This is a genomic window from Acinetobacter sp. NIPH 2699, from assembly GCF_022549355.1.
Taxonomy (GTDB): domain Bacteria; phylum Pseudomonadota; class Gammaproteobacteria; order Pseudomonadales; family Moraxellaceae; genus Acinetobacter.
This window is the reverse complement of record NZ_JAKZGL010000001.1, coordinates 288,358-403,700: the sequence shown is the minus strand read 5'-3', so window position 1 is coordinate 403,700 and position 115,343 is coordinate 288,358. Positions and strand designations below refer to the sequence as shown.

Below are 115,343 nucleotides of genomic sequence, written 5' to 3'. Positions count from 1 at the left end.
AGCTGTGGCATCTTTAATCGCTAGTTCAAAGCTTGGCGGCACATCATACTGGATTGGATTTAAAGCATAAAAAGCTGGCGTAGGATCAGGTTCTTTAAATACAAAAGGTTCAGCAACATTTGCTTTTTTTGTTGGAGCAATACCGCATGCGGTTAGAACTGAGGTTGAAAGTACGAGTAATGCCAAAGGCTTAAAATTCATGATCTACGTCCATTAATTTTAGTAAGGTGATAAAAGTGGTTGATTTCGCTAGTCTAGGAAAAGCGAAACCAACTTGCAATGGATGACATGTTGTATTTTTATAATTTACTCCGTTTTTGATGGGATACTTTGTGCATCACATTCACGTCGGACTTCTTCAATAATTTTTAACTCTTCTTTACTAAAAGGTTGAGTTTTAGAATTTTGACCTTTAAACGTTGGATCAAGTAGAGACAGTCTTTGGTAAAGTGTATTCATCCGTTTTTCATTTTTTTGCATACGATCCAGTAACACACGAATACCTTCTAAAATAGGATCAGCTTGTTCTTCAGTTGTTGCATAAGGTTCAAAACCAATACTTTCTGCATAATCTCGACGTAGTGCCTCTTGTTCTGTTTGCTCTATCGTCACGGACTCTTTAAAAATATAACGGGCTGGACTCCCCACGGCTGTCACACCAGCAGGTACCTCTTTCGTCACCACCGCATTGGAACCTATTTTGGCACCTTTGTGTACAGTAAAAGGCCCTAAAATTTTTGCACCTGCGCCAACCACGACCCCATCTTCTAAAGTTGGATGGCGTTTACCTTTATTCCATGTCGTTCCCCCTAAGGTGACGCCATGATATAGGGTGACATCATCGCCTATCTCAGCGGTTTCGCCAATCACAACGCCCATACCATGATCGATAAAGAAACGTTTACCTATTTTTGCGCCCGGATGGATTTCGATGCCTGTGGCAAAGCGACTAAAAGAAGAGAGCAGTCGAGCAGAGCCTTTATATTCTTTTTTCCATAACTCATGGGCCATGCGATGCATAATCAGCGCATGAATACCTGGGTAGGTCGTCAGGACTTCGAGTGTATTGCGAGCAGCAGGATCACGTGCAAATACAGCTTCGATATCTTCTTTGAGCTGTTTAATCATTGGACTGATCCTCCTTACTGTTTTGTTTCCATGAACCATTTGCGAGTGCTTGTACACGGCTAAATATCCCGCGTAATAAATGGTACTCCATACGATCTAATTGTATCCTTCCAAACAAACGACGCAAGCGTAATGGAAGTAACCGGGGATTATTCGGGTCTAAAAACTCAATTTCTGTCAGCATTTTTTCTAAATGAGGATAAAACTCCTCCATTTGCTGTTGGTTTACGAGTGGTTCGTCCCATTGCATACTTTGTTGTTGTTTTAGCTGCATGTGATCATCAGGCAGGGCGAGCGCTTGAGTATTTTGTTCAAGTGCAGCCATACGTAACTCATAACAAACAACCTGAATGGCTTGAGCAACGTTGAGCACGCCATATTCAGGATCAACTGGAATGGTTAAATGATAGTTTGCTAAAGCTAATTCTTCATTGGTGAGACCACGATCTTCACGGCCAAACACAATCGCAATATTCTGTTGCTGGTTTGCTGCTTGTAAAGCTTCTTTTGCAGCAGGGCGAACATCGAGTAATGGCCAAGGAATGGTACGACTACGTGCACTGGTGCCAAAAACCAAATGACAGTCTTGAATCGCTTGTTCTAAGGTATCAACAATCTCGATCTGTTCGATTAAATCTTGTGCGCCTGCGGCCAATGCATCAATATCTGGATGCGGATAAGTTTTGGGTGCAACGAGTACAAGTTTAGATAAACCCATCGTTTTCATGGCACGTAACGCACTACCAATATTTGCAGGTAAAGTCGTATTGACCATGACAATACGCACATGATCCAAATGTTTGGACACGTTGTTTGAGTCAAACAGGTTCATATATCATCCAAATTTAAGAATATTGAGAGATTTCAGACTGGTAAAGATCTAAGGCTTCATCCATTGACATATTTTCAGGTGGCGGGGCAACCACACTGACTTTCGGCGCTTCAGCTACTTTTGCTGCTTTGGATTTCACTTGATATTCAATGAAAATTGCCTCTTTACCAAAATAATCACGCAACTTTGCTAGCAGTTCATCTAAAGGTACAACTTTCCATTGAGCGCCTAAGTGTAATTCTGCTGTTGCAAAGCTTTGTTCAATTTGCAGGTGTAGACCAATATGTTGGCACATATCAATATTACAATAGGGTAAAAGCAATGTTTGCAGATCTTTTGCCAATGATTTCGTCATTAGATCGTTGCTTAAACGAACTTGGATACTTTGGGCGCGTTTTTGGCGAATCTCATTTAAACTAAATGCCTTGCTTAACCGAGCCATCGGGCGGTCGAAACCTTCACGTTCGTAAATTTCACCCTCAATCACCACGACTTGTTCTAAACGGACGACCTCTTTATAGCGTTGGAAACGTTCATGATTGCAACTGATTTCAACACGCGCAGTACCATCATCTAAAGTGATCATGATACGGTTTGGGAAGTTTGCAATATCGACAACCAATCCAGCAAAGACAGTGGTAACGCCACGACGTGTTGGTGTGAGTTCATTGAGTTTAGCAGAGACAAATGATTTTAATTCAGGGCGGTAGACATCGATAGGATGACCCGTTAAGTACAAACCAAGCGTATCTTTTTCACCTTTTAAGCGAACTTCATCAGCCCATGGTTTAACAGGTTTAGATGGCTTGCGTTGAACTTCCTCAACTTCACCAAATAAATCCATGATACCTGTTTCACGATTACTTCGGGCTTGCTCCGCAGCCTGTACCGCTTCTGGTAATTGTGCCATGAGGCTCGAACGTTCAATACCTAAACAATCCAGTGCACCTGCACGGATCAACGCTTCTAAGGTACGTTTGTTGATTTTTTTCAGATCGATACGATGACAGAAATCAAATAAATCTTTATAAGGACCTTCTTTGGTACGAGAGTCGATCACAGACTGCATTGCCTGTTCGCCAACACCTTTAATCGCACCTAGACCATATACAATGGTTTGTTCATCACTGGCATGGAAATGATACAGCGACATATTTACGGAAGGTGGAAGTACTTCTAGCTTATTATTACGACAGTCATCAATCAGAAACACGATACTGTCGGTATTTTGCATTTCCGATGACAGTACCGCTGCCATAAACTCGGCAGGGTAATGTGCTTTTAACCAAGCGGTATGGTAGGCAACTAAAGCATAGGCTGCGGCATGGGATTTGTTAAAACCATAACCCGCAAATTTTTCCATATAGTCGAAGATATGGTTGGCCGTTGCGACATCGATCCCTTTTTGTCCAGCGCCTTCCGTAAAGATCTGGCGTTGTTTCACCATTTCTTCAGGTTTCTTTTTACCCATCGCACGGCGAAGTAAATCTGCACCACCAAGCGTATAGCCTGCACAGATCTGAGCTGCCTGCATCACCTGTTCTTGATAAACCATAATACCGTAGGTTGGCTCTAACACACCTTCAAGTAATGGATGCAGATATTCAAACTCACCGCCATGCATACGATGGATAAAGTCTGGAATAAGATCCATTGGACCGGGACGATACAAGGAAACGAAGGCAATAATTTCTTCGAATTTACTTGGTCGAGCTTCCTTGAGCATTTTTTTCATGCCGACGGATTCAAACTGGAACACCGCAGTTGTATTTGCATTGGCAAACACAAGATAGGCATCTTTATCATCCAATGGCACATCAACAATATTTAAAGGCACTGCTGACTTGATGCGTTTATTAATATTCTGAACGGCATCTTCGATTACGGTTAGGTTACGCAAACCCAAGAAGTCAAACTTGACGAGACCCGCGGCTTCAACATCATCTTTGTCATATTGTGCAACACGACCTGTACCATCAGCTTCACAAAGCACTGCGGAATAGTCGGTAATTTTCCCTGGTGCAATTACAACACCACCCGCGTGTTTACCTGTGTTCCGCGTGATACCTTCTAGCTTGAGTGCCATTTCCCAGATCTCAGCGGCGTCGTCATGATCTGGATTGGATGGATTAGTAACGATATCCTTAAGTTGAGGTTCCATGTCAATGGCTGTCACCAAATCAACACCAAGCGGTTTGGTTGGCACCATTTTTGAAATACGATCTGCAAGACCGTATGATTTACTCAATACACGCGCGACATCTCGAATAGCGCCTTTTGCAGCCATCGTACCGAAAGTGGCAATCTGTGAAACGGCTTCACGACCATAGTTTTGAGCCACATATTCAATGACACGGTCACGGCCTGCAATACAGAAATCGACGTCGAAGTCGGGCATTGAGACACGTTCAGGGTTTAAGAAACGTTCAAAGAGGAGATCATAACGTAGCGGGTCAAGATCGGTAATTTTTAAACTATAAGCGACCAAAGAACCTGCACCTGAACCACGACCAGGACCGACAGGCACGCCATTATTTTTGGCCCATTGAATAAAGTCCATGACGATCAGAAAGTATCCTGGGAAGCCCATTTTCAGGATAATATCAACTTCATATTTAATTCGTTCATCATAGGGTTGACGAATTTCTGCCCAGTCTTCATCGCGCTTGTCAATTGGATAAAGGTGATTGAGGCGTTCTTCTAAACCTTCACGAGATAAATGTTCGAAGTAGCTATCAATGGTATAGCCATCTGGAATAGGGAAGTCGGGTAAGAAATAAGTACCCAATTGCAACGCGACATTACAACGTTGCGCAATGTAGTAGCTATTAGCGATAGCACTTGGAATATCTGAAAATAGTTCAGACATTTGCTCGCCAGTTTTAAAGTATTGTTCAGTACTATAATTTTTCGGGCGTTTATTATCACCCAATACATAACCATCGGCGATACAGACGCGTGCTTCGTGAGCATCATAATCATGTTGTTCGATGAAGTGCACATCATTGTGTGCAACCACACCAATCTGATACTTTTCTGCAAGTTTTAGGGCCTGCTGAATAAAATCTTCTTCACCAGCACGTTCCGTCCGAGTGAGTGCTAAATAGACGCGGTTTCCAAACTTTTCGATCCACGCTTCTAATAATGGCTCAGCTTTTTGCGGGTTAGACGAACTCAGCATTTTACCCACATCACTATGTTGACCAAGTAAGATGATGAGATCTTCTGCTTGCTCAAGCACCCAGTCTTTCTGTACACAAGGGATGCTGAGTTGTTGTCCTTCAATAAAACCGCGAGAAACGATTTCGGTTAGACTACGCCAACCAATATTACTCATTGCTAACAATGTGGCTCTATGTTCAGCATCATTTAAACGTATAACGCTGCCAAGAATAGGTTTAATGCCTTTTTTTAGACAAGCCTCATAAAATTTTACCGCAGCATGCAAATTGGATAAGTCTGTAAGTGCCAGCGCAGGCATTTCATCTTTTACTGCAACTTTGACCAAATCAGGTATGCGCACAATCGATTCTGTAATCGAAAATTCTGTATGAATACCAAGATGAACAAAATGCATGAATCTATCCTTAACGCGATCAATGATTATTCTAACATGCTCTGTCTTTGTCAGTTGTCTAATATTTTTGCAACTAAGACGAGATTCCGTTGACGAACGGTAAGTATAAAAAGAAAAACCGATGCAGATACATCGGTTTGGAAAATCATGAGCTAAAATTAATATTGCCAGAACATGCGCTGAATTTCTTTTGCATCATTGGTTTTGGTTAGAGCGAGAGCCGCTAAAATACGTGCTTTTTGTGGATTAAGATCATGTGCTGCAACCCAGCCATATTTATCATCAGGTTGTTCTGCGTTACGTAAAACAAAGCCTTGAGGTACGCGAGAAGAGCGAATGATCTGTATGCCTTGTGCATCATGCAGTTGCTTTAATGTTGGAACAATATAGTTTGCCACAGAACCATTCCCTGTACCGGCATGAATAATTGCTTTTACCCCAGCTTTTGCATAAGCAAGATATGGATCAGGCATCATTGAGTCAGAACCATAGACGATTTGAACGAGTGGAAGTTGCTCACCTTTAATATTCTCAATATTAAATTCAGATGCTTGGGTATGGGTTTTTATACTACTTCTAAACCAATATGGTTTTCCTTCAACGACCGTACCTAATGCGCCCCATTGGCTGCCAAAGGCATTGGTATGAATATTGATTCCTTTGGTCACATCACGTGCCGCAAAAATGGAATCATTCATCAGCGCAAGCACCCCTTTGTTTTTCGCTTCATTTGAAGACGCAAGGGCAACCGCACTATATAAATTAAGCGGACCATCAGCAGAAAGTGCTGTAGATGGGCGCATTGAGCCAACTAAAACGATTGGCTTGTCAGTATGAATAACAAGGTTGAGAAAAAACGCAGTCTCTTCAAGCGTATCAGTGCCATGTGTAATGACGACGCCATTCACCGATGGTTTTTTGACCAAATCATTCACTTGACGTGCGAGAGATAAAAGCTCTTTGTCGGTAATACTCTCTGAAGCAATTTGTAAGGCTTGTATGCCGCTAACATTTGCTAATTCTTTGATTTGAGGTACAGCATTGATTAATGCATCTACAGGAACTTTTGCTGCTGTGTAGGTTGCACTATTGGTCGAGCTTGCACCTGCACCAGCAATCGTACCGCCTGTTGCCATAATGACGACATTATTTTTTGCATACAACGAAACCGAAGCAGCAAGTAGTGTGCATGCGAATCCAAATGATTTAACCGTTTTATTCATCATCAATTACAATCCTGTATTTTTAGTTTTCCATTGAAGGGTTATGTCTTTATATCCTATACGACATCAAAGATTATTATTTGAACTTTTAATATATAAATCATTGGCAATTTATTCTTTATTAGAATCTATTTAGATGGACTAAACTAAGTTTGATTGATCACCTAAGTCATGTGTATGTATGGCGGGTGAGGAGTTAAAGGTGAATGATTTCAGTTGTTTGATGTTTTTAGCAGGGTCTGAATAAAACTATATTATACTGTTGAAATTTCATGTAATTTTGGATGATTTAGGCTAAAAATAAAAAAGCAATGTCTAGTAAAGACATTGCTTTAATTTTTTAATTAACGGCGAGTGGCTAAGAAACGGCCTAAACGATTAATCGCTTCTCGCAGTTCATTCTCCGCAGGTAAAAACACCACACGGAAATGGTCTGGCGTAGGCCAATTAAAGCCCGTACCTTGTACCAATAACACTTTTTCTGCTTTCAATAAATCCAACATCAATTGTTCATCATCTTCAACTGGATAAACTTCAGGATCGAGTCGTGGGAAGCAATACATGGCACCGTCAGGTTTCACACAACTGACACCGGGGATTTCATTGAGCATTTCCCAAGCAATATTACGTTGTTCGTATAAACGACCGCCGGGACGAATCAAATCATTAATTGACTGATAGCCACCCAGAGCAGTTTGTATTGCATATTGAGCTTGATGGTTGGCACACAAACGCATTGATGCCAACATATCTAAACCTTCGATATAATCAGCTGCACGATTTTTATTGCCTGTAATTGCCATCCAACCTGCACGATAACCCGCGATACGATAGGCTTTTGATAAACCATTGAAGGAGATACAAAGTTGATCACCAGCCAAAGCGGCAACAGCAACATGCTCAATACCGTCATAAATAATCTTGTCGTAAATTTCGTCAGCAAATAAAATTAAATCATGCTTCTTCGCTAAAGCGACGATTTGTTCTAACACGTGTCGTGGATAAACTGAACCTGTTGGATTATTTGGGTTGATGATGACAATACCACGCGTGTTTGGCGTGATTTTGCTTTCCATATCTGCAATATCTGGGTACCAATAATTTTCTTCATCACATTTATAGTGAATGGCTGTACCGCCTGACAGATTGACTGCTGCTGTCCATAAAGGATAGTCAGGCATTGGCACCAACATCTCATCACCATCATTGAGCAAGCCTTGCATGGCCATCACAATAAGTTCAGAGACACCATTTCCGACATACACATCATTGACATGCATATCAAAAATGCCTTTTTGCTGGTAATACTGGCAAATGGCTTTACGTGCAGGAAAAATACCTTTTGAATCGGTATAGCCAATTGCATTGGGGAGGTTTAAAGCCACATCATTAATGATTTCTTGTGGTGCTTCAAAACCAAAAGGCGCAGGGTTGCCGATATTGAGCTTAATGATCTTGTGGCCTTGCTCCTCCATTTCATTGGCGGCTCGCAATACTGGCCCACGAATGTCGTAACAAACATGCTCAAGCTTAGATGATTTTTTAATTTCTCGGTTTGCTTGAGTAGACTGGGGCGTAGCAGTATTTTTAGGCATAGCTGGATTCACTTTTGCATATCGGTATAAATAACTTTTAAAGGTTTCGACTGTAACCAAATTTAGATCGTGTTGATCTCTCAGTAATTCAACAATTTTTTCATGGGTAAAACCTGATTGTTGATATTGTCTGATGGTTGGTAATAGATTTTTAAAAACCACACTTTTTTTCTGTGACATTTTTTGTCCTAGACAACCGCGCACACTAAGAATAACACTATGTTTGCTTACGTCAAATAGAGATGCCTTGAAAATTGCTTACTTTTGTTAAAATAATTTGCTAGCTTTTTGCTATTTTGTTTTTTAATGCTGAAAATTCATTAAATTGTACGAACTGAGACTAGAGTTTTTGTTGTGAATGGCGTAAATATAAAACTTGATCATCAAGATATTTTTAACAACAGAATATAAAGGTGCAGGTCATGGGAAAAGTGAATAAAACTGACAGAGAATGGCAAAGAGAGCTATCACCAGAAGAATATCGCATTACTCGTCAAAAAGGCACAGAACCGGCATTTACGGGGCAATATTGGAATAATAAACAGCACGGAGTTTATGTGTGTCGATGCTGCGGTGCAGAATTATTCTCTTCGGAAACGAAATACGATAGTGGCTGTGGTTGGCCAAGTTTTTTTAAGCCAATCGACAATGTATCTATAGAAGAACATGAAGATTTATCGCACGGTATGGTCAGAACGGAAATAGTCTGCCATGATTGCGATGCACATTTGGGTCATGTGTTTGAGGATGGCCCACAGCCGACTGGGTTACGTTATTGCGTAAATTCGGCATCATTACAACTTAAAACACAAGAAAAGAATGACGAGGAAACTTATCCATGAGTAATATTTATCAGTTTGAAGCTGAATTGTTAGAGGGTGATATAAAAGCGCTCGCTGATTATAAAGGCAAGGTCATGCTGATTGTAAATACAGCGAGTAAGTGTGGTTTTACACCTCAATTTGCAGGGCTTGAGAAACTTTATGAAAAATATAAATCTCAAGGTTTAGAAGTTCTAGGTTTTCCATGCAATCAGTTTGGGGGGCAGGACCCAGGCACGAATAAGGAAATCGGGACATTTTGCCAACGTAATTATGGTGTGGATTTTCCGATGTTCGCTAAGGTTGATGTAAAAGGGCCAGAGGCGCATGTAATTTTTCGTTTTTTAACACGAGAGGCCAAAGGTATTTTGGGGAGCCGTAATATTAAATGGAATTTTACCAAGTTCTTGGTTGGACGTAATGGTGAAGTTCTAGGACGTTATGCACCGACGACAAAACCAGAAGCTTTAGAAGCGGATATTGAAAAAGCTTTGGCGAAGAAATAGTGGGTACAATACCGTTATTTAAGGCTTTAATTATTGAATAATAAAATAGGTGTGGTAAAAACACCTATTTTATTTTAGTTTAAAATTAATTGTTAAATTAGATTAAAAATGAAAAAACAAGTATCAAATTTATTTATTAAAGGGGTTTGTTCTGGAGTTGTAGGAACATTATCAGTTTTAGGATTAGGATATGGTGGGGGATATATTTATCAACAACAGCAAGCTAAAAGCTATTTGACTGCAATTGAGCAATATAAAACTAACTTTGTGAGTCAATTGAATCAACAATATTTTAATAATGAAACAAAATCAGCACAGAAAATTCTAATTTTGAATAGAAATATTTCACAAATTCAAAAAGATATTGTAGATAATCTACAAGTTAAAGCAGGTATCACACTGAAGTTTGAGCATCTACAATTCGTTGCAAGTTTGGATGGAAAACAAGCGCCTAAATCACTAACTCATTATCAACTTTTTTACCAACCGCAATACCAAACAGATAATCAAGAATTAGCTTGGCAATGTTTCTCTAATTTACCAGATCATCTACGACCTAAAGATTGTCTTTATAGAAAAGAAGCGCCAAGCAATACTGAATTATTAAGAGAGGCATTCAGTGCCTCCTTTTCAGAGCGCCGTAATAGTCATAATAATTTAGGTGATTATCCTGCAAGTATGCAGCGACAGCATACTCAAATTCCAATTGAAACTGAGTGTACTAAGTTCAAAGCGAGACTTCCTCAAGACTTTGATGTTTATGCAACAGGAGCTTATTCTGGACGCAAATCAAATTATCAGATTGATGATAGTGGACATCAAGCTACAGAAATGGATATTCAAGTACAACATGACCGTCCTATTGTACTGATCTTGGGAGCTTATGAGCCTACGATTTGGAAACTCAAATGGGAGGATCAGACTAAAATTGTTGGTGTGATTGCAACTGGGTATTATAAACAGCAAGTTTTAGGGCTACCTAGATCAATTCCAATTCTTGAGACAACGAGCCAGAATTCACAATGTGGTTATGCTTATGTTTCAGATCGCAATGCGACACAGGTCAACCAATTGGCACAGAAAGTCGTGCAGAAGGATATAAAGGCTATTGTACTAGCACAAAATGGGCAGGCAAATATTGGTAATATTCGTTCGATTAGTGCTTTGCGGTCATCTAATGATCGAACTTTAGATGATGTTATTGATAAAAATGCGCCCTTAGCTGGTGAAGCGGGAATTCGTGATGCAGTTGCTAAAGGCTTATTGCGCCCTGCCAATAAAGCAGATATTAATGGGTGGAAAGCAGCGTATAATAAGGCAAATAATATTCACACTCCGCCTGTGATTGGTGCAACTGAATCTAGTTCAGATACTGGTATGGAATATGTACATTTTCATAATGCTTATGTGGTATTAAAAGAAATGACTATTCCAGCCGGTTTGTATGGTGCTCATTCGGTCACATTTTTCGTACCCAAAGGTGTACCAACACCTAAGGGAGAGAGAGGCCATTCGACCATTTATGATATGAATGTGGGTAACTGTATAGGTTCATCACCTAATTGCCAACATCGTTGACTATATTAAGATAAAAAATAGGCATCAATGCGATGCCTATTTTTTTTGCCATTATTTATGTATATGTTGATTCAACTGATTTACCTTTACTAAAACTATGCAGTTTGCGGTTGATATCATCAATAAAGGTATACACCACGGGGATAACAAGTAATGACAAGAAGGTACTGGTAATCAAACCACCAATCACCGAAATTGCCATTGGAGAGCGGAAACTCGGGTCTGTCCCGATGCCCAATGCGATTGGCAACATACCAGCCCCCATTGCCAATGTGGTCATAATAATCGGACGGGCACGTTTATGGCAGGCATCCAACAGGGCATTGAATCGCGAATAATGCTTCTCGTTCCTTGCAATGATGGCGTAATCGACCAATAGAATCGAGTTCTTACTTGCAATCCCCATCAGCATAATTAAGCCAATCAAACTTGGCATAGAGAAACTACTTTTTGCTAAAAGAAGTAAAACGAATGCGCCGCCAAGTGATAAAGGTAATGCGACTAAGATGGTAATCGGTTGTAAAAAGTCTTTGAATAAAAGCACCAGTACCACATAAATACACAGCACACCTGTGAGCATTGCTAAACCAAAACTTGAAAATAACTCCTGCATGACCTCAGCATCACCAATATTAGTACGTGTCACACTTGGTGGTAAATTTTTCATGGTCGGTAGTTGATCAACTTGTGCGGTTACATCGCCTAAAGGTTGATTATTGAGTTCAATATTCAGGTTGATATTTCGCATACGATTGAATCGGTCAATCTGCGAAGGACCACTTTCAATATTGACATCTGCAATGCTGCCCAACATCACAGGGCCTTGATTCCCTTTGATGATCAGGCGTTTGATTAACGCTTCATCTTGACGGGCGGATAGAGGAAGCTTGATCACGATTGGTATTTGGCGTTGCGATAAATTCAATTTAGACAAGTTCTGGTCAAAGTCACCAGCGGTTGCGATTCTTAACGTTTCAGCAATATCATAGCTTGTGATACCAAGATCTGCTGCTCTGGCAAAGTCAGGACGAACAACCAATTCAGGGCGAATCAGTGCAGCACTTGAGCTGACACTACCAATATTCGGAATCGTCCGTAATTCACGTTCAAGTTTACGTGCAGTCTCCATCAATGCTTCAGGATCATCACCAGACAGTGCCAGTTGATATTGGCTGTTATTTCCTGCGATGCCCACTTGAATCCTTGCACCTGGGAGTGGGGCGAGACGTTGTCTGATCTCATCTTCAATTTGTTGCAGACTGGCAGATCGATCCGAGCGTTCAGTGGTTTGAATGGTGAGTGTGGCTTTGCGAGGTTCGCTAGATGCTCCACCTGCAAATGGGTCTGTACCTGCTGCACCGCCCCCAATGGTGGTGTAGACACTTTTAACCTCAGGATGGTCTTTAATCAGATTACGTGCGTACTCTGCTGTTTTTAAAGTTTCTGAAAATTGTGAACCTGGTGTTAATTCTACGCGAACTTGTGTCTGTCCTGTATCTGGGGGAGGAACGAAACCTGTTGGCAGCAGTGGAATGAGCATGAGCGAGCCAATAAAAAAAGCAATCGCGCCAAATAGTGTGAGCCAACGATGGTTTAAACACCACGTGACTAAACGCATATACACGCGCATGACACGACTATCATTTTCACGGTCTTTTGCAAGTCCTCTTTGACCCTGATCTTCTATCGAAGAGGCTGGCAATGGATGGTCTATTTTCCCAACCCATGGCTTAAGAATATAAGCAGCCATCATTGGGGTAAGTAAACGCGCAACCAATAGTGAGGCAAAAATCGCAAGTGATGCTGTCCAGCCAAACTGAACGAAGAATTTACCTGCGATACCACTCATAAATGCGGTAGGTAAGAACACCGCTATTAAGGTAAAGGTTGTGGCTATGACCGCGAGACCAATCTCATCCGCAGCTTCCATCGCGGCTTCATACGGGGATTTCCCCATTCGTAAATGCCGAATAATATTTTCAATTTCAACAATTGCATCATCCACTAAAATACCGACCACCAAAGACATGGCGAGTAGCGTGACGATATTGAGGGTGAAGCCGAGGTAATACATGCCGATGATGGCAGGTAAAATTGAGAGTGGCAGAGCAGTAGCCGCAATGATGGTTGCACGCCAATCGCGTAGAAATAACCAAACCACAAGTACCGCTAAAATTGCGCCTTCATATAACAGCGACATTGAGCCTTTATAATTATCTTCAACAGGCTTAACAAAGTTAAATGCCTCAGTAATTTTAATGTCAGGATGGGCGGCTTTGAGTTTATCCAAAGCGATAATGACACCTTTTTCAACATCAACTTCACTTGCACCTTTACTGCGGGTGATTTCAAATCCAATAACAGGTTGACCATTTAAAAGTGCAGCAGAACGTCGCTCAGCTATTCCATCATGTATGGTTGCAACTTGATCAAGGCGGATATGCCGACCATCACTTAAGGCAATGTTCATCGCACCAATTTCAGCCGCTGTTTTGACGGTGGCAATGGTACGAATAGATTGTTCACTACCGCCAATTTTAGTTTCGCCGCCTGAAGCGTCTTGTTGGATTAAGCGAAGCTGTCGGGTAATTTCTGTCGCAGTTGCATTGAGTGCCAATAGTTTTTCAGGATCGAGTTCAACATCAATTTGACGTGTGACACCACCAACACGCGATACAGCACCGACACCTTTGACTTGAAGCATGGCGCGCGCAATATCATAATCAACAAACCATGACAGTGCTTCTTCATCCATTTTGGGCGATTGAATGGCATAGGTTAATATTGGCGAACCCGATAGATTGATTTTACTGACAATCGGATCTCTTAAATCAGCAGGTAAGTCTGAGCGAACCTGTGATACCGCATTACGAACATCGTCAACGGCCTCTTGAAGCGGCTTCTCCAATTGGAACTCTGCGGTAACACTCACCACACCATCTTGAATATTGGTATATTGATTTTTTAGACCTTGTAAGGTTGCAATCGAGTTTTCTATTTTACGGGCTACTTCAGTTTCAAGTTGTGGTGGTGCTGCGCCGGGTAAGGCGGCTGTCACCGTGACCATTGGCAATTCAATATCTGGAAATTGCTGTATTTTCATCCAGTGAAAACAGAGCAAACCCGCCAAGCCAAGCATAATGAATAATAGAATACTGGGAATAGGATTACGGATCGACCAAGAAGAAACATTCATCTTAATGCTCCTGTGTAGTCACAAGTTGTTTGCTCAGGGGAGTATCAGGAATTTCCTTGGCAATATGCACTAAATCCCCGTCAGTTAAGAAACCAGTACCAGAAGAAACGACTTTTAGGTTGGCTGCTAAACCTAAGATTTCTACACGATTATCTAAACGGCGTCCGATGGTCACTTTTTGTTGTGTCACACGGTTGTTATTATCAACGATAAAAACATAAGCAAAGCCATCACGTAATAACAATGCTGTTTGTGGAATGGTGAGTGCGGATTTTTCACCCAAATCAAATTCACCTTTGACAAACATCCCCATACGAACGGCTTGGGTTGTTGGTAAATCAACATAGACCAAACCATAACGTGTTTGTGGGTCAATCACAGGCGCAATCATTCTGATTTTGCCCAATATTGCAGGTTGAGTTGGGTCGGGTGAAAAGATACGAGCAGTCATCCCTTGCTTTAATTTATATAGATCAGTCATGGTCACTTCTGCACGCCATTCTAGGCGGTGATCACGAATGAGACGAAATAACTCTTGTCCTGTTTGTGCTAAGGAGCCGACTGTGGCACTTCGTGTAGAAATAACACCATTGTCAGGTGCAATGACTTGGGTCTGCGCTAAACGCAATTGATGCGTTTGAATTTGTGCTTTAGCGGCATCCAGTCGAGCTTGTGCAGTGGCTTGAGAGGTTTGATATTGGGTGGATTCCTGAGCAGAAATTGCCCCAGTATTTTTGAGTTGTTGAATACGTTTATGATTGGTCGTGGCATCGCTAAGTACGGCCTGGGCTTCAGCATAACTGGCTTTTGCAGCAGCTAAATCAGCCCGAATGGTATCGCTATTAATTTCTGCTAAAACCTGACCACGTCTAACCTCATCGCCGACATTAACATTTACTCGAGTGAGACGTTGACCTGACAATTCACTGCCAATCACGACTTCTTGCCAAGCAGCAACGTTACCATTTGCAGTAAAGGTTTGTTTCCAGTTTTGCTGTAAAGGTTGAACCACGGTAACGGTAAGGGCGGCTTTTTGCTCAATTGTCTCTGCTTTGTTTTGGTCTGTATCCGTTGACTTTTTAGCCGCTCCAATTTGTCGTATGGCGATTAAAATAATCACAAGTACGATAATAATTGCTAAAAGGAGCCAAACTTTTTTATTTATTTTCTGGGGAGTTTGCGAAGCCATCTTTCCATCGTTCACCAAATATTGATGGCTAAGTATAGACCAAGATTTCAACAGATGGTCAATAGTAAATTGACGGATGAAAAAATGAATAAATAGCGATATCTCTATAGCTTTTAAATCGATTTAGACGGATGTATTTCATTCGGTCTATAGATTATTAATTCAAGTAAAATATTTTCAACCGCGACTTCTATAGCGGAAATAATCGATTAGAAACAACGTTTTTCATGACAATCGTTGAGGTGAGACGTTGCACATTTGGCAATGCTGAAAGGCCATCATCATAAAGTTTTTGGAAGCTCGCTAGATCTTTAGTGACAACATGTAATAAATAATCAGGATTACCAAACAAGCGTTGGGCTTGAATGACGTTGGCAATCTCACTGACTTTTTCTTCAAAACTTGATAAAGCGCGTTTATCTCCATCTTTTAAAGTCACAAAAATAATGGCGGAGAAATTAAATCCAATTTGTGAAGCTTCAAGATCCGCATGGTAGCCTTTAATCACGCCAGTTTCTTCTAAGGCTTTTACTCGACGATGACAAGGAGATAAGCTCAAGCCGACTCTTTCAGCTAATTCTGTGATGGATAATCGCCCATTTACTTGTAGTTCAGCAATAATTTTCTTATCAATACGATCCATTTGGAAGAATCTACCTTTAAATTTTGAATTTGTAGAAGTATTTAGAATAACATTTTAACCATTAAAGCATATTCTCTCAAACCTATCTTCACCAAATGGTGAAAAACAGAAAGTGCTTGAAAATTGTTGGGCGGCTGTGAATTAGGTGTTGAATATGGAAATGAATATTATTTTTGCCTTCTGGTGTGTTTCGATCTTATTTGTGTTAACGCCTGGCGCAGATTGGGCTTATGCCATTCTTGCAGGGATAAAAGGTGAGTTTTTAATCACTGCTGTTACAGGTCTCATACTGGGCCACCTTCTTGCTATTTTATGCGTTGCCGCTGGTGTGGGGACATTAGTCCATCATTATCCAATTTTGCTAAGCACTATGACGATAGTAGGGGCTTGTTATTTATTATGGATGGGAGCAAATCTGTTCATGCACCCAGCCACAATCTCAAATGACAGTAACCAGACTTTATCTCTTGACTCGGCAAGATCATGGTTGATTAAAGGAGTGGGAATTAGTGGATTAAACCCTAAAGTTCTACTGCTATTTTTTGCTTTATTGCCTCCATTTATCCATCCGAAAATGGCGTTTTCACCAACAACACAAATTATTTTACTGGGTATGATTCATTTACTCAGTTGTGCTGTGGTCTATGTCTTGGTCGGGATGGCTGCAAAAAAACTGTTAAGAACACGTCCTGTTGCTGTACGCGTTGTTAGTCGTGTTTCGGGTGGACTGATGGTGCTGATCGCGTTAATGCTGGTTGTTGGGCAGATTTGATTCAAATTAAATATTTTGGCTATGTTTTATTGTTTAATATTTATGTTGATTGAATTCATAATGTTAATTTTAATTAAACTTACTTCATCAAGTTTTTGAATGAATTGATATGGAATAGCTTGATAAAAAGTAGTGCAAAACGTATTAATTCTCATTTATTATTCGGTTTTTAAAAGTTGGCTGATAGAGATCATGGCTAGAAAACTTAAACCATTAGTATTGATGATGGCATGTGCTTCACTGAACGTGACGACTGTTTTTGCAAATGAAACAGGGGAGAGTCAGCAAGCAAATGCGGTAGTGAAATTGGGTACGATCAGTATTACTGCGAGTGCTGATGCTTCAGCAGATGGTTTAATGGAGTCTTTCGCTGGTGGTCAAGTGGCCAGTGGCGGACGGGTGGGGATATTTGGCAATCAAAAAAACTTAGATACGCCGTTTAATCTTACTAGCTATACCAATGAATATATTCAGTCCAAGCAAGCCAAAAGTGTGGGGGATGTACTAAAGGCTGATCCAAGTGTTCGTGTTGGGCGAGGTTTTGGAAATTTTCAGGAATCTTATTATATCCGAGGTTTTAATTTAGGTTCGGATGATACGGCTTATAATGGTTTGTATTCAATTTTACCGCGTCAATATATTCCAACAGAGTTATTTGAGCGGATAGAAGTGCTCAAAGGCGCTTCATCTTTTTTAAATGGTGCGATGCCTGGAAATGGCGGGATCGGTGGAGCAATTAATCTGTTACCAAAACGTGCAGGCAATGAACCATTAAATCGTGTGACGGTAGGTACTGATTTTAATGGTGGTCAGATTGCGAGTGATGTATCTCGTCGTTTTGGTGAAGACCAAGAGTTTGGTGTGCGTTTAAACACAGCCTATCATGGTGGCAATACCAGTGTTAATGATGAGAAGAACTCATTGGGCTTAGCTTCTATTGGGTTAGATTATCGTGGTGATCGTTTACGTTTATCGGGGGATATGGGTTATAGCAATAATCGTTTAACTGCAACACGTGCCAATATTTCTCTTGCAGGTTTAACAGAAGTGCCTGCTGCGATTAAGGCAAGCAAGAATTACGTACAAAAATGGACCTATTCCAATGAAGAAGATGTGTTTGGTAGCTATCGTGCAGAATATGATTTAAATGATGCGATCACCGCTTATGCAGCTTACGGCTTTCGTCATGGAAAAGAACAAAACAGCCTTGCAAATCCAACTTTAACCAATATCACCAATGGAGAAGCGAAGTATTCCCGCTTCGATAATGGTCGAGTAGATATGGTAAATACGGGAGAAATTGGCGTTCGTGGTAAATTAGAGACAGGCTCTATACAACATAATCTTGTGCTTTCAGGTTCTGCATTCCAGCAAAATACTCGTAATGGTTGGGCGATGAGTGACAGCAACTTAACCAATATCTTTGATCCGAATTATACGGATGCACCTGAATTAACGATTGGTAATCCAGAGCGCGTAAATGATCCTAAGCTAGGGACACGTACTCGTTTAAGAAGTATTGCAATTGGAGATAATATTTCTGCACTTGATGATAAGTTGATTGTAATGCTCGGTGCGCGTTATCAAAAGATCATGCAGGAAACGTATAACTATCAGACTGATGGAAGCAAAATCAATCCAACTTATAGTGAAGCTAAATGGACACCTGCTTTAGGTGTAACTTATAAACTTTCACCAGAGTTTTCGATTTATGCAAACTATATCGAATCATTGGCGAAAGGTTTGAGTAATACCACGGTAGATGTGACAACCACACTGAAACCTTTTGTTGCGAAGCAAAAAGAAATTGGCGCTAAATATGAAAATGATCTTTTAGGTGCAAGCGTAAGTTTATTTGATATCAATAAACAACGTGGCATTTTACAAGATGGCGTATTTAGCGATGCTGGTGAATATGTACACCGTGGGGTCGAACTTAACACCTATGGAAAGCTAACTGATTCGATTACCGTATTGGGTGGTGCATCGTGGTTACATGCAAAGCAAAAAAATACAGGTTCTACATTATATGATGGCAATAATGTAGTTGGTGTACCGAAGTTTCAAGCAAATTTGGGTGCTGAATGGGCATTGCCAATTCCTCAAGATGTATCATTAAATGCGCAATTGACCTATACAGGTTCGACTTATGCAAGTTTGGATAACAAGCTAGAAGTAAATGATTGGACTACTTTAGATATTGGTGCAAACTATAAAACTCAGCTTGGACAAACACCAACGACTTTCAACTTAAAGGTCAATAATGTGTTCAATAAAGATTATTGGTCTTCTGTTGGTTTATCTGACAATATCAATAGTACAGCAAATACCAATAATGGTTATGTCGTTGCAGGTCTGCCACGTACATTTATGTTGAGTGCCAGTTTTGATTTCTAATCGAGTTACCTAGAAAAAGTCCCCGAATATTCGGGGACTTTTTATTTATAAAATTGCTTTGAGTCGTTTAACCACTTCTTCACACTGTGCTAAATCAGCAACCAGTGCCATTCGGACATGACCTTCACCCGGATTACCTTGTTCGGTGTCACGAGATAAGTAACGACCCGGTAAAACTTTGATATGTGCTTTTTCCATAAGTATTTTGGCAAAAGTTTCATCGTTATCCACTTTTAACCAGTAATAGAAACCTGCATCTGGTTTTTTTAATGGCAATAAATGACCCAATTCAGATTGGAATAAATCAAACTTAGCACGGTATTGTTGACGATTTTCTTCAACATGTGCTTCATCATTCCATGCTGCAATTGAAGCCAATTGATTCTGTACTGGCATCGCAGCACCATGATAGGTGCGGTATTGCAAATACGGTTTTAATAATGCTGCATCACCTGCAACAAATCCAGAGCGCATACCGGGTAAGTTGGAACGTTTCGAGAGTGAGTGGAACACGATACAGTTCTTATAGTCATCACGTCCCATTTCAGCACAAACTTCTAACAGACCAATTGGTGCTTGATCAAACCAAAGTTCTGAATAACATTCATCAGATGCAATTACAAAATCGTATTGATCTGAAAGAGCAATCAACTTTTTAAACTGTTCTTTAGAGAGTACTGCACCTGTGGGATTGCCTGGTGTGCAGACAAATAACAGGGCCGTTTTTTCCCACACTTCAGCGGGTACAGCGTCAAAATCGCCTAAATAGCCATTTTCTTCGGTGCAATTGATAAAATAAGGTTGAGCACCAGAGAGTAACGCTGCACCTTCATAAATTTGATAAAACGGATTTGGCATCACGATATAAGGTGCTTCTTCGCGTTTAATCAACGCTTGAACAAAAGAGAAGATCCCTTCACGTGTGCCTGAAACTGGCAAGATATGATCTTCTGCACTGATTTGATTCAATTTAAAACGACGAGTTAGCCATTGTGCAATACTTTGGCGCAGTTCAGGTAAGCCCTTACTGTTTGGATAAGTCGATAAATGGGCAAAATTATCAATAATAGCTTGTTTAACAAACTCAGGAGCAGGGTGTTTAGGTTCACCAATTGAAAGAGGAATCAAAGGTAAATTGGCAGGTTGCACATCTTTAAAAAGTTGCGTTAACTTTTCAAAAGGATAGGGATGCAATAATGACAAGCTTGAGTTCATTTAAACAGTTACCAAATGTAGGGGCGTATTGTATACGCCCAATTATTGATTGAAATTAAAATTAAGATGGATTACAAATTTGATTTGATGCTTCATCCAAAGCTGCTTTGAGCATTTCTGAAAAAGCGGTAACCTCTTCATCCGTTAGTAATACACCATTTTTCTTGGTGACAAAGAAAATATCTTCGGCACGTTCGCCCAATGTTGCGATTTTAGCAGAATGGATGTCTAAACCTTGCAGCATGAACAATCCACCAATACGCGCCAGTAAACCCGGCTGGTCAAGCGTCGATATTTCTACCATATGCTGTTGTAAGGTGGGGTTAAGCACAATATCAACGGTATTCTGTATATCGAAATGACGTAAATGACGCGGAATACGGCGTTGCATGATGCCAGGATATTGATCTGAATGATTCAATGCTTCAACCAAAGCGGTTTTCACTTTGTGTTCACGTTCAGGATCTGTAAGTAAAGTACCAAAGCGATCCAAAACTAAATAAGTATCTAAACTAAATGCGGTACTCGCGGTGATAATTTTAGCATCTTGAACGTCAAGATTCATTCGGTCTAATACCGCAACCGTGGTTGCAAACAGGTTGGGCTGATCTCGTGTATAAATAAAGAGTTGAACCGCATCTTCAGCCGCATTACGATGCGCACGTAAAAGAACTAGAGGCTCAGGATTATCGCCATGTTGTAGAATTGCTTGCGTATGCCATGCAATTTCGTTTGCTGATTCTTTAACAAAATAGTCATCGCCAAGTTCTTGCCAGACCTTCTCAACTTGAGCCAAAGAAAAGTCATTGACCAGCAGTTCACTGGCAGCGAACTTCGTGTCTTCAATGAGCATTTGATAATCAACTGGACGCCCTAAACCAGAACGAACCACATCACGTGAGTAGGTATACAGTTGACGCATCAGTGAGGCCCGCCAAGTGTTCCATAAGTTTGGATTGGTGGCATTGATATCTGCAACAGTCAGAGTATAGAGATAATCTAAATGTTCCATATCACCGACTTTTTCAGCAAATTCTTTTACTTCGTCAGGATCGGAAATATCTTTTTTCTGTGCGGTGAGGGACATGAGGAGATGGTTGTTAATCAACCATGCAACCAGTTTGCATTCACGTTCGGTAAAGCCATGTGTACGGCAGAACTTAATTGCATCAATTGCACCGAGTTCACTATGATCACCACCACGGCCTTTGGCAATATCATGGAAAATTGCAGCTAAGTAGACAATATCATGTCTAGAAATCCGTTGGAAAACTGAACTCACCACAGGGAAGTCTTTGGCGAATTCAGGTTCTTTAAAACGGCTCAAATTGCGAAGGAGCAATAACGTATGTGCATCAACCGTATAAATGTGGAATAGGTCGTATTGCATCAATCCCGTAATTTGTCCAAAGGCAGGAATGTAATTGCCTAAAACACCATAACGTTTCATTGCAACCATCGTTTCGTATAAACGATAGGGCGAACGAATAATTGACATAAATAGCGCTTGATGTTCTGGATCATCTCGGAAGCGTTGATCAATTCGTTTTGCTGCAAGAACAAGTAGGCGTAAGGTGCGAGCACGAATGCCTGTAATTTCTGGGCGATTTGCCAGTAAATAGAACAATTCTAAAATTGCACTTGGTGTTTCGGAAAAAACTTTATGATGTTGTACCGCGAGTTTGCCATCAACGATTTTAAAGCGCTCATTGATTTCGATAATTTGACGTTCATATTCAGCGAGGCGTGGGGTAATGACAGACTCATTGAAATATGCCAATAACATTTCATTTAGCGTAGAAACTTGCTGGGCGGTTCGATAATAGCGTTTCATAAACTGTTCAACGCCAAAATTCACCGACTGACCTTCTTCACGAACATAACCAAATTTAGCAGCAATTTCACGTTGATGATCAAACAATAAGCGGTTTTCATCACGTTTTGCTAGGCGGTGTAAATGGTTGCGAATTTCCCATAAAAAGCTTTCGGCTTCTTCTAGCACTGCAAGTTCAAACTCAGTGATAAAACCTAAATGCACCAGATCATAAATACGATTGACACGGAAGTGACGTTTTGCAATCCAACCGATTTGATTAATATCACGAATACCACCCGGTGCATTTTTGATATCTGGCTCTAAATTACTTTCAGTATTGTTATGTTGAGCATAGCGTTTGGCTTGCTCTGCCATTTTTGCATCATAGAAGGTTTGATCCGTCCATGTTTGCGCAACAATACGACGTGGCCATTTCGCCAGTTGTTCATTCCCAGTAATTAAGCGTGCTTCGATCAGGGTGGTTGCTACGGTTAAGTCATTGGTTGCTTGTTCTACACAGTTTTGAATGGTGCGAACGCTGATTCCAGGTTTAAAATTACCGACATCCCACAACGATGAAATGAAAGTAGAAATCAATTTTTCTTGTTCTTCACTGATCTCGTCGTCGGACAAAATCATAATATCAGTGTCTGAATAAGGCAGCATCTCACGGCGACCATAGCCACCGACAGCAAATAAACCTAATTCAGTTTGATTGAGGCCCGCATGATTCCACAGAAATATCAGGGCTTCGTCAATGGAGTTAGAACGAGCTTTAATGACGTCACGAATAGATTGGCCATTTTCATAACTCTCTTGTAACTGCTTCTCTACATCTTTTCGCCATTGATTAATGGCTTGAATATCATGATGACTGGTGACGTAGTTCAACAATGGAGAAGTATTGATCATGAAAATGGTCTTCTATCAAAGTCCCTCTTTATCAAAGAGGGTGAGTTGTGATTGTAACAATGCAAGGAAATGTTAAGCGTTTGTTTTTACGCTCACTTGGTCAGCCGCTTGTTGTGCGAGTTCACGTGCTAAATCTGTGCTTTCGGCACGAGCAGTGGCAACCCCCATACGGCGGCGTTTAAAACCTTCAGGCTTAGCAAATAAGCGTAAGTCCGTATTTGGATTAGATAAAGCAAGATTCAAGCCAGTAAAACTTAGATTATTTGAATCGACGCCTGCATAAATCACTGCACTCGCGGCAATGCTATGACGGGCTGTGTTGACAGGTAAACCTAAGATTGCACGTGCATGAAGCTCAAATTCACTTTGGAATTGTGATGCTAAAGTGACTAAACCTGTGTCGTGTGGGCGAGGTGAGACTTCACTGAACCAAACTTTATCACCTTTAATAAACAGCTCTACCCCGAAAATACCACAGCCGCCTAAAGCAGTTGTTACTTTATTGGCAATCCGTTTTGACTCTTGCAATGCAGCAGCAGTCATGGCTTGAGGCTGCCAGCTTTCGACATAGTCACCCGCATCTTGGCGATGTCCAATCGGATCACAGAAGTGAGTTTCGATTTCCCCTGTTTCTGGATTTTTAGCGCGGACAGTTAACAAGGTAATTTCAAAATCAAAATCAATTTGTGATTCAACGATCACTGTACCTTGATTGACACGGCCACCTTGTAAGGCATATTCCCACGCAGCATCCACCTCATCAAAACTTTTTACCCGAGATTGACCTTTACCAGAAGAAGACATCACTGGTTTTACAAAATTTGGATAACCGATATCATCACAAGCAGCACGGAAGCTTTCTAAGGTATTTGCAAAGCGATAAGCAGAGGTTGGCAGGCCCAGTTCTTCGGCAGCTAAGCGACGAATCCCTTCACGATTCATGGTGAGGTTGACCGCTTTGGCCGAAGGAATCACAGTTGCAGTTTGACTTTGTTCAATTTCAACTAAAACTTCAGTCGCAATGGCTTCAATTTCAGGAACGATTAAATTCGGTTTGATTTTTTCAATCAGTTTTTTTAGCTCAGTTGGATCAGCCATATTCAAGGTATAAGCAAAATGTGCAACTTGCATGGCAGGTGCATGATCATAACGATCCGCAGCATGGACTTCGACACCTAAGCGTTGTAAAGAAATTACGACTTCTTTCCCTAGCTCCCCAGAACCTAACAGTAAAACCTTAAATGCAGAAGATTGAAGTGGAGTTCCAAGAGTGACGCTCATGCGAATAATCCTATCCTGAGTAATTTGTGTTTAAGCATAGCAGAACTTTTTGTTGAATTAAGTGCTAATTGACACAAAAAATATGCTTTTTGTTAGACAAAAATATGATTTAAAGCCGTACTTTTCTATTTAGACATTCACTTGATAATTGAGTTGCAATTCATCAGCATTTTGTCCACGTATGCCCCAGTGAGATTTTGGTGTTTCAAAAATTGTGATTTCGATATCTTGAGGAGAAATACCGCATTGTTGTTGAATATTGGAAAATATTGTTTGAATCAGTTGTTTCTTTGCTTCAGTTGTCCGACCTTCGAACATCGAAATTTCAATAATCATATAGTGGTTACTACGATCATTTGGGTAAATAAAATCTGCTTGTTCTAATGCAATAAAACGCTGAAATTTCTTTTCTACAGGATAATTTAAACTGCTAACTAAGGCGTGATGAATTGCATCAGACAGTTGGATTTTAAACTGATCTAAAGTTTGGCGAAGAGCATAAATTTTTATTTGTGACATATAGAGATTGATCCATAGCTGAGGTGGAATATGAATAACAATGATTGAGAATTATGCTTAAATTGACTAGCATAAAGCCTAAATGTTTCATTGACGATTTGATATGTCTAATCTTAATACTCGCGTAGCGGTAATGATGTTGTGTAGCACTTTTTTATTGGCTGCATGCGGTAATTCGAACAACGAAACTGAAAAAAAGGTTGAGATTAAACCTGCGCCGAAACTAACCAATGATGCAACCAGTTATGCGAATGCAGCTTGGCAACTGATCAATGAAATCGATCCAATTGTTTACCATAAACAAGTTGATGATATCGAAGACAAAGTCAGAAAGCCTTTGCGTCAACTCAGCACAGATTGGCGGATCAATGTCAAAATGACTGACTCAGTTACCGAAGGCAAGTATGCACTTTGTCGCAAAGCTCTGACCAGTTTGGATAGCTGGGCAAGAGATGTGAGAGATAATGCAAATGCAGCCGCACAAAAGCAAGTAAGCTATGAACGTGATAAAGCGCAATGTAACGATGCCATTGAGAATCCAGCATTGGGGAATACATCACCTAAATAGAAAAGTGCGAGGAAGCCACTTTTTATGTTTTTAAATCGCAAACAGAAGCGAGTTTTCTCAATTTTTCTAGATCAATGACTTCAATCTTTTTAAAGCCAAGTTGAAGGACACCTTGCTTCTCAAATACGTTTAGCTCTTGATTCACCGTCTGCCTTGAAACTGTTAACATATTTGCGAGCTGATCTTGCGATATATGAATGTTGAAGTCCAGAATGGAGGAGCGGCTGCCATAGCCCTCTAGAATAAAGAGTAAACGTTGAGCGAGGCGTTGAGTAATACTTTGAGTCTGAATAGCGATTTGCTCTAAAAAGACATAGCGCAGTTTTTGGCTGGTGAGCAGGGCAAAGTAATACCAATAATACGGATTTTGTTCCAAGAGTTGATTTAACTGTTGCGCGGGTATTTGTAAAACCACACTTTTTTTCAGTGCAATTGCATCATGTGAGCGCGGTTGTTGATCAATCAGTGAAATCTCACCAAACCACATGATTGGCTCTACAATGGCAGCAATGGCTTCATTGCCATTCACATCGATATAGCCCAAACTGATCGAGCCTTCGAGTACGCCATAGACCCCATCAAAGTTATCTTGGGCACTAAACACTGCCGCATTTTTTTCTATCGTATGTTGTTTGCCCTGTTGAACAATAAAATTATGAAATGGTTCGGCTAGATGCTTAAACCACGCGTTTTGCTGCAAATGCTTGATGTAAATTGCGTCTAACACAATATTTCCTTTACTAATAATAAATCCATTTGTCAGCTACATGACAACTTCGTGGCGCTATTCCTTATAGATTAACAGCATAAACGAATTTTGTGAGGAATGAGAAATGACAAATTTGGAACGTCTACTCAGTCAATATGCTGCTTATCATTTAGACCGAAATAATATTGTGACCCATTTTGTGGGTATTCCTTTAATTGTTTTCTCTATTTTATGTTTAACTGCTCGTGCTGGCATAGATATATCAGGTTTTTCAGTAACGTTGGCTATGCTGCTTATTGTTTTAAGTACGATTTACTATATTTCACTCGATAAGTTGTTTGGCATACTCATGCTGATTTTATTTGTATTGGTTTATCCATTTGCTGTAAAAATCGCAGCTTTACCAATGTGGAGCTGGTTAGGTGCAAGTATTGGTATTTTTGTGGTCGGTTGGCTATTACAATTTGTTGGGCATTATTTTGAAAAGAAAAAACCTGCTTTTGTGGATGATTTGGTTGGTTTAGCGATTGGACCACTGTTTGTCTTGGCTGAGTTTGTGTTCTTACTCGGTTTCCGCAAAGCATTACATCAGCGTATTTTGCAAGAAGCACAGACGAAACGTGCAGAAATGGATATGAAAGCCAAAACGGTTGTTTAAATTAGACCTCTTTCATTATTATTGACACTCTCTTTGTATTTCTTCCACAGGGAGAAATAGGGATTTATGAAAGAAGTCTATTACCAATTTAAGCATAAAAAAAACCGCCAACAGGTCAGTATTGGCGGTTTGGAAATCAGAAAACTGATTTATACGTTAAAACGGAAATGTAGTACATCGCCGTCTTGAACGATATATGTTTTACCTTCTAAACGCCATTTACCTGCTTCTTTCGCGCCATTTTCACCGTTGAATTGGATGAAGTCATCGTATGCGACACATTCTGCACGGATAAAGCCTTTTTCAAAGTCAGTATGAATCACACCAGCCGCTTGAGGAGCTGTAGCACCGACTTTTACTGTCCATGCACGTACTTCTTGTACACCCGCAGTAAAGTAAGTTTGTAAGCCAAGTAACTTATAACCTGCACGGATCACCACGTTTAAGCCCGGTTCTTCCATACCCATGGCTTCTAAAAACTCAGCACGATCTTCATCTTCTAATAATGAAATCTCAGCTTCAATCTGGTTGCAAAGTGGTACAACAATCGCATTTTCTTCAGCAGCCAATTTTTGTACAGCTTCAAGATGTGGATTGTTCTCAAAACCATCTTCAGCCACGTTGGCAATATACATGGTTGGTTTAAGCGTCATTAAACCAAAGCCACGAACAGCTTTACGTTCATCATCAGAAAGGTCAGCCGCACGTGCTGGTTTACCTTCATCCAGTAATGGTTGGATTTTTTCTAAGACTGCTTTGGTGGCAATCGCTTCTTTATCGCCACCTTTTGCTGATTTTGTTAAACGCAAGAGCGCTTTTGCAACAGTATCAAGGTCTGCAAGTGCAAGTTCAGTATTAATCGTTGCGATGTCGTCTAATGGGTCAATTTTACCATTCACGTGAATCACGTTTTCATCTTCAAAACAACGAACAACGTGTGCAATTGCATCAGTTTCACGGATATTAGCAAGGAATTGGTTACCTAGGCCTTCACCTTTAGATGCACCAGCAACTAAACCTGCAATATCAACAAATTCCATTGTTGTCGGCAGAATACGTTGTGGTTTTACAATTGCAGCAAGTTTATCTAAGCGTGGATCGGGTACAGGAACGATGCCTGTATTGGGCTCAATGGTACAGAACGGAAAGTTTTCAGCAGCAATGGCTGCCTTTGTTAATGCATTAAATAATGTAGATTTACCTACGTTTGGCAGACCAACAATACCGCAATTAAAACCCATGAAACCACTCACAAATGTGTTATTTAAAAATTGTTGCTGATTTTACATGAAAGCCATGACAAAGTCAGGTCATGGTTGGGGTCTATTGACATTTCGTCTATGTTTGCGACAACGCGTGTTTTTTAGATGATGCCAGGCGTGAGGTGCAAAATTCAGTCATTCTCAATGCGCGACTCACAACAATGCAGTGGCAAAAAACTCGCTTGTCCCGATGGGTTGTAACTAAAATGATCTCAGACTTCGTTATGAAACTTGAAAATAGTCTCGCTATTCTCTTCATTTCATGCCTCGTCTGCTCCATTTTAGTTTACAACGCAAACGATTTATGAATTGTCAATAGACCCCTGCGTGGATTATCAATTTGGAGCTAAACTTTGCGTTTATCCAGTTGTTTGGCAATATGATCGCCTGTGCTTTGTATCAACATGACTAACACGATCAGCACTAAAATCACCGCCAACATCACTTGCATATCAAAACGTTGATAGCCATAACGGTAAGCAATATCACCCAGACCACCTGCGCCAATGGCACCTGCAATCGCAGAGGAACTGATCATGGTGACAATGGTCACCGTAAAACCCGCGATAATGCCGGGTAAAGCTTCAGGAAGCAGCACATGCCAAAGAATCTGTTTGCGGTTACAGCCCATAGCTTGTGCTGCTTCAATTAAACCTTGATCCACTTCGCGTAGACTCACTTCTGCAATTCGAGCAAAAAATGGAATCGCAGCAATGGTTAAAGGTACGATTGCTGCTGATACACCATAGCTCGTTCCGACAATCCAGCGGGTCAATGGAATCATTGCCACCATTAAAATCAGAAAGGGAACTGAACGGGTAATATTAATCACCCAACCCAAGGATTGATTAATTTTTTTGGATGGATAAATACCAAAATCAGAGGTACTGACCAGAACTAAAGCGATGGGTAAGCCAATCAAGAAAGCGAAAATAGCAGAGACACCCACCATGACTAAGGTATCTGTCGTGCCTGTCAGGAGCAGATCAATGAGTTGGTTTGGCATAACCGATCACCTCAAGTTGCGTAATTGCATGATGTTGTTTTGTGCTTATGTTTTTTACATCCAATTCAAGATTAGAAATCCCGATGACGAATGACCCAATGGTATGTTGTTGAATGGTGCCAATTTGGCTGTGATAGACCTGAACTGGACTGTTAAAGAAGTTAAGCAACTCGTATAGGTCAGGAACAGATTTGGATTCACTGACATATTTTAGCTTTAAGATTTGATGGGTACTGTGTTGATCAATCGTTTTACTTAATTCAAATGGTAGATTGAGCTGTTCTAAATTGAGTAACTCCTGTGTGATCTGTTGCTGTGGATTTGAGAATACTGACCAAACTTGACCTGATTCCACAATTTCACCTTGATCAATGACCACCACCTGATCACAAATTTCTTGGATGACCTGCATTTCATGGGTAATCAAGACAATGGTTAAGCCCAAATCACGATTAATTTGCTTCAATAAGGCCAGAATATTGGCGGTACTTTCAGGATCAAGTGCCGAAGTAGCTTCATCGCAGAGTAAGATTTCAGGATGAGACACCAACGCTCGTGCGATGCCAACACGTTGTTTTTGACCACCAGAGAGTTGAGCAGGGTAATCATGCAATTTATCTTGTAATCCAACCAGACTAAGCACTTCATTGACACGTTGCTCAATTGCAGCTTTTTCATAACCTGCAATACGCAGCGGAAGTGCTACATTTTCCGAGACGGTTTTCGCTGACATGAGGTTAAAGTGCTGGAAAATCATGCCAATTTTTTGGCGAGTTTTGATCAGTTCCGCATGACTCAGCTCAGCGATATTGTGTTGATGGATTAAAATACTGCCTGTATCAATCGACTCTAAACCATTCAGTGTGCGTAATAGCGACGATTTTCCTGCACCACTTTTCCCAATAATACCGACAACCTGACCTGTAGGAATATCTAGATTGATTTCTTTTAATGCATGTAAGCGTTGTCCCTGAACATCATAAAACTTATTTAAACCCCGTATTTTCAGATGTGGGACTGAAAAATCAACCTGTGAACCAAAACTCACCATCATTGTTCTCCTTATTTCCAACCAGGAAACCAAAGTTTTGAGCCGAAGTCCTCATCTAGAGCCGCTTTAACTTTTGCTGAGTTTTGATAAATATCGACAAATTTTTGTAATTTATGATCTTTGTCCTGATAGTCATCACGAACCACAAATAAAATGGCATAACGTTTATTGGTATTGTCATCAAACAATAACGCACTTTCAGGATCAGCCGTTTTCGCAAGGCGTAAATAATGTGGATAGCCAAAGGCTAAATCGACATCATCAATGGCACGGGCAGTTTGCGGACCTTCGACTTCAACAAATTTTAAGTTTTTAGGATTGGCAGTAATATCTTTTAAAGCAGAGAGATGATTATTGCTGTCTTGTAGTTCAATTAATTGAGCTTGTTGCAAAAGCAGTAAGGCACGACCTTGATTTACAGGATCATTGGGAATGGCAACGTTTGCACCATTTGGAAGTTCATCAAAGCTTTTATATTTTTTTGAATATAATCCGACATGTGAAGCTGCACCAGCAGCAAAGGATTTTAATTTAAAGTTAGTTTCCTTAATCGCATTATCTAAAAAGGGCTGATGCTGAAAAAAGTTTGCATCAATGTCGCCATGATTTAAGGTGATGTTTGGGGTATTCCAGTCAGAAAATTCCACCAGCTTGACATTCAAACCTTGTTGCTTGGCTTCGTCCACAGCAGCTTGCAAAGGATGAGCAAAAGAGGGACTGATACCAATCACCAATTCACTGTTATTACTTTGTCTTTGTTTATTCCAAATAAATAAAGCAATGATTAGGGCAGCAATGACGAGACCGATGCCAAGCCATCTTTTAGAAGTTGTTTGAGCCATGTTTTTCTCCAATATTTTAAAAAGTTAAGCGCTTATGTCTTCAATTATTTTCAAGTTATTTGTAGGGGTATGTGTGCGACATCGGAACTGATGTACAGGATGATTTGCCGCTAAATGATCGCCCTGAGCAAAAAGTTTGTTGCGTAGAGAGCCTGTTGCATATTCAGTTTTATAACGTCCGCGTTGCTGTAATTCTGGAATCACCAGTCGAATAAAGTCATGATGTGATTCAGGTGCAACGGTGCGGGTCAGGTTAAAACCATCAATGCCTGTTTGATCTATTAAATCAATTAGATATTCAGCAACTTCAGCACCACTCCCCACAATCAGGGGATAACGGCCACCTAAAACATGCTGTGCTTTTAGATCATTTTTGCTAATACGTTGCTCTTTAAACTTTTCATTGACTGAGGCAATGCTATTGCTCTTTTGATAAGGAATCGCTTCATCATCGGCAAACTTCGCCAGATCAATACCGACTGAACTTGCATAATGTGCCAAGCCTGCTTCAGGGCTGGCAAATTGGCTGTATTCATTGAGCTTTTGCTGGGCGAGATCATGGGTTTCTGCGGCCACAACGGTAATGCCGACAAAGATTTTAATGTCATCTTCATGACGACCTTGTTGTGTGGCTTGTTGCCGAATTTTAGTGACTTGCTGACGAATCTTTTCAGGTTGATCACCGCCAATAAAAATACATTCTGCATGACGCGTCGCAAACTGTAGGCCTTTCGGGGAAGCACCTGCCTGAAATAAAGTTGGGGTACGTTGCACAGATGGCGCAACCTGAAACACGCCCTGACTTTGATAATATTGCCCTTGGTGATCAATCGAGTGGACTTTGTTGGGATCAGTAAAAATACGCTGTTGTTTGTCTTTCTTTAGTGCGTCATTTTCCCAAGAACCTTCCCAGTATTTATAACAAAGCTGTAAAAACTCCTCTGCCTGATCATAACGGGCATCATGGTCTTTTAAGCCTTTCTGCCCAATTAAGCGTTCAGCACTGTCTAAATAGCCAGTGACGATATTCCAGCCCAAACGACCACGAGTTAAGTGATCGAGACTGGCAAAACGCCGTGCAAACTGATAAGGATGTTCATAGCTGAGGTTGACGGTCACACCAAAGCTCAGGTTTTGAGTCACCAGCGCCATTGCTGAAATCAGGGTAGAGGGGTCATGGCTTGGCAGTTGAATAGACTCTTTTAAGGTCAGGTCAATGCCATTTTGATAGACATCGTAAACTCCTGTAATGTCAGCCAGAAACAAGCCATCAAATAAACCTTGTTCTAAGGTCTGAGCCAGTTCCGTCCAATAATTCAGTTCATTAAAACGATGTGACTGATCTCGAGGATGTGTCCATAGCCCATGATTGATATGACCCACACAGTTCATATCAAAGGCATTCAGCAAGATTTGTTTTGGGGCACTTTGATTCATTACAAAGTCCCCCGACGTGGTGGCAGAATGCCATTCAAGACGTAATTGCCAATAAAATAGTATTTCCAGCGTGCCGCATCATGTAGGGTATGCACACGAGCATTACGCCAATAACGATCTAAGCCATCTGAGCGTTGGCTACCGCGACTACCTGCCAGTTCAATCAGTTTAGATGCAGCTTTTAATGCGGTTTCAGTACTATGCGCACGAATTTTTGCCACATCAATCGAGGCTTTTGCCAGAGTTTCAGCATTCAGATTTTCTTTAGCGGCATCAATGGATCGGGCAGCTTGTTTCAGTAATAGTTCGCTGGCTTTGACATCGGTTGCAACACGACCCAACTCAGACAGTGTTAATGGATCTTGGGTAGCGGATTCGATATTGGCATCAATCCATGGACGAGCCACACGAACACGTTGCAGTGTTTCTTCAAAGGCAGCACGGGCAATCCCGACTTCAATGGCGGCATGCATTATTTGCGCAAATGGTCCAACCAAAGACAGTTGTTTAAATGCTGTATCAAATGGAATCACATCATCTTTTTGAACAAAAACTTGATTAAATTTAACTGTACCACTGCCCGTATTTCGCTGACCAAAGCCAGACCAGTCATCAATCAGTTCTAAGCCTTGGCTGTCTCTTTGTACGAAAGCCAGAAATTCACGTCCTGTTTCATCAACGACCAGCGTAGGAATACGATGGGCAAATAAACTGCCTGTGCAATAAAACTTTTCACCCTGAATGAGATAGCCTTTTTCACTTGCCTCAATGGTTGTTTGCTTATGCGCAGAGGTACGTGTTTTAAACTCGGCAAGGGCATTACCAAAGCGAGCACCTTGTAACACCTCTTGATAAAGTCGCTGCTTTTGATCTTCTGTGCCTGTATTGCGTAAAACTTCTAAGGCATAAAAATGGTTTTGCGGAATCTGACCAATTGAGCCATCAGCCCCACTGAATAATGCAATTACTTTGGCAACGGTTAAGCTCGAAACCTCAGCACCGCCATATTGTTTTGGTACTGTGATTGCCCATAAGCCTGACTGACTAAATGCTTCGATTTCTGTAAAAGGTAGTGTTCGGTTGGCATCACGTTCAACCGCATTTTGTTTGAATTGTTGGCTCAATTCTGTTGCGATTTCTAAAGCTTCTGCATCCGTTTTAATCACATGGGCAGGCTGAAAATTGGATTTGGCGAAGCCTTGTAACTCTTGATATGAGGTCATGATCATTTACTCCTTAAATCCAAGCATGGCGGGCGGGGTGCGTACCATTGAGGTAATAGTCACCAATCGCATGAAACTTCCAACGCACAGGATCATGCAAGGTATGCACACGGGCATTGCGCCAATGCTGGTCTAGGTTGTGTTGACTCAAGCTCGCTCGGCTGCCACCAAGTTCAAGTAGTTTTTCAGAGATATGTAGTGCTGCATCATTGGCATAAATTTTTGCTTCGGCAACCAGAATGGATGCTTTAGCCGCTTGTTCAGCAGAAATCTCTGTGACTTGATCCAGTTCATCCAAATACTCGGCTGCGTCATCCAGTAATAAAATGGCTGCATCAAGTAAGATATTCAGTTTGCCAACTTCATGTAGGGTGTAATGTTCTTCACTGGCTTTTTCTACGCCAGAGTCGATAATCGGGCGTGCTTTACGGATACTGGATAAGGTGTCGTCAAAGGCTGCCTCAGCAATACCGACATCAATTGCAACTTGTAAAAGCTGAGAATAAGCACCGCGAACATTTGGGGTATCGGCAATGATTCGCTCATCAAAAAATAAGGCTGGATCAACCTCTACTTGGGTGAGTCTGACTGTTCCACTGGCAGTGGTACGTTGACCAAAGCCATTCCAGTCATTAATCACTTCGACACCATTTGCATGTCGAGCAATGATTGCCAAAACGGTATAACCCTCTGGATGCTGTGCTCGGATCGCTAACCAGTCCGCAAAGCTGGTGCCAGTAGAGTAGAATTTCTCACCGTTTAAAAAATATTTGCCATTTTCAAGGCGTAAAGTGGTTTGGATAGCTTTGGTATCTCTGGAATTTTTCTCAGGACCACCATTGGCAATACGTTTGCCTGCAAGAATTTCTGAATAGATAAACTGTTTTTGTGCTTCTGAACCTGTGATATTAATAAAATTTAATAGACCGAATTGGTTTTGTGGAATTTGCCCGACATTGGCATCGGCCTTACTTAAAATGCGAAACACATGCGCCAAAGTTTTATTCGATACAAATGCACCACCATATTGTTGCGGAACACGAACGCCTCCTAAACCTTTTTGGCTAAACGCAATGATTTGTTCCGTTGGTAAAATACGATTTTGATCGCGGTGATTTCTTTCTTCTAATGCAAAGTCAGCAACTTGATAGGCAGCATTGATTGCCTGCTGATCATTTGAAATCAGTTGTACTTGGGGGTGGATCACTGATTGATGACTGGACATGATAGTACCTCTAATAGATAAGAGGCACTTTACAAAAGTTTTACTTTTCCATTAAACCATCAGTTATGGCTTATATATCACAATAAATCTTAAGCATTTTTTATGAGAGAAATAACATAAAAATAGATATGTGATTGGTATATAAAACATGTGCTTAGCGTAATCTGTAATTTACCAAACGGTACTAAAAAGCATTTTTCTATGAAAGAAATGAATAATCTCACCAAGAATATTTATAAAGCGATCTCGCATAAATTAGAAAAGATAGAGAAAAAAGGACATTGTATTCATTAGCTTTTACTTCTAAAGTAGGGCAAAGCTTATGTTTGAACCAATAGAAAAATAACTCAGGAATGTTTATGCGGATTTTATATCAATTTCCTTTGTCCCATTATTGTGAAAAAGCGCGTTGGTTGTTAGATCATAAAGAGTTGGATTATGTGGCACAGAATTTGGTTCCAGGTGTTCATCGTGCGTTTACCTATTTAAAGTCTGGGCAATATTTATTGCCAATGCTGAAAGATGACAAACGCTGGATTGCTGATTCAACACAAATTGCTTTGTACCTTGATGAGACTTATCCTGAGCATGCGCTTTTACGACGTGATGAGCAATTGCGTGATCAAGCTTTGGAAATTGACAAACTGTCAGGTGAGCTGGGTATTCATGTTCGTCGTTGGTCCTTAGCACAAGCGCTCACGATTGGAGATCATCCATTAGAAATTATGATGGGCGAGCAAGGGTATTTACGTCAATTTGAAAAAATCTCTAAACCCATTCTAAAAAGTTTGGTCTCAACCAATTATAAGTTAAACCCTGAAAAAGTGGCTCAATCCAAACTGCGTATGACTGAGTTGATTACTGATCTAAATCAAAGATTAATTGATAATCAAGGACGCTATTTGGTTGGGGATCGTCTTGGTTTGGCTGATATTTCAGTATGCTCAATACTTGCGCCCTTATTGCTTATTAAAGGTACGCCGTGGGAATTGGAAAATGATGATATTGAACAATTTACAGGTGAACTCAAAGAATATCATGACTATTTATTAGACCTACCGATTGGGCAATATGTTCAACGTATTTATGCCACTGAGCGTAATGCGCGAGTCGATTGGCGTGGTCTTTAACTTGAGTTAAATTTGGAATCATTTCTGAATAAGATTAAACTGAGTCAATTCGTTGGTTCGGTTTAAATTTATAAACGCTTAAAAAACCGAAAATGAAGCATTGGAAGATGTACATATCTAATTGGGTCTAAATTTATCAATTTAGCAAAAGAACTAAGACAATCAGCTAATCAATGAAAGACAATTGTATATATAATAATTCTTACCGTACGAGTTGGTTTTACTCTGTGATCCAGAGCTAAAAAACATAAAAATAGAGGGAATACCATGAAAAAGCTGCAATTTATAGCAGATTGCCCAAAGCATGGGGTAGTCGATCATCCACCCAATGAATGCTATATCACGCAAGAATATGTGGCTGCACTACTGTATAAACAATTAGAACAATATGGCTTTGATGCTCAACATATTCGTCACGAACATGAAAAAATTGAAGTTTGTATCGACAATCATCAATTACCTCTCTCTATACTGTGTTCTCTCCAAGATACAGAGGGACATATTTTGTGTGAGATCTCTGCAAATCCACAACAAGAACAAGTTTGGTTTGAAAAGATTGAAACTCAAAGTATTATTCGTCAACTTGCCCAAGCGGTTGAAAATAGCCTAAAAGCAGAGCATAGTTTTTCTCAGTTTGTGTGGAAAAATTAATTGCTTAGGCTTATATGGATATAAACTAATATATTGGTTTTTAATAAAAACATCATTGGGGAATTCCTGAAAGTAGAAATTATTGATTGTGATTGTTAGTGTTTGTATTTTAAAAAGATAATTGAGAAGAAGCTCAAGGATGAGCTTCTTAAACCTTTACATTAATTTGAAATAGATTTCTATCCAACTCAATAAATTCAATTTCACAATCGATAAATTTTTCAATCATGGTTGCCTGAGTGCGGGTATGTTCGCTGATAGATTGTGTGGTGAACTCGCCACCCTGACCCAATGCCAAAGGCAATAACAACTGATCCGCTAAATATTCATCCACTACAGCTTTAGAATTAATATATTGCTTCACTTGTTCCGCCAAATGATTGGCAATTTGTTCTGCACTTTTGCGCATTTCACCCAATGCTGTAAATAGTTGAGTATGATGCTGATGCTCAACTTTGACATAAACTGTATTCCCTTGGCTGATGCCATTTAAGTGAAATTGCTGCTGTGTATCCAACTTTAGTCTTTTCTTTAAAGTGGCTAATTCCCGTTGTGCGATTTGCGCTTCTTCTGAAAGATTTAATACTGCTGCAAAAGCCCCAGTAGTTTGCAAAGCACCACAATCTAATAAACTTAGCTTGTTTCGATATTGCCACGGCTGAATCTTGATTTGAATTTCACCTGCGCCAATTGGAAAGAAGCCTGCTTTATTTAACTTAAATTCGCTTTCTATTCCCATCTTTGTGAGCGTAGGTAAAAAGCAATGTTCGATAAAATCTGCTGTTGGGGCAAGTGGATTATGGGTACCACCAGAAATTGTGAGTTCACTGGCTTCATTTTGCAATAACAAAGCAGGTAATAGGGTTTGCAAAACCAGTGTTGTGCTTCCTGCCGAACCAATCTGGAATTGGTATTTTCCACTTTGTACATGTTGCGGTGCAAAGTACAGACGTTGGCTATGAAGCTCAGCACCTTCTACATACGCTTGGCTAATCTGTTGAGATGCTTCTACACAGACCAAATGTTGACGCATTAAGCCTGGTTTTTTACGCCCAGCACGAATGTTTATTAATTCAAATGCTTGACCTGTAATCATCGAAAGGGTAAGGGCCGTTCTTAAAATTTGCCCACCGCCTTCACCTTGTGAACCATCAATCTGGATGGTTGCTGGCATATTTGCCAAAGCTTTATTCACTTCTATTTTCCTTATTTTCTAATTAAATGAACATACTGTCAGTACATGGTAATGCGAAGTAACGAGTAACTTTGCTTTTGGCAAAGGTTTACTAGGTACGTGGTGCTGAGCCTGATCGGTGAAGATTGATGCACGGCTCATATGCTGCCATAGCCGCCTGAATTATTTTCAATCCCTCAGATCGGAGTAACGCAGGATCTTGTACTCGCCCAGTATGTCCAAGCTGTGATTGTGAACTAAATTCACAAAATCTGTTGCCTATTCAACTAAATCAATCTGCCAATTTGCAGCTTGAATTTTGATATTTAAATCGCGTAGTTTCGCGCTGATATCATCGGCTTGTTTTTGCAAGCTAGAAACAGGGATAATCTTCTTCCATTTGATCTCACGTGAGCTATAACGATCAGGTTCACGATGGGTATTGGCAATCGCATCAACGAGAATCTTATGTTGTTCAGCATAACTATCACGTAAGCTTAATAATGACAGCAGAATTTTGCCGTCCTCCAGCTTTGCTTGTGCATTGGTCAAATGAATACGACAAATTAACTGATTACTTTCTTGGGTTAAAGCAAATACCTGTTTGATCAGTTCATTCGGATCTTCACTAGGTTCATCACCATCTTGTACCAATACATTGGCATTGATCCGTTGTTTTAATGAAGCGAGCTTTTTTTGTTGATCGCTTCGCAGTAAAAGTGCTTCTGCGAGTTTCATTTTATTTACCTTCTATTCAATGTGTACAATGACTAATTTCGAAATACCTTCCAATTGCATACTAACTTTTGCACATTCAATAATATCTTCTAAAGTTTCATTTTCATGCCAAGTCGTCATGAAGCAGTGATTAATTGGTGGTTGATAGTTATGAAAGCCTAGATATGTTTCATCTAAAATATCATCCCAATTAGAGCACTCATGTCCTGTAACCATTGCTTGAATACACATTTTTGAATGGACAATCCGTTCACAAAGCTGATTGCGCCATTCAGGTAAAACCTGATTAGTATTGACAATCAAGATGATGTAATAAGGTTGCTCAGGCAAGATTAAAGCAATTTCTTCATTTGCTTTAATCTTACGAGTATTCAGACAATGTTTTTCCATAACTTTACCCTTTAACACAAACGACTTGTCTTAATGTATAAATTACTTCAACCAAATCTTGTTGCGCTTTCATCACATCTTCAATTGGTTTATAAGCTGATGGAATTTCATCAATCACAGCAGCATCTTTACGGCATTCCACACCTTCAGTCTGCGCAATCTGATCCTCCACAGTGAATCGGCGTTTTGCTTCGGCACGGCTCATCACACGACCTGCTCCATGCGAACATGAGCAAAAAGATTCCTGATTTCCAAGCCCACGGACAATAAAAGACTTGGCACCCATTGAACCGGGGATGATTCCATATTCTCCTAAGCGTGCGCGAACTGCGCCTTTACGAGTGACCATCACTTCTTCGCCGTAATGCTCTTCCTTTTCCACATAATTATGGTGGCAGTTTACTGCTTCCAAACGTGCTTGGAACGGTTTTGGAATAATCATTGCTAAAGCTTTAATGGCGGATTGCATCATGATTTCACGGTTTTTCATGGCAAAGCGTTGTGCCCAACCCACAGCAAACCAGTAATCATCAAAATGTTCAGTTCCTTCGACTAAATATGCTAAATCTTTATTCGGTAAATTAATAAAATGTTTTTGCATATCTTTACGTGCCAGCTCGATAAAATGATTACCAATGGCATTTCCTACACCACGAGAACCTGAGTGCAACATAATCCAAACGTGATCATGTTCATCCAAACAGATTTCTACGAAGTGATTTCCTGTTCCTAAAGTTCCCAACTGCTTTCGGTTATTGGTATTTTTTAGGCGAGGGTGTTTAGCACAGATTAATTCAAAGTCTGCAACTAAATCAGCCCAAGCCTGATCCACCATTTCAGGGGGATTTTCCCAAGAGCCACGATCTCGTCCACGTTTGGTCATTCCATGTGGAATCAAGCGTTCAAGTTCGGTACGTAAAGCATGTAAATTATCTGGTAAATCTGACGCGGTTAAGTTGGTACGAGTCGCCATCATTCCACATCCAATATCGACACCTACTGCAGCAGGGATAATCGCACCTTTGGTTGGAATTACACTTCCAATCGTTGCACCTAAGCCAAAGTGTACATCTGGCATCACGGCCATCCATTTATAAATAAAGGGCATTTGTGCTGTTTGTAGTAATTGTTGTTTTGAGTTGTCATCAACAAGTACGCCATTGGTCCACATTTTCACAGGCATACTTTTTTCATTTTGTAGAACTTGATAAGCACGTTGTTGCTGTTCTTGTTCAAATTGAGCTTGTTGATTGATTTTTTCAACGACAGACATTTTCATTTTCCTTTCAAAGCCTGCCTGCCAAGCGTTTGCAGGCAGGTGATATTCACAAGATCCCAATGATGCTGTGTGCTTATACTATTGCAGCGAGTGTGCCAATTTTTAAAAATCTAATTTAAAATTTTTTAAGATATTGATAAATAATATAAATAAAATTTTAAATATTTTTTATGAAGAGTACATGGTGTTAATTTTTTGAAAAATATATATCTAACTGAATATAAAAATATCTTAAAAGATATGTAATCTATCTTAAGTGTTATGGATAGATTACATAACAAGGGAGCTACAAGGATTTGTCGATCTTTGAAAGTCGACCTGTTTCATCTAAGCTAAATTGATCGAAATCATGGGCTAAGTAGAAATTTCCTGTATAGAAAGTTTCAACTTCTTTGTTAGTGTAGGTACACCTGAAGATGTGCCTAAAAAAGTAAAATGAAGCATATTGTTGGAATTTTTCATCAAATTGCGTATTGTATATGATAGACATATATAAAATATTATAGAAATTATGGTGAATGCAAAAAAAACCGTCGTGATTGGCTTTGTCGGTTCTACCTTAGATCAAGGAAAGCGTCCAGATCGATGGCAGCGTTGGCGTCCAACCTTAAGCCTTTTGATGCATGAAGACCTTATTGTGGATGAGCTAGTCCTATTGCATGATCGGAAACACCATAATTTAGTCAAATTTATTGCTGAAGATGCTCAGGATGTATCGCCATCGACTACAGTGTCGGGTCATCGAGTGAGTATTCGTGATCCTTGGGATTTTGCTGAGGTTTATGGGGTACTATATGACTTTGTAAAAAGCTATACTTTTGATACTGAAAACAATAACTATCTTTTGCATATCACCACAGGCACACATGTTGCTCAAATCTGTTGGTATCTTTTGGTCGATGCCAATTATTTACCTGCCAAATTGATTCAAAGTGCGCCAAATCAATTGAAAACCTCAGAAGGTGAATATCGCATCATTGATCTGGACTTGTCTCGATATGATGTTTTAAAGCAACGCTTTGAAGATGAGCAACAACAAAACTGGCAACAGCTTAAAGCCAATATTTCAACCTATAACCACGAATTTAATCAGCTGATCACCGAGGTTGAGCTGGTAGCAACCCGGTCTTGTGCGCCGATTCTGATTATGGGAGCAACGGGTGTTGGAAAATCGCATTTAGCTAAACAAATCTTTAAATTAAAGAAAGACAAGTTTCATTTGAGTGGCCGCTTTATTGATGTGAACTGTGCGACGCTACGTGGTGATAGTGCTATGTCTAGTTTATTTGGACATATCAAAGGCGCATTTACAGGTGCAGCGGCTTCACGGACAGGTTTATTAAAAAGTGCAGATCAGGGTATTCTGTTTTTGGATGAAATTGGCGAACTTGGGTTAGATGAGCAAGCGATGTTGCTCAAGGCACTTGAGGACAAATCTTTTTTTCCTGTTGGGAGTGATAAGGAAGTTCAGGCAGATTTTCAATTGATTGTAGGGACAAATAAAGATCTAAGAGTCGAAGTCCAAGCGGGGAGTTTTCGTGAGGATTTATGGGCGCGGCTGAATATATGGACTTTCTTTTTGCCGAATCTTAAAGATCGAATCGAAGATATTGCCCCAAATGTTGAGTTTGAATTGCAACGCTTTGCGACAAATCACCAACGGCAATTGCGTTTTCAGCGTGATGCACTCGATGTGTATTTGAAATTTGCCAAGTCTCGAGAAGCATCATGGCAGGGGAATTTCCGTGATTTAACCGCAAGTGTGACGCGGTTAGCGACATTATCTAGTGGCGAGCTGATCCGTTCAGAAACGGTGGAAAAGGAGATTCAGCGTTTAAAGCAGTTGTGGTCGATTAGAACCATACAAAACCAATCTAAAGACGTGGATATTCTCCTCAAATATTTAGATCAAACGCAGTTGAGCGAAATTGATGAGTTTGATCAGATTCAACTGCGTGGTGTACTTCAAGTCTGTGAAAATGCCAAGTCGATGGCTGATGCTGGACGCCAGCTATTTGCTGCTTCACGCCAGCAGCGCAATACCACCAATGACAGCGACCGAGTCAAAAAGTATTTGGCTCGGTTTGGCTTAAGTTGGGGTAATTTTCAGTAATCATTCAACTGGATGATCTTTTTTCATTTGGGATTGAGCTGGCAGAAACTCTAAGTTCCAAAGTTTCTCTGCATGTCGACCAATCCACCAGAAAGACACAGCCAGCAAAATAAAGAAGATCGCTTTATGCATACCACCCCAAAAGAACTCGAAATATTTGGTATAAAGGTTGATAAACAAGAAGGTAATACCAAAACCACGTGAAGTGGCATCGTCATGTTTTAAACCATAAACGATCGCAATGAGGGCAATAAAGCCAAATAGAATACCCCAATGCAAAAGTTCATATTGCTTAACGTTGTACCAGCTATACAAATCGCCATAATTACCAAAGATTGATAGAATCCATAAGGCAATAAACAGATATAGCAGACCCATCACATAGGTTGAATGTGCAAAATCTGTGAAACGGATGTGATGTTTAAAGAGCAGGCTGAGTCCGATTAAGACACCACCAAACAACACAAAGCGTAAAGGGTAGTTCATTCCTAAATAATACGCACCCCAGCCGGACATATAGCCTGTTTCAGTGCCAAACCATGAACCAAGGGAAAGTAGTGAAAAGACCCAGATCAGTTTGGACGGAAACCAAAAGGCAAGAGCCGCATAAATGGCAGTTGAGAGCAAAAATAATAAAGAGAAATGTCCACTACCTGTATCAATGGCTTGTCCAAAATAAGCCACGGAAGCTGCTGTGGAAAGCACACCAGCAAAAATAATGGCTTCATTACTAAACTGATGCAAGGGTTTAGTCTTACGTCGATGATAAGCAAAAGCGTAGAATGCTGCAGCAACAGCAGCAAAGATAAGGCATGGGATAATCTTTGAACTTAAAAATAATTGCTCAAGAATTGCCATTAACCATTCATCTAGAGTGATCGCCGCTATCGCAATGACAGCACAAATCATCGAAATCCAAAATGAATATTTTGCCAGTCGTTCCCAATCAAAAGATCGAATCGAGAAGCTATTATTTAAATCATTGGCAACCTCAGGTGTAATCGTTCCTTGTTGCTGCCAATATTCAATGGTGTGTTTTAAAAATAGTCCCTGTTTTTTATTTAACTTCATTACAGAACCCTAATGCCTATTCATCTGTACTGATATAACAGACATCGGATTCAAAAGAAGTATATTTTTCTTAATAATTTGTTGTTAAGCCTACAATTTTAGAAAGCGAGCGATCACTTGTCTTAATTGTTTTAGATAACCTGTAAAGAAGTGATTCGCGCCGGGCATAATGGTAATCGGGTGTTTTTGCGGTTTTGCCCAAGCGATCATGTCCGAGAGCAGGGTAATATCATCTTGTTCGCCATGCACAAATAAAATATCACCATCAATTGCAGGGGTTTTGTAATGACGTAAGTCAACCACTGAACCTGTTGGCAAGCCACATAACACTAATTGCTTTGGACGTAGCTCATTGCTGAGTTGTGCCTGACATTTTGCGAGCACATGAGAACCGAAACTAAAACCACCTGCATAGAAAGTTAAGCCTGCATGCTTTTCACGTGCATATTCAATCACAGCCATAATGTCATCAGTTTCACCATGCCCTTGGTCATGTGTGCCGTCGCTGCCCGCTAAACCACGAAAGCTCGGGCGGTAAACGACACAACCCATTTCATTGAAAATCTGAGCCAGTAAAACAGGAACTTTGTGATGAGGTGTACCACCTTGCAAAGGATGAGGATGGCAGACAACAGCAAAACCTGTGATTTCACCTTTGGGCTGATCTACAAACATTTCAATTTGACCAACAGGACCTTGGATGAATAATTGCTCAGACATAAGATACGCAATGGATAATGGAAGAATCCACTATTTTACCGATAATGAAGAATGAAAACACGAATTGGCATTAAAAATTATCAACTGTTATAGTTTCACCAAGATAAATTTATTTTGATTGATTATGCTTGCTTTAATTTCTCCTGCTAAAACACTCGATTACACCACTGCACTTCCTACAGATACACATACCCAACCCCGTTTGTTGGCGCAATCACAACAATTGATTGATGTTTGTCGAAAGCTTTCTGCGAGTGAAATTGCATCGTTGATGACCGTGAGCGAAAAAATTGCGAACTTAAATGTAGATCGTTTCCGTGATTGGAATGCAGATTTTGATTTTTCCAATGCACGCCAAGCATTGTTTGCTTTTAAGGGCGATGTTTATACAGGATTGGATGCCTACCATTTAAATGATCAAGATATCAATTTTGCACAGCAACATTTACGTATGTTGTCTGGTTTATATGGTTTGTTACGTCCATTGGATCTGATGATGCCGTACCGTTTGGAAATGGGTACTAAATTAAAGAATGTGCGTGGTCATAATCTATATGAATTCTGGGGCAGTATTATCACCGATCAAATTAACCAAGATTTAGCAAATATTGATGCGAAAGTATTGGTAAATTTAGCGTCTGACGAATATTATAAATCTGTGAATGAAAAGAACATTCAGGCAGAAATTATCAAGCCTGTGTTCTTGGATCAGAAAAATGGAAAATATAAAGTCATTAGTTTTTATGCGAAAAAAGCGCGTGGCTTAATGGCGAGATACTTGATTGAAAACCAATTGAGTCAAACAGAACAATTAAAAGCATTTAATAGTGAAGGATATTACTTTGATGCAGAAAGTTCATCAAATAAAGAACTTGTATTTAAACGGGATGAACAACACGCATCTTAAGTTTGCATTAGGCAGGGTGAGATGTTAACCAAAGAATATTTATTGAAACATGCGATTTCATCTGATCAAGTTTGTATAAAAGGGCATTTGACCGAACCTCGTAGTTATGGGGTTTATGCGTTGCCTTTAGATACAGATGGTACAAGGCGCTTTCGTTTTGGCAATCATCCTGTTCGCCAACAGGAACTTAAACATGAGTTTGGTTCCTGTACTTTATACCAACTCTTTCTTGAGCGTAAAGATGCAGAATCATTAGCCAAGTGGTTGAATCAAGAAATTCAGTGATGATTGACTATGCAGCAATATTTACCGAAATTAGAGCACTCATGGTTTGAGTTACATCAGCATTACCATTTTTCTGAACCACAGAAAATTTTTAATAAGCTGATTGCTGCTTATAATGAAAAGCAGCGGGCTTATCATACGCTTCAGCATTTGTATGAATGTTTGGTTTTATTTGAATCTATTCGAGCTGATTTAAATGATGCGTATGCGGTTGCTTTGGCACTCTGGTTTCATGATGTAGTCTATGATCCACAGGCGAAAGATAACGAGTTGAAAAGCGCAGAGCTATTTGATCAATATGTAGCTCACGATTTATCAGCAGATGATGTTCAGAAGATAAAACGATGGATTATTGCGACGCAAAAGCATGAAGCGACGAATGAGCTAGATTTGCAATTTTTACTGGATATTGATTTGGCGATTTTGGCTGCTTCACCAGAGCGTTTCGAGGAATACGAACAGCAGATTCAGCAGGAATATGCTTGGGTTGATCCTGAGATCTACTCAATTAAAAGAAAAGAAGTTTTAGCGTATTTTTATCAGGCAGAACCGCTTTATCAAACTGAATATTTTCAAAAGTATTTTGAGCAAAGTGCAAAAAATAATTTAAAGAGTGCTATTAACGCTTAGTCTTATCCCGATAAAAGATATGAGGGTTTTAATGGCAATGAGAAAAATATAATAAAATAGAGAGCTTAAATAAATTATTGAGTATGTCGTGAAAGACTTAACATTAGAAATAGCTGAGGGAAAGCTTAATATTCGCGTGGCTGCTTGGATAGAACACGAAGATAAAATTTTAGTGTCGACATTTCCCGATGGAACAATTTCTTTGGTTGGTGGGCGATTAAAATTTGCAGAAACAACATTTGAAGGCATTCAGCGTGAAGTATTAGAGGAAACGGGTGAAGATTTTATTTCGCCTGTACTATTTGCAATTGTTGAAAATTTCTTTTGCGATGTTGTGTCTCAAGAACAATTTCATGAGTTCTTATATATTTATAAAGGTCGGATTCAAACTAAAGCATCTTATTTAGACGGTGAGGGGGGGCTCAGGTTGTCTCATGGATGGCAAAAACAAAAATTGCAGATCTAAAGCCTGATGTTTTGCAAAAACTTGCTTTGTTGTCTCATCAGGAAAATATCATTCATCTCGTTAATTTGGAATCAAGATAAATAACATTTGAAATAAAAAGGGGCATTGAGCCCCTTTAATATTTTTCTTACTTAAAGAAGTAACCCGTTTCAGGTGAGCTTGCATTGGCCATACGCTTACGCGGCATACGACCCGCTAAAAATGCTTCACGACCCGCTTCAACGGCTTTCTTCATCGCAGAAGCCATTAAAATCGGATTTTGAGCAGCAGCAATCGCAGTATTCATTAATACGCCATCGCAGCCTAATTCCATTGCAATCGCTGCATCACTGGCAGTACCTACACCTGCATCCACTAGAACAGGGACTTTGGCATTTTCTTTGATGATTGAAATGGTGTGTGGATTCAAAATACCAAGACCAGAACCAATCAAGCTACCTAAAGGCATAATCGCAACACAACCCATACTTTCAAGCTCTTGAGCAACAATTGGGTCATCTGAGGTATAGACCATGATTTCAAAACCATCATCAATCAGGGTTTGAGCTGCTTTCAGCGTTGCGGTCACATTCGGATATAAAGTTTTTTCATCACCGAGCACTTCCAATTTCACCAGATTATGACCGTCAAGCAGTTCGCGTGCCAGCATACAGGTACGAATTGCGCTATCGGCATCAAAACAGCCTGCGGTATTCGGCAAAATCGTGTATTTCTCAGGTGGGATCACTGAAAGCAAGTTTGGTTGATCTGGATGCTGTCCAATATTTACACGACGAATCGCAACCGTGACAATTTCAGCGCCACTGGCTTGGATGGCTAAATCAGTTTCATTTAAATCTTTGTATTTACCAGTTCCGACCAATAAGCGTGATTGAAAAGTACGTGAACCAATAATTAAAGGGGAATCTTGCATGGGCTTACTCCATTTATAGCCGATTAGCCGCCACCAACAGCTTGAATAATTTCAATACGATCTTCAGGAGCAATTACAGTTTGCTCAAGTCTACTTTTCGGAATGATCTGTTGATTCTTTTCTACAGCGAAGCGTTTGCCCTCTAAGGCTAAAACTTGAATCAGTTGCTGTAGATTTTCACAAGACGTGTCAGTTAACTCGCCATTTAAAAAGATTTGCATGATAAATCCTTATTTCGCATGCTTGATTGCTTGCCATGCCAGTAGCAACCAACCTGCAATCATAAATGCACCACCAATGGGTGTGATTGCACCTAATATTCTAGGTAAACCAAGCGCCATAATGTACAACGAAGCGCAGAAAAAGAGGATACCAATTTGAATCAAAATAAAGGGGATTTTTATTGGGAAAGTGGGCGTGGTTTTATTTAATACTGCTAAAATAAGTAGACCAATCGCATGATAAAAGAAATACTGTGTTGCTGTAGCCCACCAAGCCAGTTGTTCAGGCGTAGCAAAAGATTTTAGTCCATGTGCTCCAAAAGCACCGAGCATTACCGCAAGCGCTAGATTTAGCGCAGAAATTGCAATCCACATAATTACAATGTAACTAGAAATTTGAGTAGCAAAGTTATCATATTAGAGAAATTAAGCATAGCCAAATACAACAAAAGGGCATAAAGCCCTTGTGTTAAATTTTAACTGGCAGACATCGCAGTCTTGATTTTCTCCATTGCATTCTTTTCGAGCTGGCGAATACGTTCAGCGGAAACGTTATATTCGGCAGCAAGTTCATGCAAGGTCGATTTATCATCATCTAACCAACGACGTTGTAAAATATTACGAGAGCGGTCGTCTAACTGATCCATTGCATCATGCAAAGCAGCGGTGCTTTGTTGCTCATAGTCTTCTTCTTCAACCAAGCGAGCAGGGTCGTAACGACTGTCTTCTAAATAAAGCGCAGGAGCAGTATGTGGAGTATCATCGTCATCATCGCCTTGTGCTTCAAATGCAGCATCATAAGCGGTCAAACGACCTTCCATTTCAATCACTTGTTCAGCCGTAACATTTAAATCACGGGCGATGGCTTTTGCTTCTTCTAGCGTCAGTTTTTTGCTTGATTTTTTTAGACTACGTAAATTAAAAAATAATTTGCGTTGAGCTTTCGTGGTCGCAATTTTGACGATACGCCAGTTGCGAATCACATATTCATGAATTTCAGCTTTTATCCAATGCACGGCAAAAGAGACTAAACGAACACCCATATTAGGATCGAAACGTTTTACTGCTTTCATTAATCCAAGGTTGCCTTCTTGGATTAAGTCACCTTGTGGTAAGCCGTAACCTGCGTAGCTACGCGCAATGTGCACCACAAAGCGTAAATGTGACATGACCAATAATTTGGCAGCATCAAGATCTTGGTCGTAATAATAACGATCAGCAAGTTCTTTTTCTTGCTCGGCCGTTAAGATTGGAATTTGATTGACAGTACTGATATATGCACCAAGGTTTACGCCAGGCGCAGACAATGACAGGGGCATCAATTGATTGCTGCTGTCAGTAGTCATGGAGTCTCCTTATAGGATGGTATTGAGTCAACAATTTCATCTTAATGCGAATGTGCTTCATCATTAAGGAAATTTGAGTATAGAAATGTAAATCTATCTTTACCAAGAGTTTAACAAAAAAAGTAAGTTGGAAAAACCCTAAAGAGATTCAATTAAATAGTGGAATTCATTTTCTGAAACTTTTTGAACTTGACACTGGAGTTGCTGAATTTTGCAATATCGTGTTACATCAATTTCACTATGTGGATCAGATGACTTTAATAAATATTGTTTTTTATCATTTGCTTTTTTAAGAGCTCGTTTGAGTAAGAGTAATGGCATCGGACAAGGTTGTCCTAAAGCATCAATAATTTCTGTCGAGCTAGAAAGAGTAAAGGTCATAATCATTTAGATAACTTAATTCAAAATGATCTTAACAAATTTTGATAAGGTTATAGAGAAAAATTTTATTTAAAACCTAACCAAATAATCGTACGAAATCAATGGAAACAGAGGAAATAAGCTAAAATAAATCTATTAATTGTGATAAACCCATGTTAAGCTCGGTGCGTTTTAGGAAGTGTTTATTATAATTTTATTGTAATAAAGCCTATAACAAATGGATGTAACCGGAAATTGTTGATAGTTTTACAGAATGATTACAAGCTTTAAAATTATAAAAAATTTTAAAACCTTGTTGGCTCTGCTGTTTGCAACACCGGAAGGTCCTTATCTTTCAATATCTGAGGATTGACTTATGACAGCTCGTGAACAAGGCGTAGTAAAGTGGTTTAACGACACTAAAGGCTTTGGTTTTATTCAGCGTAATGGTGGTGATGACGTATTTGTTCATTTCCGCGCAATTATGGGCGACGGTCACCGTTCTTTACGTGACGGCCAACGCGTTGAATTCAGCGTAGTTCAAGGACAAAAAGGTTTCCAAGCTGAAAACGTTCAGCCTTTAGACTAATTTGTTTTATTGCTTTAATGCAATATGAAACGCTCCAATGTTATTTGGGGCGTTTTTGTTTATAATAACGACTTTGTTTTGGTCATTGATGGTTCGAGAGCATATATGACACCAGGTTTTGAAACCTTAAATTTACATCCGCAGTTGAAAAAAGCGATTGATGCTTTGGGTTTTACTCAAATGACCCCAATTCAACAAAAGGTTTTGAAATATACGCTAGCAGGGCACGATGCCATTGGTCGAGCACAAACGGGTACTGGTAAAACGGCTGCCTTTTTAGTGAGTGTGATTAATGATCTACTAAATAATCCGATTCAAGATCAGCGTTTTCGTGGTGAGCCACGTGCGTTAATTTTGGCACCTACCCGTGAGTTGGCTTTGCAAATCGAAAGTGATGCTCAAGCACTGACAAAATTTTCAAATTTGCATCTTGTGACCTTGTTGGGTGGCGTGGATTTTGATAAACAAAAGAAAATGTTGGATCGCAACTTCGTTGATATTATTGTCGCGACTCCGGGGCGTTTAATTGATTTTGTGGAACAAAAAGAAGTTTGGTTGGATCGCATTGAGTTTTTAGTGATTGATGAAGCTGACCGTTTGCTGGATATGGGATTTATTCCATCGGTAAAACGAATTGTGCGTTTTTCTTCATCTAAAGAGCAACGTCAAACATTATTATTTTCAGCAACATTTAGTTATGATGTCTTAAATCTTGCACGACAGTGGTTATTTGAGCCTGTAACGGTTGAAATCGAACCAGAGCAAAAGACCAATAGCGATGTGGAGCAACGTGTTTATATGGTTGCGAAGCAAGATAAATATAAGCTTTTACAAGAAATTCTTCGAGACGAACCGATTGATAAGGTGATGATCTTTGCAAACCGCCGTGATCAAGTGCGTCGTTTATATGATCATTTGAAGCGCGATGGGTATAAGGTTGGAATGCTATCGGGTGAAATTGCACAAGATAAACGTGTGAAAATGCTAGATCAATTTAAGAATGGCAAGAATAATATTATGATTGCAACGGATGTTGCGGGTCGTGGTATACATGTAGATGGTGTTTCACATGTGATTAACTTCACCTTGCCTGAACAGTCTGATGATTATGTGCATCGTATTGGTCGTACTGGTCGTGCAGGTGCACAAGGTGTAAGTATTAGCTTTCTATCAGAAGATGATGCATTTTATTTACCTGAAATTGAAAAAGCGATTGGTAAGAAATTGCCCTTAACTCGACTGGAAGGCTATTGCTAGATCTAGGTAAATAGAGGGTTTTGGTGATTGTAAAGCCAAACATTAGATATGCGGGAGACTAAATCATTTTGTGATTTGGTCTTTTTTATTGGCAAGTGTGTCTTGATACGCAAATTACACAAAAGATTCAGGTTTTTTTTTGAAATCCTGTGATTAGTTGCTGAATTGAAATAGATCAGCATGTAGAATATGGCGCATTACCTGGGAGGATATTATGGCTCTAATCTCGATGCGCCAGCTCTTGGATCACGCTGCAGAACATAACTACGGCGTACCAGCGTTTAACGTAAACAACTTAGAACAAATGCGCGCAATTATGCTTGCTGCAGATGCGACAAATTCACCTGTAATCGTGCAAGCTTCGGCTGGTGCGCGTAAATATGCAGGTGCACCTTTCTTACGTCATCTTATTTTAGCGGCGATTGAAGAGTGGCCACATATTCCTGTGGTAATGCATCAAGATCATGGTACAAGTCCTGATATTTGCCAGCGTTCGATTCAGTTGGGCTTTAGCTCAGTCATGATGGATGGTTCATTGGGTGTAGATGGTAAAACGCCTACGTCGTATGATTATAATGTTGATGTAACACGTCGTGTGGTTGCATTGGCGCATGCATGTGGTGTTTCTGTTGAAGGTGAGATTGGCTGTTTAGGTAGCCTTGAGACTGGTTTGGCAGGTGAGGAAGATGGTGTAGGCGCTGAAGGTGTACTTGACCATTCTCAGTTATTAACATCTGTTGAAGAAGCAACTCAGTTTGTTGCTGACACCAATGTTGATGCTTTGGCGATTGCTGTAGGTACTTCGCATGGTGCGTACAAGTTTACTCGTCCACCTACAGGCGATATCTTGGCGATTGATCGTATTAAAGAGATTCATACTGCTTTGCCAAACACGCATCTTGTTATGCATGGCTCAAGCTCTGTTCCACAAGAGTGGTTGGCTGTGATTAACCAATATGGTGGTGATATTAAAGAAACTTATGGTGTGCCTGTAGAGCAGCTTGTAGAAGCGATTAAGCATGGTGTGCGTAAGATTAATATTGATACCGATTTGCGTTTGGCTTCTACTGGTGCAATGCGTCGCATGATGGCTGAGAAACCAAGTGAGTTTGACCCACGTAAATTCTTTGGTGAAACTGTTGAAGCAATGAAAGACATTTGTGTTGCACGCTATGAAGCATTCGGTACTGCGGGTAATGCAGACAAGATTCGTCCAATTTCTTTAGAGAAAATGGTAGATCGTTACAAATAATCTATTTGTGATGAATTAAAAAACAGCGGCAATTCATTGTCGCTATTTTTTTGATGACCCGAAATATAAAAAAATGCTAGCGATAAGCTAGCATTTTTCTTGTAGGAGGCGTTGGTACTTATTGTGCTTTTGCATCTAAGCCGACATCTTTGATTTCAACATAGGCGTTCGCGCGAAGTTCGCGCGTCCAGCTATCAACTTCCATATCAAATTGACGTTCACCTAAGATTTGACGAGCCATTCGCTCTTGAGCTTCTTTGGTCATATCTTGTTGACGAGTATCCGTAACTTCTAAAATATGCCAGCCGAATTGACTCTGGAATGGTTCGCTAATTTGTCCAGTTGGTATGGTAGTCATAACTTTGTCAAACTCTGGCACCATTACGCCTGGACTCACCCAACCTAGACTTCCTCCATCACGAGCTGAACCAGGATCATTAGAGAAAGTTGCTGCCAGTGTCGCAAAATCTTCACCAGCCTTGACTCGATTATAGAGGCTATCAATCATTTGCTTGGCACGATCGAGGCTGACGACCTCTGAGGATTGAATCAGAATATGGCGTGTTTGATATTGGGGTATTAGGGCTTTTTGATCATTTTGTTTGCGATCAAGTAATTTCAATACATGTGTACCATCACGAACGTTAACCAGTTCAGTGGTCTGTCCGACTTTTAATGGAGTGATGCGAGCAGATAACTCGGTTGGAATATCTGATAAAGAGCGGAAGCCCATATCAGCACCATCAACGGTAACTGTTGAAGTCGAGAGCTTGCTACTAATCGCTTTAGGATCATCACTTGTGGTTAGTGATTTTCTTACTTCTTGAGCTACTTTTTGTACGTCAGCGGTGTTTTCACCAGAAATACGCATATGGATCACATGAACTTGTGTGCCAAGTGCAGCTTGACCTTCTGGTGAGTTTAAGAAATTCTCAACATCATTGTCGCTGAATTTGATACGAGACATGACTTGTTGTTGACGTAGACGACCAATTGCGAGATCTTCCGCAATGCGGTTACGTAAATTTTCATAAGTGCCCGGTGCAATCGCATCTAGCTTTTGTTGGAAAGCAGAGAGCGTGCTCGCTCCAGATTGGTTTGCAACTCTTAATACAGCAGCATTTAAACTGTTTTCATCAGCTTTAATACCATACCGTTTTACTTGCTCTAGCTGAGCTTCACGAACAATAAGTTGATCTAAAACCTGCATTTGTAAGTATTGTTGCGGTGGAACAGGCTTATTCTGCGCTTTTAATTGATGTTCAGTTTCGGCAATTCCTTGCTCTAAATCACTTCTAAGAATGACACTATTATCCACAATCGCAACAACCTCATCCGTAGGTTGAGCAAAGCTTTGCATTGATGAAGAAATTAGGGCAGCGAGAACAGTGGCTCTAAAGATATGTTGAAAAGGTTTTATCTTCATTAACGTTGTGTCCAAGATTGATTGATTTTGTTAAAACCTAAAACTCTATTCTCAAGAAGAGAGGCGAGTTTATTGTTTAAAGCGCCTAGACCTTTAAGGGTGAACTCAGCCATGACAGCGCGTTTTCTACGTACGTCTGGAAGGTTTGGATCATCCAGATCGTTATAGTAAGAGCGACCATAAACTGAGACAGCCCAACAACATGATTCGTAATTTACGCCAAGTAAATATTCTCGCATCAGATTGTTGTCTAGGTCGTATTGAGCATGGCCCATAATACGCCAATTATCTTTTACAGGTTGTATAAAGGATGCAACAACTTGGTCATAAGCATCTTGTCGATCTTTAATATCTTTTCTGTAGAAATAACCTAGATTGTATAGATTACCTTTATCACCTGTGTAATAAGCTTGGACATCACGTTGAGCATTCTCTCCATTCGACATCCAAGCTGAATTTGCGTTAATGGTAAAGTTTTGATTCAGTTGGCTAGACACACTTACAATTGGTCCGGTGCGGCTTTGTGTATCAAATTGATCTAGCTCTTCATTTAAGCTGACACGGCGATCTTTGAAATAATAACTTTGACCAACACTTGCACGAATACGTTCTAAACCTTCCGTATCTAATAGACTATAGGTTACCCCTAAAGATAAAAAGTTATTATCTTCTAAGCGGTCATGCCCATAAAAGCGGTAAGGGTTGAATAGCTGATCGTAGCTGATCGAAGCTGAAGTTGAGTCAAAGTTTGGATAATCGTCTTGCTTCTTATAGGGTGAATATGCATAAAAAGCACGTGGAGAAATGCTCTGTAAGTATTTACCATCTTTTTCAAAAGTAAGACCAGTTGCTAAAGTGAATTGTGGAACAACCACAGATTTTTCTAAATCATCAGAAGCGGCAAGCCCACGGCCTTCCTTGGAATCTCGGTCATAAAAAGTATTAATGCTGCGTACAGATACTTCTGGAATGACATAAAACCAAGATGGTGTAATGTGGTTATAACGTACAGCAAACTGGTTGTAAATACGCGTACCACTGGATTCTAAGGCAGAGCCATCACTAATGGATTTTTTGAAATAAGCCGTATCATTATTAAACTCATACTGTAGGCCTTGTGGGTTCCCAGTAACATAATTTAATAAAAATTGCGGAAGTCGAGCATAAGGTCGATCAGCATCCTCGATGGTTTTATCCAAGGTTTGGAAATCCTCGACCTTTAATTGCGCTTTTAGTCCAGGAATACCATTTTGATAGTTGAGTTCCCAAGCACGACGTAAGTTTAAATCAGTTTTAGAGTTTGGACTGGTATCAAAATCGGAGAAATAGTCCTTATCAGAAGCATAGTTGTATTCTAGGTTGGTCGACCACTGATCATTGATCTTCCAGTTATGGAGAAAATGTAAATCAGAGCGATTTTCTTTGTCATACTCTTTGTCGCTTGGTAAATAACCACCCCAAATTCGACCAGCACCAAAATTTTCTGTCATATAGCCGAAATCAGCATCCAGTTTAGTGCCGCGCTCACTCATAAAGCTAGGTGTCAGCGTTAAGTCGTAGTTCGGTGCTAGGTTGAGATAGACGGGGACGGAGAGTTGGATACCGCCATCGTTACTATAGCCGAAGTTGGGGCTTAGAATACCTGTGGTGCGTCGGTCATCTATGGGGAAGTTAAAATAGGGTACAGCAAGTACAGGCACATCTTTTACATAGAGTTTTGTACCACGTGTAACACCACGCCCAGTCTCTTGATTCAGTTCAATCTGCTTGGCTTGAATTTTCCATGCTGGTTTCTGGCCAGGTGGGCATGCAGTGTAACTTGCATCCGTTAAGATCACTAAGTTTTCATTTTGACGTCGAATTTGGTTGGCATGACCATGTGCATGTTGTTGTTCGGTGATATAAAAACTATTGTTTAAATCACCTGTTTGAGTTTTTAAATTATAGTTGATCTGATCACTTTGGGTGAGTAAACCTGCTTGTGCGAGTTGAACACGCCCTTGTGCATTGGCATGGGTTTGCGTGGAATCAAGGATGACTTTATCCGCACGAATCATTCGGCCTTCTTGATCAATCACAACATTACCTTGTAAAACAGAATCACCATTTGGATCATAATGTCCATAATCTGCTGTAATAACTGAGGTTGTTGCATTTTGATCGGCAGTTTTCGTTACTGGATTGATTGGTGTAATCCAAGTGCCTTGACAGAAAGATGAACTTAAATATTGATTGTTACGTAATTGTGCTTCTGGCGCAGATTTGTCAACGTAATATTGCTGGAAAAATTTTTCTCCAGCGTAAGTTTCTTGATCTTGCTGAGCAATGGCTTTGAGCTGTGTATTGTCAAGCGTAGAGGCATGAGACGTAAACGGCACAAGTTTGTCCGCTGCGAGACTTGATTGAATCGAGCCGCCACACAAGAGTGTCAAAATAGCAGTTGCTAAAGGATTATATTTAAACTGATGTTTCATTGTCTCATTAACCAATACGCTAATTCACAATTAATTATTGTCGCATCATAGAGAAAAAGTTGATAAGTGGCTACACTTAAGCTTTCAAAATCTCAGCTAGTTTTAGATTTTATTGCAAATGAATACACAACGTGAACAATTGATACAAACTTGGCTGCATACCACACTGCAATCTGATCAGTTCGAGATCAGCTTTTTAGCAGGTGATGCTAGCTTCCGTCGCTATGCGCGAATCAAGTTACAAAACAAAACATATATGCTCATGGATGCGCCTCCTGAAAAAGAAGATTGTATTCCATTTGTGAGTATTGATGAGTTCTTTGATCAGCATGGTGTTCGAGTGCCACATATCATTGCAAAAGACTTAGCGCAAGGTTTGCTGCTGTTAGAGGATTTTGGTGATGTTGTATTGTCAACATTGCTCAATGATGAAACGGTTGATCAATACTATGCACAAAGTTTTCAGCAGTTGATTGAGTTGCAGGAAATTGATGGTCGAAATCATTTACCTGCGTATTCGTATGAAAAGTTAATGACGGAAATGCGTTTATTGACGGAGTGGCTGTTACCTTCTTTGAAGATCCAGCCTACAGAGCAGCAGCTTGAAACCATTGAGCAAGCATTCGACTTTCTGGCGATTGAGGCGACCAATCAGCCTCAAGTGATTGTTCATCGTGATTTTCATAGTCGTAATTTAATGAAAATTGAAAATGAACAGGCTTTAGGGGTGATCGACTTTCAAGATGCTGTGATTGGTGCGGATACTTATGATCTGATCTCGATTACACGTGATGCTTATGTGCAATGGAACGCTGAACGTGTGTATCAATGGTTTGACGTGTTTTATCGCTTGTTACCTGATTCTGCGAAAGAAAATCGTAGTTTTGAACAATTCAAACGCGATGCGGATCTGATGGCGATTCAACGTCATCTTAAAATTCTAGGGATTTTTGTACGTTTATTTGAGCGTGATGGCAAATCTGGCTATTTAAATGATTTACCTCGAGTCATGTGGTATTTGCTTGAAGAAAGTCAAGGCTATGATGAGTTAAATGATTTTATGCAATTTATTCGTGATGTGGTCATGCCAAAGTTTATTGTTAAATATGGCGATTACGAGGTTGCAGCATAATGAAAGCGATGATTCTTGCGGCAGGTCTTGGCAATCGTATGCGTCCCTTGACCTTACATACACCAAAGCCTTTATTAGATGTTGGTGGAAAGCCATTGATTGTCTGGCATATTGAAAAGCTGCAACAAATCGGTGTGACTGAAATTGTTATTAATACGGCTTGGTTAGCTGAAAAACTTGTTGCTGCTTTAGGTGATGGTTCTGAATTTGGCGTAACCATTCTTTGGTCACATGAGGGCGAAGGCTTGGAAACAGCGGGTGGAATCATCAATGCATTGCCATTGTTGGGTAATGAACCATTTATCTTGGTTAATGGTGATGTGTGGACAACGATGGATTTTTCTTCATTATTGAATGTTAAGCTTGATCATAAACAAGCACATTTAGTATTGGTAGAAAACCCACCGCAACATTTAAACGGCGATTTTATTCTTTCGAATGATTTGGCATATACTTTTGAGCAACAGCAATTGGGTGAGGCACTCACTTATAGTGGTGTTGCTCTATTGTCTCCGCAAATGTTTGCAGGTTTGGAAAATGGCAAGCGTCCATTGGCGCCCTTACTCAAGCAGGCGATGCAACAACAACAGGTTTCTGCTGAAAAGATGCAAGCAATCTGGGTGGATGTTGGTACGCCAGAGCGTTTGGAGCAGCTTGATCAACAAATCAAGCAAGGTGTCTTTGCATAATAAAAAATGCTTTGTCTATCTGTGATTTGCATAAGAAAAGACAAAAACTTAAAGGATTGTGCAGTTTATCATGCTTGTAAATGTTTAACTGCATAATCGTTCAACAAGTCCTGCTGTGCCTTGTATCAGAAATCGGTATACTGCACAGCAAGTTTATCGAGATGTCGCACTGTTATGCATCCTTTTTTTCAAGAATTAAAGCAAGGTAGTCAAGCTCTAGGTCTCAACCTAAGTGAAGAAGCCCTAACACTCTTATTGAAATATCAAGATGCTTTGGTGCTATGGAATAAGGCATATAACCTAACCGCCATTCGTGACCCTAAAGAAATGTTGGTTAAACATTTATTAGATAGTTTAAGTATCTTAAATGATTTACCACAGGGGCGTTTGTTGGATGTGGGTACAGGTGGCGGTATGCCAGGCATGATCATTGCATTATGTCAACCAGAACGTTCTTGTGTACTATTAGATTCAAATGGGAAGAAGATTCGTTTTCTAAAACAATTTATTGCTGATTTGAAACTAAAAAATGTAATTGCAGTGCAAACACGTGTTGAAAATGAAGACAGTATTGATGAGCTTGGTCATTTCGATGTCATTACAAGTCGTGCTTTTGCATCATTGTCGGACTTTGTAGATGCGGCACAACCCTATATGCATGAGCAAAGTATTATTGCTGCGATGAAAGGCTTGATCCCAGCGGATGAGGTTGAGCAGCTGGAAAATGAATATTCGTGTAAAGTGATAGAACTTCGTGTACCAAGATTAGATGAACAACGTCATTTACTTTTACTTCAACGTATTCAATAAAAAATATTAAGGGTAATCATGGCTCAAATTATTGCGATTGCGAACCAAAAAGGTGGTGTAGGGAAAACCACGACAGCAGTAAATCTTGCTGCGTCTTTGGCGATCTTAAAGAAACGTGTCTTGTTGGTTGATATGGACTCACAGGGCAATGCCACGATGGGGTCTGGCGTTCAAAAAAATGATTTACTTTATTCAATAACCGACGTCCTTTTGGGAGAAGTTCCGATTGAGACTGCAATTCAAAAGGCAGAAGTCGGTTATAAAGTTCTTGGTGCAAATCGTGAGCTTGCAGGGGTTGAACTTGCAATTGCAGAGCAAGAAGGTAGAGAGTTTATTCTTAAAAATGCGTTGCAGGAAGTTGCTGCATCGTATGACTATATTATTGTTGATTGTGCACCAAGTTTAAGTCTCATTACGGTCAATGCCTTGGCGGCTGTCAATGGCGTGATTATTCCTATGCAATGTGAATACTATGCTTTGGAAGGTTTGGCTGACTTAACACAAACAATTGATCGTATACAAAAAGCCCTTAATCCAAACTTGGAAATTGTTGGGGTATTACGTACCATGTACGATGCTCGTAATGCATTGACACGAGATGTCTCAGCAGAGTTGGAGCAATATTTCGGTAAGAAACTGTATGATACTGTTGTACCGAGGAATATCCGCTTGGCTGAAGCACCTGCACATGGTTTGCCTGTGATCTATTTTGAAAAAAGTTCAAAAGGTGCGGTTGCATATTTGAATTTAGCCGCAGAAATATTGAAGAAAAGTAAAGTGAAAAAAGGAACTGCTGTATGAGCATCAAAAAACGCGGGTTGGCTAAAGGTCGTGGTTTAGATGCGCTACTGGGTTCAATTCAGAAAGAAAAATTGCAACTAGAAGCACAAGCCTTAGATCATGGTCAACTCAAGCAGATTGATGTCAATTTATTGAAACGTGGCGAGTATCAACCACGTCGCTTTATTCAGGAGCAAGACTTACAAGAGCTTGCATCCTCGATTGAAAAACATGGTGTGATGCAACCGATCGTGATTCGTCCTGTGGATGACGAACAGCATCCTTATGAAATTATTGCGGGTGAGCGTCGCTGGCGTGCGGCAAAGATGGCTGGGTTGACTGAAATTCCTGCCATTGTGCGTGAGTTAAATGATCAAGTCGCGATTGCATTGGCATTGATTGAAAATATTCAACGTCAAGACTTAAACCCGATTGATCAAGCCCTAGCCTTACAACGTTTCCATGAAGAGTTTGGTCTAAGTCATCAAGAGATTGCTGAAACAGTGGGTAAAGCCCGTACGACGGTGAGCAATTTATTGCGTTTATTGAGTTTGGCTGACCCAATTAAAGACTTTATGCAGCAAGGGCAAATTGATATGGGGCATGCTCGTGCCATTTTGACTTTGAAAGCCAAAGACCAAATGGAAGTAGCAAAAATCGTCATTGAAAAAGGTTTGTCGGTACGCCAAACTGAACAATTAGTGCGTGAGTGGAGTGAACCAAAATCCGAAAAGGAGAAGGTCCAAGTTTCTCCAGATATTGAGCAATTGACCCAAAAACTATCAGAACGTTTTGGTGCAAATGTGAAAATTGACCATAATCAAAAAGGCAAAGGGAAAATGGTTATTCATTATCACTCACTGGATGAGTTGGATGGGATCTTAAATATTTGTTTACCAAACTAATATTTAGGGTACGTCCTTTTATATTTTAAATATTATTGGGGAATAATATGTGGGAACTTGTGAAAGCGGGTGGCTGGTTAATGCTGCCGCTTACTCTCTCATCAATTTTTACGGTTGCAATTACAATTGAACGATATCTTCGTTTAAAACGGTCACAAATATTACCTCAAGCTTTGTTGGTAAATAGTTCTAATTTTGAATCAGTTATCGAGCATTTAGAGCAGGATGAGGCAAAACAAAGTCCTTTAGGGCGTATCCTAAATGCTGGCTATGAGCATAAAGATCAAGGTGAACAATTTGCCTGTGCTCAAATGGAAGCCACTGCTTCACAAGAAGTCAATTATCTAGAAAAAAATATAAACTTTTTAGGTACCTTGGGTGCAATTGCGCCATTACTGGGTTTGTTGGGAACTGTATTGGGGATCATTGAAGCATTTTTAGTAATTGATATCGGTTCTTCTGGTAATGCCAGTATGATGATGCCTGGTATTTCAAAAGCATTAATTACCACTGCTGTTGGGATGTTAATTGCAATCCCCGCCATGATTGCCTATCGCTATTTTCAACGCGTGGTTCATGAATATGTCGCTGAGTTAGAGCAACAATCAACATTGTTTCATGCTGCGCTTTTCCATAAGAAAGCACCACATGTACAAGAACACCGTCGTGCAAGCTAAGCATAGGGTGTCATAATGAAATTTAAACGTTCTCAGGTTGAAGATATTCATATCAATTTGACGCCAATGATTGACTGTATGTTATTTATTTTGGTGTTTTTATTACTTTCAACTACTTTTAGTCAGCAAAGTCGTATCAATCTTACGCTGCCAGACGCGCAAGGCGTTCCGCCGAAACAATTCGATCACAAAATTGAAATCATGGTAGACTCAAAAGGGTATTATTCTGTGAACGGCCAAGCATTATCAAGTAAAGAGATTGCTGACCTAAGCACTGCAATTAAACAAGTTGCACAGGATCGTCGAGATTTTATGTTTATCATTGCTGCTGATGCAAATGCTGCACATCAAGATGTGATTCGTGTGATGGATGTGGCTGGACAGCTTGGCTTTGTAAATGTCAACATCAGCACTAAAGTTCCAACTAGAGGTTTTACTGAGTGAATCAAGATTTTAAAGTCTATTTGCGTCTTTTAGCTTATTTAAAATCTTATTGGGGTGTCGCCTTATTGGTATTGATTGGTTTCAGTATCAATGCTGCAACAGAAGTTTCGGTAGCTAAATTACTTAAATATATTATTGATGCGATTCAGAACGGTAGTCGAGAAGACTTAAACTGGTTTCCAGTCTTAATCATTTTGCTCATGTTCTTTCGTGGTATTGGCTTATTCCTTGGGGGATATTTTACAGCGGTGATCTCAAGAAGATTAGTGTTTAGTATTCGCCAAGAAGTATACGCAAAGCTGCTACGATTGCCATCCCAATACTATCTTGATAATACTTCAGGTCATATTAGTTCTAAGCTGATGTATAACGTACAGCAGTTGACAGCAGCATCTTCTGATTCACTGCAGACTTTAGTTAAAGATGGTTTGATTGTTATTGGCTTGCTCAGCTATTTATTTTATACCAACTGGCGTTTAACGCTCTGCATCATTGTGTTTATGCCTGTGATTGGTGTATTGGTTCGAGTTGCCGCGAAACGGATGCGTAAACTTTCGCTACAAGTACAAAATACCATGGGTGATGTGAATCACGTGGTTCAAGAAACCATCAATGGTAATTCAGTGGTTAAAAGTTTCACAGGTGAGGCTTTTGAACAGCAGCGTTTTTATAAGTCATCAGTAGAGAACCTTCGCCGCGGTTTAAAAATGGTTGTGGTTCAAAACATTAATAGTCCTGTTGTTCAGTTGATTTTGTCTTGTGCAATGGCGCTGATCCTCTGGTTAGCATTGAGACCACAAGTATTTGGTGATACATCTGCTGGTGAATTTGTCGCTTATATTACCGCCGCAGGTTTGATTTCAAGACCCGTGAAGAACTTAACGGATATTAATGAAAAACTACAACGTGGTTTAGCCGCCGCACATTCTGTTTTTGAGTTGTTAGATTTGCCAGAAGAAGAGAATAATGGACAACTTAAACCAGCGTTAAAGGGCAATATCCGATTTGACCAAGCCAATTTGCAATATAGTGATGGTACCCATGCGATTAAAGATTTCTCGTTAGATATCAAGGCTGGGCAAACCATTGCATTGGTTGGGCGTTCAGGAGCGGGTAAAACCTCTTTAGTCAATATGTTGCCACGTTTCCAAGAGCTGAGTCGTGGTCAGATTTATTTTGATGACATTCCCGTTCGAGAGATTGAATTACTCAGTTTGCGTTCGCAAATTGCCATGGTCAATCAACAAGTGGTACTCTTTAATCGTACCGTACGTGACAATATCGCTTATGGTCAATTGCAAGATTCAAGTGATGAGCAAATTATTGCTGCTGCAAAAGCCGCTTATGCGCATGACTTTATTATGGAATTGCCGCATGGATACGACACCGTTCTGGGCGCACAAGGCTTGAATCTATCCGGTGGTCAACGCCAGCGTATTGCTATTGCAAGAGCGATTTTGAAAGATTCTCCGATCCTAATTTTAGATGAAGCAACCAGTGCGCTTGATAATGAGTCGGAGTTCTTTATTCAAAGAGCTTTTGATGAGGCAATGCAAGGTCGTACAACGATCGTTATCGCACACCGTTTATCAACAGTAGAAAATGCTAACCTTATTGTGGTGATGGATAAAGGTAAAATTGTAGAGCAGGGTACGCACGCCGAATTACTTGCTAAACACGGTATGTACTATCAGTTGCATCAGCGTAACTTTGAGGAAGATTAATTATGTCGATGGCGCAACGTATACAAGATGCTTGGAATGAGCAAGCTTCATGGTTAATCGTATTGCGCCCATTGTCATGGTTATATCGGTTCGGCTTTTGTCTGAATCAGAGTTTGTATAAGGTTGGGGTCAAGATGGTTTACCACGCTCCTGTACCAGTGATGGTGATTGGCAATATTACGGTGGGTGGAAGTGGTAAAACACCGCTATTGATTCAACTGGTTAAATATCTACAGCAGCAAGGCGTTCGTGTCGGAGTGATTAGTCGTGGTTATGGTGGTGAAGGCCCGTTCCCGCTTTTAGTGAATCCGCATTCAGAACCTACAGTTGCAGGTGATGAGCCTTGTTTGATTGTTCAATCAACCAATGTTCCAATGGCTGTTGGGCCTAATCGACAAGCTTCTATAGAGTTGTTATTGCAAACTGCTGATGATCTTGATTTGATTATTAGTGATGATGGTCTTCAACACTGGGCCTTAGCTCGTCAGATCGAGTGGATTGTATTGGATCAAAACCGTGGTTTAGGCAATGAAAAGCTATTACCTGAAGGGTATTTGCGAGAACCAAAATCAAGATTAAAAAGCAGCACAGTCATCGAACATACTAAAGTTGCAAAGCCACAAAACAATATGTATTTGGATATTGGACAGCCTTATCTTCTCAAGACGGATTTGGAGTTAAGTTGGTTCGACGCAAACCAATATTTTAATGCGGTCGTTGGTATTGGCTTTCCACGGCGCTTTTATCAAACCCTGAGCAAGCTGGGTGTGAGTCAATATCAAGCGCATGAATTTCCTGATCACCATGATTATGAGATTTCAGATTTAATCTTCGATTCGCAAGATGCAATTATTACAACTGAGAAAGATGCTGTAAAATTTAAGCGTTTGTTGCAACAGCATCCCGAATTTAATATCCCAATTTGGGTCGTACCCGTTGAGGCCGTTTTGTCATCTGATTGTTATGACTTGTTGAGACAGCAGTTACAACAAGTTGGTATTCAATTTTCTTAGAGAATCACCATGAAACATATCGTTATACCTGCTCGTTTTGCGAGTTCGCGTTTGCCAGCAAAACCACTTTTATTGATTCATGGTCGTCCGATGATATTACGTGTCGTGGATCAGGCGAGAAAGGTCGATGGTTTTGATGATTTATGCGTAGCGACGGATGATCCTCGAATTGCTGATGTTTGCCGTGCCGAAGGTGTGGATGTGGTTTTAACCAGTGCGGATCATCCATCTGGGACAGATCGTTTGAGTGAAGTTGCTCGCCTTAAAGGTTGGGCAGAAGACGATATTATTGTCAATGTTCAAGGTGATGAACCTTTACTTCCTGCACAACTGGTTAAACAAGTAGCACAACTTCTTGTGGATAATCCGCAATGTTCAATGTCTACGTTATGCGAGCAGATTGATCATTTAGACGAATTTCAACGCGATAGTATTGTTAAAGTCGTCATGTCTAATCGGAATGAAGCGCTCTATTTTAGTCGTGCAACGATTCCATATGATCGTGATGGTGTGAAGCAAGCTGAGGTTAAGTTGCATGATCAGGCATTCCGCCATCTAGGTTTATATGCTTATCGTGTCAAATTGCTACAAGAGTATGTGACTTGGCAACAGGGCAATCTGGAAAAACTGGAGAGTCTGGAGCAATTACGTGTGCTGGAAAATGGCCATCGTATTGCGATTGCAGTTGCAGAAGCCAATCTCCCACCAGGTGTCGATACTCAAGCTGATTTAGATCGACTTAATGCAATGCCTGTGAGTGCATTTGAATAATATGATCGTCAATATCCAACCTCAAATGACTTATTCTTGGCATGAACAAACTTGGGAGCTGCTGACAACGCGCTTCCCAGAAATTGGACATGGTTTATTATTCTATGGGAAGCAAGGTTGTGCAAAAAAAGCGTTTGCTGAGCGCTTTGTTGCTTGGATATTATGTGCAAATAAACAGCCCCAAGCGGCTTGTGGTGAATGTGCAAGCTGCCAATGGTTAAAATCAGATACGCATCCTAATTATGTGCATATCACGACAGACGAAGACAATAAAAAACAAAATGCAAAAATTAAAATAGAAAAAATACGTGATTTACTTCCTTTTGTTCAGCAAACTGGAGAGGGTTGGCGAGTTATCGTCATAGAGCCTGCGGAAGCTTTAAACATGGCTTCTGCAAATGCATTACTTAAAACACTAGAAGAACCAGGTGAGAAAGTCATTTTGATTTTACTTGCGGATCATTACTTAAAATTGCCTGCAACGATTCGCAGTCGTTTGCAACGTTTCGCTTTAGATCGGTTGAGTGTGGAAGATGCACAGTCATTTGTGCAACAGCAAGTTCCAGACATTACGACTGAGCATATTTCATTATTGCTAAATCTGGCAAATGGCATGCCTTTGACTGCGATTGAAATAGAGCAAAGCGGTTGGCTGCAAAAGCGTACTTCTTTTTTAAGTGATTGGCTAAAGTTGGTTGCTGAAAAAAATATGCCGCTGCACTATGCCAACAAATGGTCGAAAGAGCTAAGTTTTACAGAGTTTATGACCATGTTTGAGTATTTATTGGGTGATTTAATCAGTTTTAAGTTGAATCAATCATTAAGAAATGATGATTTGGATTTCCATGATTTAGCTGAACGATATCATTTAGAGCGCTTATTCACGATTTATGCTGACGTACAGCAAAAGAAGTTGATGGTGGCACAGAATGTACAAACGCAATTGGTTGTCGATGAATTGTTTATTCAGTTAATGAATGTTGAGCTTGGATTTTCGCAATAATAAGGTAATCGCTTCTTTTTTGTGGCTAAGCGCATAGAAATTTAAGGGTTAGCTACATTTTATGATGTTTTGTAAATTTTGTATTTAAATTGTTTTTTTATCTCATCTTCCTCATTAAAAATATATAAAATGTGAGTTACTTCACAATAATATTAAAAAATAAGGAATATGATGATGAAAATAAGATCTATAGCTGTTGCATTATTACTTGTCATTATACCCGCTATTGCGATAGCTGAACCCAAGTTTGAGTCAAATATTGATGGTTCATCTATTCTGATCAATGCGTCTAATCATGGTTCACAATCTTATGAGTGTGTGTATAGCTATTCGTTTAATCATACTCAACAAAATGCTAGCGTGAATCAGTTCAATGGTAAGCTTTATATTGAGGCTGGGGCACGACAGGTCGCTGTTGTGACACGACATACAGATCAAGCGATCAGTAAACTAAATTTCGATTATAAGTGCACTGAAAAATAAACTTTTTTAAAATCAATTGAATCGCTCATCATGTAGTTTGCTGATGGGCGGTTTTTCGTTTTTGTAATGAACTTTATTTGAAAGCTTTGTCTAATATTTTATGAGACAGGATCTTTGTAAATCACTTATCTATCTAAATAAAAGCCATTTTGAGTGTTTTCACGACATTTTGCTGAAACAGCATTTGTTGTTTCTAGGATTGTTTTCTATAATCAAATGATAAATCATGTATAGATACTAAGTTGACGGTCATTCAAAGGAAGTTTTAGAAAACATATCAAAGAGAATTGATATTTTTATAAGTTTATCAATGTTAAAACGATGTTGATAATTTTGTGTATTTAACAGGGGAAGGTTATGCAACATCAAATGATGGGTGGAATTATACAGGTCAATATTCCTGATAAGGCAACCCTGCAATCGAGCTATATGCCTTTTGTACAAGGGGGCGGATTATTTGTTCCCACTAAACAAGCTGTAAAAATGGGGCAGGAAGTATTTATTTTGGCTACACTACCAGAGCAATCTCAAAAGATTCCGCTCACTGGTAAAGTCATTTGGATTTCACACAAACAAACACATTTCAAGCCTCAGGGTTTTGCGATTCAGTTGGCTGGTGAAAAAGGTGTGTATTATAAGAACGAAGCTGAGAAATTATTGGCAGGTTCTAAGAGTATGGATCGTCCAAGTTATACGATGTAAGCGTAATGAATAGGAAGAAAGAGTGTTTGTTGATACGCATTGCCATTTAACCCTGTTAGATCTAAGTCCTTATGATGGGGATTTAGATCAAGCACTTGCACAAGCTCGACTTGCAGGTGTTTCAAAATTTATGGGAATCTCGGTTGATCTTGATGATCATATTAAACTGGCAGAAATTGCTTCCCGTCATGATGATGTGGGCTATACAGTCGGTGTGCATCCCTGTGAGGATGATCATATTATGGCACGGGCGACAACGGACTATTTGGTGGAATTGGCTCAATCCGAAAAGGTCTGGGCTTTGGGCGAAACAGGCTTAGATTATTATCACAGTACAAATTTTGTAGCTGAGCAAAAACAGTGTTTTGCTCGACATATTCAAGCATCAAAAATTGTAAAGAAACCTGTGGTTGTGCATACACGCTCTGCTAAGCACGATACAGTTGATATTATTCGGGCTGAACAATCTACCCACGGCATATTGCATTGTTTTACTGAAGACTGGGAAACGGCAAAAGCAGTTTTAGATTGTGGTTACTATATTTCGTTTTCTGGCATTATCTCATTTAAAAATGCACAAGATTTACGTGATGTTGCGAAACAAGTTCCATTAGATCGTGTACTGATTGAAACGGATAGTCCTTATTTGGCACCGATGCCTTATCGAGGAAAAACCAACGAACCTAAATATGTGCCATATGTAGCAAAAGCGTTGGCTGATGTATATCATAAATCAGTTGAAGAAATTGGTGTGATTACAACACAGAATTTTGAGAATCTTTTAAATTTTAAATAAACGGTTTTTGTTGTATTAGGAAAGAGAGTTATCACGTGAAAATGGATCGTCAAGCTCAGTTTCGGGCACGAGAAGTATTAATTTTTCAAATCGCTGAGCAACTCCTATTAGAAAATGGTGAAGCTGGCATGACCCTTGATGCTTTGGCGGCTGAATTGGATCTTGCGAAAGGTACCTTATATAAACACTTTCAGAGTAAAGATGAATTATATATGTTATTGATTATTCGCAATGAGCGAATGTTGCTCGAAATGATTCAAGATGTGGAAAAAAGCTTTCCTGAACATTTAGCTTTTTTTATGTTGCATCATTTACACCATCCTGAACGTACGGCATTATTTCATCAAATTGAAGAGCGTTTATCGACGACTGCACAAGGTATTCAGCAGTTATTTAGTGAGTTGTATAAGATCCGTCGTCAACGCTTACGTATTATTATTCGAATGACAGAGAGTTATCTACTTGATATTCAGAGTAGTATGACAACCCGTGATTATTTAGCATCGATTTGGTCTTTGACCTATGGCGCAGCCGTTATCCTGAATTCAAGTTTTTATCAGCGTTATTTAGGTTCTAGAGATACATTGCGAGTCGCTTATATTGAGCAAGCTCTGGCCATGCCTAAGAAGCTTGAACAAGTCGCATCATAATTGATAATTAAAATGAAATTATCTACGAGCCGCTCCGAACAACGCTCTCAGTCTTCTAGTGAGGCTGTGCCTCTCAGATCGAGCGCTGCTCGATTTAATCGTGTTAACTTCGAGCATAGCTCTACATCTTCTTGCGAGGCGGTGCCTCTCAGGACAAAGTTTCACTTTGTTAATCCTACTACTCGAAGCATAGCTTCTCGTCTTGCAGCAGGGTCGAGCGTTACTCGACGTAACCCTGCCTCAGGATTTACGTTGATTGAGATCATGGTGGTGATTGTCATTATGACCATCATGACATCGTTAGTGGTCTTAAATATCGGTGGTGTTGATCAACGCAGAGCGATGCAAGCCAGAGAAATGTTTATTCTTGATTTAAAGAAAATCAATAAGGAATCTACTGATCAAGCAAAAGTTTTTGCATTAAATACTCAGAATGCAACAGATGTTTCACCTTTTAGTTATAACCTGTTTGAATATCATGATCAAAGTCATGAGCGTATCCAACAAGCTGATCGTATTTGGCAGGTTTATCAAGAGTTCAAACCTCGTCAACTACCGACAAATGTATCTTTTAGCGTCCAAAGTATAGATACACAAAACTATACAAAGGCACAAAATGATGATTTGTTGGGAGGAAGAGCTCCGCAACTTATTTGGTTTGGCAATGGCGAGGTTAAACCTGTTCGGATTCAATTCTATTATGAGCAACGGCCGATTGGACATGAGCTGTCGCTGGATCATTTGGGTAAAGTGAATGAAGAAGAATAAGGCATTTACCTTACTTGAAGTTATGGTCGCACTTGCGATCTTTGCTGTGGCAGCGATTGCATTGACTAAAATTGCAATGCAATACACCCAAGCAACCTCAAATGCGATTTTGCGGACCAAAGCTCAATTCGTTGCAATGAATGAAGTGGCAATGATGGAAATGAGTAAAGAGTGGTTAGATGGAACTCAATCAAAACAAGTTTCTTCACAGGGTGAAACGTGGCAAATTGATAAAAAATCCGAACCTACAATTAGTCCAAAAATACAACGTATTGAGCTACAGATCAGTTTATTTAATGTTGAACAGGATAAAGTTGAAGCAGGTATTAGCAACATTGTGTTTTTTAATCATCCAACAGAAAGTTAAATCGTATGGACAATAACAAGAACAACGACCATTTCGCAATTTCTCCGTCTTCTTGCAAAGCAGTGCTTCTCAGGTCGAGCGCCAACCCTCGTACTCGAAGCATAGCTTCTCGTCTTGCAGCAGGACCGAGCTTTGCTCGACGTAACCGTATTCACTTCGAGCAAAGCTCTCCGTCTTGCGCTCGGGTGAAACGTTGTTTCACTAATCCTCACTCAGGATTTACTTTGGTGGAATTGCTGGTTGCGATTGCAATTTTTGCTGTGCTTTCTATGTTGGGATGGAAAGTCTTTGACTATTTGCTGAAAGTCAAAGATCGTAATGCGGAACATGAAATGCATTTATTTGCATTACAGGATGCTTATCAACAGGTCTTAAGAGATAGCTTGCAAATTATTCCTTTAACTGCCAATGATGGTCGGCAACTCCAAGCTGCTTTGGTGTTGAATGATCAAAGTTTTATGTTTAGTAAGGCTGGTGTGACCGATCCTTTGAAACAAGGTTTATCGCCGTACGAGCGTATTGAATATCGTTTTGATGAAACACAAAAAAAAGTTTATCGTTTGAAGTATGCAAATTTAAATATCCCAAATCGTGTGCAGCCAATCTCAAGTACTTTGTTGGAAAATGTAGATCAGTTTAAAGTAATGGTGTTAAATCCGCAGGAGTTGTCTGAGTGGCCAGAAAATATCAGCGATCCAAATAATGTGAATGAATTAAAAAAATTACCATTAGGTTTTAAAATACAACTTACTGTTGCAGGCACAGATTATGAGTGGGTATATAGTCTGGTCAGTACCAATCAGAGTGGTCAGTGATTCCTATGAATACTTGTGCGCCTCAACGTGGCATCGCATTACTCACCATCTTGGTTATGGTTGCACTGGCGACGATTCTTGCAGCAACGATTGCAAAACGACAAAGTAATAGTGCTGAGAATACGGGCTATTTAATGCGTCAAAACCAGTCCTTACTTTATGCAAAAAGTGCCGAGGCATTTTTTTCGGAATTATTGGTTCAAGATAGTGATAATGGGAACAGTGTTGATCATTTACAGGAAAATTGGGCTAAGCCTATGCCATCGTTTCCTGTTGATGGTGGTTCGGTTCAAGGTCGTTTAATAGATGAATCTGGAAAATTCAACTTAAATAATTTGGTAAAAGCCGATGGTGCTGAGGTTGATGATTTAGCTCGACGTTGGTTTGAAAAACTATTACAGCGTGTAGGCTTACCAGCAGAACTCAGTCAGGCTGTGATTGATTGGCAAGACACTGACGATGAAACAACAGGTGCGATGGGCGCTGAGAGTAATTATTATCAAGGATTAGATCCGTCTTATTTAGCTCCGAATACCAAATTTCATAGTATTGAAGAGTTAAAGTTGGTCCGCGGATTTGAAGGGAAAAACTTTGATTTAATCAAGCCATATATTACGGCATTGCCTGAACCCACAAAAATAAATATGAACACAGCACCTGCATTATTGTTGGCCAGTATTGATCCTAGAGTTGATGTAAATGCTGTAGAGCAAGAATTAAAAGCAAAACAGGTGGATTTATCTCATTTCAGCAATGTTGAGGATTTATGGCAACTCAATGCTTTCTCTGGAATAGAGCAGCAAAATAAAGCAGACGCAGCGACTTGGTTAGACAGTAAATCCTCTTATTTTACCGCACAGATCGAAGTGGTTTTAAGTGAGCGGAAGCGTCAATTTGTTAGCTCAATGCATCGAAAGGATAAACAAGTCATAGTCTATTCAAGAAGTCTTGCCCCTTTTTAGTGGGTGGATTGGATTATTGAATAGTCACAAGATTTAAATTCGATCCCAATGCTTGTTTTTTTGCTTTATAATAAAGTTCATTTGCTGAAAAAGATTAGCTTGGTGCATGTTAATTCGTAAATTATTTAAGTTTGAAAACGCTCATATCGTACGGAATTGTACGTCGGATCGCTGTAAGCGTTCGATTCATGGGCATAGCTATAAAGTTGAATTATTACTCAAAGCGTCAAAGTTGGATCATGGGCAAATGGTTTATGATTTTGGGCTGTTAAAAGGCGTGATTAAAGAGTTATTTGATAGTTTTGATCATGCGATTTGTTATTGGCAAAAAGATGATCCAGCATATATTGATGCATGCAAAACATTTAGTGCACGATGGGTGGCTTTGCCTGTCTCACCATCAGCAGAACAGTTTTCGCGTATTTTCTTTTTTCTAGCGCAACAAGTATTGAATTCAACGGTTACCCAAAATGGTGAAGGTGATGTTGAAGTGTATTCTGTGATTGTTCATGAAACAGATACTGGCTATGCACAGAGCTTTCAAGAAGATATTGAAAATGAGCAAATGGGTGTATTGAGCCTAGATCAAATCGTTTTTTCAGAGCAGGTTCAGGCTGAGTGGAGTGATCCTGAAATGTATCAGCGTTTGAAAAAAGGAACGAGATTTCAAAACCCGCATGTAGAATTACAAGTTAATATTTAAGTACAGACTCACTCAAGGGAGTGACTTTATTTCAAGGAACATTGATGCAATTTACTGAACAACAACAAGATAAGCTAAGAAAAGTTCAGCTGGATGACTCATGGAAAACCTCATTATCCGAATTTTTGCTCGGTCAGAAAATGGATCATTTACGTGAATTCTTGCAACAGCAAAGACTTGCAGAGAAAACGATTTATCCACCAAGCAAACATATTTTTAATGCATTAAATACAACGCCTTTAAGTGCTGTAAAGGTGGTGATTTTAGGTCAAGACCCATATCACGGTCCAAATCAAGCAAATGGTCTAAGTTTTTCTGTACAAAGAGGGGTTGCATTACCGCCTTCTTTACGTAATATTTTCCATGAATTGCATAGTGATTTGGCTGTGCCTATTTCTCGACATGGTGATCTGAGCAAGTGGGCAGCGCAAGGTGTGTTGTTGTTAAATAGTGTACTGACCGTAGAGGCAGGGCAACCAACGTCGCATCAAAAACAAGGCTGGGAAGATTTTACTGATGCGGTGATTGATGTATTAAATGAGCAGCGCGAGCATGTGGTCTTTATTTTGTGGGGTGCTTATGCACAACGTAAAGGACAGCGTATTGATCGCAACAGACATCTTGTATTAAGTGCAGCTCATCCATCGCCATTAGCGGCAAACCGTGGTGGTTTTTTTGGCTGTAAAGTATTTTCTAAAAGCAATCATTATTTGAAACAACATGGCATTGAGCCTATAGACTGGCAATTGGACGCATAATGACTTCTCCTGATTTAAATAGCTATCATCCTGATTTGGTTATTGAGCAAGAAAAAAATGGTTGGCGAGTCATTCGTCTTAACCGACCGAAATCTTTACATGCATTAGATGAATCTATTGTAAGTGCACTTTTTCGAGTGTTTGAGCATTTTCATCATGATGAAAGTGTTAAAGCAATTTGGTTAGACTCCACCACACCGAAAGCGTTTTGTGCTGGCGGTGATGTGCGTAAACTTCGTCAATTGGTTGTAAATAATGAAGTTGACACGGCAAATAAATTTTTTGAGCAAGAATACGCATTAGACCTATTACTTCATAACTATGCTAAACCAATTGTGGTTTGGGGAGAGGGTTATGTGATGGGTGGTGGGCTTGGCTTATTTATGGCTGCACCATTTCGCTTAGTCACGCCTTACTCGCGTTTAGCAATGCCAGAAATCAATATTGGTTTATATCCAGATGTTGGCGGCAGTCGATTCCTTGCAGATCGAGGGCAAATTGGATTATTTACGGGTTTAACTGGTTCAATTATGACTGCAGCAGGTGCATTTAGCATCGGTTGGGCAACTCATATTTGTGAAGCGCAACGTGATAATGTATTGCAAAAAGTCTTAAATGTAGACTGGAATCATTACCCAGCAGGTGCCTTCCGTGCTATTGACGACACTTTAAATAGTCTTCATCGTCCAGTTGCAGCTGGTCCTTTACAAAACTCTATTGACGTTATTCACAGTGTTTGTCGTGGTCAAAACTTTGAGTTTGATTATCAGGCGATCATTGGGCTGAGCGAAGCAAGTAGTGATTGGTTACGCCAAGCAAGTGAGAATTTGCAAAAAGGTTCACCAAGCACAGCAGCGATCACTTGGTTGCTTTGGCAGTGGGGCAAACAGGGACATGCTTGGGATGAGGTTTTTGCACTTGAGGCTCAGATTTCTGATTGGAAGATTCGTCATCCTGACTTTGTGGAAGGGGTTCGTGCTCGCTTAGTGGATAAGGATCTTTCTCCAGAATGGAAAGCAACAGAGAACATCACCTTAAAAGATATTTTGTCTGATTGTCCACCAGTAACCAATATTGATAGTTGGAATGCCTTATTAAAACAATACGGTATTATTGTTTAAGGCATATGACTGAAAATAGTAGTACTGATGAGTTTTGGATGCAGTTTGCTTATGAGCAGGCTGCATTAGCTGCTGCACAGGGTGAGATCCCTGTGGGGGCTGTTATAGTCAGTCAAGGTGAAATTATTGGGGTAGGTTATAATGCGCCAATCAAGCTTTCGGATCCGACGGCACATGCTGAAATCCAAGCATTGCGTATGGCTTGCCAATCTATTAATAATTACCGACTTCCTGATGACGCCACGCTTTATGTCACGCTTGAACCTTGTACGATGTGCGTCGGTGCTTTAATTCATGCGCGTGTTCAACGTGTTGTATTTGCTACGACTGAGCCTAAGGCTGGTTCGTTAGTAAGTGCTCGTCAATTACTTGAAAATGGCTATTACAATCATAAATTTATCTTTGCACAAGGTTGTTTGCAAGCACAATGTTCAACCCAATTGAGTGATTTTTTTAAGCAAAGAAGAAGTGAAAAGAAGAAAAACCGTTTATCAAAAAACGTCCTTAAATGATTCAAAATGTCTTCGCTGTTGTGGCAAACTAAGCCTCCGATGATTTTGGCTTAATCAAAAAGGCGAAACTATGCGTAATGCAATCACCATAAAAAAAGAATTCAATGCACCGATCTCTGAGGTTTTTGACTTGTTGTCAAAACACGCGACTTATAATAAGGCATTTGCACCTTTACAAGTAGTGCGCGCGAAAGACTCTGCTGATCCTGAACGTCCTGATGGCATTGGTTCAATTCGTCGTATGGGTTTTGGTCCAATTAAACCATTGCAAGAAGAAATTACCTTGTTGGATGAAAACAAGCGTATTGAATATAAATTGATTAATAATCCTTTAGTCAAGCACCATTTAGGACAAATTGATTTTAAAGAAATTACACCTTATATCACTTTGGTGACTTATAAGATTGAATTTACAGCAAAAGCACCTTTTGTCAGTAAATTAGTTCTTGCACAACTCAAAGCAGCGATTACACTAGGATTTTCAAAATTAGCGAAGTCTGTTGCTTCATAAGAGATGAGAATGACAGTTCATATTATTACGATTGATGGTCCAAGTGGTTCTGGTAAAGGCACGCTGGCAGCAAAAATTGCAGCGCATTATGATTTCAATTTATTAGATTCAGGCGCGTTATATCGTTTACTTGGATTGTCATTATTTCAACAAGATTTGCTTGATCAAATTGATTCAAAACTAGAGCAGTGTATTGACTGTGCGGTCAATTTAGATATTGAATTTAAATCGACAGAAACAGGGATACTCATTTATCTAGATGGCGTAGATGTTACAAATACGATCCGAACTGAACAGGTTGGGGAGTATGCTTCTAAAGTAGCAACAGTACCTGAGTTAAGAAAAGCATTATTTGAACGTCAACGTGCATTTATCCAAGCACCAGGCTTAGTGGCCGATGGTCGTGATATGGCGACATCGATCTTTCCAGAAGCTCAAGCTAAAATTTATTTAACAGCATCGGCTGAGTCTCGTGCTGAGCGTCGCGTAAAACAGTTGCAGGGCATGGGGCTTGATGCTAAAATAAGCGACATTTTATCTAACATACAGGCTAGAGATAAAAGAGATATGGAGCGTACAGTTGCTCCGCTCAAGCCCGCTGAAGATGCGTATATCATTGATAGTTCTACAATAGGTATCAATGAAGTGTTTCAGTTGATGGTTGACTATATCAATAGCCGTGTAAAATAGATACACAATTTTTATCAGTTGAAGCATTGCTTGATCAGATTTTTTGGACAATGTAACAACTTAACTAAACCGGCCTTGTCTGATCCAAGACCGCGGACTTTATCAGGTATATCATGACCGAATCTTTTGCAGCCCTCTTCGAAGCCAGTGAATTAAACCTCAACGTTGAAAAGGGTGCAGTCATCCAAGGTACTGTTGTTAGTATCGATTCTGACTGGGTTACTGTTGACACTGGCCTTAAATCTGAAGGCGTTGTTGATCGTGCTGAATTTTTAAATGAACAACGTGAACTTGAAGTTCAAGTTGGTGATACTGTTGACGTAGTGGTTGAAGCACTTGACAACGGTATGGGTCAAACAGTTTTATCGCGTGAAAAAGCGAAACGTGCTGAAACTTGGACTAAACTTGAGAAAATCTTTGAAGACGGCGAAATCGTTACTGGTGTTATCTCTGGTAAGGTTAAAGGCGGTTTCACTGTTGACATCGGTCCTGTTCGTGCATTCTTACCGGGTTCTTTAGTTGACACGCGTCCTATCCGTGATACAACTCACCTTGAAGGTAAAGAGTTAGAGTTCAAAGTAATCAAGCTTGATGCTAAACGTAACAACGTTGTTGTATCTCGTCGTGCAGTTATGGAAGCTGAATCTTCAGCTGACCGTGAAGCATTACTTGCTCAACTCGAAGAAGGTCAAACAGTTACAGGTACAATCAAGAACCTTACTGATTACGGCGCATTCGTTGATCTTGGCGGTATTGATGGTCTTCTTCATATCACAGATATGGCTTGGAAACGCATCAAACACCCTTCAGAAGTTGTTGAAGTTGGTCAAGAAGTTACAGTTAAAGTACTTAAGTTTGACCGTGAGCGTAACCGCGTATCTTTAGGTCTTAAGCAATTAGGCGAAGATCCATGGTTAGCGATCATGAACCGTTATCCTAAAGGTTCTATCGTTAAAGCACGTGTAACTAACTTAACTGACTACGGTTGTTTTGCTGAAATCGCTGAAGGCGTTGAAGGCTTAGTACACGTTTCAGAAATGGATCACACTAACAAAAACATCCACCCATCTAAAGTTGTTCAGATTGGTGATGAAGTTGATGTTATGGTTCTTGAAGTTGATGAAGAACGTCGTCGTATTTCATTGGGTATCAAACAAACTCGTGCTAACCCATGGGAAGAGTTTGCTAAAGCAAATGAAAAAGGCGAAAAAGTTTCTGGTACGATCAAGTCAATCACTGATTTCGGTATCTTCATTGGTTTATCTGGTGGAATCGACGGTTTAGTACATTTGTCTGATATTTCTTGGAACGAACAAGGCGAAGAAGCTATTCGTCGTTACAAGAAAGGTGACACAGTTGAAGCAGTTATCTTATCTGTAGACGCTGAAGGCAACCGTATCAGCCTTGGTATCAAGCAATTAAACAGCGATCCATTCAATGACTTCTTGGCTGCGAATGAACGTGGTGCTTTAGTTAAAGGTACTGTGACTGCAGTTGATGCTAAAGGCGCAACAGTTAAACTTGCTGATGACATCGAAGCTACACTTAAAGCATCTGAAATCAATCGCGACCGCGTTGAAGATGCGACTAAGTTCTTAGAAGTTGGTCAAGAAGTTGAAGCTAAGATCATTAACGTTGATCGTAAATCTCGCTCTATCAACTTGTCTATCAAAGCGAAAGACGAAGCTGAAGAGAAAGAAGCTGTGAATACTGTTCGTCAAGCTGCTGCAACTCAAACTGCAGAAAGCAATGGTCCTAAAACCATTGGTGATTTAATTAAAGCACAAATGAAGTAATTTGTTAAAAGGTACGTTTCTTGTAACAGATACGTACTTTTTTATACAAAAATACTGTAAACGGTAGCGTAGTATTGATGTACTACGCTACCGTTTTGTATTTAAACAGGTTATTATTAAAATACTGAGAAGTAGCAATAATTAAAGAGGTCATCAATGACTACTGAAGCACTTAATAAATCTGATTTAATTGAACGGATTGCACTTAAAAATCCACACTTGGCTGAGCCTTTGGTGGAAGACGCTGTTAAGATTATGATCGATCAAATGATTGAAGCACTTTCAACGGGTGATCGGATCGAGATTCGTGGTTTTGGTAGCTTTGCTTTGCATCACCGTGAGCCACGTTTAGGTCGAAATCCTAAAACGGGTAAATCTGTTGACGTTGCTGCAAAAGCTGTTCCTCATTTTAAACCAGGTAAAGCACTTCGTGATGCAGTAAACGAAACCGCTGATTAAGAGTTGAGGTGTATATGCGTTATATACTAATTGCATTACTCGTTGTGATTTTTGGTTATTCGCTTGCTTTAGTGCTTCAAAACCCAACAGAGCTGCCAGTAGATTTATTATTTACTCAAGTACCTGCGATGCGTTTAGGTCTTTTGCTTTTATTGACTTTAGCATTAGGGGTTGTGGTCGGGTTGTTGCTGGCGGTTCAAGTTTTTCGCGTTTTCCAAACCAGTTGGGAAATTAAGCGATTACGTAAAGATATCGATCATCTTCGCAAAGAGCAGATTCAACTTGCTCAGCAAGCTGCCGCAGAAGTTGCAGCAAGTGTGAGACATGAGAAAACGGTGATGGATATTCATTCAGAAAGCCAACCTCGTAATCCGCTATAATTAAGATATTTCAAATGCTATAAAATCTTCTGGATTTTATAGCTACAAAAAGTAGCCCTTTATTTGATTAAAGGGCTATTTTTTTACCTCAAGGAAAGTCAAGGTATCTTGAGATAGCGGTGGTCATCATAGCCATTCGAATAATAATAAGAGAATACTTTTTCCAAGCAAATGTTATCCTGCTGATCAAGCGCATATTTTTTGAAGTGCTAGAAGACGATATTAATTTCTGAGCAAAAATAGCTTAATTCAGTCAGTGAGAAAGCTTTTTTTCATTGTGCATGTTTTCTTACTTTGTTCATTTTATTAATCACCTTATAATGAACCGATTTTTACGTGATGGAACTAGATTCGTGAGTATTATTGTTGCCTTAGATGCAAAAAGCCAATATGACGCCCTAACAATTGTCGATCAGCTTGATCCGTCACTATGTCGTGTAAAAGTGGGCAAAGAGCTTTTTACTCATGAAGGTCCATCGATTGTCAAAAACTTACAAGACAAAGGTTTTGAGGTTTTTCTTGATTTAAAATTTCATGATATTCCAAATACCACTGCTCAAGCAGTGTGTGCTGCTGCTGACTTAGGTGTCTGGATGGTCAATGTGCATGCATCTGGTGGTCGCAAGATGATGGAAACCTGTGTGGAGCGTCTCAAAGCAGGTCATTATCAAACTCAGTTGATTGCCGTTACGGTTTTGACTTCAATGGGTCGTGAAGATTTGCGCGATATTGGTTTAGATATTGAACCTGTTGAGCAAGTAAAGCGTTTAGCGAAACTCACTCAAGAAAGTGGTTTGGATGGTGTGGTGTGTTCAGCACAAGAAGCTAAAATCTTACGCGATATGTTAGGACAGGATTTTGCATTAGTTACCCCGGGTATTCGCCCTGAAGGTTCAAATGCTGATGATCAAAAACGTATTGTGACACCAAAACAAGCAATGTTGGATGGTTCAACTCATTTGGTGATTGGTCGTCCAATTACCAAGGCAGAAAATCCAACTGAGATGTTAAAGTCTATTTTGGCTTCGATTTAAGTCATTAATTTTAACATAGCCTCAAAAGTGGTACAGAGTCTGATACTTTTTGTATAGGCAATGCCTTACTTTTCACAGGTGAGGAGTGCACTCCGCAAGGCAGCTAAACGGGCGGCATTTATGCCGCCAACACGATAGTAAATGATGCGGAGAGTCTGTTAAAAATAGCAATTAAAATTTCAGATTTAAAAACAGAGTAATCAATAACGGCGCAAGTAAGGACAGAATTAAGCCGCTCATCATGGCATGTGGTACGTAATGCGTGCCACATGATTGTTTGACCATTGCAAGAGTTACATCCATTGAGGTTGCGCCAGCACTTGAAATAGCTGAACGCGGAAAGCGCCAACCGAGACAATACATCAATAGAATCGCAAAAATTTCTCTAAATAAGTCAGTCAATAAGGCAATACTACCTAATTGGGCTGAGTGTAATTCGGTAAATAAAATTCCTGACATCGAATACCAACCATAGCCTTGAGCTAAAGCCATCACTTCATTCAAGCTATAATTATTCGATAAAATGAAGTAGCTGAAAATTGAAGCCACACATGAGCCAATAAAAGCGGCAATAGGGACGAGTAAAATTCTCCAGCTTAACCAGCTACGATCAAATTGAGTAAAAGCAAGCTCAATGCCAATCAACAAAATAAAGACCAGTAATAAATACCAACTGTTAAATGCGATATGAAAACTTGATGCATTGACAAGGATTCCAAGCAGAATGCCGACACCCAATGCTAAAAATGCTTTAGCGATATTTTTTAAAGCATTTATAAACAGATGTAATGAAATTTTTCCTTGTACGCTTTGTCGATCAATCAGTTTATATGTAATTAAGCAGATGAAAAATGAGCCGATGGAGGTTGTAAATGCGATTAATAACGCGGGTGGTAAAATAGCAACTGGATTTTGAATATGGTTTAAAGCCTGAGTAAGTTCGAATGCAACACTGATCAATAAAACATAGGAGAAATAAGGCAATATTTTAAATACAAATTGTTTGATAGTTTGTGAAAGATGTGGGGCTACAAAATAGCCTAAGCTTATTGCAATAAAAATTTGGGAAATCAGAATAATGGATTGCATAAAAAAAGCAGGTTACGAATAACCTGCTTATTATGAAGAATTATTGTTTAGGCTGCATTGCTTTTTGTATTTGTCGCATCGCTACTGAAATTATAGTCTGCAACATTCACTTTACGTGTTTCTAACCAGAATTTCCAAGTATAGGTTGGCCATAAAGAGAAGTTTTTACCATCCGCAGCTTGATACCAACTGCTACAACCACCTGCTTGCCATACTGTACCTTTAAGCTGTTCTTGTACACGTTCATTAAACTGATCTTGTACTTCATGCTTAATTTCTACTGCTTGTGTACCCGTTTTATCTACGGTTTGGATAAGCTGTAAAATGTAATTCACTTGTGACTCGATCATAAAGATCACAGAGTTATGACCAAGAATGGTATTTGGTCCCAATAACTGGAATAGGTTAGGGAAGTTTTTGGTGCTGATACCATAGTAGCTTTCTGCACCATTTTTCCACGCTTGTTTAAGTTCAATTCCATTGCGTCCAACACAATCAAAATGCTTTAAGTAGATACGTGGATCAGTAATAAAGCCAGTACCATAGATCAAGCAATCGATTGGGCGTTCTTTGCCATCTTTGGTAATGATGCCATTTTCAGTAATTTCTTGAACACCATCCGTAATTAATTCAACATTTTTACGGTTGAAAGTCGGGAAGTATTTATTTGAAATCAAAATACGCTTACAACCCATAACAAAGTCTGGGGTCAGTTTTTTTGCAAGTTCTTTATCTTTTACTTGGAAGCGAATAAATGCTTCAGCAAGTTTTTGACCATATTTCATGATTTGAGGTTGTACAATGGGTACAACACGAGATTCATTGGTCCAATACAAACGCGTCCGGTGAATTTGGCGATAAAGATTGGATGCTTTGAATAAAGTCTTGCTGAGTTGTGAGTATTTGCGTTCATCACGAGGAATTACCCACGCGGCTGTACGTTGGAATACATAGAGTTGTTTCACTTCTGGTGCAATTTCAGGAATGTATTGAATTGCACTACCACCCGTACCAATAGAGGCAACAGATTTACCATTTAGATCATAATCATGATCCCATTGCGAAGAATGGAAAACCTTACCTTTAAATTTCTCAATCCCTTTTAGGTGTGGAACTTGAGGAACATGGAGTGGACCTGAAGCGAAAATAACAAATTGAGCTTCAAGCGTAGGCTGATCTTTAAACTCTACCGTCCAGAGATTACGATGCTCATCAAATTTGGCATGAGTGACTTCGTGATTAAATCTGCAAAAATCTTTCAATTTATATTGCTGAGTAATATCCTGAATATAATCAAAGATTTCATCTGCTTCAGCATAGCGCTTTGACCAATCGGTTTTTGGTGCAAAGGAAAGGGAGTACATGTGTGATTGCACATCACAGGCTGCGCCAGGATATTGGTTTTCACGCCATGTACCACCAACATCATCGGTTTTTTCTAAAATTACAAAATCTTCAATTTGGCTTTGTAATAGTCGAATAGCCATTGCTAAACCACCAAAACCTGCACCAATAATTGCAACTTTAGTTTTTTGAATTGCATTTTGGTTTACATCACGCATAGCCCACGCCCTATACCGCTAAATTTTGTGTCAGTTTAAAGGTTTTATCGAGATTAAATATGATTGTATAGACGTAAAACTTGATCATTTCGGCAATTCATTTATAGATGCTTTTATAGTAAAACATTAAAGTTTTGAGAATTGTATTCAGAAATATGAAGAGATCTATCCTCGGATTAATGTATTTGATTCAAGGCATGCGTCATGTCGGTATTGATGTGGATGCACGTTTAGCGAATATGGGGATACAGGCCGATGCTTTAGATCCAAGTTCAATTATACCTGATGCAATTGAATGGGATATTTTGCAACATATCAGTCAGGACATTTCACCTGAACAAGGCCTGTTCATTGGACAGCACTATGCTTTGGCTGGATATGGCCCATTTCTAATGTTGATTGTCACCAGTGACACTTTACATCACGCATTGTTGAATGGTGTACGTTTTCAGCAGCTCACCCATTTGTTTGGTTCTTTACAGCTCGAAATTAAAAATAACGCTATTTATTTATTCTATCAACCCATTGATCTAGATACCCATTTAGGACAGTTTAGAGCGCAATGTGAAATCTCAGGAACCTATAAGTTTCTACAAGATATTTTTAAAATGATGGGACTTGAAACACCCAATATTCAGATTGAATTGCCATTTAATAGACCAACAGATGTGCAATTAATTGCAGCATATCAGCAATATTATGGTCAAAATGTCAAATTTGGATGTAAACAAGCGGTATTTATTTTAGATAATACTCAAATTTTGGATGTTGCAATCCCTTCTGCTGATGCATTGACTTATAGACTGTATGAAGAAAAATGCCTACGTGATATCGAGCAATTAGAAAAGGTTTCTCATTCCAAAGTGACGATCGTGGAATACGTTGAGGATTATTTGGAATTGCAAAATGGGGTCATACCAACCATGACTGAAACGGCATGTGCATTGAAGATTCCTGAGCGGACTTTAAGGCATCAATTGCAGCAAATGCAGACCAGCTATAAAGAAATTCGTGAAAGACTAATTAAACAAAAAGCAATAAAATTTATAGAAGGTAGCTCATATTCAATCGAACAAATTGCGGAAATGTTGGGTTATTCTGAACCAGCAGCTTTCAATCATGCGTTTAAAAGATGGTTTGGGCACAGTCCTCGCCAATATAATCGAAATCATTAAATGATTAAAAATGGTACATTATGATGTTTAAACATGATGATAAATAAGCCTAAAATCTAATGTCTTTGAACTCAATGTTCGATATAATTTTCTTCAATTAAAATTGCAATAACACCTTATGTCAAATTCTAAACCAGACTCACATAGCACTGCATATACTCCAACATCACCTGCTGAGCGTTATGCTCACGCAATTGAGTCAGGACAATTCATGCCTGATGAAGCTCAGGCTCAGGCAGTGCAAGAGTTAGATCGAGTATGGAAAGAGTTACTTACTCGCTATAAGGCTTCTAAGAAAGCGTTTCGACGTTTCCGTCGTCAAACCTATCCGAAAGGTGTTTATATGTGGGGGGGAGTCGGTCGTGGAAAAACATGGCTCATGGATCAATTCTATGAATCTGTTCCATTCCGTCGCAAAATACGGATGCATTTTCATCACTTTATGCAACATGTACATAAAGAGTTGAATAAGCTTTCAGGACAGCGTAATCCACTAGATGCAGTTGCCGATCAAATTTATAAAAATGCGGTGGTGATCTGTTTTGATGAGTTTTTTGTATCAAACGTGACCGATGCAATGATTTTAAGTGATTTATTCCAAAAATTATTCGAACGTGGCGTGACCCTGATTGCAACCTCAAACATTGCACCAGAGGGCTTATATAAAAATGGTATTCATCGAGATCGCTTCTTGCCTACAATTGAGCTAGTACAGAAAAACTGTACAGTTTTGAATGTAGATGCAGGTATTGACTATCGTTTACGAGTATTAAAACAAGCACAGTTGTTTAAACATCCTCTTGGTCATGATGTGCAATCATGGATGTCAGAGCGTTTCCATGCTTTAACACAAACTCAAGTACAGTCTAACTCTCCTATCATGATTAATAATCGAGTGGTTGAGACGTTGGGACACACTGAAGATGTGTTGTGGTGTGAGTTCTCGGAATTATGTTTCAAGCCGCGTAGTCCTGCTGATTTTATTGAGATTGCCAATATTTATAATACGGTATTGGTAAGTGGTGTTCCGCATCTGACTGATTTCTTATCCGAGGGAACGCGCCGCTTCATTTATTTAGTTGATGAATTTTATGATCGTGGTGTGAAGTTGTTACTGACGTCTGAAGATTCAATTATTGAACTTTATAAAGGTGAACGATTGGCTTTTGAAATTGAGCGGACACGATCAAGATTGTTAGAAATGCAATCGGATGAATATTTAAATTCAGAACATCGGCAAATTCAAATTGCTAAAACATCATAAATTTAAAAGGCATTCTTCGGAATGTCTTTTTTTATAAATTTAGGTTAGAGAAGGCTTTATTCTTGCTTGAATTTTGCTATAACTAGATAGGTTTTAGAATTGAGTTTATTGCAAACTGAAACAGTAGGTGTGTTATACATTTAATTTTCCTAATAAGCTATAAGTTGATATTTGTCAATACTTTCTGTTCGGAAAATGCTTACTATTTAGGAATGTGATATTACTATTCAGGCTAGTATAAATCGGTATACTAGGTTTCTTGTTATAAAAAGTTAGCACCATCAGGAAAGACAATGACTGCACGTATTCAAAAAGGCAAGCTAGCGATTGCTAAAGAACTTTACGATTTCATCGAAAATGAAGCTTTACCAGGTTCTGGTTTAGACAGTGAAACTTATTGGAAGAACTTCGAGCAAGTCGTTGTCGATCTTAGCCCAAAGAACAAAGCATTATTGGCTAAGCGTGAAGAGCTCCAAGCGAAGATTGATGAATGGCATCGTAACAATAAATTTGAACTAAATGCATATAAAGCGTTTTTGACTGAAATTGGTTACTTAGCCCCTGAAGTTGCAGATTTCAACGTTACAACTGAAAATGTAGATGAAGAAATTGCTTTATTAGCGGGTCCACAATTGGTTGTGCCTGTACGTAATGCACGTTATTGCTTAAACGCTGCAAATGCGCGTTGGGGTTCTTTATATGATGCGCTTTACGGTACAGATGTAATTTCTGAAGAAGACGGTGCGGAAAAAGGTAAGGGCTATAATCCAGTTCGTGGCGATAAGGTAATTGCATTTGCTAAGGATTTCTTAAACCAGACTTTCCCATTAGCACAAGGTTCACATGCTGATGCAACTCAATATGCGATTGATCACAATCGTTTAGTGGTAACGTTGAAAGATGGTTCTACAACATCTTTAGAGCATGAGTCTCAATTTGTTGGTTTTAATGGTGAAGCGGCAAACCCAACTGAAATCGTTTTATTAAATAATGGCCTACATGTCATCATTGATATTGATGCAAATAGCCCAGTGGGTAAAACTGATGCAGCGGGTGTTAAAGATCTAACACTTGAAGCCGCGATTACAACGATTCAAGATTTAGAAGATTCTGTTGCGGCAGTGGATGCTGAAGAAAAAGTGGAAGGCTACCGTAACTGGTTAGGTCTTATGAAGGGTGATCTTCAAGAATCAATCGAGAAGAATGGTAAAACGGTTACTCGTACATTGAATAAAGATCGTACCGTTCAAAACTTAATTGGTGGCACGACAACCTTACATGGTCGTTCACTCATGCTTCTACGTAACGTTGGTCATTTAATGACAAATCCAGCGATCTTGGTCGAAGGCGAAGAAGTTTTTGAAGGTATCTTGGATGCATTGGTGACGCCATTACTTTCAATTGCAGATATTCGTGGTCAAAACGAGAATAAAAACTCTCGTAAAGGTTCGATGTATATCGTTAAACCGAAAATGCATGGTCCAGACGAAGTTGCGTTTGCGGTTGAATTATTTGAGCGCGCAGAGCAAGCAATTGGCTTGCCAGCAAAAACACTCAAAATCGGGATTATGGACGAAGAACGCCGTACCTCTGTTAATTTGAAGAACTGTATCGCTGCTGCAAAAGATCGTACGATTTTCATTAATACTGGTTTTATGGACCGTACAGGTGATGAAATCCATACCTCTATGGAAGCTGCACCAATGGTTCGCAAAGAAGCCGTTAAAACACAAAAATGGATTGCATCTTACGAAAACCGTAACGTCGCAATTGGTTTAGCGTGTGGTTTACAAGGTAAAGCCCAAATTGGTAAAGGCATGTGGCCGAAACCAGACAGTATGAAAGACATGTTAGCAACCAAGACTGCACATCCAAATGCAGGCGCAACTTGTGCATGGGTTCCTTCACCAACAGGTGCTGTATTGCATGCAATGCACTACCATCAAATCAATGTAAAAGCACGTCAAGATGAGTTGGCTGCTGAAAACATGTTGTCTTTGGATGATTTATTAACACCGCCGTTTGCGCCAGAAACAAATTGGACTGCGGAAGAACTGAACAATGAACTTGAAAATAACTGTCAGGGTATTTTAGGTTATGTGGTTCGTTGGGTTGATCTAGGTGTTGGTTGTTCTAAAGTTCCAGATATCAACAACGTTGGTTTAATGGAAGATCGTGCAACATTACGTATTTCTTCTCAGCATGTTGCAAACTGGTTACGTCACGGTATCGTAACGCGTGAGCAAGTTGAAGAAGTACTGAAACGTATGGCTGTTATTGTTGATCAGCAAAATACAAATGATGTGTTTTATACGCCAATGGCACCAAATTTTGATGGTATTGCTTTCCAAGCCGCTTCTGACTTGATCTTTAAAGGTGCAGAGCAACCATCTGGTTACACAGAGCCATTGTTACATGCTGCGCGTTTAAAGCTTAAAGGTTATACAGGTGATTAATTTCATCTAATTTAAAAAGGGCCTCTACGGAGGCTCTTTTTAATATGGAAAAAGTTATTTAAATAATTTTAAAAAGCGAGGAGGTGAGTAAAGCGCCTTTTTTTAATATCATATTTTAAGAGATGTATTATTAAGCGAAGTTATGTGTGCCAATTATAAAGCTTTAACTATTGAACAAGCCAAGCAACTGGAATTACCTCTTGTCCCATTTGAATATGCAGATGAGGTCTATCCTAGCTATAAATCACCTTTGTTGTTTAAATCGGAACAAGGTTTGGAGTGGCGTGAGGTATTGTTTGGATTGGTGCCTAAATGGTCTGAAGATATTAATATCGCTAAGCATACTTATAATGCGCGACACGAAACAATTTTTCAAAAACCGAGCTTTCAAGATGCGGCTTATAAATGCAAGTTTGGCGTTATTCCCGTTTCAGAGTTTTATGAAAGTAAATATATTGATAATAAATCCCAAAGATGGGGCGTTCGCCGTAAAGATGGCAAAGCTTTTTTTATCGCGGCGCTGTATGAGATTCGAAAATTAAATGATGAGATTATTCGTTCTGCAACCATGTTGACGATGGATGCAATTGACCATCCAATGATGAAAGATTTTCACGAGCCGGGTGATGTAAAACGATCAGTTGTTGTTATTCCGCATGATGGTTTAGATGCATGGCTGAGTTTAAAACAACCAAACCAACTCTTCGATTTTATGCAAGGTTTCCCTGTAGAAGAATTTGAATGTTCACATGTGCCTAAAACAAAGATAGCGAAAATTACGCCCCAGTTAAATATGTTTGATTTATTCTAGAATGTGATCCAAATAAAAAGGCTTCATTTCGAAGCCTTTCTTGTTCAGTAAAAATCAACGCGCAAGATTTTTAAACATATGCTTTAGAATTTCCATGGTTTTTTCAATTTGAAGTGGGGTTAAACCATCAAAAGACTGTTCCAAAATAACAGAGGTGAGATCATTGATTTTTACAACCATTTCGTTCCCTTTATCTGTTAGATAAACGCGGGTAATACGCCCATCATCTTTACAAGAATAGGTTTCGATATAACCTTCATCTTTCAAACGATAAACGATTTTGGTTGTAGTCGACATTTTTGAAATGACCATGTCCGAAAGTTCAGACACACTTGCATGAGGCTTAACGTCCAATGCAATTAAAATACGACGGCGAGAGTTGTCTAAACCATATTTCTTGAGTACGTTGTCAATATTTTGAACGTACTGAGAATTGACTTGAGAAATCCAATAGTATGGAAAATCTTCTAGCTTAAATGAATCGGCTGTAGGTAAAAAACGCGCATATTTCTTTGTCATTTACTTCTTTCCCATGCTTGTATATCGAGCAATATAGCGTCGCTCTTAGATTCCATGAAGTGTCTACAATTATCTGCTAAAAAAACCTTTCCTGATTTTTTTATCATTTCACTTATAGCAAATCTACCCAAAGATAATTATGGAATTATCTTTATAAATGATTAAGAGAATTATCACAAAATTCACATAAATTTGTAATGAATCATGTATTTTCTCAATCATGTTATTTCAGTGATATTCCTACAATTTTGCTTTTATGCTCATTTGTAGAATAATCGTATTGTAGGAAAAAAATACATATTTTGACGTGACTTTTTTATAAAAAATTCTGTCTAAAATGTCATAAAAATACGAAATCATTATATTTATAAAATAAATAGTCATTAAAAATACAAAAAATACAGGTGTTTGTTTTAATCATTTGGTTAAAATATCGTGATTAAGTGGATTCAAGAACAGTTGAATAAATACATGCTTTATCACACTTATAAGTGAGAACACTGAGATTTACCGCTTAAAAAGCAGTTGTTGTTAATATTTTCTAATCAATTCTGTTGCTAGATAAGAAGAATTAATAGATATCAAAGAAAATCAAAAAACGATATTTAGGCGTTGAGTCTGATCAACCCCATAATAAAAAGACGCATCTAAACTGGATTACGAGTTTAGATGCGGAAAGTGCAAATCTAAAGGAGGGGGTATGATTAGATCGTTAATTCATTTTCAATAATGGGCCATAATTTTTGATGGGATTTTTTAAACATCAACATGTGTCCAATCTGTTTATAGCCATGTTGTTGAGGTTTGAGCTCAATTAATTTGGTCTTGGCATTTGGATATAAACCTAATAGCTCTTTGACGTTTGCTTGGGTGGCAATCTCATCATCAGTTGCCCAAAATGAGGTAATAGGGCATTGAATTTCTTGATGATAATCTTCAAATATGCTTTTACCAACCGCATTCATGACATAACCGGGTTTGCTGCAAAATTCTGCCCATTGCTTAGCCACATTTTTAGGTAAATTCTCACCCATACCGATAAATCGAGTTGCGCCGTAACCTTTGAAAAAGCCAGATACAGGAAAAATAATATTGAACATAACGGGTGCTAAAAACTTGGTCTTACCCTTTAATCCTTTTACATGTCCTGTCGAACCTGCGATCGCGAGTACTTTAGCGACTTTATTATAGTTGGGGGTAATACCAAGCAATTGTCCACCAGCACTATGCCCAATGATGATTACTTTTTCTGCTTGTGTCTGATGCAACAACGTTTCAACTGCTGCTGGAATGTCTAATATTCCCCAATCGTTGATACTGGCGGTAGAGTCTTTTAGTTCACCATGTAATGATTCTCCGATTCCTCTAAAATCAAAACTTAGGACGCTATAGCCTTGTTGGCTTAACCACTCAGCGAAAGAATGATAGAACGTTTTTGTGATGCCAGTTGCAGGGCAAATCAAAATCGGATAATTCTTAGTGTCGCCTTGTGCTGGATAAAATTGAGCGGCAAGTTGATAACCATCTTTACAATTGATCCAGCATGATTCATAGGTATTCATTTGAAAATACTCTTGTAATTGCATGCTTTTACTTTACATGAGTTCCAAAAAGAAACTCGACTAAAAAATGACTATAAAGTCAATTTTTAGGTAATATAGGCCCGCATAATGAGTCATATTTATATTGGGGAAATGCGATGTATGATTTGAATAGCGCTACACAACTTGCGATTGTGTTTAGTGGAATTTTTCTATGGGTCGGTATGCTGACAGGCGTGTGGAAGTATTATCAAATTAGAAAAACAGAACAAGCAAGGGCACACTATTATGTGGATATTGCTCATCGTAGTAGCTTACTTTATGCTGCTGCAAGTTTAATCCTTGCTGTTTTAAGTTATTTTACTGTTTTATCAGCGACTATCGCTTTGTTTTGTGTCGTTGCCAATTTATTCTTTTTTGCGATGTCGATTTTGACCTATATCATTCATGGATTTTTAAAAGACACCACCAATCAATTTAAACAACCGCATCAATTAGGGCGATGGACGCTTCCTGCTTGGTCAATGAGTTTAATGATGTTGAGTTTGATTATTGTTGAGTTGGGGGCAACAGCGGTATTAGTATTCGGAACAATTGCTAAATTTTTGTAATAAAAAATGGATGATCACTCATCCACTTTCCTTAAAGATTTTATCTTACGTACGAAGCTGAGCTGTCGAAACTTTTGGTCAACGACCGCCCATACACAAAAAGCCAATGAGACAATTAATGCATAAGCAAAATATTCAGGTTTCAAGTTGCCTTTAATGGCACCTTGAAATAAGAGTGTTGCCATTAGTGCAAGCGTGGTAATGGCATAAATAACTGAATCATTGGTCTTCAGAGTGTTAATGAAGACTTGCTTGTTGAAATGTGTTGATAACATCTCCATCCCTCCTTTTTGTGGTGACAAAACCATGTAGTTTCGTCGGAATTGTTATTCAAGTTGTACTGCTATTTTGTGATTAATTCAATAGGTAAATCTATATTTTTTCCACATAAGGTTATAAGCAGGTTGATTTTCATGGTTTTTTAGTATTTATAATGTGCATCTTTGGTATTTTTTGTTAAATATCAAGTTCATTTTTTTACATTTTGAAAAATTTAGCCATCTTATCAAGATGTGTTATTTGCCGATTTTGTCGCGAAAAACGCCATATTTTATGCTGAATAGCGATATTGGAGAGAGAATAATTTGTCGTAAACAAAAAACATCCGTTGGGTAAAGGAAAATTTTTTGTATAACTAAAATCATGTTTGGGTAAAACATTATTTTAACGACAAATCATCTTAATTTTTGGTTGCTAATACTCGATCAACGATCATTGCAATTACAAGTACGATCAGTGATGGGAGTAACCACGCAAGATTTTGTTCACTTAATGGCAATTGCTCAATAAATGCAGGTAAATGAGTGCCAAAGCCTGCTGCTTTAATCGCTTCAATAATACCGAAAAGGAAAGCAATAGCGGTGACAGAACCAACGATTAATGATGGTTTATTCCAGTATTTCCAGAAAAAGCTCAGCATAATCACGACAATTGCAGGTGGATAAATCGCACTCAAAACTGGAATTGAGAAAGCGATCAGTTTGGTTAAACCTAAGTTAGAAATTAACAGTGAAAAACCAGTGAGAATGAAGACCAATAACTTATACGGTAAGCCTGTTAACTCAGTGAAATACTCAGCACATGCGCAGGTTAAACCAATTGCAGTGACCATACATGCAAGGAAAATCAAGCAGGTTAAGAAATATGATCCGTAGTCCCCAAATGCATGTTGTACATAAGCATGCAAAATAATGGCACCATTGTCTGCATTTGCAGCGACTTCATGACTGCCTAAACCCAGTTTAAATAAGCTGACATAAACAAGGGTAAGCCCTACACCTGCAATCAAGCTAGCGATGATGGCATACTTAGTAATGAGCTTAGCGTCGGTGACACCACGAGACTGAATCGCTTGAATGATCACAATACCAAAGACCAAAGCACCTAACGTATCCATGGTTAAGTAACCACTGACGAAACCTTCAGATACTGGACTTGTAACATAGTTATTGATGGCGGGTGAGATCAAACCTGTCGGTATGGCAAATGCAGCGATACCGAGTATTGCAAGGGCAATGATTTTTAAAGGTGCAAGTACGTGACCGACTGTATCCAGTAATTTGTTTGGATAAAGTGAAACAGCCGTGACAAAAGCAAAATAAATGACGCTATAAATAAAAAGGCTACTATTTGATGTTCCAAAGTACGGTGCAAAACCAATCTCATAAGAAACAGTCGCGGTACGAGGGGTTGCAAATAATGGCCCTACAGTTAAATAACAGACGATTGTGAGCAATAAACTGGCAAAACGTCCTAATGGTGAGCTGATGTTCTCGATTGAGCCTTGCGTGCGAGACAAGGCCATGATGGTAATCACGGGTAGACCGACTGCGGTGATTAAGAAGCCAAAAGCAGCAAGCCAAACGTGTTCACCAGCTTGCTGGGCAACAATGGGAGGGAAAATAATATTGCCAGCACCAATAAACAGTGCAAAGGTCATAAACCCTAAGGCAATAATATCTCCTGTACGGAGTTGGTTCATAAAAAAAAGGGGAGTTTAAAATAAAAGTGCGGATTTTAGAGCATAAATGCGTTCATTTGAAACTAATTTATGTGAAAGTTGGTTTATTTTTGGCTAAAAAGACGCTATTGGAGCTTCGCCGTGATATTGGTTCATTAAATTGATTAAACGCCTTTACCAGCATCAAGTGATCTATCATTTTTTCCTGTGCTAATCATTGAAATTAAATGTAAAATAAAAATGATGTTTTAGTCATAAAATGATTGAAGATTTGATCGTTGAAGCGTACAACTATCTGAAATACTCAATGCAATACTTGATCTGCATTTTTTAAATTAATTTGTTTTTTAATAAGGAATATCTCAGATGAGAGCTTCTACTGTAACCATTAAAACAGAACAAGATATCGAGAGACTACGTATCTCTGGACGTTTGGCGGCACAAGTATTGGAAATGATTGGCCCTTATATCAAGTCTGGTGTTTCAACTGAATATTTAGATGATATCTGTAACGATTATATCGTAAATACCTTGCAAGTTATTCCTGCCAATGTGGGTTATCACGGTTTCACCAAAACCACTTGTATTTCGGTCAATGAGGAAGTCTGTCACGCAATTCCTTCTGCCAAACGAATTTTGCAAGATGGTGATATTCTCAATATTGATGTTGCCGTGATTAAAGATGGCTATTTCGGTGATACCAGTCGTATGTATTTTGTGGGTGAAGTGAGTCCTGAAGCCAAAAAACTGGTCGAAACGACATATGAGGCGATGTTAGCGGGGATTCATACTGTTAAGCCTGGTGCGACATTGGGCGATATTGGGCACGCAATTCAATCGGTTGCGCAACGTGAAGGTTATAGTATTGTTCGTGAATATTGTGGCCATGGGATTGGACGTGTTTATCATGAACAACCGAATATCTTGCATTATGGTAAAAAAGGCCAAGGCATGGTATTGAAAAAAGGGATGGTATTTACGATTGAGCCTATGGTGAATGCTGGAAAACCGCAGATTAAAGAGTTAAGTGATGGTTGGACGGTGGTTACGCAGGATAAATCGCTATCCGCTCAATGGGAACACATGGTTGCTGTGACCGATGATGGCTTTGAATTATTGACCCCTTGGCCAAATGGAACAGGTCACTATCCTGCAATTTAGTCAGAAATGTTGTGAGTTAAAGCAAAGGTTCGATATTTTACTATCGAACCTTTTTCGTTGGGCATTGAGCCAGTTGTTCAACCAAATAGTCGATGAATACCCGTACTGCTGGTAGTAATCCTCTACGTGATGGATAAACGGCATGGAAAATACCATGTGGTGCAGTCCATTCGGGTAATACCTTAACCAATTGACCTGATTGAACGAAGTCCTGAGCGATACTGTCAGGTAGCAAAGCAATGCCACAATTTTGGCTGGCCAATTCAGCCAACATTAATAAGTTTGAACCCATAATTACGGGATTTACTTTGATTTTTTTCTGCTGTTTGTTTGGGTCTGTGAGTAAGAAATGTTGATCGAGATGGTCTTCTGCCATACTGATAATACGATGATTAGTCAGTTGCTCTGGTGTGGTTAAATGCCCAAATTCATTTAAATAGGCTTGGCTGGCAAAGAGGCGTTGTTCTATGGCTTCAAACTCTCGTAGAACTAAGTTTGGATCATCATCTAGTTTGGTACGAACACGTAAGGCAATATCTACCCCCTCGTTGATCACATCAATACGACGGTTGCTCACCATCATTTGTACTCGAACTTCTGGATATTTCTTTAAAAAAGTTGGGAGGATTTTTGCCATTTGATTTTGAGCAATATCCACAGGAACGCTGATTTTTACGACACCACGAGGTTCACTACTCAGATGATTGACTGCATCATGTGCTGCTTGGGCTGCATTCATCATGACTTGAGCATGTCGATAAACATCCATTCCAATGTCAGTGACAGCGAAATGACGTGAACTACGCTGAATGAGACGTACGCCTAATTGTTCTTCAAGATTATAAACCCTGCGGCTTAGTTTTGATTTAGGAATGTCGGTCGCACGTTCAGCAGCACTAAAGCCACCGTGCTCTACAACCAAAGCAAAGCAATAAAAGTCATCTAAATCCGTTAGCATTACGCCATAAACTCCAGTTTATTGTGGTCAAGTTGAACCAGAAGGGTCTCTTATTATCAATCATTTTGGGCTAATAAAATATCTCGAACTTGTTGATATTCTTTTAATCGCTCAAAATCTCTTTTTGTTGGCGATTGAATCCGAGATAAGTCCATATTGTCAGTGATATCGGCTAATTTAACAACACGTGCTAAAGGGTTTTGTACCGTTCGTTGTGCAGCTTCGATTCGCGATTCACCTGATTGTTTGGTCAGTGCAACAATGGCTTCGATGATATGGCTTTGGAAGCCTAAGTGGTATAAATCTTCGACAGTGGTCTCTGTATCCTCTAAGACATCATGTAAAACGGCGATGATTTTGTGTTCAATACTTGGAACTTTCAGCATGATTCTTAATGGATGCAAAATATAGGGGGCGTTTGCTTTATCGACTTGACCTGCATGTTGTTTTGCCGCGAATGCGATGGCCTGTTCAAGGGTTGCCATAAGCTAAATCCTCCGATTCAAGATAGATTAGCGAGTCATATTCTTTTAAACTGAATGAAATTTTTTACTCCCTAATTATTATGCCATATCAGCTTACCAACCTCGTCGATGCGACTCAAAACATTTTATGCCCATATTGCCATCATGCAGTTTTAGATTGGGAGCAAGAACAATATATTCAGCCGTGTGAACATACTTTGTTTATGGCAATGGATTTAGGTTTTGAGTTTATTGCTGATCGTTTTGAAGAGGCTTTACCACAGTCAGTTGATGAAATTCATGAAGATCCAAATATGAATATTTTTGCGAGCGTAGCGCAAGTAAATTATCCTGAATTGCAGATTTATAAGGCAGATTTGGGTGTGGAAGGGATGTATCGCTATGTTGGTTTTAGCAAAAATTAAAGCTGCCCCAATAAAAAAGCCAATCATTTGATTGGCTTCTGTTTTACAACTTAGGCTTCAGGAGCCGCGCTGTATTGTTCAACTAATGGTTTTAACTCACCATTTTGGAACATTTCAAGCATGATATCGCTACCACCAACAAGTTCACCATTGACCCAAAGCTGTGGGAAGGTTGGCCAGTTTGCAATTTGAGGTAAAGTTGCACGAATATCTTGATTTTCCAAGATATTTACATAGGCAAATGGACGACCAATTTGGCTTAGTGCTTCAACTGCACGAGCAGAAAAACCACATTGCGGGAATTGTGGGGTGCCTTTCATGTAAAGTAAAACAGGGTGTTTCGCAATTTGATCACGAATTAACGCTACTGTATCACGCGCTTGTTCCGTCATTAGATAGATCCTCAACTAAACTCCCCACATTATATACTTTTTAAGGTGATGTATCTAGTTGATTTGTAAATGCTTTAATGGTTAAAATTAAGCTAATTTTAAAGAGCAAATCGAACATATTGAAATTAATGAAAACAAATACTTACCACAGAGTTTTGCAGTAAGTATTCATGTCAATTAGGCAAATGGCAATACAATTCCAATATCGACATCATTCCAGATTACTTCATGTCCACTGGCATATTTCTCGGTCATGGCAGCAGTCGTGTGACCAGCTAATGCCTGTGCACTTCGACCAGCTTTTTTATGGAGAAATATTGCTAAAGCACGTATCTCATGAAAAGTTGGCATCTGTTTTGATGCGTAACCTGGATAGGCATTTGACTTTATAAGTGCCTCCTTGAAAGCCAACGTTAAGTATTGTCTATCAATTTGAGTCCAATGCTCTTTGAGATATTTGGTTTTTCTCCCGCGCTTGTTCAAAGGTACTCGATGTATGATAAAAGGACTGATAACTTTATCTGATTTACACCGCTCTAATACTTTTTGAAGTTCCGCATCAACTTTAATTCGAACATATCCAGCACCCTCTAGCACATCAAAATCATCATTCGGGCTGCTGACTGCATAATTATTAAATGGTTTGCAAATTCATGTTTAGGCATATAGGCATTAATACCTGCAATATATTCAATTTTTTCAAACAGAATTTTAGTATTTTGTGTGGCTTCAAACGCCTCTCTTTCTTTTTCAATAGATGAGAACACCGGCAAACAGCGTAACAGTCTGTCATTAGGTGCAAAGAAATTTAAACGTCGTGTACACGAAATTTACGCGCCGATATTCAAAGCAATGAAGTGGAAGGCGATATCACAACAATGTGAAATCAGATTGGTTATTCAGCCACCACGAAAAGTTCGTAGTTATAGCGCATCTACATATCCGCGTTTTGATATTGATAACTATCCAAAACTTCTAATCGATGCTCTCAAAGGTGCAGAGCTTCTTTATAAAGACGACAACATATTTGTAAGTGAAAAAATAGAATTTGCTGAGCCAATTGAAGACGGCTGTGTATGGCTTTCATGTGTCTTTATCAATGAGACAAATTGGCTTGATAAAAAAGTGAACTTTGACTGGCTTGCTGGGAGAGTTGCGTAATGGCTAAAAGAACAGATTTAGAAAAACGCGTCATGATTGGACGTAAATTAGCACTGGCAAGAGAACGCACAGGTTTAAGACAAGATGAGGTTGCGATTCAGTTATTTGGTGTTGAGCAAAAGAATCGTATTAGTGAGATGGAAAACGGCAAGACCTTACCTGACGCTGAGTTATTGCAAGTCATGTGTGGTATTTACCATTGCTCTGTAGATTGGGTATTAGGTTTTACAATCAACCCTGAATTAAATGAAACGGAATCAGTAGCAGGCATTTTATTTAATGGCCTAGGTGATTTATTAGCCGAAAATTTAAATGCAGTGACTTCACAAATGGCTTTGTTATGTGCAAAACATATTGCCTCTTATCCACCAGCTCTACAGGTACGATTATTAGAACAATCAAAGGCATTAGCCAAAAAGTTTATTAACTTGGACAGAGAGCAACAAGAAAAGCTTCAACCAGAAATGATTGATCTTATGCAAACTATCCAAGAGTGTGAAAAAGATCGTGCAATTCAGTTCACTAATCTGGCCAAGGGTTTAGAGGATATTACATATCGTGATGAGGATGAAATTCAAGAGAAATTAATTCAGGACCTGAAAAGCCAACGCAAAACACGATTCACCCAAACAACCTTACCATTAGAGGAAAAACTAGAATCACAGTTTGACTTTTTCGCTGGCGATGCTTTGGGTAGTTAATCATGGCGGTTCAATCTTATTCACAGGAAATATGGAATCGACTCAAAACAGTTTATGAGTCATCCCCAAAGATTACATGGCAAAAATTAGTTGACCAGGTAGGAGAGGAGTTAGGCTGTGATATGCCTTCTCCCTCTGTTGTGCGCCGTAAAGCAATCACTGAAAAGTGGAAAAAATGCACGAAAAATCTAGTCAAAAAAACTGCACGTGAACTGAATAATGAAATAAAAAAATTGACTAGTAAAAAGACTAGTCAAGAAAGTTCACAATCTACTGAAAATAAAGAGGAAACTACTAGTCAAAATAATGTCAAAAAACCGTCAAATATTGTCGATATTTGGGGTCAAAAATCTAAGGCTGAAAATGGGTTTAGCAAGGCTGATTTAAATCGACTTACATCAGCACAAATTATTCAACAGAATCGCTATCGCTTGGCTGATTTGGGGCAATTGGCTGGTGACACGATAACCAGTGTTATTCATATCAGAGATGAAGTTTTACAGCTCGATATAACTAATCTGAATGCGGAAGATGAAGAATCTCTAAAGGTCATTAATGGCTTGAAATTCAAAATGGGCCTGATTAGCCAGATCGTAGACCTGAATGTTAAACAAAGTATTACTTTAGCCAATATCGCTAAATCCGAAGCTTTATTTTGGGGCTTTGAGCTTGAAGAACTCAAAGATCAGTCTGAGATTCAATCGAAACGCTCAGCAGTTATCGCCAACTCTGAAGAGCGTATGAAGGCTGCTAAAGAGAAAATGGCAACCGATAAAAAAGCTGCCTTTACTCGCAAATTGGCAATGATTGAAGCAGGTGATCATGAACAAGATGAAGAACAAGAGGCTATCGCATGACTCAGATTAAATTAACACATCGTGAAATATGTGAAGTAGGTGCGTCTTTACTCAGAAAGCCAGAGTCTGCGAATGGCCATGGTTGTCACTTCTCAATTGTTGAACCTTCATGTTACGGCGAAAATCCAGATGTTTTCGGGATTCGCCATGGCCACGGATATGATGTGGGGACCATTTTATTAGAAGCTAAAACCAGTCGTTCAGACTTTTTGGCTGACCGTAAGAAACCTCATCGAGTGGCACCCGAGACAGGTGTAGGGAAAGTGCATTATCTTGCAAGCTAATTTCTATTTCAATGATAACTCTGACAGTTGTAATATCAAAGATATAACAAGACTTTAACAAATATTATATTTAAGTGTATAATTATGAAATTAAATTTCTTATTATTTTAATAGTTTTGAAATAATATCTTGTCAATATTTACCAAACATTAAAAAATAGAAGGGTGGTTTATGTTGATTGAGAATCTAAAAGATAAGAAACCAAGTGAAAACTATGAACATGCTATGAACCGTGGTTATGGCAATTCAGAATTGAAAAAACAATTTCAGAAGAATGGTTTTTTACAATACCAAGCATTGGAAGTTGATATTGAATCTAAGATATCTATATCCAGAGAGTTCAAGGTCTTAGAAAAAGACCCTTTTGCTCCAACAAATACACAGCGTTTTAGACGTTATGGAAATGCCTTAATTCTTCCATGGGAAAAGGAAATAAAGCCAATTTGGTTACCGACAACAGAGCGAGAAGATGGCACACAACTATCAGGATATGATCAAGGTGATAATAATCCAGAACATGGTTCAATTAGATATTTTAATGCTTTAAGTGATAATGTTAAACAGACCAAGTACTTGAATCAATTGATTGTTGAAGACTATGACTTAACATTCGGATTGAATGAATACTACTTACCTATTTATGTAGGCGTACATTTTGTTAAATTAACTTCTTCATCGAGCCAACACTTAGGAATCAGCTCTCCTAATTGTTTCCATCAGGATGGTGAACCATTCACATTTGCTCATCTTTTTTATCGAAGTAATAATATTATTGGTGGAGAAAATTTCATAGCCCATCCTAGTGAACGAAATAAGCGTTTAAGTGATGTCAATGTAGGAAATATCTACAGTCAATTCACATTAAAAAATATATCTGATAGCTTTGCTGTCCATGACCCATCAGTTTGTCATTATGTATCTCCAATTCAAAAAATTAATAGCATTGAATTAGATTTACCTGGTGAAAGATGGATGATATTGATTGATTACTCTTTAACAAAGCAAAAAATATGATAAATAACCTTATATTTTCTTTGTTCCCTATCTTGCTTTCTCTTATAGCAGGATGGGGAGCAGGACGAGTTGCAAACAAAAAAACTAGGGATATTCTAGTAGGCTATATAACTTTTTTAGTTTGGCTGCTTTTAATTTCTATAGGATTTCAATTTGGTAGTATCCTTTTTGATAAGCAATTAGGACGTACGATAATTTTTGAGTCTTTTCTCTACTCAACAATTATTACTTTCATTACTTTTATTCTCTTATTTAAAAAGGTGAAAAATACTAGTACTCATAAAAAATCAATTTATGAGATTTTGAAACCTATATTGGAGTGTGTGGTAGCAATATTAATGGTATTAATAGGTATGATTTTATATCTTATTTTACCTAGTGATTGGAATGGTGAAGCCGTTAGTAGTTTACTACTATATATTTTAATATTTTTAGTTGGAGTGGATTTATCTATAATTAAAATACAATCGTTGACAATTAATCATTTTAAAGTTCCATTGGTTACAATATGCGCACTTTTTATAGCTGCATATTTGACAACGTTTGTTTTAGATAAATCTTTTCCAGAACTTATTGTTTTAGGCAGTGGATTCGGTTGGTTCTCTCTCTCAGGTCCACTTATCGGTAAAACATTAGGAGCTGAGCAGGGAACATTTGCTCTACTTACTGATTTAATTAGAGAGTTTTACGCAATAGGATTGTTGTATCTTCTTGGGAAAAACTATCCTAATCCTGTAATTGGTGTATGTGGTGCAACAGCAATGGATTCGACACTGCCTTTTATAAAGAATAATTGTTCCCAGCTTGATGTACAAATTGCTATTTTTAGTGGTTTCATTTTAACGATATTAGCTCCATTTTTTATTATATTTTTTAGTATTTTTATTTGACATCCTCCAGTTCTTTGGGTCGCGTATGATGTCATTTAATTGATTTAGCTATGATCATTTGGAACAATCGCTAAAGCGCACACTACATAATGCCAAAATCACCCTATGTAAATAGGGTGATTTTTTATGTCAAATACAGAAAGTGGTCTTCAGTATGATGAGCTAGGCTTTTTAATCGGTCTTAAACAAACAGGCCGTGACGTTTCAAAAATTGATAAAAACGTTGAAGCAATCCACGCTGTTTTGTTGAGTTTAAAACAAGACTTGGAACGTAGCCTGTTGGCCAACTACTCACATCCAAAACCTAAGCTGAGTGCATTAGAGCAGGCACTAATTAATGCACAAATCAAACCTGTTGATGTTTCTGACTTAATCAAAGATCAAGCAAACCCTATTGTTAAGTCAACGTTGGCATTAGACCGCGCAGCTAAAACGATTGAAGATTTGATCGATGAGGCAAGTACACATAATCCTGAATCAAAACCAAAAGCTAAAATATCTCGACGTGCTATAGAGATTGATTCACCAGAAAGTGTAGTCCGTGAGTTTAGTAAAAATAGAGAACGTGATGCCAATGGACGATTTATAGGTGAAGGTGGGGCTGAAAGTAAGACATCTTTAAACAATGCAGCTCAAGTGATTAGCACGGCGATTCAGTCAACCGTGAATGCTACACCGCAAAGTATAGACCCTACTGTAGATGCAATTAGTGAAGTGGCAACAGCATTATCACCAGTGAAACGCGCTGCTAGTTTTATGCTGCGTCCGTTGACTGGGTTCATGAAGTCACGTAAGCGCAATGAGCCTATACCGAAGGAACAAGCTGATCATAATAAAAAGCAGATTAAGGCACTTGATAAGATTGCAGATAACAAAAGTGGCGGCGGTAGCTTACTAGGATTATTGAGATTCCTACCCATCGTATTATCTGCGATTGCTGGTATTGGTGGGGTAATTGCCGCAGGATTTACAGCGGCAGCCCCTATTATTGCTGCGACTGTAGGTGCCGCGGTTGCAGGTTGGTTTGCAGGAAAAGCTCTGATGAAGGGCGGGAAAAAAGCACTCGATCTAGGTAAAGAAGCTAAGAAAACAGTTATTGATACTATGAAGTTGGCATGGAAAGACACTATAAACGGCGATGTTGTGCGTAAAGATGATGCGCAATCAACGCCATTTGGGGCGGTGTCGAATAAGTCACTTTCAAGTTTTATTGGTCAAAGTGAGGGGGATTATAATTCTGTGAATCTTGGTGAAAAATACGGTTATAAAGCAAGTAAGAAAGATCTAACATTAATGACTGTTGCTCAAGTTAAGGCTATGCAAGAAAGCAGGAAGATAAATGCAGCAGGTAAATTCCAAATTATTAGGGATACTATGCCTGATGTAATTAAAGGGATGGGGTTAACTGGCAAAGAAAAATTTGATGAAGAAATGCAGGAAAGAATGGGAGCATGGCTCGCATTTAATAAACGTCCTGAGCTTGGTAATTATATTAGAGGTAAACATAATGATTTGAATAGGGCGGGAAAACCGAGTTGGAAATAGCCTTTTGAAAATGAAAATCAGAACAATATTAGCTTCCCTTTGTTTAATCGTGATAGGGGGACTATCAACTTCCAGTATTGCATATATGCCTGAATTGAATCATAGCGGTAATACCGATAAATGCGGTTGTCATAACACTCGAAGTACTGGGGAGTACCACTGTCATAATCGTAAGCAACGTGGTGGGGATTGTCCCCCGTAGCTTTATTTGGAACTTGATGATTTGGTATAGCTGAATTTATCCCAAAATGACATCAATAATTATCAGGTTGATGTCATGGGCACTTTAAATTTAACGGCAGTAAAACCCGATACGCCGTATATCAAGAAGATCAAAACAGCTTTGGAGAAAGCAACAGGCCAAACTATTCCACTCGTTGAAGTCAAAAAGGTTCAACGTAAAGGCGGTGTAAGTGTTGTACCGGTCTTTATCGTATTTGCTGGTGGACAAGAACTCACACTGTATGCTCGTGCCAGTGCGGATGTATTCAAAGCGGAATTAAATGGTAAGGAAATCATCTTATCAGGTGATTTCAGTGATGACTATCAGCAGACATTTGATAATGCAGTATCCGGCTTGACGGTAGTCGTACATCTGTAGCTTCAGGCCATGGTTGTTTTGGTAAAGGTACAAAAATTCGCTTGGCCAATGGCAAGTGGAAACGTGTCGAAAAAATAACAATAAATGACGCTGTGATGGGCACTGATGGCTTTTCACCACGTGAAGTCATAAAAGTAGTCCAAGGGTATCAAGAGCTTTATCAGTTTGAATATGAAAACGGCTCAAAGCATGTCTATAACAAATCACATATTCTCTGCTTAGTCTCACTAGAAACTAAAAAAGGCTGGAAAGCTGGCGATACCATTGAAGTTTTGGTATCGAAATATCTTGAGTGGCCCGAAGAAACAAAACGTCAATTTGCTGCATACGAGTTAAAACATAGAAAATTCCAGCCTGTAAAAATCAATAATGTCACTGCTTTGGGTGAAGGTGACTATTACGGATTTGTGCTGGATGGTGATGCAACATTTCTCACCGCTGATGGCATGGTTCATCACAATACTGGTAAGACTGCATCGGCGGGTATTGTTGCTCTATGGCATCTTTTATTCTTTGATGAATCAATCACTATGTTTACTGCCCCTCAAATTGGGCAGCTAAAGAAACAAGTCTGGAAAGAAATCAGTATAAACCTGTCAAGGTTAAAAGCTGGGCCTCTGGCTTGGCTTGCTGATTATGTCGGCTATCAATCTGAATTGGTGTATATCAAAGGCTACAAGGAAAAGTGGTATGTCTTTGCTAAAACAGCACCAAAACACCAACCAACAAACCTAGCAGGGAACCATGCAGATAATTACTTGCTTTGGGGTGATGAGGCAAGTGGTATTCCTGATGAGGTAATGGACGTTGTTCTTGGTGCATTAACTCATGAAGACAACAGAGCTGTTTTAACTTCACAGCCAACTCGGAATGCTGGTCTATTCTATGAGACACATCACAAGCTAAGTCATCGGGCTGGTGGTATTTGGATTGCATTAACGTTCAATGGTGAAGAATCTCCATTAGTCAGTAAACAGTCATTAGAAGAACAACGTCAAAAATACGGTAGTCGTGACGATCCGCAGTATCAAATACGCGTACTTGGACAATTCCCTGACCGGGCGGATGAATTCCTCATTACCAAGCGTAATGCGGATGACATGTATGTTGGCTCTTCAATTTTTGAAGATCATATTTTTGGATATGTCATCACTGTTGATGTGGGCGGTGGTGTTGGGCGCGATGATTCTGTAATCGCAGTTTCAAAAGTTTGGGGCGAAGCACAATGGGGTGATCGTGCTCGTCGTGTAGAAGTTGCTGATGTACCACTTTGTAAGAACAGAGATGATATTACAGAACTATTTGCCAAGATTAATGAATGCATCTTGAAATATCCTAACGCGACTCTGGTTGTTGATGATAACGGTGCTGGTAAAGGCTTAGGACAACTTTTAAAGAAAAATGGTATCTGGTATATGCCTGTTTATTGGGGTGGTGCTTGCTTCAATAATGATAATCGAAAAGAGTATGTGAATAAGCGTGCATTGGCATACGTGGGGCTTGGTCGTGCGATTTCTCAAGGTCGTTTTAAAATAAAAACTAAAAAGTTCAAAGTGAAGATTCAAGATCAGATAATTAAAATCCCATATACATTTGACGAACACAGTCGCTATAAAATTTTGAGCAAAGACGAAATGAAACGAATAGGAATTAAATCACCCGATTTAGGTGACGCATTTGCATTCTTATTCTTAGAAAATGTGTTCTATACCGAAGCATACGAAAGTGTTGTGATTGCTGATGATAGCCCAGAAGCTCAGGAACAAGCCGAACGTAAATCAAGGTTTGATCAACTAAAACAAGCAGCTAAAGCACTTGAGTGATTGGAACTGATCAAAAAACTCAAGTTATTGAAATACCAAAATAGCCATAGTGGACAAATGGGTGAACTATGGCTATTCAATTTTATTTAACAAATGCGGGGCGTAATGCAGCGTTAGATGCGAGTGCTCAGGGCGTAAAAGTTATTTTAGATCAGATAGCTGTCGGTACAGCTAAATATAATGCTGAAACAAATGCGGCAGCAATGAATGACAGGATTGGTTGCAGAATTATCGCGCTATCAACTGAATGGCGGTGGTGTACAAGGAAATACGATCCGTTTTTCAGTTGTTTTAAGTGCTGCTATATCAGCAGAATTGTTTGAGGTAGGTTTATATCTAAAAAATGGGACTTTATTTGCAGTCGCAAGTACAACTGATAATACGCCATTGTTGCGTTTTGAAAATGGAATCTCAACAGTCATAACATTAGGTGTTGGGCTTGCTGATTTAGAAGAAAACATTACCTTATCTATTGATCCCAATTCGCCGCTTTCTATCGTATTGATGAATGAACATTTAGCGAACCAAAATCCACATCCTCAATATATGCCCAAAGGAAAACTAAATAATACTTTAACAAGTAATGCGACTGATGAGGCATTGACGGCAGCTCAAGGTAAAAAGCTGAAAGATATGTTTGATACATTTTCAAATGGAATGAGTACAGAATTCAGCGCCACTGAAAATGGTTATAGCTATTTACCCAATGGGATTCTTATGCAGTGGGGTGAAGTAATTCTTAATGCATCGCCAAATGAGGGTAGTTCAACTGTAATTTTTCCAATTGAATTCCCAACTAAATGTCTGAATGTTACTGCAACAAGAAGTACCTCATCGGCGCATACCAGCGATGCTGATGGGGGGTATTAATAGCAACAAAAACCAAAAGTGGGATGGAAGTATCGTTACAGCGGTTTAGTTCAAATAGTAATGGGAGTCTTCGGGGTTTTTCTTGGTTCGCAATCGGAATTTAAGCATGATCAATGAATACCGTAGCAGCAGATATCTATAAATCACGTAAAGCATCAAATTCAGATGGAGAGTAAGTGATGGCACTGCATTTGAATATTTCGAAAGGTGAAAGTGCTCAAGGTGTTTGGTCTGGAATGCCAATAACAGATGCATTAAAACATTACAAACAACTATATGCTCTTGGCGTATTAACCTCCTTACATTTTGGAGTAGACCTAGAACCATTTAATCCAGAAAGTAAGATTGCTACTCATCTAGATTCGGGTGTGGGTATTCCATTGTTTGATCCTACTTATAAACTTCCTTGGCTCTGCCAAAGCATCGATCTTTCGTTATTAGATGCACAAACAGACAGTGTAAATGTTGGAGCTTTTCAGCTTAACCATATAACGGGACATGGATCGGGAGAAATTTCAATCCCATTCATTGAGACTCGAAATGCTGCAATTATGAATAGTGCAAAGGCAATTAAAGAGATTATGTTTCCCAAAGGAGAGCATGGGGGTACTCAAGCATTACCGAAAGACTACTTAATGCGAATGACGATATTCATATATGACAGACACAGTTATTCAACTCGTGTTTTCGAGGTACAACATCTAGTGGCATTACAAACGGGTAGCATTCCACTTGATGCAACGAATAGAAATGGAATTGGAATAGTTACATTAAATTTTATCAAGATGTTTCCGATGTTAACACCATGAGAATAAATAAGTTTTTAAGATAAACCCATTTTTGAAGTAATCAATTTTATAACTTATAAAAAAATATAATTTGTAAGTTCAATAAAATGTTTATATTATATCAATTGGTAAAATGAGACTTGATTTAAAATGAATAAAAACAGTAAATTAATTTTATTGATCGTTTTTATATGTATTTTTATTACTTTTATATATTGGTTGGCTCCTAAAATTCAATCAAAAGAAAATGTTGGAATTCCATTAGATAAATCATCTTTACCTGAAACTCCGTCAACTGTTTCAAATCAGTCTAATGATTCAAATTTACAAAATATTAAGATTGATAAGTTTGAACCTAAAACTATATGGAAAGATAAAACCTTAAATATCAATGGTAAAAATTTGCATTATAAGTTTGGTGAAGGTAATCCAATTGAAACAGCATTATCACCTGAAGAGTATTTACCTAAGGGCGAAAAAGATGGAATTCCTTACGTGACACCAAAAACTGAGGAAAATTTATTAAATTTCTTATCTGATGAGGATTTACCAGCTGTACTAGATAAGTGTGAAAATTACAATAGATACGAAATGCAAAAATTAAATCCTAATATTCCTGTAAATCAGCTTCCAATTCTCTTACAACCTACAGATTTTGATATAGAAAATATTCTTATAGTAGACGAAAAAACAGGTCGTAAAGAAATTAATCAACCTTTAGTGAATCAAATCAATGAATTCATGAATCTATTAAGCAATCCGTTATCTGGTACAGAATTCTCTGATAAATGTGCTGGAATTGCTTATAAAGAAAGTATTGAAAGAATTAAGAATAAATATTACGAATTCACAAAATCTTATGTAAATACAGGAGATGCATTACCAAGTGAAACTTGGACTAATAAATAATTTTAAACTTAATTTATAATTAATTGGAGTAACAAATGTTAAAAAAATCATTGATAGCGTTTTTCTCATTTTCATTAGTAAGTACTTCACTTCTTGCTGATGGGCCAAGACAATCACCTTGGAATTATTCGTCAGCATCAAATTATGCACTTCAATGGGCGCTTTCAAGAAATCCAAATTATATTAGCTTTACTAATGACTGTACTAACTTTGTTAGCCAAGCATTGAGGACAGGTGGATGGAAAGACACTGCAACTTTAATCTCAACACAAATGCATAGTTGGTTTTATAAATCTGGAACAAATTATGCTCAAACATGGTCTACTGCAAATGGTTTAAGAAACCGTGTTGCAAATGGTTATGAGCTTGGAACTACGAAATTAGGTAAAAGTTTTGCTGGTTTAGGACCTGAATATTTAAATAACCAAATTCGTGTGGGAGATATTATTCTTGCTGACTGGACTGGTGATGGTATCTATGACCACGCGATGATGGTTACTCAAGTCAGTTTTTCTGAAACTTTAGTTAGTTATCATACTACAGATAGAAAAAATTTCTCTATGGCCGATGTAGCAGCTAGTAGTCCTAATGCAAAATTTGAGGTTTATCATATTACTTAATTCGTTCTATTTGTGAATGGAACTTATTGGATTTTAATTATTTTTAAAATGCAAAAATTGCCTCAATCATAAAAAATTGAGGCATTTTTCAATGCGTAATATCGACATTTTCAAACCGCTTTATGCTCCACATGTCAGCCGTGTTGTAGAAGGCTTTGATTCAGTTATTAATAGTGGCCCTTGTTCAATTGGTTTTATTAAAGGGCAATATCGTGATCTCAATGCTATTGTGACCGAAACTGCGACAGACGATGATCAATGGCGTATCGTTAATCTCAAGGGAAAAATTAATCAAGTACCTGCATTTGATTCCATAGCCGTTTTAGGTGCTGTGGATAATGATCATGCGAGTGCTTTGGCTCAATTGCAGTTTGGGCGCATGTTTGACGCGGTTGAAGATGATGTCATTGAAACGAGTACACAAGGACTTATTCGTCATCTATCAACACCTCAATATCATAAAAACAAACAATTGACTCACCGAAATCATTTGGTTTATTTGCAAGATATCCCTTGTGGTGTTGTACCAGGTTGGGATGGTATTGAACTCATCACCCACGATGGAAAAACTGCAAACCTGCTTTTAGATATGCAGCGTCATGATGATCATTCTGGTTTGCTATCCAGTTTTGATGGATTGGCTCTATTACTTGAATCTATTGATGCTGAATATGCAGATTTTGATTCAATTATTGTTGAGTACCGCTATCTTGATAAATTGATGAGTATGTTGCATAAAGCCATGCAAACAGCATCTAAAGGTGGTGTCAAAGTCTTAAAAGTGGAACAAAGTGAAAAACCGTTTCGTCATAAAAAAGTGCTGAATATCGCCGTTTCTTATGATTTTGAAGATGGGCAAACCATAACGATTTTATTCCATAATCCAGATCGTGATGCAAAGCGAATTGCACCACAAGATACCTTATTATCTTGGAAAATCATGATGAATAATCGTGATGTCACTGGTGTTATTCAGCCGAATCAGGGAAGCAAGCAGGCGTTTGTCCACAGCTAATAGAGAAACCGTCATTAACTACACAATTACCAGCGGTGAACTACTCGAAAGTTGCACAGCAGAATATAGAAAAATGGCATCAGCAGCTGATGGACACGCGATTGATGTCCAAAGATTAGGTGATGCATGGATGACGGAGTAGTTCGTGTTAAATGCAAACGCTCACGATCTACATTGATTGTGAGCGTTTTTGTATTGTGCTTACTGTCAGGATGTTCAGCCCATACGGTCAATAGCAATGTTCATGTTGGAGTTTGTGTGAAAGCCCTCTGATGAGGGCTTTAGATTGTACATGGATTAATCACAGGTAGATTTACCAGGATCAACGTATTTAATCGATAAGTTATTGTTACGATCAATTAAGCAAACACTTGCTTGAAAGCTTTTATTTGTACTTAAAACAATATCATAAGCAACATTTTTTTCGATTTCATTGATAGGTATTAGAACACAATTTTTTTCATCTATCGGGAGAGTGGCCTTTGAATACAATTTTTCATAAGTACTTTTGAACTCTTTAGTATAGTCAATCTTACCCAAGTAAATTAAAAATGAATTATCAACACCATAATAAGTTTTAGTATTGTTCGTAAATGCACATAGATTATCTTGTTTAACGGTTATCTCTAGTGGACGTGGACCTTGGCTACATGCATTTAATAAAATACCAATAGTCAATATAAGGCTAAATTCTAAGCTCTTTCTTGTCATCTTTAGCTACTCGGTAACAATGATTTATCATGTGGATTTAGAATAAAATCCCTCAAGATTCTTTCAACATACCCTAAAAGCTTTAAACTTTGTCTATGATGAGGTCGGGAAGGATTTACATTTTGGAGGTAGCACGCATCAAACCAAAACTCAATTAAGCGTCCTTGTTGTTCAAAATTAAACTCATTAAACTTTTTACTAGAATCTCTGCCAAGTATGTCAGTGTCGTATGCTTTGAGCTCTCCACCAGAATCTGCTGATTGCACCATCGCTGTATAACCACCTTTGCATAATTGCTTTAAACCTAGCCAGCCTACAGAAGTGCCCATTTGATACTGCCAGACATGAGTCATTTCATGTATAAACCAATGTCGATTTTCTCCATTTGCTAGACTGAAATCTGGTATTTTTAAATATTCTGAGCGAGGTAACATTATTTCTCCCTCAGGCGTCATGGCATTACCTGTAGCACTATGAATAAATCCACCGATATGAAGCCATACTTTTGAGTAATCAATAGCATCTTTGAATACCAACTGACACATTTTAATTTCACCAGAAGTTAATTTCCTTTTGGTTTCAATTTTTATTTCTGTTGTTGGGGGAGATTGGGTATTTTTTAGCTTAGATAGTTTTGCACTTGCATTAGCTACTATTATTTTGGCTGATTGACTTAATGGATTCTTATCCATGCTGATGCTCCTCATAAATAATGCTAATAGTTACTTCTTCTGCACTCTTATTCGTAACTAGCTCCGTAAAACCTTGATCATCAGTCGTACCATGAATAATTTCGCCGTTTTTCTCAATTTCATAACAGATATTACTTAGAGGATTTCCTGTTAATTGATCCTTTAATTGGAATCTATGACCGAAGCTTTCTGGGTTTAGGAAGCTACTATGGTTGTCTTTAGAAGATGTTGCTGAGGATGCACTTGAATTACCACCGCCATTATCCTGAACAACTAGATTTTGTTTCGGCAGAAGCTTACAACCACAAGATAATGAATCATTAACACGTGCAGCCATTTTACCCATCACTTGCATGTGTGGATCACCAGTGATAATCGTTGCAACAGTTTGGTGTTTAGGGCAGGTTGCTTTATCACCAACACAGGCGATAGGAATACCCTCAATCAGAAAAAAGCTACTTCCTGTAATGACATTACCGCCACCTGTTGTGGGACATCCAACTACAATATAAGCTGTCGCCAAAATGAACCCTCTCGCATATTTTATTTTGGAAACATGGTAGCAAAGTGCTTAAAGTATGTACTGACTTTTATGTATTCAAATTGCAAAAGATGAGACTTACTCCATTACAACTACAAAACCTTTCAATTTCTTTTTATTCAGTATCAAATATCGATCAGCATCATCTCCATTTGAGAATTGCATTGCACCTTCTTTCTTTTCTGAAAAGACATAATTTTGATTGTACATACCGCTAACATCTGAATAATCTTGAAACTCTTCAAACAGATCGGTTTGAATGTGCAGGTAAAGATTACCTTTTTTAAGATAGTGTAGTCTCATATCTTCACCGCTTCTTCTGAGGTTTTATCACTTCAGAGGCTTCATACTGCGCAAATTAATCAAAATCAGAATCTTGACAAAAATCAGAGCTAACATCTTGCGATAGATCATCATATGACTCTTGTTGGAAGTCATCGGATGGAAACTCTTGTTGCTCAAAAGCGAATGACTTAATACCCATTTTTATCTCTTGATTATGTTACGTAATCAAGTAAGGATAATTGCGAATCAAGTTAAATTCAAATTTAAATGATTGTGGATAAACAAGGACAAGTCCAAAGTTGTCGTATTAAAAGTATACATTCATAAAAAATATTCAATGTGGAAACACTATTTCCTTTCAAATCAATGTAATTATGACAAAATACAAGATGTCAGAATGGTCAATTCATGCAGAATGACATTTAATAGTTTTGCTTTTATTTTGCAGTAATTTTGCAGTCAGTTTTTTAAATCTGCTAAAATATTATTGAAAACAATAGATTGAGAGTTTTTGCTATCTTTATAGATATATCCACATTATATACCTAAAAAAATCGCTTCGCGGGGGATTACTCAAGATTTTTCTTATATAAATGTGAGTTTACGCTTTCAATCTCGGCAAGTTTTTGCTTATATAACTTTTTTCACCACAACTAATGATAGATTGAGTTTGTTATGACAAATATTACTCTTGCGCCTGTGCAACCTGATCAACCATCACATATTATGGCAACCTATGGTCGCCAAGCGATCAGTTTTGTGCGCGGACGAGGGGCGTATTTATATACAGCAGATGGCACAGAATATTTAGATGCTTTAACGGGTATTGCTGTATGTGGCTTAGGTCATGCACACCCTGTTATTGCAGAAGCCATTGCGGAACAAGCAGCGACATTAGTCCATACCAGTAATCTATTTGAAATTCCTTGGCAAACGGCAGCAGCGCAGAAACTTGCAGAAGTTTCAGGGATGGAAGAAATCTTTTTCTCAAATAGCGGTGCAGAATCAAATGAAGGGGCAATTAAAATTGCGCGTAAATTTGGTGCGCAACAAGGTATTGCTCATCCGAAAATTATCGTTGCTGAGCAATCTTTTCATGGTCGTACCTTAGCAACGCTATCTGCGACAGGAAATAAAAAAGTTCAGGAAGGTTTTGCGCCGCTGGTTGAAGGTTTTGTTCGTGTTCCATTTGGTGATATCGAGGCAATCCAAGAAGCCGCTATTCATCATCCTGATATTGTTGCGATCTTAATTGAACCGATTCAAGGTGAGGGTGGAGTCAACACTGCACCTCAAGGTTTTAGTTACTTGGAAGAAGTACGCGCTTTATGTAATCAGCATAACTGGTTGATGATGCTAGATGAAATTCAAACGGGGAATGGGCGTACGGGCAAATACTTTGCATATCAACACACCAATATTATTCCTGATGTCATGACCACAGCAAAAGGCTTGGGCAATGGCTTTCCTGTTGGTGCTGTAATGACACAAGGTAAAGCAGTTGGTATCTTGGGTGCTGGGAGTCATGGTTCGACGTATGGTGGTACTGTGCTTGGTTCTCGTGTGGTCTATACCGTAATTGATACACTTCAACAGGAAAATGCGGTCGAAAATTCGGCAAAAGTTGGTGCGTATATTGTTGAAAAGTTACGTGAGCAACTGAATGAGCATCATGTGCAAGTGCGTGGTTTTGGAATGATGATCGGGATTCAATTGCCAAAAGACTGTGCTGAACTGGTTACGATTGCGCGGGATCAATATCAATTAATTATTAACGTCACAGCAGGTTCAGTGGTACGTTTATTACCGCCTTTAAATATGACACAACAGCAGGCAGATGAATTGCTTAAGCGTCTTATTCCTGCAATTCAAGGTTTTTTAACCACATAATTTTGAAGTAATAGTTATAAAAAATGGGCAATTCAGAATTGCCCATTTTTTTATAGAGAGGCTAAATCAGCCAGAAATATATTGTTGAAGCTGTTCAATAAGAATGCGTTGATCATCCATTGCAGCTTTAACCAAGTCTCCAATTGAAATAAAACCCACAAGTTTTTCTTGATCAAGTACAGGTAGGTGGCGTAAATGGCGATCGGTCATTAACTGTAAACACTCTTCTACAGTGTTATTGAGTCCTACAGAAATAACTTTTGACGTCATAATGTCTGCAACAAGCGTGTTGTTTGATGAGCGCTCCATCAATGCAATCTTACGAGTATAGTCACGTTCAGAAAAAATACCGATGACCTTTTCATCTTCAGCAACGACCAAAGCACCCACACCTTTGTCAGCCATAATTTTAATTGCGTCAAGTACAGTTGCATTTGGTGAAATTGTAAAAATTGATTGTACAGCTTTGTTTTTGATGACTTGAGCAACGATTGTCATTGTTTATCCACCTGTGTTGTATTGTCATTTTCATTTAACTTAACGGTATTTTTTTTAATTGCAAAGCCCTAATTTAATGTCAATGATGACTTTTTAGACATTTATGAATAAAAGTTATCATTGGAGTGGCTGCTTAATCTTTTAAACGATCATCGTAGCTCGCTGTGGCATGAAGAAGAAATGCTGCATTTGCTGTGTGGAAAGTTTAAATTTGCAATGTGATGAGTTAAATAGTGCTGGTTCAACTTGCAAACGGGTTAATAACGGAAGTAGTGATTCGTGGAAATCTTTTGGTGTGATTTTGCGAGGTGTGTAGTGTTTCCAATTTGATTGTGCATAACGATGTGCTTGCACGCCATTGAGCCAAAAAGGGAAGACAGTTCCATCTTGATCGGACTTGATTGCCCAGCCTTGATGATAGAGCCCCCAAAGTACCCCACAATACATCATTGTTTTGAGAATTGAGATTTTGATCATCAACTCACGTGAGACAGGTTGAAAATGATTGAACCGATACATATTCTTAAACTAATATTATTTAAACTTATGTTTTATTATAAGAAATTTAGATGGCATTTATGTTTAAACTATTCATTAAAATCGTAAGCAAATATTCTAAGTACTAAAAACACCACCTGAAATAAGTCAAAGCGCTTGTAGTTTTGGCGTAGCGCAAGACAAGAGAAGTGCGTAGCTGATGTTTAATGAATACTTTTATTCAGACATAAAAAAACGCCACCTGATTAAGTCAAAGCGCTTGTAGTTTTGGCGTAGCGCAAGACAAAAGAAGTGTGTAGTTGATGTTTAATGAATACTTTTATTCAGACATAAAAAAACGCCACCTGATTAAGTCAAAGCGCTTGTAGTTTTGGCGTAGTGCAAGACAAAAGAAGTGTGTAGTTGATGTTTAATGAATACTTTTATTCAGACATAAAAAAACGCCACCTGAGCAGATCAAAGCGATTAAAGCTTTGATGTAGCGCAAGGACGTTTTTTTATGCTTGTAAGGTTGCCATCTTTTGCCAATATTGTGCTTTCAATGAATCGCGTTCTACTCGGAAACCTTGATAATACAATTCTGCTAAAAATAATGCTGCTTTTCCGTGACCTGCTTGTGCAACTTGTTCAAGCTCTTTCACGGCATCTAGAAAGTTTTTTTGCGATTGGATTGTATTTACCGCATTTGCATAAACATGCTCTAGTTCATGTTGTGTAAAATGTTGAATCATATA

General features: G+C 39.1%; 120 protein-coding genes and 3 pseudogenes (1 of these 123 running past the window's edge). 70 read left to right on the top strand and 53 right to left on the bottom strand.

Going from position 1 to position 115,343, the window contains the following annotated elements:
- From MMP72_RS01950 to MMP72_RS01925, 6 genes are all read right to left on the bottom strand, one after another.
- A protein-coding gene (locus tag MMP72_RS01950; protein ID WP_241313992.1) for a hypothetical protein crosses the window boundary here: on the bottom strand, positions 1-201 show its 5' end (the start). The gene continues 699 nt to the left of window position 1, outside the view; the window shows 201 of its 900 coding nt (coding positions 1-201); the start codon lies at positions 199-201; its stop codon lies beyond the left edge, outside the window.
- 105 nt (positions 202-306) lie between these two features.
- Entirely contained in the window at positions 307-1,128 is an 822-nt protein-coding gene (gene cysE / locus MMP72_RS01945) for a serine O-acetyltransferase (protein ID WP_241313990.1), read from the bottom strand.
- The gene (locus MMP72_RS01940; protein ID WP_241313988.1) at positions 1,121-1,960 is read right to left on the bottom strand and encodes an RNA methyltransferase; all 840 of its coding nucleotides are present in this window, start codon (positions 1,958-1,960) and stop codon (positions 1,121-1,123) included. Before MMP72_RS01940 ends, cysE begins: the two co-directional genes overlap by 8 nt.
- Positions 1,961-1,973: 13 nt before the next feature.
- The gene (dnaE, locus tag MMP72_RS01935; RefSeq protein WP_241313986.1) at positions 1,974-5,537 is read right to left on the bottom strand and encodes a DNA polymerase III subunit alpha; all 3,564 of its coding nucleotides are present in this window, start codon (positions 5,535-5,537) and stop codon (positions 1,974-1,976) included.
- A 158-nt stretch (positions 5,538-5,695) separates the two neighbouring features.
- A complete protein-coding gene (locus tag MMP72_RS01930) occupies positions 5,696-6,763 on the bottom strand; it encodes a type II asparaginase (RefSeq protein ID WP_241313984.1) in 1,068 nt (355 codons plus the stop codon).
- Positions 6,764-7,104: 341 nt separating this feature from the next.
- A complete protein-coding gene (locus tag MMP72_RS01925; RefSeq protein ID WP_241313982.1) occupies positions 7,105-8,535 on the bottom strand; it encodes a pyridoxal phosphate-dependent aminotransferase in 1,431 nt (476 codons plus the stop codon).
- Positions 8,536-8,777: 242 nt separating this feature from the next.
- Here MMP72_RS01925 and msrB point away from each other — a divergent pair, with 242 nt between their 5' ends.
- From msrB to MMP72_RS01910, 3 genes are all read left to right on the top strand, one after another.
- Complete coding sequence (msrB, locus tag MMP72_RS01920) at positions 8,778-9,197, top strand: peptide-methionine (R)-S-oxide reductase MsrB (protein WP_241314030.1); 420 nt, start codon at positions 8,778-8,780, stop codon at positions 9,195-9,197.
- Positions 9,194-9,682 (top strand): glutathione peroxidase, encoded by a 489-nt coding sequence (locus MMP72_RS01915; RefSeq protein ID WP_004671491.1) that lies wholly within the window; start codon positions 9,194-9,196, stop codon positions 9,680-9,682. The genes msrB and MMP72_RS01915 overlap by 4 nt, the downstream gene beginning before the upstream one ends.
- Positions 9,683-9,790: 108 nt before the next feature.
- Positions 9,791-11,260: a hypothetical protein gene (locus MMP72_RS01910; protein WP_241313980.1), complete on the top strand. Its 1,470-nt coding sequence runs from the start codon at positions 9,791-9,793 to the stop codon at positions 11,258-11,260.
- Positions 11,261-11,315: 55 nt separating this feature from the next.
- Here MMP72_RS01910 and MMP72_RS01905 read toward each other — a convergent pair whose 3' ends face one another.
- From MMP72_RS01905 to MMP72_RS01895, 3 genes are all read right to left on the bottom strand, one after another.
- Positions 11,316-14,456 (bottom strand): efflux RND transporter permease subunit, encoded by a 3,141-nt coding sequence (locus tag MMP72_RS01905; RefSeq protein ID WP_241313978.1) that lies wholly within the window; start codon positions 14,454-14,456, stop codon positions 11,316-11,318.
- A 1-nt stretch (position 14,457) separates the two neighbouring features.
- Entirely contained in the window at positions 14,458-15,645 is a 1,188-nt protein-coding gene (locus MMP72_RS01900) for an efflux RND transporter periplasmic adaptor subunit (RefSeq protein WP_241313976.1), read from the bottom strand.
- Positions 15,646-15,835: 190 nt separating this feature from the next.
- Entirely contained in the window at positions 15,836-16,288 is a 453-nt protein-coding gene (locus tag MMP72_RS01895) for an Lrp/AsnC family transcriptional regulator (protein ID WP_241313974.1), read from the bottom strand.
- A gap of 154 nt (positions 16,289-16,442) precedes the next feature.
- Here MMP72_RS01895 and MMP72_RS01890 point away from each other — a divergent pair, with 154 nt between their 5' ends.
- Entirely contained in the window at positions 16,443-17,060 is a 618-nt protein-coding gene (locus MMP72_RS01890) for a LysE family translocator (RefSeq protein WP_241313972.1), read from the top strand.
- Between the two features lie 192 nt (positions 17,061-17,252).
- A complete protein-coding gene (locus tag MMP72_RS01885; protein WP_241313970.1) occupies positions 17,253-19,457 on the top strand; it encodes a TonB-dependent receptor in 2,205 nt (734 codons plus the stop codon).
- Between the two features lie 45 nt (positions 19,458-19,502).
- Here the strand turns inward: MMP72_RS01885 and dapC are convergent, their stop codons facing one another.
- From dapC to MMP72_RS01865, 4 genes are all read right to left on the bottom strand, one after another.
- On the bottom strand, positions 19,503-20,672 hold the full coding sequence (gene dapC, locus MMP72_RS01880) for a succinyldiaminopimelate transaminase (protein ID WP_241313968.1): 1,170 nt from the start codon (positions 20,670-20,672) through the stop codon (positions 19,503-19,505).
- Positions 20,673-20,733: 61 nt separating this feature from the next.
- Positions 20,734-23,400: a [protein-PII] uridylyltransferase gene (gene glnD, locus MMP72_RS01875; RefSeq protein ID WP_241313966.1), complete on the bottom strand. Its 2,667-nt coding sequence runs from the start codon at positions 23,398-23,400 to the stop codon at positions 20,734-20,736.
- Between the two features lie 72 nt (positions 23,401-23,472).
- Positions 23,473-24,690, bottom strand: coding sequence for a formate-dependent phosphoribosylglycinamide formyltransferase (gene purT / locus MMP72_RS01870; RefSeq protein ID WP_241314028.1), 1,218 nt, complete (start codon positions 24,688-24,690; stop codon positions 23,473-23,475).
- Between the two features lie 120 nt (positions 24,691-24,810).
- Positions 24,811-25,200 (bottom strand): tautomerase family protein, encoded by a 390-nt coding sequence (locus MMP72_RS01865; protein WP_241313965.1) that lies wholly within the window; start codon positions 25,198-25,200, stop codon positions 24,811-24,813.
- A 103-nt stretch (positions 25,201-25,303) separates the two neighbouring features.
- On the opposite strand from MMP72_RS01865, the gene MMP72_RS01860 reads away from it, so the two are divergent.
- Positions 25,304-25,768 carry a hypothetical protein gene (locus MMP72_RS01860; RefSeq protein ID WP_241313964.1) on the top strand — a complete coding sequence of 155 codons (465 nt, stop codon included), beginning with the start codon at positions 25,304-25,306 and terminating at the stop codon, positions 25,766-25,768.
- Positions 25,769-25,790: 22 nt separating this feature from the next.
- On the opposite strand, the gene MMP72_RS01855 is transcribed toward MMP72_RS01860, so the two are convergent.
- Positions 25,791-26,495 (bottom strand): Crp/Fnr family transcriptional regulator, encoded by a 705-nt coding sequence (locus MMP72_RS01855; protein WP_241313963.1) that lies wholly within the window; start codon positions 26,493-26,495, stop codon positions 25,791-25,793.
- A 106-nt stretch (positions 26,496-26,601) separates the two neighbouring features.
- Between MMP72_RS01855 and MMP72_RS01850 the strand changes: the two genes are divergently transcribed.
- Positions 26,602-27,135, top strand: a complete 534-nt coding sequence (locus MMP72_RS01850; protein ID WP_241313962.1) for an Mpo1-like protein — start codon at positions 26,602-26,604, stop codon at positions 27,133-27,135.
- A gap of 149 nt (positions 27,136-27,284) precedes the next feature.
- Here the strand turns inward: MMP72_RS01850 and ychF are convergent, their stop codons facing one another.
- The 7 genes from ychF to MMP72_RS01815 all read right to left on the bottom strand — a co-directional run bounded on the left by ychF (position 27,285) and on the right by MMP72_RS01815 (position 35,181).
- On the bottom strand, positions 27,285-28,376 hold the full coding sequence (gene ychF, locus MMP72_RS01845) for a redox-regulated ATPase YchF (RefSeq protein ID WP_241313961.1): 1,092 nt from the start codon (positions 28,374-28,376) through the stop codon (positions 27,285-27,287).
- Positions 28,377-28,743: 367 nt separating this feature from the next.
- Complete coding sequence (locus MMP72_RS01840; RefSeq protein WP_241313960.1) at positions 28,744-29,403, bottom strand: methionine ABC transporter permease; 660 nt, start codon at positions 29,401-29,403, stop codon at positions 28,744-28,746.
- Complete coding sequence (locus MMP72_RS01835) at positions 29,384-30,454, bottom strand: methionine ABC transporter ATP-binding protein (RefSeq protein ID WP_241314026.1); 1,071 nt, start codon at positions 30,452-30,454, stop codon at positions 29,384-29,386. Before MMP72_RS01835 ends, MMP72_RS01840 begins: the two co-directional genes overlap by 20 nt.
- Positions 30,455-30,465: 11 nt before the next feature.
- Entirely contained in the window at positions 30,466-31,296 is an 831-nt protein-coding gene (locus MMP72_RS01830) for a MetQ/NlpA family ABC transporter substrate-binding protein (RefSeq protein WP_241313959.1), read from the bottom strand.
- A gap of 24 nt (positions 31,297-31,320) precedes the next feature.
- Positions 31,321-32,733 carry an LLM class flavin-dependent oxidoreductase gene (locus MMP72_RS01825; RefSeq protein ID WP_241313958.1) on the bottom strand — a complete coding sequence of 471 codons (1,413 nt, stop codon included), beginning with the start codon at positions 32,731-32,733 and terminating at the stop codon, positions 31,321-31,323.
- Complete coding sequence (locus tag MMP72_RS01820) at positions 32,733-33,956, bottom strand: SfnB family sulfur acquisition oxidoreductase (RefSeq protein WP_241313957.1); 1,224 nt, start codon at positions 33,954-33,956, stop codon at positions 32,733-32,735. The genes MMP72_RS01825 and MMP72_RS01820 overlap by 1 nt, the downstream gene beginning before the upstream one ends.
- A 13-nt stretch (positions 33,957-33,969) precedes the next feature.
- On the bottom strand, positions 33,970-35,181 hold the full coding sequence (locus MMP72_RS01815) for an SfnB family sulfur acquisition oxidoreductase (protein ID WP_241313956.1): 1,212 nt from the start codon (positions 35,179-35,181) through the stop codon (positions 33,970-33,972).
- Positions 35,182-35,540: 359 nt separating this feature from the next.
- Between MMP72_RS01815 and MMP72_RS01810 the strand changes: the two genes are divergently transcribed.
- Positions 35,541-36,311, top strand: a complete 771-nt coding sequence (locus MMP72_RS01810) for a glutathione S-transferase family protein (protein WP_241313955.1) — start codon at positions 35,541-35,543, stop codon at positions 36,309-36,311.
- Positions 36,312-36,578: 267 nt separating this feature from the next.
- On the top strand, positions 36,579-36,962 hold the full coding sequence (locus MMP72_RS01805) for a hypothetical protein (RefSeq protein WP_241313954.1): 384 nt from the start codon (positions 36,579-36,581) through the stop codon (positions 36,960-36,962).
- A 148-nt stretch (positions 36,963-37,110) separates the two neighbouring features.
- On the opposite strand, the gene rtcA is transcribed toward MMP72_RS01805, so the two are convergent.
- The 5 genes and pseudogenes from rtcA to MMP72_RS01780 all read right to left on the bottom strand — a co-directional run.
- Positions 37,111-38,157 carry an RNA 3'-terminal phosphate cyclase gene (gene rtcA / locus MMP72_RS01800; protein WP_241313953.1) on the bottom strand — a complete coding sequence of 349 codons (1,047 nt, stop codon included), beginning with the start codon at positions 38,155-38,157 and terminating at the stop codon, positions 37,111-37,113.
- Between the two features lie 258 nt (positions 38,158-38,415).
- Entirely contained in the window at positions 38,416-38,874 is a 459-nt protein-coding gene (locus MMP72_RS01795) for a DIP1984 family protein (RefSeq protein WP_241313952.1), read from the bottom strand.
- 12 nt (positions 38,875-38,886) lie between these two features.
- Positions 38,887-39,264: a hypothetical protein gene (locus MMP72_RS01790; protein ID WP_241313951.1), complete on the bottom strand. Its 378-nt coding sequence runs from the start codon at positions 39,262-39,264 to the stop codon at positions 38,887-38,889.
- Between the two features lie 4 nt (positions 39,265-39,268).
- Positions 39,269-40,537, bottom strand: coding sequence for an RtcB family protein (locus tag MMP72_RS01785; protein WP_241313950.1), 1,269 nt, complete (start codon positions 40,535-40,537; stop codon positions 39,269-39,271).
- A 292-nt stretch (positions 40,538-40,829) separates the two neighbouring features.
- Positions 40,830-40,937: pseudogene (locus MMP72_RS01780) on the bottom strand (MBL fold metallo-hydrolase); the annotation flags it as partial.
- Positions 40,938-41,054: 117 nt separating this feature from the next.
- Here MMP72_RS01780 and rtcR point away from each other — a divergent pair.
- A complete protein-coding gene (rtcR, locus tag MMP72_RS01775; protein ID WP_241313949.1) occupies positions 41,055-42,656 on the top strand; it encodes an RNA repair transcriptional activator RtcR in 1,602 nt (533 codons plus the stop codon).
- On the opposite strand, the gene MMP72_RS01770 is transcribed toward rtcR, so the two are convergent.
- Both MMP72_RS01770 and MMP72_RS01765 read right to left on the bottom strand, forming a co-directional pair.
- Positions 42,657-43,727 carry a DUF2157 domain-containing protein gene (locus tag MMP72_RS01770; protein WP_241313948.1) on the bottom strand — a complete coding sequence of 357 codons (1,071 nt, stop codon included), beginning with the start codon at positions 43,725-43,727 and terminating at the stop codon, positions 42,657-42,659.
- A gap of 90 nt (positions 43,728-43,817) precedes the next feature.
- On the bottom strand, positions 43,818-44,447 hold the full coding sequence (locus tag MMP72_RS01765) for a hydrolase (RefSeq protein ID WP_241313947.1): 630 nt from the start codon (positions 44,445-44,447) through the stop codon (positions 43,818-43,820).
- 124 nt (positions 44,448-44,571) lie between these two features.
- Here MMP72_RS01765 and yaaA point away from each other — a divergent pair, with 124 nt between their 5' ends.
- The 4 genes from yaaA (at position 44,572) to MMP72_RS01745 (ending at position 46,735) form a co-directional block, all read left to right on the top strand.
- Positions 44,572-45,354 carry a peroxide stress protein YaaA gene (yaaA, locus tag MMP72_RS01760; RefSeq protein ID WP_241313946.1) on the top strand — a complete coding sequence of 261 codons (783 nt, stop codon included), beginning with the start codon at positions 44,572-44,574 and terminating at the stop codon, positions 45,352-45,354.
- A 21-nt stretch (positions 45,355-45,375) separates the two neighbouring features.
- Positions 45,376-45,639 carry a hypothetical protein gene (locus MMP72_RS01755; RefSeq protein ID WP_241313945.1) on the top strand — a complete coding sequence of 88 codons (264 nt, stop codon included), beginning with the start codon at positions 45,376-45,378 and terminating at the stop codon, positions 45,637-45,639.
- 9 nt (positions 45,640-45,648) lie between these two features.
- Positions 45,649-46,269 carry a metal-dependent hydrolase gene (locus tag MMP72_RS01750; RefSeq protein WP_241313944.1) on the top strand — a complete coding sequence of 207 codons (621 nt, stop codon included), beginning with the start codon at positions 45,649-45,651 and terminating at the stop codon, positions 46,267-46,269.
- Between the two features lie 88 nt (positions 46,270-46,357).
- Entirely contained in the window at positions 46,358-46,735 is a 378-nt protein-coding gene (locus MMP72_RS01745) for an NUDIX domain-containing protein (protein WP_241313943.1), read from the top strand.
- Between the two features lie 127 nt (positions 46,736-46,862).
- Here the strand turns inward: MMP72_RS01745 and MMP72_RS01740 are convergent, their stop codons facing one another.
- From MMP72_RS01740 to MMP72_RS01720, 5 genes are all read right to left on the bottom strand, one after another.
- Positions 46,863-47,648 (bottom strand): thiazole synthase, encoded by a 786-nt coding sequence (locus MMP72_RS01740; RefSeq protein WP_018679821.1) that lies wholly within the window; start codon positions 47,646-47,648, stop codon positions 46,863-46,865.
- Positions 47,649-47,671: 23 nt separating this feature from the next.
- Positions 47,672-47,869 (bottom strand): sulfur carrier protein ThiS, encoded by a 198-nt coding sequence (gene thiS, locus MMP72_RS01735; RefSeq protein ID WP_241313942.1) that lies wholly within the window; start codon positions 47,867-47,869, stop codon positions 47,672-47,674.
- A 9-nt stretch (positions 47,870-47,878) separates the two neighbouring features.
- Complete coding sequence (locus MMP72_RS01730) at positions 47,879-48,244, bottom strand: DUF423 domain-containing protein (protein ID WP_241313941.1); 366 nt, start codon at positions 48,242-48,244, stop codon at positions 47,879-47,881.
- Positions 48,245-48,345: 101 nt separating this feature from the next.
- Positions 48,346-49,215 carry an RNA polymerase sigma factor RpoH gene (gene rpoH, locus MMP72_RS01725; protein ID WP_241313940.1) on the bottom strand — a complete coding sequence of 290 codons (870 nt, stop codon included), beginning with the start codon at positions 49,213-49,215 and terminating at the stop codon, positions 48,346-48,348.
- A gap of 138 nt (positions 49,216-49,353) precedes the next feature.
- Positions 49,354-49,596 (bottom strand): sulfurtransferase TusA family protein, encoded by a 243-nt coding sequence (locus MMP72_RS01720; RefSeq protein WP_241313939.1) that lies wholly within the window; start codon positions 49,594-49,596, stop codon positions 49,354-49,356.
- Positions 49,597-49,951: 355 nt separating this feature from the next.
- Between MMP72_RS01720 and MMP72_RS01715 the strand changes: the two genes are divergently transcribed.
- From MMP72_RS01715 to fba, 3 genes are all read left to right on the top strand, one after another.
- Positions 49,952-50,164 (top strand): cold-shock protein, encoded by a 213-nt coding sequence (locus tag MMP72_RS01715; RefSeq protein WP_004653893.1) that lies wholly within the window; start codon positions 49,952-49,954, stop codon positions 50,162-50,164.
- A gap of 105 nt (positions 50,165-50,269) precedes the next feature.
- Positions 50,270-51,421, top strand: a complete 1,152-nt coding sequence (rhlB, locus tag MMP72_RS01710) for an ATP-dependent RNA helicase RhlB (protein ID WP_241314024.1) — start codon at positions 50,270-50,272, stop codon at positions 51,419-51,421.
- Between the two features lie 214 nt (positions 51,422-51,635).
- Entirely contained in the window at positions 51,636-52,673 is a 1,038-nt protein-coding gene (gene fba / locus MMP72_RS01705; protein ID WP_241313938.1) for a class II fructose-bisphosphate aldolase, read from the top strand.
- A gap of 118 nt (positions 52,674-52,791) precedes the next feature.
- Here the strand turns inward: fba and MMP72_RS01700 are convergent, their stop codons facing one another.
- Together MMP72_RS01700 and lptD are read right to left on the bottom strand one after the other, a co-directional pair.
- Positions 52,792-54,099, bottom strand: a complete 1,308-nt coding sequence (locus MMP72_RS01700) for a peptidylprolyl isomerase (RefSeq protein ID WP_241313937.1) — start codon at positions 54,097-54,099, stop codon at positions 52,792-52,794.
- A complete protein-coding gene (lptD, locus tag MMP72_RS01695; RefSeq protein ID WP_241313936.1) occupies positions 54,099-56,573 on the bottom strand; it encodes an LPS assembly protein LptD in 2,475 nt (824 codons plus the stop codon). Before lptD ends, MMP72_RS01700 begins: the two co-directional genes overlap by 1 nt.
- Positions 56,574-56,691: 118 nt before the next feature.
- On the opposite strand from lptD, the gene MMP72_RS01690 reads away from it, so the two are divergent.
- The 29 genes from MMP72_RS01690 to pyrF all read left to right on the top strand — a co-directional run bounded on the left by MMP72_RS01690 (position 56,692) and on the right by pyrF (position 80,028).
- Positions 56,692-57,705, top strand: coding sequence for a phosphotransferase (locus tag MMP72_RS01690; RefSeq protein ID WP_241313935.1), 1,014 nt, complete (start codon positions 56,692-56,694; stop codon positions 57,703-57,705).
- Positions 57,705-58,394: an N-acetylmuramate alpha-1-phosphate uridylyltransferase MurU gene (gene murU / locus MMP72_RS01685; RefSeq protein WP_241313934.1), complete on the top strand. Its 690-nt coding sequence runs from the start codon at positions 57,705-57,707 to the stop codon at positions 58,392-58,394. The genes MMP72_RS01690 and murU overlap by 1 nt, the downstream gene beginning before the upstream one ends.
- A 174-nt stretch (positions 58,395-58,568) precedes the next feature.
- Positions 58,569-59,204, top strand: coding sequence for a 16S rRNA (guanine(527)-N(7))-methyltransferase RsmG (gene rsmG, locus MMP72_RS01680; RefSeq protein ID WP_241313933.1), 636 nt, complete (start codon positions 58,569-58,571; stop codon positions 59,202-59,204).
- A gap of 18 nt (positions 59,205-59,222) precedes the next feature.
- Positions 59,223-60,005, top strand: a complete 783-nt coding sequence (locus tag MMP72_RS01675) for a ParA family protein (RefSeq protein WP_241313932.1) — start codon at positions 59,223-59,225, stop codon at positions 60,003-60,005.
- The gene (locus tag MMP72_RS01670; protein ID WP_241313931.1) at positions 60,002-60,889 is read left to right on the top strand and encodes a ParB/RepB/Spo0J family partition protein; all 888 of its coding nucleotides are present in this window, start codon (positions 60,002-60,004) and stop codon (positions 60,887-60,889) included. Before MMP72_RS01675 ends, MMP72_RS01670 begins: the two co-directional genes overlap by 4 nt.
- A 47-nt stretch (positions 60,890-60,936) precedes the next feature.
- The gene (locus tag MMP72_RS01665) at positions 60,937-61,566 is read left to right on the top strand and encodes a MotA/TolQ/ExbB proton channel family protein (RefSeq protein ID WP_241313930.1); all 630 of its coding nucleotides are present in this window, start codon (positions 60,937-60,939) and stop codon (positions 61,564-61,566) included.
- Between the two features lie 15 nt (positions 61,567-61,581).
- Positions 61,582-62,010, top strand: coding sequence for a biopolymer transporter ExbD (locus MMP72_RS01660; RefSeq protein ID WP_241313929.1), 429 nt, complete (start codon positions 61,582-61,584; stop codon positions 62,008-62,010).
- Positions 62,007-63,734, top strand: a complete 1,728-nt coding sequence (gene msbA / locus MMP72_RS01655; protein WP_241313928.1) for a lipid A export permease/ATP-binding protein MsbA — start codon at positions 62,007-62,009, stop codon at positions 63,732-63,734. The genes MMP72_RS01660 and msbA overlap by 4 nt, the downstream gene beginning before the upstream one ends.
- Positions 63,735-63,736: 2 nt before the next feature.
- Positions 63,737-64,747 carry a tetraacyldisaccharide 4'-kinase gene (lpxK, locus tag MMP72_RS01650; RefSeq protein ID WP_241313927.1) on the top strand — a complete coding sequence of 337 codons (1,011 nt, stop codon included), beginning with the start codon at positions 63,737-63,739 and terminating at the stop codon, positions 64,745-64,747.
- A gap of 9 nt (positions 64,748-64,756) precedes the next feature.
- Positions 64,757-65,518, top strand: coding sequence for a 3-deoxy-manno-octulosonate cytidylyltransferase (kdsB, locus tag MMP72_RS01645; RefSeq protein WP_241313926.1), 762 nt, complete (start codon positions 64,757-64,759; stop codon positions 65,516-65,518).
- Positions 65,519-65,522: 4 nt separating this feature from the next.
- Positions 65,523-66,521, top strand: a complete 999-nt coding sequence (locus MMP72_RS01640; protein WP_241314022.1) for a DNA polymerase III subunit delta' — start codon at positions 65,523-65,525, stop codon at positions 66,519-66,521.
- Positions 66,522-66,695: 174 nt separating this feature from the next.
- Positions 66,696-67,004: a hypothetical protein gene (locus tag MMP72_RS01635; RefSeq protein WP_241313925.1), complete on the top strand. Its 309-nt coding sequence runs from the start codon at positions 66,696-66,698 to the stop codon at positions 67,002-67,004.
- A gap of 357 nt (positions 67,005-67,361) precedes the next feature.
- Positions 67,362-67,706 (top strand): PilZ domain-containing protein, encoded by a 345-nt coding sequence (locus MMP72_RS01630; protein WP_241313924.1) that lies wholly within the window; start codon positions 67,362-67,364, stop codon positions 67,704-67,706.
- Positions 67,707-67,728: 22 nt separating this feature from the next.
- On the top strand, positions 67,729-68,502 hold the full coding sequence (locus MMP72_RS01625) for a TatD family hydrolase (protein ID WP_241313923.1): 774 nt from the start codon (positions 67,729-67,731) through the stop codon (positions 68,500-68,502).
- A 41-nt stretch (positions 68,503-68,543) separates the two neighbouring features.
- Positions 68,544-69,152 carry a TetR/AcrR family transcriptional regulator gene (locus MMP72_RS01620; protein WP_241314020.1) on the top strand — a complete coding sequence of 203 codons (609 nt, stop codon included), beginning with the start codon at positions 68,544-68,546 and terminating at the stop codon, positions 69,150-69,152.
- Between the two features lie 189 nt (positions 69,153-69,341).
- Complete coding sequence (locus MMP72_RS01615; protein WP_347005569.1) at positions 69,342-69,920, top strand: type II secretion system protein; 579 nt, start codon at positions 69,342-69,344, stop codon at positions 69,918-69,920.
- Complete coding sequence (gene gspI / locus MMP72_RS01610; RefSeq protein ID WP_241313922.1) at positions 69,907-70,287, top strand: type II secretion system minor pseudopilin GspI; 381 nt, start codon at positions 69,907-69,909, stop codon at positions 70,285-70,287. The genes MMP72_RS01615 and gspI overlap by 14 nt, the downstream gene beginning before the upstream one ends.
- A gap of 185 nt (positions 70,288-70,472) precedes the next feature.
- Positions 70,473-71,102: a type II secretion system minor pseudopilin GspJ gene (gspJ, locus tag MMP72_RS01605; RefSeq protein ID WP_241314016.1), complete on the top strand. Its 630-nt coding sequence runs from the start codon at positions 70,473-70,475 to the stop codon at positions 71,100-71,102.
- A 5-nt stretch (positions 71,103-71,107) separates the two neighbouring features.
- On the top strand, positions 71,108-72,064 hold the full coding sequence (gene gspK / locus MMP72_RS01600; RefSeq protein WP_241313921.1) for a type II secretion system minor pseudopilin GspK: 957 nt from the start codon (positions 71,108-71,110) through the stop codon (positions 72,062-72,064).
- Positions 72,065-72,170: 106 nt separating this feature from the next.
- Positions 72,171-72,767, top strand: coding sequence for a 6-carboxytetrahydropterin synthase (locus tag MMP72_RS01595; protein ID WP_241313920.1), 597 nt, complete (start codon positions 72,171-72,173; stop codon positions 72,765-72,767).
- A 44-nt stretch (positions 72,768-72,811) separates the two neighbouring features.
- On the top strand, positions 72,812-73,525 hold the full coding sequence (ung, locus tag MMP72_RS01590) for a uracil-DNA glycosylase (protein WP_241313919.1): 714 nt from the start codon (positions 72,812-72,814) through the stop codon (positions 73,523-73,525).
- A complete protein-coding gene (locus MMP72_RS01585) occupies positions 73,522-74,646 on the top strand; it encodes an enoyl-CoA hydratase/isomerase family protein (protein ID WP_241314014.1) in 1,125 nt (374 codons plus the stop codon). The genes ung and MMP72_RS01585 overlap by 4 nt, the downstream gene beginning before the upstream one ends.
- Before the next feature lie 5 nt (positions 74,647-74,651).
- Positions 74,652-75,158, top strand: coding sequence for a tRNA adenosine(34) deaminase TadA (tadA, locus tag MMP72_RS01580; protein ID WP_241313918.1), 507 nt, complete (start codon positions 74,652-74,654; stop codon positions 75,156-75,158).
- Between the two features lie 70 nt (positions 75,159-75,228).
- The gene (locus MMP72_RS01575; protein WP_241313917.1) at positions 75,229-75,669 is read left to right on the top strand and encodes an SRPBCC family protein; all 441 of its coding nucleotides are present in this window, start codon (positions 75,229-75,231) and stop codon (positions 75,667-75,669) included.
- Positions 75,670-75,678: 9 nt separating this feature from the next.
- The gene (gene cmk, locus MMP72_RS01570; protein ID WP_241313916.1) at positions 75,679-76,359 is read left to right on the top strand and encodes a (d)CMP kinase; all 681 of its coding nucleotides are present in this window, start codon (positions 75,679-75,681) and stop codon (positions 76,357-76,359) included.
- 113 nt (positions 76,360-76,472) lie between these two features.
- Positions 76,473-78,155, top strand: a complete 1,683-nt coding sequence (rpsA, locus tag MMP72_RS01565; RefSeq protein ID WP_241313915.1) for a 30S ribosomal protein S1 — start codon at positions 76,473-76,475, stop codon at positions 78,153-78,155.
- Between the two features lie 156 nt (positions 78,156-78,311).
- Complete coding sequence (locus MMP72_RS01560; protein ID WP_004671373.1) at positions 78,312-78,614, top strand: integration host factor subunit beta; 303 nt, start codon at positions 78,312-78,314, stop codon at positions 78,612-78,614.
- A 14-nt stretch (positions 78,615-78,628) separates the two neighbouring features.
- Positions 78,629-78,994, top strand: coding sequence for a lipopolysaccharide assembly protein LapA domain-containing protein (locus MMP72_RS01555; RefSeq protein WP_241313914.1), 366 nt, complete (start codon positions 78,629-78,631; stop codon positions 78,992-78,994).
- Positions 78,995-79,314: 320 nt separating this feature from the next.
- Positions 79,315-80,028: an orotidine-5'-phosphate decarboxylase gene (gene pyrF, locus MMP72_RS01550; protein ID WP_241313913.1), complete on the top strand. Its 714-nt coding sequence runs from the start codon at positions 79,315-79,317 to the stop codon at positions 80,026-80,028.
- 171 nt (positions 80,029-80,199) lie between these two features.
- Here the strand turns inward: pyrF and MMP72_RS01545 are convergent, their stop codons facing one another.
- Positions 80,200-81,117, bottom strand: a complete 918-nt coding sequence (locus MMP72_RS01545; protein WP_241313912.1) for a lysine exporter LysO family protein — start codon at positions 81,115-81,117, stop codon at positions 80,200-80,202.
- 47 nt (positions 81,118-81,164) lie between these two features.
- Positions 81,165-82,679, bottom strand: a complete 1,515-nt coding sequence (locus MMP72_RS01540) for an NAD(P)/FAD-dependent oxidoreductase (protein WP_241313911.1) — start codon at positions 82,677-82,679, stop codon at positions 81,165-81,167.
- Positions 82,680-82,834: 155 nt separating this feature from the next.
- On the opposite strand from MMP72_RS01540, the gene MMP72_RS01535 reads away from it, so the two are divergent.
- The 4 genes from MMP72_RS01535 to MMP72_RS01520 all read left to right on the top strand — a co-directional run bounded on the left by MMP72_RS01535 (position 82,835) and on the right by MMP72_RS01520 (position 88,385).
- Positions 82,835-83,854 carry an AraC family transcriptional regulator gene (locus MMP72_RS01535; RefSeq protein ID WP_241313910.1) on the top strand — a complete coding sequence of 340 codons (1,020 nt, stop codon included), beginning with the start codon at positions 82,835-82,837 and terminating at the stop codon, positions 83,852-83,854.
- A 118-nt stretch (positions 83,855-83,972) separates the two neighbouring features.
- Entirely contained in the window at positions 83,973-85,118 is a 1,146-nt protein-coding gene (gene zapE, locus MMP72_RS01530) for a cell division protein ZapE (RefSeq protein ID WP_241313909.1), read from the top strand.
- A gap of 293 nt (positions 85,119-85,411) precedes the next feature.
- Positions 85,412-87,574, top strand: a complete 2,163-nt coding sequence (locus MMP72_RS01525; protein WP_241313908.1) for a malate synthase G — start codon at positions 85,412-85,414, stop codon at positions 87,572-87,574.
- A 142-nt stretch (positions 87,575-87,716) separates the two neighbouring features.
- Positions 87,717-88,385, top strand: coding sequence for an SOS response-associated peptidase family protein (locus MMP72_RS01520; protein WP_241313907.1), 669 nt, complete (start codon positions 87,717-87,719; stop codon positions 88,383-88,385).
- Between the two features lie 54 nt (positions 88,386-88,439).
- On the opposite strand, the gene MMP72_RS01515 is transcribed toward MMP72_RS01520, so the two are convergent.
- Both MMP72_RS01515 and MMP72_RS01510 read right to left on the bottom strand, forming a co-directional pair.
- Positions 88,440-88,904, bottom strand: a complete 465-nt coding sequence (locus MMP72_RS01515) for a MarR family winged helix-turn-helix transcriptional regulator (RefSeq protein ID WP_241313906.1) — start codon at positions 88,902-88,904, stop codon at positions 88,440-88,442.
- A gap of 704 nt (positions 88,905-89,608) precedes the next feature.
- A complete protein-coding gene (locus MMP72_RS01510) occupies positions 89,609-90,466 on the bottom strand; it encodes an alpha/beta fold hydrolase (protein ID WP_241313905.1) in 858 nt (285 codons plus the stop codon).
- A 137-nt stretch (positions 90,467-90,603) separates the two neighbouring features.
- On the opposite strand from MMP72_RS01510, the gene MMP72_RS01505 reads away from it, so the two are divergent.
- On the top strand, positions 90,604-91,056 hold the full coding sequence (locus MMP72_RS01505; protein ID WP_241313904.1) for a hypothetical protein: 453 nt from the start codon (positions 90,604-90,606) through the stop codon (positions 91,054-91,056).
- 14 nt (positions 91,057-91,070) lie between these two features.
- On the opposite strand, the gene MMP72_RS01500 is transcribed toward MMP72_RS01505, so the two are convergent.
- Both MMP72_RS01500 and brnQ read right to left on the bottom strand, forming a co-directional pair.
- On the bottom strand, positions 91,071-91,331 hold the full coding sequence (locus MMP72_RS01500; RefSeq protein WP_241313903.1) for a hypothetical protein: 261 nt from the start codon (positions 91,329-91,331) through the stop codon (positions 91,071-91,073).
- A 404-nt stretch (positions 91,332-91,735) separates the two neighbouring features.
- Complete coding sequence (brnQ, locus tag MMP72_RS01495) at positions 91,736-93,037, bottom strand: branched-chain amino acid transport system II carrier protein (RefSeq protein WP_241313902.1); 1,302 nt, start codon at positions 93,035-93,037, stop codon at positions 91,736-91,738.
- A 345-nt stretch (positions 93,038-93,382) separates the two neighbouring features.
- Here brnQ and map point away from each other — a divergent pair, with 345 nt between their 5' ends.
- The gene (gene map, locus MMP72_RS01490) at positions 93,383-94,177 is read left to right on the top strand and encodes a type I methionyl aminopeptidase (RefSeq protein WP_241313901.1); all 795 of its coding nucleotides are present in this window, start codon (positions 93,383-93,385) and stop codon (positions 94,175-94,177) included.
- A 40-nt stretch (positions 94,178-94,217) separates the two neighbouring features.
- On the opposite strand, the gene MMP72_RS01485 is transcribed toward map, so the two are convergent.
- Both MMP72_RS01485 and MMP72_RS01480 read right to left on the bottom strand, forming a co-directional pair.
- Positions 94,218-95,135: a LysR family transcriptional regulator gene (locus MMP72_RS01485; protein ID WP_241313900.1), complete on the bottom strand. Its 918-nt coding sequence runs from the start codon at positions 95,133-95,135 to the stop codon at positions 94,218-94,220.
- A gap of 56 nt (positions 95,136-95,191) precedes the next feature.
- On the bottom strand, positions 95,192-95,620 hold the full coding sequence (locus MMP72_RS01480; protein ID WP_241313899.1) for a guanosine-3',5'-bis(diphosphate) 3'-pyrophosphohydrolase: 429 nt from the start codon (positions 95,618-95,620) through the stop codon (positions 95,192-95,194).
- Positions 95,621-95,700: 80 nt separating this feature from the next.
- On the opposite strand from MMP72_RS01480, the gene MMP72_RS01475 reads away from it, so the two are divergent.
- A complete protein-coding gene (locus MMP72_RS01475) occupies positions 95,701-96,024 on the top strand; it encodes a hypothetical protein (protein WP_241313898.1) in 324 nt (107 codons plus the stop codon).
- Between the two features lie 50 nt (positions 96,025-96,074).
- Here the strand turns inward: MMP72_RS01475 and grxD are convergent, their stop codons facing one another.
- Together grxD and MMP72_RS01465 are read right to left on the bottom strand one after the other, a co-directional pair.
- The gene (gene grxD, locus MMP72_RS01470) at positions 96,075-96,416 is read right to left on the bottom strand and encodes a Grx4 family monothiol glutaredoxin (protein WP_241313897.1); all 342 of its coding nucleotides are present in this window, start codon (positions 96,414-96,416) and stop codon (positions 96,075-96,077) included.
- 177 nt (positions 96,417-96,593) lie between these two features.
- Positions 96,594-97,013 carry a hypothetical protein gene (locus MMP72_RS01465; protein ID WP_241313896.1) on the bottom strand — a complete coding sequence of 140 codons (420 nt, stop codon included), beginning with the start codon at positions 97,011-97,013 and terminating at the stop codon, positions 96,594-96,596.
- A 153-nt stretch (positions 97,014-97,166) separates the two neighbouring features.
- On the opposite strand from MMP72_RS01465, the pseudogene MMP72_RS01460 reads away from it, so the two are divergent.
- The 16 genes and pseudogenes from MMP72_RS01460 to MMP72_RS01385 form a co-directional block, all read left to right on the top strand.
- A pseudogene (locus tag MMP72_RS01460) lies at positions 97,167-97,577 on the top strand (RusA family crossover junction endodeoxyribonuclease); the annotation flags it as partial.
- Positions 97,577-98,278, top strand: coding sequence for a helix-turn-helix domain-containing protein (locus MMP72_RS01455; protein WP_241313895.1), 702 nt, complete (start codon positions 97,577-97,579; stop codon positions 98,276-98,278). The pseudogene MMP72_RS01460 and the gene MMP72_RS01455, both read left to right, overlap by 1 nt.
- A gap of 2 nt (positions 98,279-98,280) precedes the next feature.
- Positions 98,281-99,135, top strand: coding sequence for a hypothetical protein (locus tag MMP72_RS01450; protein WP_241313894.1), 855 nt, complete (start codon positions 98,281-98,283; stop codon positions 99,133-99,135).
- Entirely contained in the window at positions 99,132-99,419 is a 288-nt protein-coding gene (locus MMP72_RS01445) for a hypothetical protein (RefSeq protein ID WP_241313893.1), read from the top strand. The genes MMP72_RS01450 and MMP72_RS01445 overlap by 4 nt, the downstream gene beginning before the upstream one ends.
- Before the next feature lie 171 nt (positions 99,420-99,590).
- Complete coding sequence (locus MMP72_RS01440; RefSeq protein ID WP_241313892.1) at positions 99,591-100,433, top strand: 2OG-Fe dioxygenase family protein; 843 nt, start codon at positions 99,591-99,593, stop codon at positions 100,431-100,433.
- Positions 100,430-101,323 (top strand): lysine exporter LysO family protein, encoded by an 894-nt coding sequence (locus MMP72_RS01435; RefSeq protein WP_241313891.1) that lies wholly within the window; start codon positions 100,430-100,432, stop codon positions 101,321-101,323. Before MMP72_RS01440 ends, MMP72_RS01435 begins: the two co-directional genes overlap by 4 nt.
- 126 nt (positions 101,324-101,449) lie before the next feature.
- The gene (locus MMP72_RS01430) at positions 101,450-102,868 is read left to right on the top strand and encodes a hypothetical protein (protein WP_241313890.1); all 1,419 of its coding nucleotides are present in this window, start codon (positions 101,450-101,452) and stop codon (positions 102,866-102,868) included.
- A 10-nt stretch (positions 102,869-102,878) separates the two neighbouring features.
- Positions 102,879-103,070, top strand: coding sequence for a YHYH domain-containing protein (locus MMP72_RS15910; RefSeq protein WP_347005568.1), 192 nt, complete (start codon positions 102,879-102,881; stop codon positions 103,068-103,070).
- Between the two features lie 75 nt (positions 103,071-103,145).
- Positions 103,146-103,469: a hypothetical protein gene (locus MMP72_RS01420; protein ID WP_241313888.1), complete on the top strand. Its 324-nt coding sequence runs from the start codon at positions 103,146-103,148 to the stop codon at positions 103,467-103,469.
- A pseudogene (locus MMP72_RS01415) lies at positions 103,436-105,292 on the top strand (Hint domain-containing homing endonuclease); the annotation flags it as partial. The gene MMP72_RS01420 and the pseudogene MMP72_RS01415, both read left to right, overlap by 34 nt.
- Before the next feature lie 207 nt (positions 105,293-105,499).
- The gene (locus MMP72_RS01410) at positions 105,500-106,162 is read left to right on the top strand and encodes a phage tail protein (protein ID WP_241313887.1); all 663 of its coding nucleotides are present in this window, start codon (positions 105,500-105,502) and stop codon (positions 106,160-106,162) included.
- 179 nt (positions 106,163-106,341) lie between these two features.
- Positions 106,342-106,971, top strand: a complete 630-nt coding sequence (locus MMP72_RS01405; protein ID WP_241313886.1) for a hypothetical protein — start codon at positions 106,342-106,344, stop codon at positions 106,969-106,971.
- Positions 106,972-107,100: 129 nt separating this feature from the next.
- Positions 107,101-107,859, top strand: a complete 759-nt coding sequence (locus MMP72_RS01400) for a hypothetical protein (protein WP_241313885.1) — start codon at positions 107,101-107,103, stop codon at positions 107,857-107,859.
- Positions 107,860-107,894: 35 nt separating this feature from the next.
- Positions 107,895-108,479, top strand: coding sequence for an amidase domain-containing protein (locus MMP72_RS01395; RefSeq protein WP_241313884.1), 585 nt, complete (start codon positions 107,895-107,897; stop codon positions 108,477-108,479).
- Between the two features lie 91 nt (positions 108,480-108,570).
- Complete coding sequence (locus MMP72_RS01390) at positions 108,571-109,494, top strand: hypothetical protein (protein ID WP_241313883.1); 924 nt, start codon at positions 108,571-108,573, stop codon at positions 109,492-109,494.
- Positions 109,481-109,636, top strand: coding sequence for a hypothetical protein (locus MMP72_RS01385; RefSeq protein ID WP_241313882.1), 156 nt, complete (start codon positions 109,481-109,483; stop codon positions 109,634-109,636). Before MMP72_RS01390 ends, MMP72_RS01385 begins: the two co-directional genes overlap by 14 nt.
- 155 nt (positions 109,637-109,791) lie before the next feature.
- Here the strand turns inward: MMP72_RS01385 and MMP72_RS01380 are convergent, their stop codons facing one another.
- From MMP72_RS01380 to MMP72_RS15870, 5 genes are all read right to left on the bottom strand, one after another.
- Entirely contained in the window at positions 109,792-110,205 is a 414-nt protein-coding gene (locus MMP72_RS01380; protein WP_241313881.1) for an NF045616 family extracytoplasmic (lipo)protein, read from the bottom strand.
- Positions 110,206-110,207: 2 nt separating this feature from the next.
- Positions 110,208-110,897, bottom strand: coding sequence for a zinc protease (locus tag MMP72_RS01375; RefSeq protein ID WP_241313880.1), 690 nt, complete (start codon positions 110,895-110,897; stop codon positions 110,208-110,210).
- On the bottom strand, positions 110,890-111,420 hold the full coding sequence (locus MMP72_RS01370) for a PAAR domain-containing protein (protein ID WP_241313879.1): 531 nt from the start codon (positions 111,418-111,420) through the stop codon (positions 110,890-110,892). Before MMP72_RS01370 ends, MMP72_RS01375 begins: the two co-directional genes overlap by 8 nt.
- A 96-nt stretch (positions 111,421-111,516) precedes the next feature.
- Positions 111,517-111,741: a hypothetical protein gene (locus MMP72_RS01365; protein ID WP_241313878.1), complete on the bottom strand. Its 225-nt coding sequence runs from the start codon at positions 111,739-111,741 to the stop codon at positions 111,517-111,519.
- A gap of 55 nt (positions 111,742-111,796) precedes the next feature.
- Positions 111,797-111,922 (bottom strand): hypothetical protein, encoded by a 126-nt coding sequence (locus tag MMP72_RS15870; protein ID WP_277606295.1) that lies wholly within the window; start codon positions 111,920-111,922, stop codon positions 111,797-111,799.
- Positions 111,923-112,398: 476 nt separating this feature from the next.
- On the opposite strand from MMP72_RS15870, the gene MMP72_RS01360 reads away from it, so the two are divergent.
- The gene (locus MMP72_RS01360) at positions 112,399-113,613 is read left to right on the top strand and encodes an aspartate aminotransferase family protein (protein ID WP_241313877.1); all 1,215 of its coding nucleotides are present in this window, start codon (positions 112,399-112,401) and stop codon (positions 113,611-113,613) included.
- A 66-nt stretch (positions 113,614-113,679) separates the two neighbouring features.
- Here MMP72_RS01360 and MMP72_RS01355 read toward each other — a convergent pair whose 3' ends face one another.
- From MMP72_RS01355 to MMP72_RS01345, 3 genes are all read right to left on the bottom strand, one after another.
- Positions 113,680-114,111, bottom strand: coding sequence for a CBS domain-containing protein (locus MMP72_RS01355; RefSeq protein WP_241313876.1), 432 nt, complete (start codon positions 114,109-114,111; stop codon positions 113,680-113,682).
- Positions 114,112-114,252: 141 nt separating this feature from the next.
- Entirely contained in the window at positions 114,253-114,630 is a 378-nt protein-coding gene (locus MMP72_RS01350; RefSeq protein WP_241313875.1) for a DUF2750 domain-containing protein, read from the bottom strand.
- A 476-nt stretch (positions 114,631-115,106) separates the two neighbouring features.
- Positions 115,107-115,340, bottom strand: a complete 234-nt coding sequence (locus MMP72_RS01345) for a hypothetical protein (RefSeq protein ID WP_004671340.1) — start codon at positions 115,338-115,340, stop codon at positions 115,107-115,109.
- Positions 115,341-115,343: the final 3 nt, after the last annotated feature.

Excerpts from the sequence above, each read along its gene's own strand:
- cysE (WP_241313990.1), bottom strand. The coding sequence starts at position 1,128 with ATGATTAAACAGCTCAAAGAAGATATCGAAGCTGTATTTGCACGTGAT.
- MMP72_RS01940 (WP_241313988.1), bottom strand. The coding sequence starts at position 1,960 with ATGAACCTGTTTGACTCAAACAACGTGTCCAAACATTTGGATCATGTG.
- dnaE (WP_241313986.1), bottom strand. The coding sequence starts at position 5,537 with ATGCATTTTGTTCATCTTGGTATTCATACAGAATTTTCGATTACAGAA.
- MMP72_RS01930 (WP_241313984.1), bottom strand. The coding sequence starts at position 6,763 with ATGATGAATAAAACGGTTAAATCATTTGGATTCGCATGCACACTACTT.
- MMP72_RS01925 (WP_241313982.1), bottom strand. The coding sequence starts at position 8,535 with ATGTCACAGAAAAAAAGTGTGGTTTTTAAAAATCTATTACCAACCATC.
- msrB (WP_241314030.1), top strand. The coding sequence starts at position 8,778 with ATGGGAAAAGTGAATAAAACTGACAGAGAATGGCAAAGAGAGCTATCA.
- MMP72_RS01915 (WP_004671491.1), top strand. The coding sequence starts at position 9,194 with ATGAGTAATATTTATCAGTTTGAAGCTGAATTGTTAGAGGGTGATATA.
- MMP72_RS01910 (WP_241313980.1), top strand. The coding sequence starts at position 9,791 with ATGAAAAAACAAGTATCAAATTTATTTATTAAAGGGGTTTGTTCTGGA.
- MMP72_RS01905 (WP_241313978.1), bottom strand. The coding sequence starts at position 14,456 with ATGAATGTTTCTTCTTGGTCGATCCGTAATCCTATTCCCAGTATTCTA.
- MMP72_RS01900 (WP_241313976.1), bottom strand. The coding sequence starts at position 15,645 with ATGGCTTCGCAAACTCCCCAGAAAATAAATAAAAAAGTTTGGCTCCTT.
- MMP72_RS01895 (WP_241313974.1), bottom strand. The coding sequence starts at position 16,288 with ATGGATCGTATTGATAAGAAAATTATTGCTGAACTACAAGTAAATGGG.
- MMP72_RS01890 (WP_241313972.1), top strand. The coding sequence starts at position 16,443 with ATGGAAATGAATATTATTTTTGCCTTCTGGTGTGTTTCGATCTTATTT.
- MMP72_RS01885 (WP_241313970.1), top strand. The coding sequence starts at position 17,253 with ATGGCTAGAAAACTTAAACCATTAGTATTGATGATGGCATGTGCTTCA.
- dapC (WP_241313968.1), bottom strand. The coding sequence starts at position 20,672 with ATGAACTCAAGCTTGTCATTATTGCATCCCTATCCTTTTGAAAAGTTA.
- glnD (WP_241313966.1), bottom strand. The coding sequence starts at position 23,400 with ATGATCAATACTTCTCCATTGTTGAACTACGTCACCAGTCATCATGAT.
- MMP72_RS01865 (WP_241313965.1), bottom strand. The coding sequence starts at position 25,200 with ATGTCACAAATAAAAATTTATGCTCTTCGCCAAACTTTAGATCAGTTT.
- MMP72_RS01860 (WP_241313964.1), top strand. The coding sequence starts at position 25,304 with ATGTCTAATCTTAATACTCGCGTAGCGGTAATGATGTTGTGTAGCACT.
- MMP72_RS01850 (WP_241313962.1), top strand. The coding sequence starts at position 26,602 with ATGACAAATTTGGAACGTCTACTCAGTCAATATGCTGCTTATCATTTA.
- ychF (WP_241313961.1), bottom strand. The coding sequence starts at position 28,376 with ATGGGTTTTAATTGCGGTATTGTTGGTCTGCCAAACGTAGGTAAATCT.
- MMP72_RS01840 (WP_241313960.1), bottom strand. The coding sequence starts at position 29,403 with ATGCCAAACCAACTCATTGATCTGCTCCTGACAGGCACGACAGATACC.
- MMP72_RS01835 (WP_241314026.1), bottom strand. The coding sequence starts at position 30,454 with ATGGTGAGTTTTGGTTCACAGGTTGATTTTTCAGTCCCACATCTGAAA.
- MMP72_RS01830 (WP_241313959.1), bottom strand. The coding sequence starts at position 31,296 with ATGGCTCAAACAACTTCTAAAAGATGGCTTGGCATCGGTCTCGTCATT.
- MMP72_RS01825 (WP_241313958.1), bottom strand. The coding sequence starts at position 32,733 with ATGAATCAAAGTGCCCCAAAACAAATCTTGCTGAATGCCTTTGATATG.
- MMP72_RS01820 (WP_241313957.1), bottom strand. The coding sequence starts at position 33,956 with ATGACCTCATATCAAGAGTTACAAGGCTTCGCCAAATCCAATTTTCAG.
- MMP72_RS01815 (WP_241313956.1), bottom strand. The coding sequence starts at position 35,181 with ATGTCCAGTCATCAATCAGTGATCCACCCCCAAGTACAACTGATTTCA.
- MMP72_RS01810 (WP_241313955.1), top strand. The coding sequence starts at position 35,541 with ATGCGGATTTTATATCAATTTCCTTTGTCCCATTATTGTGAAAAAGCG.
- MMP72_RS01805 (WP_241313954.1), top strand. The coding sequence starts at position 36,579 with ATGAAAAAGCTGCAATTTATAGCAGATTGCCCAAAGCATGGGGTAGTC.
- MMP72_RS01795 (WP_241313952.1), bottom strand. The coding sequence starts at position 38,874 with ATGAAACTCGCAGAAGCACTTTTACTGCGAAGCGATCAACAAAAAAAG.
- MMP72_RS01790 (WP_241313951.1), bottom strand. The coding sequence starts at position 39,264 with ATGGAAAAACATTGTCTGAATACTCGTAAGATTAAAGCAAATGAAGAA.
- MMP72_RS01785 (WP_241313950.1), bottom strand. The coding sequence starts at position 40,537 with ATGTCTGTCGTTGAAAAAATCAATCAACAAGCTCAATTTGAACAAGAA.
- rtcR (WP_241313949.1), top strand. The coding sequence starts at position 41,055 with ATGGTGAATGCAAAAAAAACCGTCGTGATTGGCTTTGTCGGTTCTACC.
- MMP72_RS01770 (WP_241313948.1), bottom strand. The coding sequence starts at position 43,727 with ATGAAGTTAAATAAAAAACAGGGACTATTTTTAAAACACACCATTGAA.
- MMP72_RS01765 (WP_241313947.1), bottom strand. The coding sequence starts at position 44,447 with ATGTCTGAGCAATTATTCATCCAAGGTCCTGTTGGTCAAATTGAAATG.
- yaaA (WP_241313946.1), top strand. The coding sequence starts at position 44,572 with ATGCTTGCTTTAATTTCTCCTGCTAAAACACTCGATTACACCACTGCA.
- MMP72_RS01755 (WP_241313945.1), top strand. The coding sequence starts at position 45,376 with ATGTTAACCAAAGAATATTTATTGAAACATGCGATTTCATCTGATCAA.
- MMP72_RS01750 (WP_241313944.1), top strand. The coding sequence starts at position 45,649 with ATGCAGCAATATTTACCGAAATTAGAGCACTCATGGTTTGAGTTACAT.
- MMP72_RS01740 (WP_018679821.1), bottom strand. The coding sequence starts at position 47,648 with ATGCAAGATTCCCCTTTAATTATTGGTTCACGTACTTTTCAATCACGC.
- thiS (WP_241313942.1), bottom strand. The coding sequence starts at position 47,869 with ATGCAAATCTTTTTAAATGGCGAGTTAACTGACACGTCTTGTGAAAAT.
- MMP72_RS01730 (WP_241313941.1), bottom strand. The coding sequence starts at position 48,244 with ATGTGGATTGCAATTTCTGCGCTAAATCTAGCGCTTGCGGTAATGCTC.
- rpoH (WP_241313940.1), bottom strand. The coding sequence starts at position 49,215 with ATGACTACTGACAGCAGCAATCAATTGATGCCCCTGTCATTGTCTGCG.
- MMP72_RS01720 (WP_241313939.1), bottom strand. The coding sequence starts at position 49,596 with ATGACCTTTACTCTTTCTAGCTCGACAGAAATTATTGATGCTTTAGGA.
- MMP72_RS01715 (WP_004653893.1), top strand. The coding sequence starts at position 49,952 with ATGACAGCTCGTGAACAAGGCGTAGTAAAGTGGTTTAACGACACTAAA.
- rhlB (WP_241314024.1), top strand. The coding sequence starts at position 50,270 with ATGACACCAGGTTTTGAAACCTTAAATTTACATCCGCAGTTGAAAAAA.
- fba (WP_241313938.1), top strand. The coding sequence starts at position 51,636 with ATGGCTCTAATCTCGATGCGCCAGCTCTTGGATCACGCTGCAGAACAT.
- MMP72_RS01700 (WP_241313937.1), bottom strand. The coding sequence starts at position 54,099 with ATGAAGATAAAACCTTTTCAACATATCTTTAGAGCCACTGTTCTCGCT.
- lptD (WP_241313936.1), bottom strand. The coding sequence starts at position 56,573 with ATGAAACATCAGTTTAAATATAATCCTTTAGCAACTGCTATTTTGACA.
- MMP72_RS01690 (WP_241313935.1), top strand. The coding sequence starts at position 56,692 with ATGAATACACAACGTGAACAATTGATACAAACTTGGCTGCATACCACA.
- murU (WP_241313934.1), top strand. The coding sequence starts at position 57,705 with ATGAAAGCGATGATTCTTGCGGCAGGTCTTGGCAATCGTATGCGTCCC.
- rsmG (WP_241313933.1), top strand. The coding sequence starts at position 58,569 with ATGCATCCTTTTTTTCAAGAATTAAAGCAAGGTAGTCAAGCTCTAGGT.
- MMP72_RS01675 (WP_241313932.1), top strand. The coding sequence starts at position 59,223 with ATGGCTCAAATTATTGCGATTGCGAACCAAAAAGGTGGTGTAGGGAAA.
- MMP72_RS01670 (WP_241313931.1), top strand. The coding sequence starts at position 60,002 with ATGAGCATCAAAAAACGCGGGTTGGCTAAAGGTCGTGGTTTAGATGCG.
- MMP72_RS01665 (WP_241313930.1), top strand. The coding sequence starts at position 60,937 with ATGTGGGAACTTGTGAAAGCGGGTGGCTGGTTAATGCTGCCGCTTACT.
- MMP72_RS01660 (WP_241313929.1), top strand. The coding sequence starts at position 61,582 with ATGAAATTTAAACGTTCTCAGGTTGAAGATATTCATATCAATTTGACG.
- lpxK (WP_241313927.1), top strand. The coding sequence starts at position 63,737 with ATGTCGATGGCGCAACGTATACAAGATGCTTGGAATGAGCAAGCTTCA.
- kdsB (WP_241313926.1), top strand. The coding sequence starts at position 64,757 with ATGAAACATATCGTTATACCTGCTCGTTTTGCGAGTTCGCGTTTGCCA.
- MMP72_RS01635 (WP_241313925.1), top strand. The coding sequence starts at position 66,696 with ATGAAAATAAGATCTATAGCTGTTGCATTATTACTTGTCATTATACCC.
- MMP72_RS01630 (WP_241313924.1), top strand. The coding sequence starts at position 67,362 with ATGCAACATCAAATGATGGGTGGAATTATACAGGTCAATATTCCTGAT.
- MMP72_RS01620 (WP_241314020.1), top strand. The coding sequence starts at position 68,544 with ATGGATCGTCAAGCTCAGTTTCGGGCACGAGAAGTATTAATTTTTCAA.
- gspI (WP_241313922.1), top strand. The coding sequence starts at position 69,907 with ATGAAGAAGAATAAGGCATTTACCTTACTTGAAGTTATGGTCGCACTT.
- gspK (WP_241313921.1), top strand. The coding sequence starts at position 71,108 with ATGAATACTTGTGCGCCTCAACGTGGCATCGCATTACTCACCATCTTG.
- MMP72_RS01595 (WP_241313920.1), top strand. The coding sequence starts at position 72,171 with ATGTTAATTCGTAAATTATTTAAGTTTGAAAACGCTCATATCGTACGG.
- ung (WP_241313919.1), top strand. The coding sequence starts at position 72,812 with ATGCAATTTACTGAACAACAACAAGATAAGCTAAGAAAAGTTCAGCTG.
- tadA (WP_241313918.1), top strand. The coding sequence starts at position 74,652 with ATGACTGAAAATAGTAGTACTGATGAGTTTTGGATGCAGTTTGCTTAT.
- MMP72_RS01575 (WP_241313917.1), top strand. The coding sequence starts at position 75,229 with ATGCGTAATGCAATCACCATAAAAAAAGAATTCAATGCACCGATCTCT.
- cmk (WP_241313916.1), top strand. The coding sequence starts at position 75,679 with ATGACAGTTCATATTATTACGATTGATGGTCCAAGTGGTTCTGGTAAA.
- rpsA (WP_241313915.1), top strand. The coding sequence starts at position 76,473 with ATGACCGAATCTTTTGCAGCCCTCTTCGAAGCCAGTGAATTAAACCTC.
- MMP72_RS01560 (WP_004671373.1), top strand. The coding sequence starts at position 78,312 with ATGACTACTGAAGCACTTAATAAATCTGATTTAATTGAACGGATTGCA.
- MMP72_RS01555 (WP_241313914.1), top strand. The coding sequence starts at position 78,629 with ATGCGTTATATACTAATTGCATTACTCGTTGTGATTTTTGGTTATTCG.
- pyrF (WP_241313913.1), top strand. The coding sequence starts at position 79,315 with ATGAACCGATTTTTACGTGATGGAACTAGATTCGTGAGTATTATTGTT.
- MMP72_RS01545 (WP_241313912.1), bottom strand. The coding sequence starts at position 81,117 with ATGCAATCCATTATTCTGATTTCCCAAATTTTTATTGCAATAAGCTTA.
- MMP72_RS01540 (WP_241313911.1), bottom strand. The coding sequence starts at position 82,679 with ATGCGTGATGTAAACCAAAATGCAATTCAAAAAACTAAAGTTGCAATT.
- MMP72_RS01535 (WP_241313910.1), top strand. The coding sequence starts at position 82,835 with ATGAAGAGATCTATCCTCGGATTAATGTATTTGATTCAAGGCATGCGT.
- zapE (WP_241313909.1), top strand. The coding sequence starts at position 83,973 with ATGTCAAATTCTAAACCAGACTCACATAGCACTGCATATACTCCAACA.
- MMP72_RS01525 (WP_241313908.1), top strand. The coding sequence starts at position 85,412 with ATGACTGCACGTATTCAAAAAGGCAAGCTAGCGATTGCTAAAGAACTT.
- MMP72_RS01520 (WP_241313907.1), top strand. The coding sequence starts at position 87,717 with ATGTGTGCCAATTATAAAGCTTTAACTATTGAACAAGCCAAGCAACTG.
- MMP72_RS01515 (WP_241313906.1), bottom strand. The coding sequence starts at position 88,904 with ATGACAAAGAAATATGCGCGTTTTTTACCTACAGCCGATTCATTTAAG.
- MMP72_RS01510 (WP_241313905.1), bottom strand. The coding sequence starts at position 90,466 with ATGAATACCTATGAATCATGCTGGATCAATTGTAAAGATGGTTATCAA.
- MMP72_RS01505 (WP_241313904.1), top strand. The coding sequence starts at position 90,604 with ATGTATGATTTGAATAGCGCTACACAACTTGCGATTGTGTTTAGTGGA.
- MMP72_RS01500 (WP_241313903.1), bottom strand. The coding sequence starts at position 91,331 with ATGTTATCAACACATTTCAACAAGCAAGTCTTCATTAACACTCTGAAG.
- brnQ (WP_241313902.1), bottom strand. The coding sequence starts at position 93,037 with ATGAACCAACTCCGTACAGGAGATATTATTGCCTTAGGGTTTATGACC.
- map (WP_241313901.1), top strand. The coding sequence starts at position 93,383 with ATGAGAGCTTCTACTGTAACCATTAAAACAGAACAAGATATCGAGAGA.
- MMP72_RS01485 (WP_241313900.1), bottom strand. The coding sequence starts at position 95,135 with ATGCTAACGGATTTAGATGACTTTTATTGCTTTGCTTTGGTTGTAGAG.
- MMP72_RS01480 (WP_241313899.1), bottom strand. The coding sequence starts at position 95,620 with ATGGCAACCCTTGAACAGGCCATCGCATTCGCGGCAAAACAACATGCA.
- MMP72_RS01475 (WP_241313898.1), top strand. The coding sequence starts at position 95,701 with ATGCCATATCAGCTTACCAACCTCGTCGATGCGACTCAAAACATTTTA.
- grxD (WP_241313897.1), bottom strand. The coding sequence starts at position 96,416 with ATGACGGAACAAGCGCGTGATACAGTAGCGTTAATTCGTGATCAAATT.
- MMP72_RS01455 (WP_241313895.1), top strand. The coding sequence starts at position 97,577 with ATGGCTAAAAGAACAGATTTAGAAAAACGCGTCATGATTGGACGTAAA.
- MMP72_RS01450 (WP_241313894.1), top strand. The coding sequence starts at position 98,281 with ATGGCGGTTCAATCTTATTCACAGGAAATATGGAATCGACTCAAAACA.
- MMP72_RS01445 (WP_241313893.1), top strand. The coding sequence starts at position 99,132 with ATGACTCAGATTAAATTAACACATCGTGAAATATGTGAAGTAGGTGCG.
- MMP72_RS01440 (WP_241313892.1), top strand. The coding sequence starts at position 99,591 with ATGTTGATTGAGAATCTAAAAGATAAGAAACCAAGTGAAAACTATGAA.
- MMP72_RS01435 (WP_241313891.1), top strand. The coding sequence starts at position 100,430 with ATGATAAATAACCTTATATTTTCTTTGTTCCCTATCTTGCTTTCTCTT.
- MMP72_RS01430 (WP_241313890.1), top strand. The coding sequence starts at position 101,450 with ATGTCAAATACAGAAAGTGGTCTTCAGTATGATGAGCTAGGCTTTTTA.
- MMP72_RS15910 (WP_347005568.1), top strand. The coding sequence starts at position 102,879 with ATGAAAATCAGAACAATATTAGCTTCCCTTTGTTTAATCGTGATAGGG.
- MMP72_RS01420 (WP_241313888.1), top strand. The coding sequence starts at position 103,146 with ATGGGCACTTTAAATTTAACGGCAGTAAAACCCGATACGCCGTATATC.
- MMP72_RS01410 (WP_241313887.1), top strand. The coding sequence starts at position 105,500 with ATGACAGGATTGGTTGCAGAATTATCGCGCTATCAACTGAATGGCGGT.
- MMP72_RS01405 (WP_241313886.1), top strand. The coding sequence starts at position 106,342 with ATGGCACTGCATTTGAATATTTCGAAAGGTGAAAGTGCTCAAGGTGTT.
- MMP72_RS01400 (WP_241313885.1), top strand. The coding sequence starts at position 107,101 with ATGAATAAAAACAGTAAATTAATTTTATTGATCGTTTTTATATGTATT.
- MMP72_RS01395 (WP_241313884.1), top strand. The coding sequence starts at position 107,895 with ATGTTAAAAAAATCATTGATAGCGTTTTTCTCATTTTCATTAGTAAGT.
- MMP72_RS01390 (WP_241313883.1), top strand. The coding sequence starts at position 108,571 with ATGCGTAATATCGACATTTTCAAACCGCTTTATGCTCCACATGTCAGC.
- MMP72_RS01380 (WP_241313881.1), bottom strand. The coding sequence starts at position 110,205 with ATGACAAGAAAGAGCTTAGAATTTAGCCTTATATTGACTATTGGTATT.
- MMP72_RS01375 (WP_241313880.1), bottom strand. The coding sequence starts at position 110,897 with ATGGATAAGAATCCATTAAGTCAATCAGCCAAAATAATAGTAGCTAAT.
- MMP72_RS01365 (WP_241313878.1), bottom strand. The coding sequence starts at position 111,741 with ATGAGACTACACTATCTTAAAAAAGGTAATCTTTACCTGCACATTCAA.
- MMP72_RS15870 (WP_277606295.1), bottom strand. The coding sequence starts at position 111,922 with ATGGGTATTAAGTCATTCGCTTTTGAGCAACAAGAGTTTCCATCCGAT.
- MMP72_RS01360 (WP_241313877.1), top strand. The coding sequence starts at position 112,399 with ATGACAAATATTACTCTTGCGCCTGTGCAACCTGATCAACCATCACAT.
- MMP72_RS01355 (WP_241313876.1), bottom strand. The coding sequence starts at position 114,111 with ATGACAATCGTTGCTCAAGTCATCAAAAACAAAGCTGTACAATCAATT.
- MMP72_RS01350 (WP_241313875.1), bottom strand. The coding sequence starts at position 114,630 with ATGTATCGGTTCAATCATTTTCAACCTGTCTCACGTGAGTTGATGATC.
- MMP72_RS01345 (WP_004671340.1), bottom strand. The coding sequence starts at position 115,340 with ATGATTCAACATTTTACACAACATGAACTAGAGCATGTTTATGCAAAT.